Annotated in this window: 89 protein-coding genes, 1 tRNA gene and 3 pseudogenes; 28 read left to right on the top strand and 65 right to left on the bottom strand. The window is 63.8% G+C overall.

What is annotated here, in order from left to right; all coding sequences use genetic code 11:
• A pseudogene (locus tag AC1DJW_RS22310) lies at positions 1-153 on the top strand (lipoyl synthase); the annotation flags it as partial.
• 89 nt (positions 154-242) lie between these two features.
• Complete coding sequence (locus tag AC1DJW_RS22305; RefSeq protein WP_284751790.1) at positions 243-1,007, top strand: DUF4191 domain-containing protein; 765 nt, start codon at positions 243-245, stop codon at positions 1,005-1,007.
• Positions 1,008-1,071: 64 nt separating this feature from the next.
• Here the strand turns inward: AC1DJW_RS22305 and AC1DJW_RS22300 are convergent, their stop codons facing one another.
• Positions 1,072-1,509, bottom strand: a complete 438-nt coding sequence (locus tag AC1DJW_RS22300) for an RDD family protein (RefSeq protein WP_284751789.1) — start codon at positions 1,507-1,509, stop codon at positions 1,072-1,074.
• Positions 1,510-1,828: 319 nt separating this feature from the next.
• Between AC1DJW_RS22300 and glnA the strand changes: the two genes are divergently transcribed.
• Positions 1,829-3,253 (top strand): type I glutamate--ammonia ligase, encoded by a 1,425-nt coding sequence (gene glnA, locus AC1DJW_RS22295; RefSeq protein ID WP_284751788.1) that lies wholly within the window; start codon positions 1,829-1,831, stop codon positions 3,251-3,253.
• 183 nt (positions 3,254-3,436) lie between these two features.
• On the opposite strand, the gene AC1DJW_RS22290 is transcribed toward glnA, so the two are convergent.
• Positions 3,437-3,601: a DUF2207 domain-containing protein gene (locus AC1DJW_RS22290; protein WP_148667595.1), complete on the bottom strand. Its 165-nt coding sequence runs from the start codon at positions 3,599-3,601 to the stop codon at positions 3,437-3,439.
• Between the two features lie 551 nt (positions 3,602-4,152).
• Between AC1DJW_RS22290 and AC1DJW_RS22285 the strand changes: the two genes are divergently transcribed.
• Positions 4,153-4,413 (top strand): hypothetical protein, encoded by a 261-nt coding sequence (locus AC1DJW_RS22285; RefSeq protein WP_284751787.1) that lies wholly within the window; start codon positions 4,153-4,155, stop codon positions 4,411-4,413.
• 7 nt (positions 4,414-4,420) lie between these two features.
• Here AC1DJW_RS22285 and AC1DJW_RS22280 read toward each other — a convergent pair whose 3' ends face one another.
• The 3 genes from AC1DJW_RS22280 to AC1DJW_RS22270 are packed head-to-tail and all read right to left on the bottom strand — an operon-like array spanning position 4,421 to position 9,354.
• The gene (locus tag AC1DJW_RS22280) at positions 4,421-4,942 is read right to left on the bottom strand and encodes a GNAT family N-acetyltransferase (protein WP_476902532.1); all 522 of its coding nucleotides are present in this window, start codon (positions 4,940-4,942) and stop codon (positions 4,421-4,423) included.
• A gap of 50 nt (positions 4,943-4,992) precedes the next feature.
• A complete protein-coding gene (locus AC1DJW_RS22275; RefSeq protein ID WP_390282133.1) occupies positions 4,993-8,004 on the bottom strand; it encodes a bifunctional [glutamine synthetase] adenylyltransferase/[glutamine synthetase]-adenylyl-L-tyrosine phosphorylase in 3,012 nt (1,003 codons plus the stop codon).
• Positions 8,005-8,013: 9 nt separating this feature from the next.
• Positions 8,014-9,354, bottom strand: a complete 1,341-nt coding sequence (locus tag AC1DJW_RS22270; RefSeq protein WP_284751784.1) for a glutamine synthetase family protein — start codon at positions 9,352-9,354, stop codon at positions 8,014-8,016.
• A gap of 190 nt (positions 9,355-9,544) precedes the next feature.
• Here AC1DJW_RS22270 and panB point away from each other — a divergent pair, with 190 nt between their 5' ends.
• A complete protein-coding gene (gene panB / locus AC1DJW_RS22265) occupies positions 9,545-10,456 on the top strand; it encodes a 3-methyl-2-oxobutanoate hydroxymethyltransferase (protein ID WP_476902531.1) in 912 nt (303 codons plus the stop codon).
• 12 nt (positions 10,457-10,468) lie between these two features.
• Here panB and AC1DJW_RS22260 read toward each other — a convergent pair whose 3' ends face one another.
• Entirely contained in the window at positions 10,469-10,633 is a 165-nt protein-coding gene (locus AC1DJW_RS22260; RefSeq protein WP_234753867.1) for an SPOR domain-containing protein, read from the bottom strand.
• A gap of 115 nt (positions 10,634-10,748) precedes the next feature.
• Here AC1DJW_RS22260 and map point away from each other — a divergent pair, with 115 nt between their 5' ends.
• The 3 genes from map to AC1DJW_RS22245 all read left to right on the top strand — a co-directional run bounded on the left by map (position 10,749) and on the right by AC1DJW_RS22245 (position 13,278).
• Positions 10,749-11,627, top strand: a complete 879-nt coding sequence (map, locus tag AC1DJW_RS22255) for a type I methionyl aminopeptidase (RefSeq protein ID WP_476902530.1) — start codon at positions 10,749-10,751, stop codon at positions 11,625-11,627.
• 72 nt (positions 11,628-11,699) lie between these two features.
• Complete coding sequence (gene ppgK / locus AC1DJW_RS22250) at positions 11,700-12,503, top strand: polyphosphate--glucose phosphotransferase (protein ID WP_284991624.1); 804 nt, start codon at positions 11,700-11,702, stop codon at positions 12,501-12,503.
• 16 nt (positions 12,504-12,519) lie between these two features.
• Positions 12,520-13,278: an SDR family oxidoreductase gene (locus tag AC1DJW_RS22245; protein ID WP_476902529.1), complete on the top strand. Its 759-nt coding sequence runs from the start codon at positions 12,520-12,522 to the stop codon at positions 13,276-13,278.
• Positions 13,279-13,328: 50 nt separating this feature from the next.
• Here the strand turns inward: AC1DJW_RS22245 and nrdR are convergent, their stop codons facing one another.
• The 3 genes from nrdR to AC1DJW_RS22230 all read right to left on the bottom strand — a co-directional run bounded on the left by nrdR (position 13,329) and on the right by AC1DJW_RS22230 (position 15,934).
• Positions 13,329-13,841: a transcriptional regulator NrdR gene (gene nrdR, locus AC1DJW_RS22240; RefSeq protein WP_284751780.1), complete on the bottom strand. Its 513-nt coding sequence runs from the start codon at positions 13,839-13,841 to the stop codon at positions 13,329-13,331.
• Positions 13,842-14,005: 164 nt separating this feature from the next.
• Entirely contained in the window at positions 14,006-15,379 is a 1,374-nt protein-coding gene (gene hisD, locus AC1DJW_RS22235; protein WP_284751779.1) for a histidinol dehydrogenase, read from the bottom strand.
• Between the two features lie 9 nt (positions 15,380-15,388).
• Entirely contained in the window at positions 15,389-15,934 is a 546-nt protein-coding gene (locus AC1DJW_RS22230; protein ID WP_284751778.1) for a hypothetical protein, read from the bottom strand.
• Between the two features lie 159 nt (positions 15,935-16,093).
• On the opposite strand from AC1DJW_RS22230, the gene AC1DJW_RS22225 reads away from it, so the two are divergent.
• Positions 16,094-16,552, top strand: a complete 459-nt coding sequence (locus AC1DJW_RS22225; protein WP_390282185.1) for a flavin reductase family protein — start codon at positions 16,094-16,096, stop codon at positions 16,550-16,552.
• Positions 16,553-16,608: 56 nt separating this feature from the next.
• Here the strand turns inward: AC1DJW_RS22225 and dnaE are convergent, their stop codons facing one another.
• The 24 genes and pseudogenes from dnaE to AC1DJW_RS22105 form a co-directional block, all read right to left on the bottom strand.
• The gene (gene dnaE / locus AC1DJW_RS22220) at positions 16,609-20,166 is read right to left on the bottom strand and encodes a DNA polymerase III subunit alpha (RefSeq protein ID WP_476902528.1); all 3,558 of its coding nucleotides are present in this window, start codon (positions 20,164-20,166) and stop codon (positions 16,609-16,611) included.
• 61 nt (positions 20,167-20,227) lie between these two features.
• Complete coding sequence (locus tag AC1DJW_RS22215; RefSeq protein WP_284751775.1) at positions 20,228-21,154, bottom strand: RluA family pseudouridine synthase; 927 nt, start codon at positions 21,152-21,154, stop codon at positions 20,228-20,230.
• On the bottom strand, positions 21,147-21,767 hold the full coding sequence (gene lspA, locus AC1DJW_RS22210; protein WP_284751774.1) for a signal peptidase II: 621 nt from the start codon (positions 21,765-21,767) through the stop codon (positions 21,147-21,149). Before lspA ends, AC1DJW_RS22215 begins: the two co-directional genes overlap by 8 nt.
• 98 nt (positions 21,768-21,865) lie before the next feature.
• On the bottom strand, positions 21,866-22,546 hold the full coding sequence (locus AC1DJW_RS22205; RefSeq protein WP_284751773.1) for a DivIVA domain-containing protein: 681 nt from the start codon (positions 22,544-22,546) through the stop codon (positions 21,866-21,868).
• A 165-nt stretch (positions 22,547-22,711) separates the two neighbouring features.
• A complete protein-coding gene (locus tag AC1DJW_RS22200) occupies positions 22,712-22,999 on the bottom strand; it encodes a YggT family protein (protein ID WP_390282139.1) in 288 nt (95 codons plus the stop codon).
• 102 nt (positions 23,000-23,101) lie between these two features.
• Positions 23,102-23,632, bottom strand: coding sequence for a cell division protein SepF (locus AC1DJW_RS22195; RefSeq protein WP_390282140.1), 531 nt, complete (start codon positions 23,630-23,632; stop codon positions 23,102-23,104).
• Between the two features lie 88 nt (positions 23,633-23,720).
• Positions 23,721-24,470 (bottom strand): YggS family pyridoxal phosphate-dependent enzyme, encoded by a 750-nt coding sequence (locus AC1DJW_RS22190; protein ID WP_476902527.1) that lies wholly within the window; start codon positions 24,468-24,470, stop codon positions 23,721-23,723.
• Positions 24,463-25,158, bottom strand: a complete 696-nt coding sequence (locus tag AC1DJW_RS22185; RefSeq protein WP_476902526.1) for a purine nucleoside phosphorylase YfiH/LACC1 family protein — start codon at positions 25,156-25,158, stop codon at positions 24,463-24,465. Before AC1DJW_RS22185 ends, AC1DJW_RS22190 begins: the two co-directional genes overlap by 8 nt.
• A 38-nt stretch (positions 25,159-25,196) precedes the next feature.
• Positions 25,197-26,429, bottom strand: coding sequence for a cell division protein FtsZ (gene ftsZ, locus AC1DJW_RS22180; protein WP_284751769.1), 1,233 nt, complete (start codon positions 26,427-26,429; stop codon positions 25,197-25,199).
• 215 nt (positions 26,430-26,644) lie between these two features.
• Entirely contained in the window at positions 26,645-27,484 is an 840-nt protein-coding gene (locus tag AC1DJW_RS22175; RefSeq protein ID WP_390282145.1) for a cell division protein FtsQ/DivIB, read from the bottom strand.
• A pseudogene (gene murC / locus AC1DJW_RS22170) lies at positions 27,477-28,751 on the bottom strand (UDP-N-acetylmuramate--L-alanine ligase); the annotation flags it as partial. The gene AC1DJW_RS22175 and the pseudogene murC, both read right to left, overlap by 8 nt.
• A gap of 95 nt (positions 28,752-28,846) precedes the next feature.
• The gene (gene murG, locus AC1DJW_RS22165) at positions 28,847-29,953 is read right to left on the bottom strand and encodes an undecaprenyldiphospho-muramoylpentapeptide beta-N-acetylglucosaminyltransferase (RefSeq protein WP_284751766.1); all 1,107 of its coding nucleotides are present in this window, start codon (positions 29,951-29,953) and stop codon (positions 28,847-28,849) included.
• 6 nt (positions 29,954-29,959) lie between these two features.
• Positions 29,960-31,264, bottom strand: a complete 1,305-nt coding sequence (gene ftsW, locus AC1DJW_RS22160) for a putative lipid II flippase FtsW (RefSeq protein ID WP_390282147.1) — start codon at positions 31,262-31,264, stop codon at positions 29,960-29,962.
• Between the two features lie 2 nt (positions 31,265-31,266).
• Positions 31,267-32,868, bottom strand: coding sequence for a UDP-N-acetylmuramoyl-L-alanine--D-glutamate ligase (gene murD, locus AC1DJW_RS22155; protein ID WP_476902525.1), 1,602 nt, complete (start codon positions 32,866-32,868; stop codon positions 31,267-31,269).
• The gene (gene mraY / locus AC1DJW_RS22150) at positions 32,850-33,959 is read right to left on the bottom strand and encodes a phospho-N-acetylmuramoyl-pentapeptide-transferase (protein ID WP_269996805.1); all 1,110 of its coding nucleotides are present in this window, start codon (positions 33,957-33,959) and stop codon (positions 32,850-32,852) included. The genes murD and mraY overlap by 19 nt, the downstream gene beginning before the upstream one ends.
• Positions 33,956-35,446, bottom strand: coding sequence for a UDP-N-acetylmuramoyl-tripeptide--D-alanyl-D-alanine ligase (locus tag AC1DJW_RS22145; protein ID WP_476902524.1), 1,491 nt, complete (start codon positions 35,444-35,446; stop codon positions 33,956-33,958). Before AC1DJW_RS22145 ends, mraY begins: the two co-directional genes overlap by 4 nt.
• Before the next feature lie 6 nt (positions 35,447-35,452).
• Complete coding sequence (locus AC1DJW_RS22140) at positions 35,453-37,090, bottom strand: UDP-N-acetylmuramoyl-L-alanyl-D-glutamate--2,6-diaminopimelate ligase (protein WP_476902523.1); 1,638 nt, start codon at positions 37,088-37,090, stop codon at positions 35,453-35,455.
• Positions 37,091-37,230: 140 nt separating this feature from the next.
• Positions 37,231-39,027, bottom strand: a complete 1,797-nt coding sequence (locus AC1DJW_RS22135; protein ID WP_284751762.1) for a peptidoglycan D,D-transpeptidase FtsI family protein — start codon at positions 39,025-39,027, stop codon at positions 37,231-37,233.
• A gap of 55 nt (positions 39,028-39,082) precedes the next feature.
• A complete protein-coding gene (ftsL, locus tag AC1DJW_RS22130) occupies positions 39,083-39,748 on the bottom strand; it encodes a cell division protein FtsL (RefSeq protein WP_284751761.1) in 666 nt (221 codons plus the stop codon).
• On the bottom strand, positions 39,745-40,743 hold the full coding sequence (gene rsmH / locus AC1DJW_RS22125) for a 16S rRNA (cytosine(1402)-N(4))-methyltransferase RsmH (RefSeq protein WP_476902522.1): 999 nt from the start codon (positions 40,741-40,743) through the stop codon (positions 39,745-39,747). The genes ftsL and rsmH overlap by 4 nt, the downstream gene beginning before the upstream one ends.
• A gap of 178 nt (positions 40,744-40,921) precedes the next feature.
• On the bottom strand, positions 40,922-41,353 hold the full coding sequence (gene mraZ / locus AC1DJW_RS22120; RefSeq protein ID WP_059389147.1) for a division/cell wall cluster transcriptional repressor MraZ: 432 nt from the start codon (positions 41,351-41,353) through the stop codon (positions 40,922-40,924).
• 381 nt (positions 41,354-41,734) lie between these two features.
• Entirely contained in the window at positions 41,735-42,097 is a 363-nt protein-coding gene (locus tag AC1DJW_RS22115; RefSeq protein WP_284751759.1) for a DUF3040 domain-containing protein, read from the bottom strand.
• A gap of 234 nt (positions 42,098-42,331) precedes the next feature.
• Complete coding sequence (gene dinB, locus AC1DJW_RS22110) at positions 42,332-43,534, bottom strand: DNA polymerase IV (protein ID WP_284751793.1); 1,203 nt, start codon at positions 43,532-43,534, stop codon at positions 42,332-42,334.
• Between the two features lie 182 nt (positions 43,535-43,716).
• Positions 43,717-43,983: a hypothetical protein gene (locus AC1DJW_RS22105; protein WP_350225127.1), complete on the bottom strand. Its 267-nt coding sequence runs from the start codon at positions 43,981-43,983 to the stop codon at positions 43,717-43,719.
• On the opposite strand from AC1DJW_RS22105, the gene AC1DJW_RS22100 reads away from it, so the two are divergent.
• Positions 43,961-44,233: a hypothetical protein gene (locus AC1DJW_RS22100; protein WP_350225126.1), complete on the top strand. Its 273-nt coding sequence runs from the start codon at positions 43,961-43,963 to the stop codon at positions 44,231-44,233. The genes AC1DJW_RS22105 and AC1DJW_RS22100 overlap by 23 nt on opposite strands.
• An 89-nt stretch (positions 44,234-44,322) precedes the next feature.
• Positions 44,323-45,321 carry a polyprenyl synthetase family protein gene (locus AC1DJW_RS22095; protein ID WP_459342861.1) on the top strand — a complete coding sequence of 333 codons (999 nt, stop codon included), beginning with the start codon at positions 44,323-44,325 and terminating at the stop codon, positions 45,319-45,321.
• A gap of 48 nt (positions 45,322-45,369) precedes the next feature.
• Here AC1DJW_RS22095 and AC1DJW_RS22090 read toward each other — a convergent pair whose 3' ends face one another.
• Positions 45,370-45,723, bottom strand: coding sequence for an Rv2175c family DNA-binding protein (locus AC1DJW_RS22090; RefSeq protein WP_028266705.1), 354 nt, complete (start codon positions 45,721-45,723; stop codon positions 45,370-45,372).
• A 224-nt stretch (positions 45,724-45,947) separates the two neighbouring features.
• On the opposite strand from AC1DJW_RS22090, the gene AC1DJW_RS22085 reads away from it, so the two are divergent.
• Complete coding sequence (locus AC1DJW_RS22085; protein ID WP_390282152.1) at positions 45,948-47,318, top strand: LysM peptidoglycan-binding domain-containing protein; 1,371 nt, start codon at positions 45,948-45,950, stop codon at positions 47,316-47,318.
• Positions 47,319-47,391: 73 nt separating this feature from the next.
• Entirely contained in the window at positions 47,392-49,482 is a 2,091-nt protein-coding gene (gene pknB, locus AC1DJW_RS22080) for a Stk1 family PASTA domain-containing Ser/Thr kinase (protein WP_476902521.1), read from the top strand.
• 88 nt (positions 49,483-49,570) lie between these two features.
• Here pknB and AC1DJW_RS22075 read toward each other — a convergent pair whose 3' ends face one another.
• Entirely contained in the window at positions 49,571-50,998 is a 1,428-nt protein-coding gene (locus AC1DJW_RS22075; protein ID WP_390282154.1) for a class II 3-deoxy-7-phosphoheptulonate synthase, read from the bottom strand.
• 66 nt (positions 50,999-51,064) lie between these two features.
• Complete coding sequence (locus AC1DJW_RS22070) at positions 51,065-51,865, bottom strand: lysophospholipid acyltransferase family protein (RefSeq protein WP_476902520.1); 801 nt, start codon at positions 51,863-51,865, stop codon at positions 51,065-51,067.
• 155 nt (positions 51,866-52,020) lie between these two features.
• Between AC1DJW_RS22070 and AC1DJW_RS22065 the strand changes: the two genes are divergently transcribed.
• Both AC1DJW_RS22065 and AC1DJW_RS22060 read left to right on the top strand, forming a co-directional pair.
• The gene (locus AC1DJW_RS22065; protein WP_476902519.1) at positions 52,021-52,836 is read left to right on the top strand and encodes an alpha/beta hydrolase; all 816 of its coding nucleotides are present in this window, start codon (positions 52,021-52,023) and stop codon (positions 52,834-52,836) included.
• Positions 52,829-53,371: a hypothetical protein gene (locus AC1DJW_RS22060; RefSeq protein WP_476902518.1), complete on the top strand. Its 543-nt coding sequence runs from the start codon at positions 52,829-52,831 to the stop codon at positions 53,369-53,371. Before AC1DJW_RS22065 ends, AC1DJW_RS22060 begins: the two co-directional genes overlap by 8 nt.
• 42 nt (positions 53,372-53,413) lie before the next feature.
• On the opposite strand, the gene AC1DJW_RS22055 is transcribed toward AC1DJW_RS22060, so the two are convergent.
• Positions 53,414-54,529: an ROK family glucokinase gene (locus AC1DJW_RS22055; RefSeq protein ID WP_459342774.1), complete on the bottom strand. Its 1,116-nt coding sequence runs from the start codon at positions 54,527-54,529 to the stop codon at positions 53,414-53,416.
• Between the two features lie 207 nt (positions 54,530-54,736).
• Here AC1DJW_RS22055 and AC1DJW_RS22050 point away from each other — a divergent pair, with 207 nt between their 5' ends.
• Positions 54,737-56,548, top strand: coding sequence for an AMP-dependent synthetase/ligase (locus tag AC1DJW_RS22050; RefSeq protein WP_476902517.1), 1,812 nt, complete (start codon positions 54,737-54,739; stop codon positions 56,546-56,548).
• 96 nt (positions 56,549-56,644) lie between these two features.
• On the opposite strand, the gene AC1DJW_RS22045 is transcribed toward AC1DJW_RS22050, so the two are convergent.
• Positions 56,645-60,040 (bottom strand): pyruvate carboxylase, encoded by a 3,396-nt coding sequence (locus AC1DJW_RS22045; protein ID WP_390282159.1) that lies wholly within the window; start codon positions 60,038-60,040, stop codon positions 56,645-56,647.
• A 314-nt stretch (positions 60,041-60,354) separates the two neighbouring features.
• Between AC1DJW_RS22045 and AC1DJW_RS22040 the strand changes: the two genes are divergently transcribed.
• A complete protein-coding gene (locus AC1DJW_RS22040) occupies positions 60,355-61,173 on the top strand; it encodes a ParA family protein (RefSeq protein ID WP_284751748.1) in 819 nt (272 codons plus the stop codon).
• Between the two features lie 115 nt (positions 61,174-61,288).
• Here the strand turns inward: AC1DJW_RS22040 and AC1DJW_RS22035 are convergent, their stop codons facing one another.
• From AC1DJW_RS22035 to gcvH, 5 genes are all read right to left on the bottom strand, one after another.
• Entirely contained in the window at positions 61,289-61,882 is a 594-nt protein-coding gene (locus tag AC1DJW_RS22035; RefSeq protein ID WP_284751747.1) for a MerR family transcriptional regulator, read from the bottom strand.
• Between the two features lie 242 nt (positions 61,883-62,124).
• Positions 62,125-62,628, bottom strand: a complete 504-nt coding sequence (locus AC1DJW_RS22030; protein WP_059389161.1) for a bifunctional nuclease family protein — start codon at positions 62,626-62,628, stop codon at positions 62,125-62,127.
• Complete coding sequence (gene ftsR, locus AC1DJW_RS22025) at positions 62,628-63,344, bottom strand: transcriptional regulator FtsR (RefSeq protein ID WP_476902534.1); 717 nt, start codon at positions 63,342-63,344, stop codon at positions 62,628-62,630. Before ftsR ends, AC1DJW_RS22030 begins: the two co-directional genes overlap by 1 nt.
• Before the next feature lie 20 nt (positions 63,345-63,364).
• Entirely contained in the window at positions 63,365-63,844 is a 480-nt protein-coding gene (locus AC1DJW_RS22020) for an FHA domain-containing protein (RefSeq protein WP_234753790.1), read from the bottom strand.
• Between the two features lie 140 nt (positions 63,845-63,984).
• Positions 63,985-64,371 (bottom strand): glycine cleavage system protein GcvH, encoded by a 387-nt coding sequence (gene gcvH, locus AC1DJW_RS22015; RefSeq protein ID WP_078105597.1) that lies wholly within the window; start codon positions 64,369-64,371, stop codon positions 63,985-63,987.
• A gap of 163 nt (positions 64,372-64,534) precedes the next feature.
• Here gcvH and AC1DJW_RS22010 point away from each other — a divergent pair, with 163 nt between their 5' ends.
• Positions 64,535-65,425, top strand: a complete 891-nt coding sequence (locus tag AC1DJW_RS22010) for a DNA-formamidopyrimidine glycosylase family protein (RefSeq protein ID WP_476902516.1) — start codon at positions 64,535-64,537, stop codon at positions 65,423-65,425.
• A gap of 60 nt (positions 65,426-65,485) precedes the next feature.
• On the opposite strand, the gene AC1DJW_RS22005 is transcribed toward AC1DJW_RS22010, so the two are convergent.
• Positions 65,486-66,709, bottom strand: coding sequence for an MFS transporter (locus AC1DJW_RS22005; RefSeq protein WP_476902515.1), 1,224 nt, complete (start codon positions 66,707-66,709; stop codon positions 65,486-65,488).
• 173 nt (positions 66,710-66,882) lie between these two features.
• Between AC1DJW_RS22005 and AC1DJW_RS22000 the strand changes: the two genes are divergently transcribed.
• Positions 66,883-67,329 (top strand): MarR family winged helix-turn-helix transcriptional regulator, encoded by a 447-nt coding sequence (locus AC1DJW_RS22000; RefSeq protein WP_284751744.1) that lies wholly within the window; start codon positions 66,883-66,885, stop codon positions 67,327-67,329.
• A 108-nt stretch (positions 67,330-67,437) separates the two neighbouring features.
• Here the strand turns inward: AC1DJW_RS22000 and AC1DJW_RS21995 are convergent, their stop codons facing one another.
• Complete coding sequence (locus tag AC1DJW_RS21995) at positions 67,438-67,788, bottom strand: zinc ribbon domain-containing protein YjdM (protein WP_284751743.1); 351 nt, start codon at positions 67,786-67,788, stop codon at positions 67,438-67,440.
• A gap of 204 nt (positions 67,789-67,992) precedes the next feature.
• On the opposite strand from AC1DJW_RS21995, the gene AC1DJW_RS21990 reads away from it, so the two are divergent.
• Positions 67,993-68,247, top strand: coding sequence for a hypothetical protein (locus AC1DJW_RS21990; RefSeq protein WP_390282165.1), 255 nt, complete (start codon positions 67,993-67,995; stop codon positions 68,245-68,247).
• Between the two features lie 381 nt (positions 68,248-68,628).
• Here the strand turns inward: AC1DJW_RS21990 and AC1DJW_RS21985 are convergent.
• From AC1DJW_RS21985 to AC1DJW_RS21940, 10 genes and pseudogenes are all read right to left on the bottom strand, one after another.
• Positions 68,629-68,705, bottom strand: a tRNA-Pro gene (locus AC1DJW_RS21985).
• Between the two features lie 127 nt (positions 68,706-68,832).
• On the bottom strand, positions 68,833-70,383 hold the full coding sequence (gene der / locus AC1DJW_RS21980) for a ribosome biogenesis GTPase Der (RefSeq protein ID WP_284751741.1): 1,551 nt from the start codon (positions 70,381-70,383) through the stop codon (positions 68,833-68,835).
• 10 nt (positions 70,384-70,393) lie between these two features.
• Positions 70,394-71,093: pseudogene (locus tag AC1DJW_RS21975) on the bottom strand (lysophospholipid acyltransferase family protein).
• A 25-nt stretch (positions 71,094-71,118) separates the two neighbouring features.
• A complete protein-coding gene (cmk, locus tag AC1DJW_RS21970) occupies positions 71,119-71,832 on the bottom strand; it encodes a (d)CMP kinase (RefSeq protein WP_284751740.1) in 714 nt (237 codons plus the stop codon).
• On the bottom strand, positions 71,832-72,938 hold the full coding sequence (locus AC1DJW_RS21965) for a prephenate dehydrogenase (protein ID WP_284751739.1): 1,107 nt from the start codon (positions 72,936-72,938) through the stop codon (positions 71,832-71,834). Before AC1DJW_RS21965 ends, cmk begins: the two co-directional genes overlap by 1 nt.
• Before the next feature lie 3 nt (positions 72,939-72,941).
• The gene (locus tag AC1DJW_RS21960) at positions 72,942-74,192 is read right to left on the bottom strand and encodes a pseudouridine synthase (RefSeq protein WP_390282167.1); all 1,251 of its coding nucleotides are present in this window, start codon (positions 74,190-74,192) and stop codon (positions 72,942-72,944) included.
• Positions 74,193-74,356: 164 nt separating this feature from the next.
• On the bottom strand, positions 74,357-75,022 hold the full coding sequence (scpB, locus tag AC1DJW_RS21955) for an SMC-Scp complex subunit ScpB (protein WP_284751737.1): 666 nt from the start codon (positions 75,020-75,022) through the stop codon (positions 74,357-74,359).
• Complete coding sequence (locus tag AC1DJW_RS21950; RefSeq protein WP_350225128.1) at positions 75,019-75,816, bottom strand: segregation and condensation protein A; 798 nt, start codon at positions 75,814-75,816, stop codon at positions 75,019-75,021. Before AC1DJW_RS21950 ends, scpB begins: the two co-directional genes overlap by 4 nt.
• A gap of 137 nt (positions 75,817-75,953) precedes the next feature.
• A complete protein-coding gene (locus AC1DJW_RS21945; RefSeq protein ID WP_284751736.1) occupies positions 75,954-76,853 on the bottom strand; it encodes a ParA family protein in 900 nt (299 codons plus the stop codon).
• 256 nt (positions 76,854-77,109) lie between these two features.
• The gene (locus tag AC1DJW_RS21940; protein WP_476902514.1) at positions 77,110-78,435 is read right to left on the bottom strand and encodes a cation:dicarboxylate symporter family transporter; all 1,326 of its coding nucleotides are present in this window, start codon (positions 78,433-78,435) and stop codon (positions 77,110-77,112) included.
• 152 nt (positions 78,436-78,587) lie between these two features.
• On the opposite strand from AC1DJW_RS21940, the gene AC1DJW_RS21935 reads away from it, so the two are divergent.
• The 6 genes from AC1DJW_RS21935 (at position 78,588) to AC1DJW_RS21910 (ending at position 85,388) form a co-directional block, all read left to right on the top strand.
• A complete protein-coding gene (locus AC1DJW_RS21935; protein WP_476902533.1) occupies positions 78,588-80,255 on the top strand; it encodes a sensor histidine kinase in 1,668 nt (555 codons plus the stop codon).
• Positions 80,252-80,965 carry a response regulator gene (locus AC1DJW_RS21930; RefSeq protein ID WP_284751733.1) on the top strand — a complete coding sequence of 238 codons (714 nt, stop codon included), beginning with the start codon at positions 80,252-80,254 and terminating at the stop codon, positions 80,963-80,965. Before AC1DJW_RS21935 ends, AC1DJW_RS21930 begins: the two co-directional genes overlap by 4 nt.
• Positions 80,966-81,084: 119 nt before the next feature.
• The gene (locus AC1DJW_RS21925; protein ID WP_476902513.1) at positions 81,085-81,726 is read left to right on the top strand and encodes a GntR family transcriptional regulator; all 642 of its coding nucleotides are present in this window, start codon (positions 81,085-81,087) and stop codon (positions 81,724-81,726) included.
• 10 nt (positions 81,727-81,736) lie between these two features.
• Positions 81,737-83,257 carry an MmgE/PrpD family protein gene (locus AC1DJW_RS21920; protein WP_476902512.1) on the top strand — a complete coding sequence of 507 codons (1,521 nt, stop codon included), beginning with the start codon at positions 81,737-81,739 and terminating at the stop codon, positions 83,255-83,257.
• On the top strand, positions 83,258-84,166 hold the full coding sequence (gene prpB, locus AC1DJW_RS21915) for a methylisocitrate lyase (protein WP_476902511.1): 909 nt from the start codon (positions 83,258-83,260) through the stop codon (positions 84,164-84,166).
• A gap of 70 nt (positions 84,167-84,236) precedes the next feature.
• Positions 84,237-85,388, top strand: a complete 1,152-nt coding sequence (locus AC1DJW_RS21910) for a bifunctional 2-methylcitrate synthase/citrate synthase (RefSeq protein ID WP_390282175.1) — start codon at positions 84,237-84,239, stop codon at positions 85,386-85,388.
• An 88-nt stretch (positions 85,389-85,476) separates the two neighbouring features.
• Here the strand turns inward: AC1DJW_RS21910 and AC1DJW_RS21905 are convergent, their stop codons facing one another.
• Complete coding sequence (locus AC1DJW_RS21905; RefSeq protein WP_459342766.1) at positions 85,477-85,980, bottom strand: 8-oxo-dGTP diphosphatase; 504 nt, start codon at positions 85,978-85,980, stop codon at positions 85,477-85,479.
• 55 nt (positions 85,981-86,035) lie between these two features.
• On the opposite strand from AC1DJW_RS21905, the gene AC1DJW_RS21900 reads away from it, so the two are divergent.
• Positions 86,036-86,776 (top strand): hypothetical protein, encoded by a 741-nt coding sequence (locus tag AC1DJW_RS21900; RefSeq protein ID WP_284751727.1) that lies wholly within the window; start codon positions 86,036-86,038, stop codon positions 86,774-86,776.
• A gap of 50 nt (positions 86,777-86,826) precedes the next feature.
• Here the strand turns inward: AC1DJW_RS21900 and xerD are convergent, their stop codons facing one another.
• The 9 genes from xerD to AC1DJW_RS21855 form a co-directional block, all read right to left on the bottom strand.
• Positions 86,827-87,819, bottom strand: a complete 993-nt coding sequence (gene xerD / locus AC1DJW_RS21895) for a site-specific tyrosine recombinase XerD (RefSeq protein ID WP_390282190.1) — start codon at positions 87,817-87,819, stop codon at positions 86,827-86,829.
• A complete protein-coding gene (locus tag AC1DJW_RS21890) occupies positions 87,792-88,454 on the bottom strand; it encodes an NUDIX domain-containing protein (RefSeq protein ID WP_284751725.1) in 663 nt (220 codons plus the stop codon). Before AC1DJW_RS21890 ends, xerD begins: the two co-directional genes overlap by 28 nt.
• A 27-nt stretch (positions 88,455-88,481) precedes the next feature.
• Positions 88,482-90,224 (bottom strand): CTP synthase, encoded by a 1,743-nt coding sequence (locus AC1DJW_RS21885; RefSeq protein WP_390282177.1) that lies wholly within the window; start codon positions 90,222-90,224, stop codon positions 88,482-88,484.
• Between the two features lie 210 nt (positions 90,225-90,434).
• A complete protein-coding gene (gene recN / locus AC1DJW_RS21880) occupies positions 90,435-92,174 on the bottom strand; it encodes a DNA repair protein RecN (RefSeq protein ID WP_390282178.1) in 1,740 nt (579 codons plus the stop codon).
• A 3-nt stretch (positions 92,175-92,177) separates the two neighbouring features.
• Positions 92,178-93,200 (bottom strand): NAD kinase, encoded by a 1,023-nt coding sequence (locus AC1DJW_RS21875; protein WP_284751722.1) that lies wholly within the window; start codon positions 93,198-93,200, stop codon positions 92,178-92,180.
• Positions 93,201-93,213: 13 nt separating this feature from the next.
• Positions 93,214-94,026 (bottom strand): TlyA family RNA methyltransferase, encoded by an 813-nt coding sequence (locus AC1DJW_RS21870; RefSeq protein ID WP_390282179.1) that lies wholly within the window; start codon positions 94,024-94,026, stop codon positions 93,214-93,216.
• 2 nt (positions 94,027-94,028) lie between these two features.
• Entirely contained in the window at positions 94,029-94,313 is a 285-nt protein-coding gene (locus AC1DJW_RS21865; RefSeq protein WP_476902510.1) for a hypothetical protein, read from the bottom strand.
• Positions 94,314-94,322: 9 nt separating this feature from the next.
• Positions 94,323-95,312: an HAD-IIA family hydrolase gene (locus tag AC1DJW_RS21860; RefSeq protein ID WP_284751719.1), complete on the bottom strand. Its 990-nt coding sequence runs from the start codon at positions 95,310-95,312 to the stop codon at positions 94,323-94,325.
• A complete protein-coding gene (locus tag AC1DJW_RS21855; RefSeq protein WP_476902509.1) occupies positions 95,305-96,177 on the bottom strand; it encodes a hypothetical protein in 873 nt (290 codons plus the stop codon). Before AC1DJW_RS21855 ends, AC1DJW_RS21860 begins: the two co-directional genes overlap by 8 nt.
• On the opposite strand from AC1DJW_RS21855, the gene AC1DJW_RS21850 reads away from it, so the two are divergent.
• Positions 96,130-97,227: a hypothetical protein gene (locus AC1DJW_RS21850; RefSeq protein ID WP_476902508.1), complete on the top strand. Its 1,098-nt coding sequence runs from the start codon at positions 96,130-96,132 to the stop codon at positions 97,225-97,227. The two genes, AC1DJW_RS21855 and AC1DJW_RS21850, sit on opposite strands and share 48 nt — an antisense overlap.
• Positions 97,228-97,959: the final 732 nt, after the last annotated feature.

Genomic DNA, 97,959 nt, shown 5'->3' with positions numbered 1-97,959 from the left:
CGCTCCTCCTACCGCGCCGGACGACTCTGGGCCACCGCGATGCGCAAAAAAGGCCGCGAAATCCCCACGCACCTGGCCCACATCGCCGAAGGCATCCAGGACTCCGGCACCACCCGCCAGGAAGCCCGCACCCTCCTCGCACACCACGCATAGCACGTCGGCTAAAGCACGGCCAAAGGACCGGACCCCGGACAAATCCGGCGTCCGGTCCTTTGGCATAAATCACGTAGAATTAAGGCACTATGGCGAAATCCCCTGATTCCAGCAACTCGACAACATCGGCTGCCGACGCTCCCAAGCGCGGCTTGTTTTCCCGCAAGCCCAAGGAAGCCAAGGCCAAGAAGCCGAGCCAGCTGAAGCAGATCGGCGAGGTCTTCAAGATGACCCGCCGTAACGACCCCATCGTCGTGTGGCTCATGCTGCTGGCGTTCCTCGGCGTCGTTGCTGTCAGCCTCATCGTCGGGCTCCTCCTGAACAACTGGGTCACGGGCCTGATCATCGGCATCCCCTTGGGCCTGCTGGCAGCTGTCTTCATCCTCTCGCGCCGCGCGGAACGGGCGGCCTTCGCCCAGATCGAGAACCAGCCCGGAGCCTCCGGTGCGGCCTTGGGAACCCTGCGCCGCGGCTGGATCACGGAGGACCAGCCGGTCGCAGTCAACCCGCGCACCCAGGACGCTGTCTTCCGCGCCATCGGCCGTCCCGGCGTCGTACTGGTCAGCGAAGGACCTTCGCACCGCGTCAAGCCCTTGGTCGACGCCGAGCGCAAGAAGCTCGCCCGTATCCTGCCGAACGTCACTATTCACGTGATCGAAAGCGGTCGTGGCGAAGGCCAAGTGCCTATCAGCCAAATAGCAAAGACCATGAACAAATACAAGAACGAGCTCACCAAGGTTGAGGTCGGCGCCGTCAGCAAGCGAATCTCTTCGCTCGGCAACCGCCTGCCGATCCCCAAGGGCATCGACCCGTACAAGGCACGCCCTGACCGCAAGGCAGCACGCGGACGCTAGCTAAAACGACAAGCCGCCCGTTCCTGGATATCCGGGAACGGGCGGCTTTTTTGTCTGCGGAAAGTTACATCCGGATGAGGATCGTGTTCATTGCCCTGTCGTGGAGGCCACGCTGGTCGGGATCGAAAACAACCGCGGGGATCACCAGGCACAGGAGGATCGTCCTGACCACAGCGGCCAATGGGCCCGCCCGTGTTCCGCCGAGCCGTACCACGTGGATGCCGGCAACCCGGTGTCCGATGCTGTAGCCCAGCGTCCCGATGAGAAGGATCTGTTCAACCGCGAAGACGGCAAGTGTTGCCCACTGGTTGCCGCCGAAGGCAAAGTTGCTGATCACCAGGGCAATGACCCAGTCGATGCAGATTGCCAGGATGCGACGGCCGGCCCGCGCCATGGAACCGGGGCCGGACTCGGGAAGGCCGAGCCGTGCTCCCGGGTACTTGGAAATTCCGGACGTGTCCGGCCCTGTGAGCCATGAACCAATATCTTTACGATCAACCACACTTCAAGCTTACGGCTTCACCATCGCACGCCCGACGGCGGGAGGCGGCGCCGGTGGGATGTTCGCTGTGTTCACAGGGAAACAGACACACCGAAGAAAGACATAGACTGGCACTGCAGTAGACCAGTAGCGTTTACACGGCAGGCAGTTCTGTAACCTGCTCGAAACAATACTGACACCCCGGGGAAATCCCCTTTCCCTATGGTTGGAGAAGTTGCTAGCCGCCGATGCAGGGATACTTTTTTGTTTCCCTGCCTTCGGTTTGCGCTGGATCAGACGGCCCTGTTGGCCTGTTACCTGTTATGCGATAGGAGCATAGATGTTCAAGACTGCGGACGAAGTCCTCAAGTTCATCAAAGACGAAGACGTAAAATTCGTCGATATCCGCTTCACCGATCTTCCGGGCGTCCAGCAGCACTTCAACGTGCCGGCCAAGAGCGTCGACGCTGACTTCTTTGTCAACGGTCAGCTCTTTGACGGATCTTCCATCCGCGGTTTCCAGGGCATCGCCGAGTCCGACATGCAGCTCATCCCGGATGTCACCACGGCTTTCATCGACGCCTTCCGCGTCGAGAAGACCCTCGCGCTGAACTTCTCCATCGTGAACCCGCGCACTGGCGACCCCTACCACCGCGACCCGCGCGGCGTGGCCGAAAAGGCAGAAGCCTACTTGGCTTCCACCGGCATCGCGGACACGGCATTCTTTGCTCCCGAAGCTGAGTTCTATGTCTTTGACAATGTTCAGTTCGAATCCTCCCCCCAGGGTTCCTTCTACAAGGTCGACTCGATTGAAGCCCCTTGGAACACGAGCCGCGAAGAAGAAGGCGGAAACCTCGGTTACAAGACCCCCTTCAAGGGCGGATACTTCCCGGTTGCCCCGGTTGACCACCAGGCTGACCTTCGTGACGCCATGTGCCTCGCGCTGGACGAAGCAGGCCTCGAAGTCGAGCGCTCGCACCACGAAGTCGGTGCCGCCGGCCAGGCTGAGATCAACTACAAGTTCACGACGCTCGTGCACGCTGCCGACGACCTGCAGAAGTTCAAGTACGTCATCAAGAACACCGCGTGGGAGTACGGCAAGTCCGTCACGTTCATGCCGAAGCCGATCTTCGGTGACAACGGCTCGGGCATGCACTGCCACCAGTCCCTGTGGAACGGCAGCGAGCCGCTCTTCTACGACGAAAAGGGCTACGCCGGCTTGTCCGACACCGCCCGCTGGTACATCGGCGGCCTGCTGAAGCACTCCTCGGCCGTTCTCGCGTTCACCAACCCGACGGTGAACTCCTACCGCCGCCTCGTCAAGGGCTTCGAAGCTCCGGTCAACATGGTTTACTCGCAGGGCAACCGCTCGGCCGGTATCCGTATCCCGATCACGGGCTCCAACCCGAAGGCCAAGCGCATCGAGTTCCGCGCTCCGGACCCCGCCTCCAACCCGTACCTGGCCTTCGCTGCCCAGCTCATGGCCGGCATCGACGGTATCCGCAACCGCATCGAGCCCCCGGCTCCGATCGACAAGGACCTGTACGAACTGCCCGCCGAGGAAGCCAAGGACATCCCCAAGGCTCCGGGTTCCCTTGAGGAAGCCCTTGAGGCCCTCCGCGAGGACAACGAGTTCCTGCAGGCCGGTGGCGTCTTCACCCAGGACCTGATCGACACCTGGATCGAATACAAGTACGAGTACGAGATCCGTCCGCTGTCGCTGCGCCCGAACCCGTACGAGTTCGAGCTCTACTACGGCGTCTAAGTAACACCGCAAGAAGCATGGGAAGGGGTCACGGGCAATCGCCCGTGACCCCTTCTCCGTTTTAAATCCGTGGTGGAAATCCCCGCCATGAGTCCCCCACAAAAAAGAACGGCCGTGCCTGTCAAGACACAGCCGTCCTTTTGTAAAGGCCCCGGATCGCCGGGGCCGGACCCCCAATTTTTCCTACACCCGCCGGCGCCCGCTAATCAACCTGAAGAGGAAGACGATAATCGCCAGGACGATCAGTATCGGGGCGATCCAGAGAAGGAATCCGAGGGCCTTTACGGTGCCGCCAATGATAAAGAAAAGGATCGCGATGACCGCGACGATTCCGAGGATGACATTCATGATGTAGCTCCAGTTTCAGTCGTAAACATTCTGATGATTGCCTTTATCGCTGTGCAAACCTCAGCAACCTTACTGTAAGCATGCTTATTATTCTAATCCAGCCACGACGCGCCAGCCTCGCACTGGCCCGCGGCACCGCTTCGTTGACCCCATCGGCAAGCGCCTGACCCACTTATGACGGCCCGTCACGGGACGCTCGCTCACAAATAACGGCTCTTCCCGGGACGCTCGCTCACATAAATCAAGGGACGCGTCCACCTTGAGGTCATATCTGCAGTAGCGTTGACCAGATGGACGGCATAGGTGAGCGAGCGTCCGGCCAAACACCCACACAAGCGAGCGAGCGTCCGGCCAAACACCCACATAGGTGAGCGAGCGTCCCAATTCCGCATTGCCGACCGGACCGCGCATCTAGGCTCAGTTCCAACCATCAGTCACGACGACCCTGTCGCCGCGGTGGACGCCGTGGTACGTTCAGCGTGATCAGGATGCTTGAGAGAGTCCTCATCCCTTCCGGCTCCTGGCGCAACTTCTGAAAGCGGAGGCATACGATGACAACCTTGATGATCTTCCATGAGGTCGACGACGTTGAGCACTGGCTTAGCTCACCGAAACGGGAAGAACTCTTCGGACCCCAGGGCTTCACAGTTCGAACGTTCGTCGATCCGGGAAAAACCAACCGGGTCGGACTGATTGTCGAGGTCCCGGACATGGAAACGTTCCAGCGCATGTTGGAGTCCGAAGCTGCCGCCGAAGCGATGAAATTCGATGGCGTGCGCCCGGAAACAATCGTGACTCTCGTCGAGTCCTAGGTACCGCCTAGTCGCCGAAACCCCGGTACATCGTCCATTGCGGACCGGCGGAACCACCCAAGTACCTGCCTGTCTCGACAAAACCCGCGTTTGCGTACGCAGCCTTGGCGGCGGGATTGTGTTCGTTAACTGAGAGCACGACGCCGGCCTGGCCGCCACCCAGCCTCGCTGTCAGCTTCTGCGCTTCCCGGGCAGCCGCCGCAGCAGACAGGGCGCCCAGGCCTCTCCCCTGGTGCTTATGGTCGATCAAAAACCCACGCAGGAGCCAGGCGGAATCGTCGTCGGGCCATCCTGCCAAGGTTGCGGCACCAGACTGCAAGGTAAATACTCCGACGGCGGCACCTGCCGCCTCGATCACGTACGGCAAGCGGCTTTCGTCTTCCAGGCCCATGAGCATCATCTTGAACGGGTCCCCGACGAAGTCTTCCTGCCCCGCGGCCAATTCCATGACGGCGACGTCGCCGAGCGTTACGGCGCGGGCATCGTCGTCGACATCCTTCAAGGGAATGAGCCACACGGTTTCCAGCATCCTTCGAGCTTAGCCGTCCCCGCACTCCGCGGGTCGGCTCGAGCGGCGGCTCACTGCCCGTAGAAGTCCTTCTCAAACACGGCCCGGGTCCGCCGGCTCAGGCGCAAATAGTCTTCTTCGAATACCGCGGCTTGCCCCGGAGCGTAACCACACCATCTGGCAACGGCTTCCAAATCCCTCCGAGACGCCGGGAGGAGATCGGAGGCACGCCCCGTGCAGATCACATTCGCCGAGCGGATACGGCTCGCGAGCCGCCAGGCTTCGCGAAGCAACACGATGTCACCCTTGTCGATCAGTCCCAACGACTCGATCGCGTCGAGGGCCTTGAGCGTGGAAGTGGTCCGCAGTTGTGGATGCTTCCCTGCGTGTTGGAGCTGCAGCAGCTGCACAAGCCATTCGACGTCGCTGAGTCCACCCCGTCCGAGCTTAAGGTGCCTGGCTGGATCGGCGCCTCTCGGGAGCCGTTCCGACTCAACCCGCGCCTTGACGCGCCGGATCTCCCGCACATCGGTCTCGGCGAGCGATTCCGGGTAGCGGATCGGGTTGATGAGCCAGAGGAATTCCGCGGCCAATTCGTCGTTGCCGGCCATCGGTTGTGCGCGCAACAGCGCCTGGGCTTCCCAGATGAGGGACCACCGTCGGTAATACTCCGCGTACGACTCGAGGGAACGGACCATGGCCCCGTTCTTTCCCTCGGGGCGAAGATCGGCATCAACGGTGAGGACCCGCTCCGCCAGGATGGCCGGTTTGAGGGGTTGGGTAAGCAGGGTGGAAATGTGCCCCACAATGGCAAGGGCTTGTTGCTGGGCGTCGGATTCACTCGCGCCAGGGAGCGCGCGGTGGACGTACATGACGTCGGCGTCCGAGCCGTAGCCGATCTCGCGTCCGCCTTGCCTACCCATGGCGACAACCAGCACCTGGGTCTTGGGGGGTCCCTCGGAAGCCACGATGGACTCGGCGACGTGCAAGGCGCCCAGGACTGCGGCCCGGTCGGCATCGGCCAATGCCGTGCCCACTGCGTCCTGTTCCAAGAGGCCGGAACTGTCCGCGATGGCGATCCGGAGGATTTCCCGGCGCCTGATGAGCCGGATGAGCCGCATTGCATTCTCGGGATCGGCGTGGCGCGACATCTTGGATTGGATTTCCTGCCACTGGGCTTCGAAGCTAAGCGGCATGAGCTCCTTGTCGGCACCTAGCCACGCAACGGATTCCGGGGAAACCTCCAGGAGATCGGCGATGAGCCGTGAGTTGGAAAGCACGTGGCAAAGCCGCTCGGCTGCCGCTTGGGAGTCCCGGAGCATTCCGAGATACCAATGGGTGGTTCCGAGGGCTTCGCTGACACGACGGAAGGCGAGCAGTCCGGCGTCGGGGTCCACACCTTCGGCGAGCCAGCCGAGAAGGATGGGGAGCAGTTGCCGCTGCAGTGCGGCGCGCCGGCTGACCCCGGCCGTGAGGGCCTCGATGTGGCGCATGGCGCCCTGCGGGTCGCGGTAGCCGAGCGCCGCAAGCCGGCCCTGGGCGGCTTCCGGAGTGAGCCGGGCGTCTTCGGTGCTCAACTTCGCGGCCGTGTTGAGCAGCGGCCGGTAGAAGATCCGATCGTGCAGTTCTCGAACGGACCGCTTGGTCTTCTGCCAGGTTTCGATCAGGGCGTCCGGATGCGGCCTCCCCGTGGAAAAGGGCCCCAGGACGGCCTTCGCGAGGAACCGCAAAGACTCCTGGCTCGTGGGCATGAGGTGGGTACGGCGCATCTGGAACAACTGGATGCGGTGCTCAAGAACCCGCAGGTAGCGGTAAGCGGCGTCGAAGGCAGCGGCATCCACCCGGCCGATGTAGCCCCCCGCGGACAGCGCCGATATCGCCGACGTCGTATCCCGGCAACGGAGCGTTTCATCGGACTTTCCGTGGACGAGTTGCAGGAGCTGCACCGTGAACTCGACATCGCGCAGGCCGCCGGGACCCAGTTTGATCTGGCGCTGTTCTTCCGCCGGAGCAATGTTATTCGTCACCCTGCGGCGCATCGCCTGCACGGATTCCACGAAACCTTCCCGGCCGGCCGAAGCCCACACGAGCGGCTGGACGGCCTGCTCGTAACGCGAGCCCAGATCCCTGTCCCCTGCGATGGTCCGCGCCTTGAGGAGTGCCTGGAACTCCCAGCTTTCAGCCCACTTCGCGTAGTAGCTCAAGTGCGAGGGCAACGTCCTGACGAGGGGACCGGATTTCCCTTCGGGCCGCAGGTTCGCGTCGACCTCCCACAACCCGGGTTCGGATCCCGTGGACGAAATAGCGCGGGAGATCCCGGCGGCCAAGGCCGTGCCGATGGTCGCGGCCTCGGCGTCCTCCAGGTCCGGCGCCTCGATCACGTAGATGACGTCGACGTCGGAAATGTAGTTGAGCTCACGGGCACCGCACTTGCCCATGCCGATGACGGCGAGCCCGACGCCGGCAATATCGGCGGGATCGAAAGTCGCCGCGGCTTCTGCCCTGGCAACGGCCAGGGCCGCCTCTATCGCCGCGCCGGCGAGGTCGGCCAGTTCGGCACCGACGGCCGGCATGAAGTCCTGGGGACTGGCGGCGCAGAGGTCCTTGATGGCCAATTCGGTGAGCCCGCGCCGGTAAGCCGTCCGGAGTGCAGTGTAGGCGCTGGCTCCCGTCATCGCGGCAACGGGCCTGGGCGAGTTGGGGTCCGCCTTCACTGATCGGAGCAGCTTCGTCCGCAGCTCACCGGCATCGGCGGACAAGGGTTCCGGGCTGACGCGGACATCGAAGACGTCCAGATGTTCCGGATGCCTGATCAGGAACTCTCCCAAGGCCTCGGATGCGCCCAGCAAGCGGTAAAGCGGCTCACTGCGATCCGGGTGCTCCCCCGCGAGCTGCCTGAGTGAGGGATGCTTCTCGATCAAGCGCACGAGCGACTGGAGCGCGGTGTCCGGGTTCGCGCTCAGGTGCAGACCAGCAAAGATCGTGTCCTGGTCGATGCCGTCGAGTTCACGCGCGGCAAGGAACCGTTCACCTTTTTCAAGATCGCTGAAACCGGCAGAGATGAGCCGGCGGGCCAGGCTCACACTCACAGCCTAGAGAATGCCGAGATTGCGCTTGAGCTCGTAAGGCGTGACCTGGAGCCGGTAGTCCTGCCATTCCGCACGCTTGTTGCGCAGGAAGTGGTCAAAGACCTGTTCGCCGAGGATGTCCGCTACGAGTTCCGAATCCTCCATGGCGCGGATGGCATCGTGGAGGCTGGCCGGCAGCGGAGTATGGCCCATCGCCTTGCGCTCGGCCGAAGTCAGCGACCAAACGTCGTCTTCCGCGGCGGCCGGAAGGTCGTAGCCTTCCTCGATGCCCTTGAGCCCGGCACCGAGCAACACTGCGTAGGCGAGGTACGGGTTGGTGGCGGAGTCAATGCCGCGGTATTCGATCCGTGCGGACTGGCCCTTGCCCGGTTTGTAGAGCGGCACGCGAACCAGGGCCGAACGGTTGTTGTGCCCCCAGCTCAGGTAGCTCGGCGCTTCGCCGCCGCCCCAGAGACGCTTGTACGAATTGACGAACTGGTTGGTGACCGCAGTGAATTCCGGCGCGTGGCGGAGGATACCGGCAATGAATTGGCGTGCGGTCTTGGACAACTGGAATTCGGCGCCGGCTTCGTAGAAGGCATTCGTGTCACCCTCGAACAGCGAGAAGTGGGTGTGCATGCCTGAACCCGGGTGGTCGGTGAACGGCTTGGGCATGAAGGTGGCGTAAGTGCCCTGCTGGAGGGCCACTTCCTTGATGACCGTGCGGAAGGTCATGATGTTGTCCGCCGTCTGGAGGGCGTCCGCGTAGCGGAGATCGATCTCGTTCTGGCCGGGTCCGCCCTCGTGGTGGCTGAACTCCACGGAGATGCCCACGGATTCCAGCATGGTGACTGCCGTGCGACGGAAGTCCTGTGCCACGCCGCCGGGCACGTGGTCGAAGTAGCCGCCCTCGTCAACGGGAACAGGAACGCCGTTGGCGTCAAGGTCCTGGGACTTGAGGAGGTAGAACTCGATCTCAGGATGCGTGTAGCACGTGAAGCCCATGTCCGCGGCCTTGGCGAGGGTGCGCTTGAGCACGTTCCGGGGGTCGGCAGCCGACGGCTCGCCGTCGGGGGTCAGGATGTCGCAGAACATCCTGGAGGTCTGCTCCGTTTCACCGCGCCACGGAAGGATCTGGAACGTGGACGGGTCGGGCTGGGCCAGCATGTCGGACTCGAACACCCGGGCGAGGCCCTCGATGGCCGAACCGTCGAAACCCAGGCCTTCCTCGAAGGCGCCTTCCACTTCCGCCGGTGCAAGTGCCACCGATTTCAGCGAACCGACGACGTCGGTAAACCACAAGCGTACGAAGCGCACATCACGCTCTTCGATAGTTCGCAGAACGAACTCTTGCTGGCGGTCCATGGGGCCTCATTTCCGGGTCAACGTCCATGCCGCGGATTCGGGGTTCGAAGCCAACGACAACTCAGCATTCACTCTACTAAGCATTGGCCCGGAATGGCTGCACCCCCGGTTCGCGTAACACAGCGTTTACAAATGTGAGGCTCCTCATGCGCCGGTGGCTAGGACGCCCGGTACCGCATACGCTCTATTCATGGCCCCAAGCAACAGTTCCGATTCCAGCATGCCCGCCGAAGTTCCTGCGCCTTACGGAACCGGACCTGCCACCGCAGGTTCCGGGGCTTCAGCGGACGCTTCAACGCCGAAGCCCGCCGCGAGGATCCGCACCCATCACCTTCAACAAGCCAAGGCAAAGGGTGAGCGCTTTGCAATGCTGACTGCCTACGAGCAATACACGGCTGAGATTTTCGACCAGGCCGGCATCGAGGTCCTGCTGATCGGCGATTCGGCCTCCAACAACGTCTTCGCGAACGAAACCAGCCTCCCTGTGACCGTCGACGAGCTCCTCCCCTTGTGCCGCGCGGTGGCCCGATCCGCCAAACGTGCCTTGGTAGTGGCAGATCTCCCCTTCGGCAGCTACGAAGTGTCGCCGCAGCAGGCCGTGGCAACAGGTGTCCGCTTCCTGAAGGAAGGCCTGGCACACGCCGTCAAGATCGAAGGCGGCGCGTTCTATGCGGGAACTGTGCGCGCCATGGTCCAGGCAGGCATTCCCGTCATGGCGCACATCGGATTCACCCCCCAGAGCGAACACTCGCTGGGCGGCTACCGCGTCCAGGGCCGGGGCGATGACGCTGCGCGCTTGGTCGAAGACGCCGTTGCCCTCGCAAATGCCGGGGCGTTCTGTGTGCTCATGGAGATGGTTCCAGCGGAAACCGCAGCCGCCGTCGACGCCGCTATCGACGTGCCCACGATCGGAATCGGTGCAGGCAACGCAACCACGGGACAGGTCCTCGTGTGGCAGGACATGGCCGGACTGCGCGGCGGCAAGATGGCCAAGTTCGTCAAGCAATATGCGGATCTGCGCACCACCCTGAGTGACGCAGCGAAGGCGTACGCCGACGACGTCAGGTCCGGCCAGTTCCCGGGCCCGGAGCACTCATTCTAGGAGGACACAGCTTCAGTCCTCGTCGTCCTTGTCCCACGCTTCGTTGCGGGCTTTGACCTTTTCGAGGGCGTGCTCGGCTTCTTCACGCGTCTTGTAAGGACCGATCAGCTGGGACCAGTCGGACAACGCGTCCTCTTCGATTTGGTGTGTCTGAACGTTGTACCAGAACTCCGCCACGGTTTCTCCTTTTCGAATCCCGCCGTAAGCTCGGCGGGGACGGTCGCCCTTCGCGCGGGCCGATATTTAGCTACTTAGTTACTTGCGTCTCGTGCGTCCCTTATATGATCAATCTATGCCTTCTCCCGCTCTGACCGCACCCATCGGCACGCTCACCCGTGGAACCGTCAGCCCGCAGCTGCCCGTACCGGCGTCCATCCCACGCCCGGAGTATGTCGGCAAGCCAGGACCCGCGAAGTTCACCGGTTCAGAGGTCAAGTCGGCGGAAACCATCGAGAAGATCCGCATCGCCAGCAAAATTGGTGCCCAGGCGATCGTCGAGGTCGGCAAGCACATCGAGCCGGGCGTCACCACCGACCAGTTGGACCGGATCGGCCACGAGTTCCTTCTGGACCACCACGCCTACCCGTCGACGCTTGGCTACCGAGGCTTCCCCAAGTCCCTGTGTTCCTCGCTCAACGAGGTCATCTGCCACGGCATTCCGGACAGCACCGTCGTCCAGGACGGCGACATCCTGAATATCGACATCACGGCCTACATCAACGGCGTCCACGGCGACACGAACTGCACCTTCCTGGTGGGAGACGTCGACGAAGAGTCCCGGCTGCTGGTTGAACGTACCCAGGAGTCGCTGAACCGGGCCATCAAGGCCGTCGCGCCGGGCCGCGAAATCAATGTGATCGGCCGGGCCATCCAGTCCTACGCGAAACGTTTCGGCTACGGCGTTGTCCGCGACTTCACCGGCCACGGAGTCGGCGAGGCCTTCCACACGGGCCTGATCATCCCCCACTACGACGCCGCGCCGGCCTACAACACCACGATCGAAGCCGGCATGGTCTTCACGATTGAACCCATGCTCACCCTCGGAACCATCGAGTGGGACATGTGGCCCGATGATTGGACAGTAGTCACCCGCGACCACAAACGGACCGCGCAATTCGAACACACCCTGCTGGTCACCGAGACCGGCGCCGAAGTCCTGACTCTTCCTTAAGCTCTCCGGAAGGTCACCTGCAGCCGTTCGTGCTGCGACATGCCCACCCCTCCTGCCATGAACGGAAACGCATTGACCAAGAAGGATGAGAAGATCCACAAGAACGGCCCGCTGATCGGCATCGACGTCGGTGGCACCGGCATCAAGGGCGGCATCGTCGATCTCAAGAAGGGCAAGCTGCTCGGGGACCGTCTCCGCATTCCCACGCCGCAGCCCGCCACTCCCGAAGCCGTCGCCGAAGTGATCGCACAGATCGTCGAAGAGTTGTCGGCCCGCGAGGACGCCCCGGCCAAGGGTTCGCCCGTGGGAGTCACCTTCCCCGGAATCATCCAGCACGGCGTGGTCCGCTCTGCCGCCAACGTGGACAAGTCCTGGCTCGACACCGACATTGATTCGCTGCTCACCAAGCGCCTGGACCGCCCCGTCGAGGTCATCAACGACGCCGACGCGGCCGGCCTCGCTGAAGCCCGCTACGGCGCAGGCGAAGGCGTCGACGGCACAGTCCTGGTCATTACGCTCGGCACGGGCATTGGCTCGGCCTTCATCTTCAACGGACACCTCGTGCCCAACGCCGAACTCGGCCACCTCGAAGTGGACGGCCACGACGCCGAAACGAAGGCATCCGCCGTCGCGCGTGAACGCGACGGCTTGAGCTGGGAAGAGTACAGCGTGCTGCTGCAGCGCTATCTCTCCCATGTCGAGTTCCTGTTCTCCCCCGAGCTCTTCATCATCGGTGGCGGCATTTCGAAGCGCTCGGACGAGTACTTCCCGCACTTGGATCTGCGGACCCGCATCGTCACGGCGGAACTGAAGAACGACGCCGGAATCGTGGGGGCCGCACTGGACGTGGCCCTCCACCACAAGCTCGCCAAGTAGCAGGGCAGCCTTCCGGATGGACGACGGCGTGCCCGACGTCGCGATTGTCACCGGCGCGAGCCGGGGCATCGGCGCGGCCATAGCCCTCAGGGCTGCCGCCGCGGGGTACGCCGTCGTCGTCAACTACTCAGCGGACGCCGACGGCGCACGGAGCGTTGTCGCGGAAATCCAGGCCAAAGGCGGAACGGCCTGCAGCGTACAGGCCGATGTCAGCGACCCCTCGCAGGTTATGTCGCTCTTTGATTCCGCGTCCGCCGTAGGCAGGGTCACCACGGTGGTCAACAACGCCGGAATCACGGGCAACCTCATCGGCAATCTCATTGACGTGCCGAGTGAAACGATCCGTCGCGTCATGGACGTCAACGTCAACGGATTGATCTTTGTCTGCCAGGAAGCCGTTCGACGCCTTTCCACCGCCAATGGCGGGCCTGGCGGCTCCATTGTCAACGTTTCCTCGACTGCGACCAAAGCCGGTTCGCCGGGCACGTGGGCGCACTACGCCGCGAGCAAAGGCGCTGTTGATGTCCTGACAGTGGGCCTCGCGTCCGAGGTGGCACGGCACGGGATCAGGGTGAATTGCGTGGCTCCCGGGAGCACCAACACCGGATTGCACGCTGCTGCGGGGATGCCCGACCGCGTGGAACGGCTCAACCCGGGGATCCCCATGGGCAGGGGCGCGGAACCCGATGAGGTGGCCGCTGCCGTGTTGTGGTTGATATCCGACGACGCCGGTTACATCACGGGAGCCGTGCTCCCGGTCTCCGGCGGACGGTAGAAGTGGTGCCGGTGGTGGCCTCGGCTTCCCCTCCGCTGCCACCACCGGAGCTAGATAGGGCTCTTCTCGGAGCTCTTGCCCTTGGCGCCCTTTGCTGCGTTCTCGGCCGCTGCCGTTTCGGCTTCGTGGCGGAGCAGGGAGATGGCCGATTCGAAGTCCTCAAGCGATTCGAAGGCCTGGTAAACGCTGGCAAAACGCAAGTAGGCGACCTCGTCCAGTTTCTGGAGTGGTCCAAGGATGGCCAGGCCGACCTCGTGGGCGTCGATTTCCGCCGCACCTGACGAGCGGATGTTCTCCTCGACTTCCTGGGCCAGCATCGCAAGGTCGTCCTCGGTCACGGGACGGCCTTGGCAGGCCTTGCGAACGCCGTTGATGATCTTGATCCGGCTGAAGGGTTCTCCCACGCCTGAACGTTTGATGACGGAAAGGCTGGTGGTCTCCACCGTGGTGAAACGGCGTCCGCACTCGGGGCACTGGCGCCGACGGCGGATGGCTGAGCCGTCGTCGGCCATTCGACTGTCCACAACGCGTGAGTCGGGGTTTCGGCAGAACGGACAATACACGCTGGGCCTCCCCGGTTCGGTTCCGGCCCCCCGCCCGCGGCGTCAGCCGGGAACGCAAAAGGTGCCGGAAGTTTGACTTCCGGCACCAGTTTACGGCTACATAAGGCCTAATGACAAGACTGTAATTACTATATGTAGTAGTTGTTACCCATACATGTAGTGGTTTAGGCCCCCGCGAAACGAATCTTGACAGCGTCGCCGTGGCCGGGAAGGTCCTCGGCATCGGCGAGGCTCACGATGTGCCTGCTGACCTGTTCGAGGGCAGCCTTGTTGTAGTTGATCACCTGAACGGCACGCAGGAATGTTGTCACGTTCAGGCCGGACGAGAAGGCTGCAGTGCCGCTCGTGGGCAAGACATGGTTGGATCCTGCACAATAGTCTCCGAGGCTGACCGGGCTGTAGTCCCCCACGAATACCGCGCCGGCGTTGCGGATCCTCGCGGCGACCGCGGCCGCGTCCGCCGTCATGATTTCCAAATGCTCGGCCGCGTACGCATCGCAGACCGCAATGCCCTGCTCGAGATCGTCCACCAGCACCACGCCCGACTGGGGGCCCGACAGTGCCGTGGTGACCCGTTCGCCATGCTTCGTGGTTCCCGCCTGCACCGCGAGTTCCCGCTGCACAGCGGAGGCGAGTTCCTCGGAATCGGTGATCAGGACAGACGCCGCCTTGGGGTCGTGCTCGGCCTGGCTGATGAGGTCCGCGGCCACAAGCTCCGGACGGGCCGAAGCATCCGCCAAGATGGCGATCTCGGTAGTGCCGGCCTCCGAGTCGATCCCCACGACGCCTTTCACAAGCCGCTTGGCGGTTGCCACGAAGATGTTTCCGGGACCGGTCACAACATCCACGGGCTCGATGGGCTGATCATCGACATCTCCTGGGATGCCGTAGGCAAACGAAACAATCGCCTGGGCGCCTCCGATGGCGTACACCTCGTCAATGCCGAGCAAAGCGGCCGCGGCCAGGATGGTGGGGTGGGGCAAGCCCCCGAAGTCTTTCTGGGGCGGAGAAGCCAGCGCGATCGATGCCACCCCCGCGGCCAGTGCCGGAACAACGTTCATGATCACCGAGGACGGGTAGACTGCCAGGCCGCCGGGAACATACAGTCCGACGCGGCCCACCGGTACCCAGTTCTGGCTGACGACGGCGCCGTCCCCCAGTTCCACATCGACGTTCGCGGGCCGCTGGCCGTCAGCAAAGCGCCGGGCACGGCGGATGGATTCCTCGAGGGCCTCCCGGACGGACGGGTCCAGGTTTTCAAGGGCTTCGGCAAGGGCGGCGGCGGGCACGCGCGGGTGGGACTGTTCCACGCCGTCGAACGCCAACGCGAACTCACCAAGCGCTTCGAAGCCGCGGGAGCGGACAGCGGCAATGATGTCCAGGACTTTTTGCTCGGCGTCCGCCATGGTCTGATGCTTGGCCCGGGGCACCACGGCCCGCAGTTCCGCCAAGGTCAGGGACCGTCCGCGCAAGTCGATGCGGCGGAAGTCCAGGGACTGGGCGGCGGTGTCGGCAGGATTCTCCGGAGAAATGGTCACCAGATCATTTTACGGGGCGAGCGGCTGTGCCTCCGGCTGCTTTCCCATCAAACCGAAAAGAATCAGGAGGAATGTCACGAGGGAAGTCGCCCCCGGCCACAGCAAGAGTGCTGTGGCGGACCGCAAAGAGAAGCCATCACTTCCGCTTGTGGCAGGACCCCACCATTGTGCGGCCAGCAGACCCACTTGCCAGGCCACCAAGGCCCCCGCCGCACCACCCAGGACTGCCAGGAAGGTGCGGATGCCGTGCCCCGGCTTCCGGACCTTGCTGTCGAGCAGGACCGCCGTGAAGCAGCCGGAAAGCAGCAGCAGCCCGGCCAGGACCAAGTCCCTCGGGAGCCGCCCCGCAGAGGCAGTGGGATCGGCAAGGGCAGGATTTCCGGAGATCACGTTGAGGCCACCCGGGGCCAACAGCCACCAGGCGAGGCCCAGGCCAACGCCCGAGGCGACGGGCACGGCGAGCCAGAGCCACCATTTGCCGTCCCGCTTGCCCGTGTCCGCGTCCGTGTCCGTCGTTGGAGCGGAGTCGAGAAGGTTCGATGTTGGCTTGGTCATGACACAAACATTAACAAACGTTTCTGGACGCTCAACAAGCAAGCGTCCCGGCGAACGGCGGAATACGCTGAATCCACCAGCGTTATTACAAATAGCTCACTCAGGAGATCGGGCAAAGTGGCTTCGGACAATTCGGCTTTTGAAGCAACATTCAAGCAAATGTTCCGCCGGCATGCCGCCGGGGTGGCCATCATCACTGCCGACCTCAACGGCAAGCCTTTCGGTTTCACAGCGACGTCCGTCGCTTCGCTGTCGGCCGAACCACCACGGTTCACGTTCAACATGTCCCGCAGTTCCAGTTCCTGGCCCGCGGTGGCGAATTCGACATATATCGGCCTGCACATGCTCGGCCTCGAGAACCAGGCTCTCGCAGACCGCTTCGCCCGCACCCAGGAACGGTTTGAAGGCGATCACTGGGAGCCGGGGCCCTTCGATGTCCCCATCCTCAAGAACGTTGCCGGCTGGCTGATCGGCAAGATCCAGATGCGCCTGTCCTTCGAAAACAACGCGATCGTGGTGGTGGAGGTTGTCGACGGACTAGTCGGCGACGACGACACCCCACTGCTCTACCACTCGGGCTCCTACGGCCAGCCGGTTCCGCTCGACTATGAAATCTAGTTAAAGCAGGAGATCTTTCGTCACCGGCCGGCTGGTTCAGCGAGCCGCGGGACCAATCAGCTGTCCAGGCAGGTCGGGCCAAGAAGTACCTTGAGGTCACCGAAAAGCGACGGGGTGGGATTCACGCGCAAGTGCACCGGCAGGCCCATGACCTCGACCTTGGAATCACCCTGCAAGTGGAGCCTGACCTCGGAGTTCCCCCGGTGGGTGGTCAAAACATCGCGAAGGTCAGTGACCACGGCCTCGGTTGCCTTGTACGTGGGCATCGTGATGACGAGGGGACCGTTGGTGCTTTCGCTCAAGTCCGGAACCGAGAGTTCCATGCAGTTCAAGGTGACTGCACCGTCGTCGCGCCGCTGCAAACGGCCCTTGACCACCACGATCAGGTCCTCCGCGAGCACCGAAGCGATGGGGCCGTACACCTGGCCGAAGAACATGACCTCGATGGAAGCTCCCAGGTCTTCGATCTCCGCCCGCGCGTAGGCGTTGCCGCTTGCCTTGGCGATCCTTCGGCTGAGCGAGGTGATCATGCCCGCGATGGTGACGATGGCGCCGTCGTGCGGTCCGTCTTCTCCCAGGATCGAGGTGATCGACTGCTCGGCATGCTGGCTCAGCACGCCCTCAAGCCCTTGCAGGGGGTGGTCCGAGACATAGAGTCCCAGCATGTCCCGTTCGAAGGCGAGCTTGTCTTTCTTTTCCCATTCCGGCAGGTCCGGGATCTCGGTGCTCAGGGAGGCTTGCGGCTCCTGGTCCTCGAATCCGGCGAAGAGATCGAACTGGCCGATCGCCTCATTGCGCTTGAGCGTGATGACGGAGTCAATCGCTTCTTCGTGGACCATGGCCAGCGCACGGCGGTGATGGCCAAGGGAGTCGAACGCGCCGGCCTTGATAAGGGACTCAATGGTGCGCTTGTTGCAGACCACCGCCGGAACCTTCATGAGGAAGTCCTTGAAGGACGTGTAGGCACCCTCGCTCGCGCGGGCTGCCACCATGGCTTCCACCACGTTGACGCCGACATTGCGGATGGCCCCCATTCCGAAGCGGATGTCCGTTCCCACAGGGGTGAAGTTAAGGCTTGACTCATTGACGTCCGGCGGAAGGACCGTAATGCCCATTCGCCGGCATTCATTGAGGTAGATGGCCGATTTGTCCTTGTCGTCGCCCACGGACGTGAGCAGGGCGGCCATGTATTCGGGGGCGTAGTGGGCCTTCAGGTACGCAGTCCAGTAGGAGATGACCCCGTACGCGGCGGAGTGCGCCTTGTTGAAGGCGTAGTCGGAGAACGGAAGCAGGATGTCCCACAGGGTCTTGACGGCCTCCATGGAGTAGCCGTTATCCTGCATGCCCTGGGAGAAGCCTGCGAACTGCTTGTCCAGTTCGGATTTCTTCTTCTTGCCCATGGCGCGGCGCAGGATGTCGGCTTGACCCAGTGAGTAGCCGGCCAGTTTCTGGGCCACGGCCATGACCTGCTCCTGGTACACGATGAGCCCGTACGTTCCGCCGAGGATTTCGGCGAGCGGTTCCTCGAGTTCCGGATGGATCGGGATGACTTCCTGGATTTTGTTCTTGCGCAGGGCGTAGTCGGTGTGCGAGTTGGCACCCATGGGACCCGGCCGGTACAGCGCCAACACGGCGGAGATGTCTTCGAAGTTGTCAGGCTTCATGAGCTTGAGCAGCGACCGCATGGGGCCGCCGTCGAGCTGGAAGACGCCCAAAGTGTCGCCGCGAGCCAGCAACTCGTACGACGCCGGATCGTCCAACGCCAAGTGCTCGAGATCGAGGTCGACGCCCCGGTTCATCTTGATGTTTTCCAGGGCGTCGGAAATGATCGTCAGGTTCCTCAAGCCGAGGAAGTCCATCTTGATCAGGCCGAGGCCTTCGGACGTCGGGTAGTCGAACTGCGTGATGACCTGGCCGTCCTGGATCCGGCGCATGACAGGAATGACGTCGATGATGGGGTCCGAAGACATGATGACGCCAGCGGCATGGACGCCCCATTGCCGCTTCAGCCCCTCAATGCCCAGCGCGGTCTCGAAGACCTTTGCGGCCTCAGGGTCCGTGCTGATCAGCTGGCGGAAGTCGCCGGCCTCACCATAGCGCTTGGCCTCCGGGTTCTGGATGTCCGCGAGCGGGATATCCTTGGCCATCACCGCCGGCGGCAGGGCCTTGGTGAGCTGTTCACCCATGCTGAACGGGTAGCCGAGCACGCGGGACGAGTCCTTCAGCGCCTGCTTGGTCTTGATGGTGCCGTAGGTGACGATCATGGCCACGCGCTCGTCGCCGTACTTCCGCGTGACGTAGTCGATCACCTCGGAACGGCGACGATCATCGAAGTCGACGTCGAAGTCGGGCATGGACACGCGGTCCGGGTTGAGGAAGCGCTCGAAGATCAGGCCATGTTCCAGCGGGTCGAGGTCGGTGATGCGCATGGCGTACGCCACCATGGAGCCCGCGCCGGAACCGCGGCCCGGGCCCACCCTGATCCCGTTGTTTTTGGCCCAGTTGATGAAGTCTGCCACCACGAGGAAGTAGCCAGGGAAGCCCATGGAGGTGATGACGTCAAGCTCATAGTCGGCTTGCTTGCGTACCTTGTCCGGGACGCCGTTCGGGTAGCGGTAATCGAGTCCAGTGGCTACTTCCTTGACCAGCCAGGACGTCTCGTCCTCGCCGGGTGGGCATGGGAACCGCGGCATGTAGTTCGCGCCCGTGTTGAAGGACACTTCGCAACGCTCGGCGATCAGCAGGGTGTTGTCGCAGGCCTCGGGATGGTCGCGGAACAGCTCCCGCATCTCCTGCGGTGACTTCAGGTAGTAGCCGCTGCCGGAGAAGGCGAATCGGGAGCCGCCGTTGTCATAGGTGGGCTCGAGCAGCGTGGAGCCCGACTGGATCGCCAAGAGGGCCTCATGGGCCTTCGCGTCATGCTCATGCGTGTAGTGGAGGTCATTGGTGGCCACGAGCGGAAGCTTCAGTTCCTTGGCCAAACGCAGCAGATCGCCGGTGACCCGCCGCTCGATGTCCAGGCCATGGTCCATCAGTTCGCAGAAGTAGTTTTCCGCACCGAAGATGTCGCGGAACTCGGAGGCCGCAGCCAGGGCCTCCCGGTATTGCCCCAGCCGAAGACGGGTCTGGACTTCACCCGAAGGGCAGCCGGTGGTGGCGATCAGGCCTTCGGAATACGTGTTCAGCAACTCCCGGTCCAGGCGGGGCCATTTGCCGAACACCGAGTCGAGGGAAGCAATCGAGGATGCCCGGAACAGATTGCGCATGCCTGCGTTGTTGTAGCTCAACAACGTCATGTGGGTGTAGGAACCACCACCGGAGACGTCGTCCTTGCGCTGGCTTTCGTCGCCCCAGCGGACGCGCTCTTTGTCGCCGCGCGCCGTCCCCGGTGTGACATAGGCTTCGACGCCGATGATCGGCTTGATGCCTTTGTCCGTGGCCTTCTTCCAGAAATCGAAGGCACCGAACAGGTATCCGTGGTCCGTGGTGGCCAGCGCAGGCATGCCCAGCCGCTCGGTCTCGTCGAACAACTCGGTAAGACGGGCCGCGCCATCCAGCATGGAGTATTCGGTGTGGGTGTGCAGATGGACGAACGAGTCATTGCTGGAAGTCACCACGACAGTCTACCGGCAGGGGTCCCGCGGTTGGAGTGGCGCGCTGGAAGCGTGGATCCCGCTACGCGTTGCCGCTTTCAAGAAGTTCCAGCGCGTACTGCAGGTCCGCCGGGTACTGGCTGGTGACTTCGACCCATTCGCCGGTGCGGGGGTGGTTGAAGCCAAGCCTCCGCGCGTGCAGCCACTGCCGGGTCAGACCCAGGTTGGCGGCCAAACGCGGGTCCGCCCCATAGGTCAGGTCGCCCGCACAGGGGTGCCTGAGGGCCGAGAAATGAACCCGGATCTGGTGTGTCCTGCCTGTCTCAAGGTGGATTTCCACGAGGGTTGCCTTGCCATAGGCCTCAAGGACTTCGTAGTGCGTCACGGAGGGACGGCCATCCTCGATCACCGCGAAACGCCAATCATGCCCGGGGTGGCGCCCGATGGGCGCGTCTATGGTGCCCTCCAGTGGATCCGGCAGGCCTTGGACCACTGCGTGGTACACCTTGTCTACGGTGCGTTCCTTGAAGGCCCGCTTGAGCACCGTGTAAGCGTGTTCGCTCTTGGCCACGATCATGACGCCCGACGTTCCGACGTCGAGACGGTGGACGATGCCGGCACGTTCAGGCGCGCCGGATGTTGAAATCCGGTATCCCGCACCTGCGAGGCCACCAACCACTGTCGGGCCTACCCAACCCGGTGACGGGTGCGCCGCCACGCCTACGGGCTTGTCGATGACAACAAAGTCGTCATCGTCCAACAGGATATTCAGGCCTTCCACGACTTCCTCCACGACTTCCAAGGGATCCCGGCGTTCGGGAACGGTGACTTCCAGCACGGACCCGGCAACGAGCTTCGCCGATTTGCCCACCGTGCCTGCGGAGACGGTGACGTTGCCCTCGGCGATCAGCAAGGCGGCCGCGGAACGGGAAATATCCATCAGCTTCGCCAGGCCCGCGTCGGCCCTGGTCCCGCCCAGCTCTTCGGGCACCACGAATTGCTCAGACATCGCGCGGTTCCTGATCCTCAGGTGTTCCGGCCTTGGCCGTCGCGGAACCGGCGGAATGATGGCGGGACCCGTCGAGTCCGATCCCGCGTATGGTCAGCAGGCAGATGATCACGACGCCGGAAACCACCGCCGAGTCGGCGATATTGAAAATCGCGAAGTTGGGCAATTGGATGAAGTCCACCACGTGGCCCATGGCAAAGGAAGGCTCGCGGAAAAGGCGGTCCGTGAGGTTTCCGAGCGCGCCTCCCAGCAGCAGGCCGAGGGCCAGCGACCACCAGACCGATCCCAGTCGACGCACCTGGAACAAAATCACCACCGAAACGGCCGCCATGACGATGGTGAAGACCCATGTGACGTTTTCACCGATGGAGAACGCGGCGCCGGAGTTTCGGATGTAGTACCAATGCAGGAGCGGAGGAAGGACGGGGATCCGCTCGCCTTCGACCATGGTGCTGGTGACCCAGAGTTTGGTCAGTTGGTCGAAGGCGTACGCGAACACGGCGAAGCCTGCAAAGACCCAAAGCAGTGCGGGGCGCCACGCGTGGACCTTGGTGCGGACGGGCTCCGGGATGCCGTTCGTTTGTTCTGTGCCGTCAGTTTGTTCGTCGCTCATAGTACTTTCATTCGGTTCGGTAACCATGGCTTCTGGCGCCTTAACAGCCAAAAGCCGGTGGCCGAGGAATCCCCAGCCACCGGCTTTCAGAATACTTGCTAGACCTCTGCGGCGGCTTCGCCGACCTCAGGAGCCGCAACCGAGCCGCGGGCATCCAGGTCGCGCAGCTGGCCCTCGATGTAGGCCTTCAGGCGGGAGCGGTAGTCGCGCTCGAAGCCGCGGAGCTGCTCCACCTTGCGTTCGAGAACGCTGCGCTGCTGCTCGAGGGCACCGAGGATCTTGCGGGACTTGTCCTGCGCGTCGTTGACGAGGCTGGAGGCTTCGATCTGCGCCTCGGCAATGATCTTTTCCTTCTGCTGCTCGCCATCGGCCACGTGCTTGTCGTGCATCTGCTGAGCCATGGCCAGCAGGCCCGCTGCGGACTCGGCGGAAGGAGAGCCGGCCGAAGGTGCGGCCGGGGCAGGAGCGGCGGCAACAGCCGGCTCCTTCTTCTTCTCGGCCTCGGCCTTCGCCTCGGCTTCTGCCTTGGCCTGTGCGTCCTTGTCGGCCTTCACCGGTGCGGGCACCTTCTCGACCACGGGTGCCGATGCTGCGCTGGCAGGAACCGGGTTTCCGCCTTCGCCGAGCTTCTTGCGCAGCTCGTCGTTCTCTTGATTCAAACGCCTCAGCTCGACAACGATTTCGTCGAGAAAGTCGTCGACCTCGTCCTGGTCGTAGCCTTCGCGGAACTTGGTCGGCTGAAAGCGCTTGTTGACAACGTCTTCTGGCGTCAAAGCCATCTGGTCACCTCGTTGGTCTAGTTAGTCAGTAGGCCTTCCGGCCGTTCAAAACTACGGTACCTAAATATCATCTGATTCCCCCAATTCAACACCATCGTGTTGGGTCGGAAGATTGCAGCCACGGGCCGAAGAAAAAAGATCGGCGGCACATGGACTGCGGAAAAGCTACGCCAGCGTGTAGACGAATCCCATTGCGATGCTGACGACAATAAACACGATCAGAAATGCCAGGTCAAGGGACACCCCGCCAAGTTGCAGCGGTGGAATCAGCCGGCGGATCCGTTTCAACGGCGGATCAGTCACGGAATAGACCACGTGCGCGGCCACCAGGGCAGCGCCGCGGGGGCGCCACTGGCGCGCAAACATCTGCACCAGATCGTAGACGAGCCTGATGATGAGGGTGACCAGGAACAGCAGCAATGCAATGTACAAAAGGCCGAAAACTATGCCCACGGGTTAGCTCAGATCTCCTAGTTCGCCATTTTTCCGGTCAGTCCCTCTATTGCAACACAGATGCCAGGCAGATCGCTCTGCCTGGCATCCCTGTTGACTGTGCTAGCTCTGGTTGAAGAACGTTGCTTGGGCTTCGCTGACCTTCTTGTCGTCGCCAAGAACTTCGACGTACGACGGCGACAACAGGAAAACTTTGCTAGTGACGCGCTCAATGCTGCCGTGGAGTCCGAAGACCAAGCCGGCGGAAAAATCGACGAGGCGCTTTGCATCTGCCTCACCCATGTCCGTGACGTTCATGATCACGGGGATGCCGTCCCGGAAACTTTCGCCGATGATCTTGGCGTCATTGTAGGAGCGGGGATGGACGGTGGTGATCTGCCTCAGTCCGGAGGCGTCTTCGCGGCTGGATGCCGCACGCTTGATAGGTGTCACGGGTGCGCGGTATTCCTCTTCGGCGACAGGGGGGACTTCACGAACTACTTCACGTACAGGTGCAGGGGCGCGGCGCTCTTCACGATTGTGGTCGACAGACCGGGCCTCGTCCGTGTGCTGCTCGTTCTGCTCAGACTCGTAGTGTTCATCGCCATCGGCGAGCCCAAGATAAACCATTGTCTTGCGCAGTGCGCCAGCCATGCTGGACTCCTATCGTGTCTGCAGTGGGCGGGCCGCCCATGACTTGACATCGCTGAAATCCCGGCCCGTCGCTTCCAATACTTTGACGCTACCCCACCCGCGGACGCGAACCGAGAATATCCGAGCCAATTCGCAGGTGTGTCGCACCAAATTGAACGGCAGCTTCTAGGTCCTGGCTCATCCCGGCCGATATCCCCACGGCGTCCGGATGCAGTCCTCGCAGATCCCTTGAAATGGCGGCGAGTTTCTCGAACGCTTCCTCCGGGGGCGCTCCGAGCGGCGCGACGGCCATCACGCCGGCCAATCGCAGCCCGGCGGCCGTCGCGATGGATTCGGCGAGGCGCTCGACGTCGGACGGAGCGGCACCGCCGCGGTGGGCGCCGGCGTCGTGCTCAAGACTGACCTGGATGTAGCAGTCAAGGTCCGGCCTGCCGGACTCGGACTGTTGCCGCGCAATGGCCTTGGCCAGGGCCTCGGCCAGTTGCGGACGATCGATCGATTGGACCGAAAACGCGTACTTCGCCACGGACTTGGCCTTGTTGCTTTGCAGTTGACCAATGAAGTGCCAACGCACCGGGAGCCCTGCGAGTTCGGCAGACTTCGCGGCCGCTTCCTGGTCGCGGTTTTCGCCGACGTCCGTCACGCCAAGTGCCGCCAGGCGGGTGACATCCGCTGCGGGATGGAACTTGCTGACGACTATCAGTTGCGGCTCTTCGGTTCGCCCGGCTGCGACGGTTGCCGCCGAAATCCGCTGGCGGACCGCGGCCAGCCGTTCGCGCAGCTCGGCAGTCCGTGGATCGCCGCCAGCGCTTTCCGCTGTCGGGAAAGTCTCACTCATGCGTCCACACCAAACCTGCAAAGCGGCCTGTTTGCTGATCGCGCCGGTACGAGTAGAGCCGGGAGGTCTCCCGCGTGCACTCCCCCGAATACTCCACCCTGACGTCGAGTGCTTTCAACTGGGAACGCACACCGGCGGGCAGATCCAGTGCGGGCGTGCCCCACGAGGTCGTTGACCAGGTTTCCGGAACAGCGGCAGCCACGTCGGCCCGCAGCTGTTCGGGAACTTCGTAGCATTCACCACAGATGGAGGGGCCCAGCCAGGCGCTGATGGTCGCCGCACCGCGGTTTCGCATTTCGGCGACGGTGGCCGAAACGATGTCCGCGGCAACTCCTGGCCGGCCTGCGTGGACCACCGCAAGGACCGCGTCGGTTTCGTCGGGCACTTCGCCCAGCAACACGATGGGGACACAGTCGGCCACCATGACCGCGAGGGGCTGCCCCGTGGACACCATGGCGTCGGCCGTTGGTCCGTCGCCATGGGCGGCGATGAATTCGACGGCTTTTCCGTGTACCTGGTTCATGTATTGGAAATGCCGTTCGCCGAGCCCCGCCGCTGCTTCCAGCCGGGCCCGGCGCACCATGACATCGTCAGGATTGTCCGCCACGTGCAGTGCAAGGTTGCCCGCATCATCATCGGAGAAGGCGACCGAAATCCCCGGCCGCACTTCTTTTCGCCACCAAAACACTACTGGCTAACTCTCCTGGGTGGGTTTGAACGGACAGGCTACTTCAGGAAGTCCGGAACATCGAGGTCGTCGGTGCGGCTTCCCGAAAGGTCCGGTTCGACGACGGCGGGGAGGTCGACGTCGAAGCCCGAGTCAGCCGGCAAAGCCGACGGGCGCTGCTGGCCCCAGTTGCTCAAGCCTGAAGCGCCGACGCCTGCGGAAACGTGCTGCGGCGCGGAATAGGCCGGAGCAGCTGAAGGCGCTGCGGGACGGTCCGGGGCCGCAGGGGCCTGGTGCTGACCCGGCTGCTGGGCGGCCGACTGGTTCATCGAGGGTGAGGTGGCCTTGAGGTCGTCAAAACCAGCGGCGATAACCGTGACGCGTGCTTCGTCGCCCAAGGCGTCGTCGATGACGGCACCGAAGATGATGTTGGCTTCGGGGTGGGCCACTTCCTGCACGAGCCTCGCGGCCTCGTTGATCTCGAACAGGCCGAGGTCCGAGCCGCCCTGGATGGAGAGCAGGACGCCGTGGGCGCCGTCGATCGAGGCTTCCAGAAGCGGAGAAGCGATGGCGAGTTCCGCGGCCTTGACAGCGCGGTCCTCGCCGCGCGCCGAGCCGATACCCATCAGCGCGGAGCCCGCACCCTGCATGACCGACTTGACGTCAGCGAAGTCCAGGTTGATCAGGCCAGGGGTCGTAATGAGGTCCGTGATGCCCTGGACACCGGACAGGAGTACTTGGTCAGCGGAGCGGAAAGCGTCCAGGACGGAGACGTTACGGTCGCTGATGGAGAGGAGACGGTCGTTGGGGATGACGATGAGGGTATCGACTTCGTCGCGCAGGGCGTCGATTCCGGCTTCGGCCGAACCGGCACGTCGGCGTCCTTCGAAGGTGAAGGGCCGCGTGACGACACCGATCGTCAGGGCGCCGAGCGAGCGTGCGATCCGGGCCACGACGGGGGCGCCGCCGGTTCCCGTGCCGCCGCCTTCGCCTGCGGTGACGAAGACCATGTCGGCTCCGCGGATGACCTCTTCGATCTCATCGGCGTGGTCCTCGGCAGCCTGGCGTCCGACGTCGGGGTTGGCGCCGGCTCCCAGACCGCGCGTGAGCTCGCGTCCAACGTCAAGCTTGACGTCCGCGTCGCTCATGAGGAGAGCCTGGGCATCGGTGTTGATGGCGATGAACTCGACGCCGCGAAGGCCGACTTCGATCATTCGGTTAACTGCATTCACGCCACCGCCGCCGATGCCGACGACCTTGATGACGGCCAAGTAATTCTGCGGTGCTGCCACGTTTCGTGCCCCTTGCTTGTGTCCTATAGCGAAACAGATCGAGTCCAACTTGAATCCTTGGACCTTAACCCTCTAGTTGAAGGTTATAGTTATGTCAAGTAACTCTTAAGTGACGGTATGGGCTATGAATCCGACATTCAATGACCGCCTCCGCGTGTCGTGTGAAAGTCCGAAAAATAGCCCTCTACGTCACTGAAGTTACTAGCTGAAATGGCCTATTTGGTAAACGGGTGCCTCGGTGCGCTGACATCGTAGACATTCACCGGAACTTTTGGATTGGCGGGAGCCTTGAGCAACGCCTCGAGGACGCGCGCCTTCAGCTCCTTCTCGTCCGCATTCCCCCATACGACGATCTTGCCGTCCGTGAGCTTGAGCTCGACGGCGTCCGGCGACGAGGCCGAAGCGCTGGCCATCTTCGCCAGCACATCCGCCGGCAGCGTCGCAAGAACAGCCGTGATCGCCTTGAAGAGACTCTGGTTCGCTCCTTGCCCGTCGATGACCGGCAAGGGAACCGATGCGGGATCGGTGGTTGATCCAAGCTGGACGCCATCGACGTCAACCAGTGAATAGTTGTCGCCGCTCTTGACCAGCGCCACGGGCACCCGCTCCACAATGTGGACCAAAAGTTCCGACGGCGGACGGGCCTCGGTACTGACGGAACGCACCTGGACAAGCGGCTTGAGCAGCGCGGCAATGTCGGCGTCGTTGATTTGCGGAAGGGGTTTTCCCTTCACCGGTTCGAGGGCCTTCTGGACGCTCCCCGCCTGAAGCAGCTTGGTGCCGTCAACCGTCACAGTGCGCACTGCGAACACCGGCGAGTAGATCGACGCAACGATGATTCCGGCGACCAGGGCGACGACGATGGCCACCACCGTGAGCACCGTCCGACGCCGCTTGCGTCCCTTGGGCTCGGGAAATGCCAGCACATTGCTGTCCATGCCCGCGGCTGATTCCGAAGGACCACCGACGGGATCGTCGAGGCCGCGTTCTGCACTGACGACTCCGGGCCGGCTGCCCGCCTGCGGCTTGAACGTGGGCTTCCGGGTGTCAGCCACCCAACAGCTCCACGATCCGGGGTCCGTAGGCAGTCACGTCGCCGGCTCCGACGGTCAGGACGATGTCGCCGTCGCCGGCCGCGGAGAGTACCGCGTCCAGTGCTTCCTGGCCGCCGGCCACGAGCCTGCCATTCTTCAGACGTCCCGTGATCAGGGTGCTCGTGACCCCGGGGATGGGATCCTCGCGGGCTGGGTAGATGTCCAACACGAGGGCTGTGTCCGCCTCGCCAAGCGCCTCCGCAAACTGCTCCGCGAATTCGCGGGTACGCGAAAACAGGTGCGGCTGGAAGAGCACATGCACCTTGTTGCCGCCTGCCACGGAGCGGGCGGCGGACAAGGCGGCCCGGACTTCCGTGGGGTGGTGGGCGTAGTCGTCGTAGACACGCACGCCCCTCCCCTGCCCCTTGAACTCGAATCGCCGCGATGCTCCGGCGAAATGGCCGAGGGCGGCCGCGGCAACCTCGGGTGCCACGCCGAGCTCGACTGCGACGCCGAACGCGGCCGTCGCGTTCAAGGCGTTGTGCCGCCCGGGCACTTGGAGGCCAAGCCGGTATTCCTGTCCGCCGACAGAGACCCGGACATCGCCCGGCCCCCCATCGTACAGGCGGATATCGGCGTCCTCCGCGGTCCCGTAGCCCAGAACCCGGGTGTTGCCCGCTGCGCGGGTCCGTTCCGCGAGGGCCCGGGCACCGTCGTCGTCCGCGCAGGCAAAAAGCACGCCGTCGGCGGGCAGGAGTGCAGCGAAACTGTCGAAGGAGGCGTAGACAGCCTCGGACGTGCCGTAATAGTCCAGGTGGTCGGCTTCGACGTTGGTGACGACGGCGATGAGGGGCCGATAGTTCAGGAAGGAACCGTCCGATTCATCGGCTTCGGCAACGAAGATGTCCGAGGTGCCGTGCGCTGCGTTGACGCCGAGGGCGGGTACGTTGGCGCCGATGGCGAACGAGGGATCCAGGCCCGCTTCCTTGAGCAACACGGCCACCATCGAGGTGGTGGTGGACTTGCCGTGCGTGCCGGCCACGGTCACCACGCGGTCTGCGCCCATGGTTGCCGCGAGGGCCTCTGAACGGTGGAGCACCGGAAGGCCGGCCGCCCGGGCCGCTTCCAGTTCCGGATTGTCGGCCCTGATGGCCGAACCGGCAACGACGGTCTGCGCGTCACGAAGATTTTCCGCGGCGTAGCCAACTGCGATCCGTGCCCCTGCGGACTGGAGGTCCTGCATGACGGGCAGGTCCTTGGCGTCGGAACCGCTCACGGGAACGCCCCTGGCCACCATGATGCGTGCGACGGCAGACATGCCCACGCCGCCGATGCCGATGAAGTGGACCCTGCCGAGGGAATCGATGTCTGCGAGGGGCTGGGTCATTCGGTTACCGCTTCCAAGACGAGATCAGCCATCCGCTGATCAGCATTTCTGATGCCAAGTTCCTTTGCCTTGCTGGCCATGTCCTCAAGGCGGGCTTGATCCGTGAGCAAAGGAATCAGCTCGGCCTTGAGCCATTCCGCGGTCAGGGCCCGGTCGTCGACAAGAAGCGCTGCACCGGCCTTGACCAGGGCGGACGCGTTCATTGCCTGCTCGCCGTTTCCGATGGGCAGCGGAACGAAGACCGCCGGGAGCCCGACGGCGGCCACCTCACTGACGGTTGCCGCGCCGGATCGGGCAAGGAGGACATCGGCTGCCGCGTAGACATTCTCCATGCCGTCCACGTATTCCACCTGGTGGTAGCCGTCGGCAGCCAGGGGGTCGCCGTCGTCGTTCGTCACCGCCTTGCCGCGGCCGGTGATGTGCAGTGTCTGGATACCGGCTTCCGCCAAAGCGGCGACGGCACCGGCGATCGTGCGGTTGATGCTCTGGGCTCCGGAGGAACCGCCGGTCACGATGAGTGCAGGCTGTCCGGCGTCGAGGCCCAGGGACTGCCTGGCATCCGCGCGCCAAGCCGCACGGTCCAGACCGGCGATGGCCTTGCGCATGGGCATCCCCACGTGGCGGGCGTGCCGAAGCCGGGTCTCAGGGAAAGCCACCCCGACATGCTTGGTGAACATGGCCCCTACCCGGTTGGCAAGCCCGGCGCGCGTGTTGGCCTCGTGGATGACGATGGGGATCCTGCGACGCCACGCCGCGAGGTACATCGGAGTGCAGACATAGCCGCCGACGCCGAGTAGGACGTCGGCCTGTGCGTCGTCCAGGATGCGCCCGGCTTGCTTGACCGCCGCTGCGAGCCTGCCGGGCAGTTTGAGCAGATCCGCGGAGGGCTTCCGGGGAAAGGGAACCCGGTCGATGGTGGCCAATTCGTAGCCGGCTGCCGGAACCAGACGCGTTTCCATGCCATTGGGCGTGCCGACGGCCAGGATCCTGGCCTCCGGCCGCAGCGACTTGATGGCGTCGGCAATGGCGAGCAACGGGCTGATGTGTCCGGCGGTCCCGCCGCCGGCGAGGACCACGGAGAGGGGTTTGGGCTGGGAATTCATGGAGTGCTATGTACGCTTTCGTGCAGTTTTCGCAAGTCGCCAGCGCGGCTTTGAACGGCCGGCAGGAGCCATTTGGGCGCGGGCCAAAGACAACACTACGCCCACGCCGCATAGCGACATCACCAACGCTGAACCGCCATAGGAAATGAAAGGTAGCGGAACGCCGATCACGGGCAGCAAGCCGGCCACCATCGCCATGTTGATCGCGGCCTGACCGAGCATCCACGCCATGATCGAGCCACCGAGCACGCGGGCGAACAAGTCTTCCTGGTGGCTGACCACCCGGTAGATCGCAACGGCGAGCAACGCAAAGAGCACCAAGACCACGATGGTCCCCACGAGGCCGAGTTCCTCCCCGATGACAGCGAAGATGAAGTCGTTGTGGGCTTCGGGAATCCATTGGTATTTTTGCCGGCTCTGGCCAAGGCCAACACCAAACCAACTTCCCGAGGCAAGGGCGCTGAGTCCCTGTTCGCTCTGGAACCCGATGTCGCTGGCCCCTGCGCAGCTCTGCCCCATCCACGAGGTGATCCGGCACATCCTGTTTCCGCTGGTAACTGCCAGTATCAGCGCCGCGGCCGCCGCAACGCCTCCTGCAGCAGCGAAGAGCTTCAGGTTGACGCCGCCGAAAAACAAGCCGGCCGCCATGATCAACATGACCACCAACGAGGTTCCAAGGTCATGTCCCAGGACAATCAAGGCAATGATGGCGCCCGAGACCGGAACGATGGGGATGAGCGCATGGGTCCACTTGTCGAGAAGCTTTGCCTTCACGGAAAGGACCGTTGCCATCCAGAGCACCAAGGCGAACTTGGCGTACTCCGATGGCTGGAAGGTGAAGCCACCGATCTCGATCCAGTTCTGGTTGCCCAGCACACGCTTGCCGATCACCAGGACCAGCACCAACAAGGCACCGGCGAGAATGATCGAGGGCCACGCGAATCTCTTAAGCCAAAGGACGTTGACCCGTGAAAGCACCAGCATCGCAACGATGCCGATGCCGGCGAACATTCCTTGCTTGGTGGCGATCGAGTACGGGGATTCTCCAGCCGCAATCGCCTCAACACTGGATGCCGAGAGGACCATGATGATCCCGATGGCCGTGAGCGCAAGCGATGCGCCGAGAATCAGGTAGTACGTAGACCCGTTTCTTGATTTGCCGCTTCCCTCAAGCGTTGACCAGAAACCAGCCATCCCGGAACGTATCCGCGACGGCAGCGAGGCTCGAGCAACGCCTGCCGCGCGTCCGGCGGGGGCTGCCTTGCCGGCCCGGGTCCGCCCGGGCCCGCTGCGCGTGGGCGTGCTGACCATTGTTACTCCTCGGTGGTCTGTGCCTGGCCTTCCACAAGCTCGCGCACTGCCCGGATGAAAGCATCGCCACGGTGAGCGTAGGAAGAGAACTGGTCCATGGAGGCAGCCGCCGGGGCCATCAGCACGGTATCGCCGGGCTCGGCGATACTTGCTGCCGATGCGACAGCGTGGGCCATGACGGTGTCACCGAAGATCGGAGACGGTTCCGCGGCGGCACCAGTTGAATCGGCGGACTGCACCTTTTCAGTGTCGCCCTTGGGCTGCCCGATTACGGGCACATCCGCTGCGTGTCGCTTGAGGGAGGCTTCCAGGTCCGTGGTGTCGGCGCCGATCAGGACTACCGCCTTGAGCCTGTGCGCGTTGCTTTTGACCAAGTCGTCATAGTTGACGCCCTTGGACAAACCGCCCGCAATCCAGACGACCTTGTCGAACGCCGACAGGGCTGCGGAAGCAGCGTGCGGATTGGTCGCCTTGGAGTCGTTGACCCAGAGCACGCCGTTCTGCTTGGCGACAGGCTGGATGCGGTGATCTCCCGGAAGATAGTTCCGCAGCCCTTCACGCACGGCAGACGATTCGACGCCGTAAGCGCGCACCAGGGCGGCCGCAGCCAGCGCGTTGGCAACCATGTGTCGCGGAGCGGCAGTGCCCAGATCGGCCAGGGAGGCAAGTTCCTCTGCCGAACTCTGGCGTCCTTCGATGAACGCACGGTCCACGAGCAACCCTTCGACGACGCCGAGCATGCTGACAGCCGGCGTCAAGGTGGTGAAACCGATTGCCCTGCACCCCTCGACCACGTCGGCGTTTTCCACCATGCGTTCGGTCTCGATCTGCTCAGCGTTGTAAATACACGCCTTCTGGGTGTTCTCGAAGATCTTTGCCTTGTCCGCGAGGTAGGACTCGTAAGAACCGTGCCAGTCGACGTGGTCCTCGGCGACGTTGAGGCAGACGCTGGCCACCGGGGAGAGGGATTCGATCCAGTGCAACTGGAAGCTGGACAGCTCAACCGCGAAGGCGTCGTACTCCACAGGGTCACGGAGTGCGTCCAGGATGGGAGTGCCGACATTCCCCACGGCGATTGCTTTGAGCCCTGCCGCCTGCAGCATGGCTTCGGTCATGCCCACCGTGGTGGTTTTGCCGTTGGTACCCGTGATCGTGAGCCAGTCCGCCGTCTTGCGGCCCTCGCGTTCGCGCACCCGCCAAGCGAGTTCGACGTCGCCCCACACCGGTACGTGGGCCCTTTTGGCGGCCGCCAGGAGGGATTGGTCCGGCCGCCAGCCCGGCGACGTCACGACGAGTTCGGGCTTTTCGCCGTCCACACGGGGCAGGGTCTTGACGGCGTCCTGGCCAAGGAGGACGTCGGCGGCACCCACGATCTTCAAGGTGTCCGCTTGGGCGAGGGCTTTGGCGCTCGTGGCAGCATCAACCACCACCACCCGTGCGCCGAGTTCGATCAAGGTGTCGGCGGCCGCGAAACCCGAGACGCCGATGCCCGTCACGACGACGCGAAGGCCCTTCCAGTCGGAATCCCAACTGACGAGGTCCTTGAGCCGGTCATTGGACGAAGGCTTGGTTTGAGGACTTGCGCTCACAGCAGCACCACCCATTCAGCATAGAAAATCCCAAGGCCTGCTGCCACGAACAGGCCACAAAGAATCCAGAATCGGACAACCACCGTGATCTCGGCCCAGCCCTTGAGTTCGAAATGATGCTGAAGGGGGGCCATCTTGAAGACACGTTTGCCCTTGGTGACCTTGAAGTAGCCCACCTGGATGATGACCGACAGCGTAATGAGGACGAAAAGACCGCCGATGATGCCCAAAAGAAGCTCGGTGCGGGAGAGGATCGCAAAGCCGGCCACCGCGCCGCCGATAGCGAGGGAACCGGTATCTCCCATGAAGATCTTCGCCGGAGACGTGTTCCACCAGAGGAAGCCCACCAGCGCGGCACTGCAAATAGCCGCCAGGAGCGCCAGATCGAGCGGGTCACGGACCGAATAGCAGCCGCTGCCCGCCTCGCGGGGCGAACCGCAGGCCTGGTTGTTCTGCCAGATTCCCATGAGTGTGTAGGCGCCGAAGACCATGATGGAGGCACCCGCGGCAAGGCCGTCCAGTCCGTCCGTGAGGTTGACGCCGTTGGTTGCCGCAGTGACGATCAGGTTCGACCAGATGACAAACAGGATGGCACCAAGGACGGTGCCCCCGAAGGCCAGGTTCAGCCAGGGGATGTCCCGCACAAGGGAAATATGCGTGGAGGCCGGGGTGATCCCCTCCGCGTCAGGGAAGTTCAAGACCAGCACTGCGAAGACAATGCCGACGAATGCTTGAAGGATCAGCTTGGCCTTGGCATTGAGTCCGAGGCTGCGCTGCTTGGAAATCTTGATGAAATCGTCGAGGAAACCAACGAATCCCATGCCGACCATCAGGAACAACAAGAGCAGGCCCGAAGCTGACGGGCCCGGTGATCGTGGGTTCATCATCCACATGATCAGGTGGGTCAACCCATAGCTGATGAGCACGGCAGCCACCACGACTGTCCCGCCCATGGTGGGGGTACCACGCTTGGTGTGGTGGGACGTGGGTCCGTCGTCGCGGATGAACTGGCCGTATCCCTTGGTGACGAGGAACCGGATGAACAGTGGCGTTCCGATCAGAGCCACCAGGAGGGCAACGCCCGCGCCGATCAACAGTGCAATCACAGCAGCTCGTTCCCTTCATTGGCGGCAGTTGCAGCCGCAGTGTTCGCACTTGTCCCGGCCTGTGGGGGTAATGCTATCCGATCCCCCAAATGCCTTAGGCCGACCCCGTTTGAGGACTTGAAAAGCACCAGGTCGCCTGGTTCGAGCTCGGCCTGCAGCAGTTCGTAAGCCTCGTCAGCCGTTTCGGTGAAACTGCATTCGTCGCCCCAGGACCCTTCCTGGATCGCGGAAATGTACAGCGCCCGGGCTTCGCGGCCAACCACAACGAGCCGGGAAATGTTCAAGCGGACCACTTGCGTCCCCACCGCCGTGTGTTCGCGGATGGAATCTTCGCCAAGTTCCAGCATCGCTCCCAGCACCGCCCAGGTGCGGCGTCCCTGGCCGAGGTCGGCGAGGGTTCGCAAGGCTGCACGCATGGATTCCGGATTCGCGTTGTACGCGTCGTTGATGATGGTGACGCCGTCTGCCCGCTCCGTGCGTTCCATTCGCCACCGGCTGGCCGGCGACTGCTCGCTCAGCGAGGCGGCGATCTCGGCCGCAGGGAGTCCTGCCGCGAACGCTGCGGCCGCAGCAGCAAGCAGGTTGGTGATGTGGTGGGCACCGATGAGCTTGCTGTGGACGGGAAGGGGGACCCCGCCGTCGGGCAGGACGAGCTCGAATTCCGGGTTGCCGTCTTCGTCGATATCGGCGTTCCTGGCTTCGACCGCGGAGCCGGAAATGCCGGTAGCGGTGGTTCCGAGCACTTTGGCCCGGGTGCGGGAGACCATCGCCGCGACCCGCGCGTCGTCGAGGTTGATGACGGCCGTTCCGTCCTCCCCCAGCGCCTCGACCAGTTCGCCTTTTGCCTTGGCTATGTTCTCCACGCCACCGAACTCGCCGGCGTGGGCGGTGCCTACGCAAAGAACGACGCCGATGTCCGGCTGGACCATGTCGGCGAGGTATTTGATGTGGCCGACGCCGGTGGCGCCCATTTCGATCACGAGGTAACGGGTGCCAGCATCGGCCCCGAACACTGTGAGCGGCACGCCGACTTCACCGTTGTACGAACCCTGCGGCGCCACTGTGGCCCCGGCCCGGGAAAGGATCCCCGCGAGCAGGTCCTTGGTAGTGGTCTTGCCCGCCGAGCCGGTGATGCCGATGACGGTGAAGGGCTCCCCCTTTGCCGCACGTTCGGCGCGGATTCGGCGGACGGACTCTGCAGCCAAGGCACCCATGGCGATCACGGCGTCATCGACCACGACGGCGGGGTACGGCCGGCCGTCGTCGTCGGAAACGTCGCGCTCGGTCAGAGCCAGAACGGCCCCGCGCTCAAAAGCGGCGCCCACGTACGCATGGCCGTCGGCGTTCTCTCCTGGCTTGGCCACGTACAACGATCCGGCAGCCGCCTCACGGGAATCGGTAACGACGGACGCCGGAACGATGCCCGGGTCCGCTGCCAATCGGCCATTGGTAATATCGGCGATCTCCGCCGCAGTAAGTGCAATCATCTCGGTCTAGGACTCTATCCGCTCGTCCGTGGAAACCTTGAATCCCCTGGCTGTCAAGGCTGCCCGCAGTTCCACCCGGTCATCGAGGGCAAGGTTCACGCCCTTCACTTCCTGCCAGACCTCGTGTCCTCGGCCGGCGATCAGGATGGTGTCCTTCTCAGTGGCGAGTTCCACGGCTTGGCGAATGGCGACGTCCCGGGGGTACGCTTCCACGATCTCGCAGTCAAGGCCCTCTGACTCCTGGGCGGCGCGGGCCCCGGCGATGACTTCCGAACGGATCGCCGCAGCGTCTTCGTCATGCGGATCGTCGTCGCTGACAATCACGACGTCGGCGAGCCGGGCGGCTATGGCGCCCATTGTCGGCCTCTTGCCCTGGTCGCGCTGTCCAGTGGCGCCGAAAACGACAATCACGCGGGATCCGGGGGCTTGCGAGCGTACGGCCTTCAGGGCCCTCGCCAGTGCGTCCGGGTTGTGCGCGAAATCGACAACGGAAGCCGGGGCATCCGAGATCAGCTGCATCCGGCCCGGTACGGAAACGGTGAAGGGATCGTGCCTCTCCAGCGCCGCCTGCAGTGCCGGCGGTTCGATGCCGGAGTCGAGCACCATAATGGTGGCCAAGGCCGCGTTGGCGACGTTGAAATCCCCCGGTAATCCCGTATGGACGCGTAAGACTGTTCCATCGCGGTGGCGCAATTCGAAGTCCGTTCCAAGCCCGCGTTGCTCGGCTGACTCCACTGTCCAGTCAGCGTCGCTGCCCGGCGTGGTCGCCAGCGTGGTCACGGGAATACCCGCCTCATCGGCCAGTAAGCGCCCCCAGCGGTCGTCGACGGTCACTACAGCGCGCTGTGCGCGCGCGCTGGTGAAGAGTTCCGCCTTGGTCCGGAAGTACTCGTCCATGCTTCCGTGGAGATCGAGGTGATCCTGCGTCAGGTTGGTGAAGCCGGCAACATCGAACGTCACCGAGTCGACCCTGTGGAAGGACAGGGCGTGGGAGGAGACCTCCATGGAAGCCGCGTCAAGCCCACGTTCACGCATGAGGGCGAGCAAGGCATGGACATCCGTTGACTCCGGCGTGGTCAACAGGCTCGGGATGGCCTCGCCCCCCGCAAGGATTTCGATCGTCCCGATCAGGCCAGGATTCCTGCCCAGCGCACGGAGGAGGGAGTTGATGAAATACGTCGTGGTCGTTTTACCGTTCGTACCGGTTACCCCGAAAAGTGTGGGCGAAACCCCATCGAGGGGTTGGCTTCGATAAATGAGGGCGGCGAGGGTCCCGACCGCGGCACGGGGATTGCTGACGATCAGCACGGGAACAGCAAGGTCCTCAAGTGCCAATTGGCGGGCGCCATCTTCATCGCTCAAGACAGCCACGGCACCGGCCGCCACCGCCTGGGCGACAAAGTCGGCCCCGTGCCGTGTGGCTCCGGGCAGGGCCAGGTACAAGTCTCCCGGCTCGACAGTGCGCGAGTTGAGGGATACACCGGTCACCGACGTACCGCTGGAGTCCAGGGGCAGCGCAATTCCGAGGGAGGACGCGATGGCCTCAAGGGGAACAGGCGCCACGACGGCTGGACGGAAGCCGGGTTTGTCCGTAGCCGGCGGGTTCCCTGTAGGGATCGATACGGCATCATTCTGCTCTGACAAGGTGGTCTCCGTTGGTGCTCGTAAAACTGGCCGTGCGGGATCCCGGGGGCTCCCGCAAACGGCATGGGTGGATCGTAATGTGGCCGGACAGATGCCCAACAAGCTTACTTGGCGAAACTGGACTACTTGCCGTACTGGCCCTATTTGGCGTACTGGGGGAACCGCGCCGGAGTGCCGGTGGACGGCGGGACGTTGTAGGTGCGCAGGACCTGGCCCATGACCGAGCGGAATATCGGCCCCTGGGTGATGCCGTAAATGCTGCCCTTGGGCCGCTGGAGGACTACCTCTACGATGAAGCGCGGATTCTCCATGGGCGCCATACCCACAATGGACGCGGTGTAGCCATCGAAGCCAGGTAGCCCGTCTTCACGGGGTGCCTGGGAGGTGCCCGTCTTGGCGCCCACGCGGTATCCATCGATGGCGGCATCTTTCACTTCGCCCATGGTGACGTTGCTCTCCAGGATGTCCCGGACCTGTTGGGCCGTTTCCTTGGAAACGACTTGGCGGGAATCCTTGGCAGGCACTTTGTTCTCGACCCCGTCGGCTCCGACGTAACCGTCAATCAGCCGCGGTTGCAGCATCACGCCGTCGTTGGCCACGCTTTGGTAGGCCCGGACGGTCTGCAGCGTGGACTGGGAAACACCTTGGCCGAACAGTACGGTGTACTGCTGGCGGTCATCCCATTGATCGGGCTTGGCCAGGATGCCTGAGGTTTCAGCAGGGAGGCCGATGTCCGGAGCTTCGCCGATACCGAAGCGGGTGAGGTAGTCATAACGCTGTTGCTTGCTCAGGCGGCTGCCGATCATCACGGTACCCGTGTTCATCGAATAGCCAAGGATGCCGGCAAGGGTCCTCTGCTCGGTTCCATGGTCGAACGCATCGGTGAACGTCTGACCGTCGATGGTCAAAGCAGGTGGAATGGTGACCGTGTCCAGCGGGCTGGACTTTCCTTCATTGATCGCAGCGGACGCGGTGATCATCTTCTCGACCGAACCAGGCTCATAGGCGGCCGTCACGGACCGCACGCCGCGGTCCGCGGCCGCTACCTTGCCGGGGTCGTTGGGATCCGGGGCGTTCGTGTCCGCCATCGCAATGAGGTTCCCGGTCTTGATGTCCTCGACGACGATTGATCCCCACTCGGCATTGAGCTGGTTGACCTGGGTCTGGATGGCCTGCTGCGCAAAGTACTGGATGTCCGTGTTCAGGGTCAGCTTGACGTCCTGGCCGTTCACGGCAGGTGTCAGCAGGTCGGTCGCCACGGGAATGCGAAGGCCATCGGCGCCGATCTCAAAGACGCGCTTGCCATCTTTGCCGCGCAGGAGATCGTCCTGGGTCTGCTCAAGGCCGGCCTGGCCTGTGGTGCCGTCCTTGAGGAAGCCAATGACTCCCCCGGCGACGCTTCCATTGGGATAGACCCGCTTGCTGACGCCTTCCGACACCACACCAGGGATGTGCAGTTGGGATATCCGGTCTTCGACGTCCGGCTTCACTTCCTTGGCCACTATGTTGTACTTCTTCACGCCGGTCACGGCCTGCGTGACCTGCCCGACGTCCATCCCCAGCGCACTGGCAAGCTCTGATATCCCCTGGGACCTGGAGATCGTGTCTATGGCCTGGGTCTGGGAGTTGAAACGGGGAAACTGATCAGTGTTTGTGTTGACCGTCTGGTCCACCACAATGTTGTAACGGATCACGCTGCTGGCGAGCACCGTGCCGTTCGAGTCAAGGATCTTGCCGCGTTCGGCAGGCAGGATGGTGGTTGTCAGCCGGTTGTTGTAGGCAGCCTCGGCCAGGCCTCCGACGTCAAGCCCTTGCACCAGGAACAACTTGCCCCCTACCACCAACAGCAGCGCCAACATGATCGCGAGGCCGATGCGCAGGCGCTTCTTCGCCGCCGGCGTTCTCTTGTTCTTCGATTTGCCGGTTTTCTGCACCACGTCGATTCCTTGCTGCTTGCCTTGCTGTTTACCCTGAAATCAGGTCGGCTGAACGCTACTGCCCCGGTACCTTCTGCTGTGGAGCGGGGACCGAACCACCATGGAGATCCACAACCGGCGCCTTGGGTGCCGCCGGAACCGCGGGCGCTTGCGGTTTAGCCGGTGTGGAGTCGGCGGTCCCGTTGGGTTTGCGGCTGTCCAGCGAATCATTCTTGGCAGGGGCAGGAGGTACGACGCTCGACTGGCCTGCAACCGCAGGAGCAGCAATGACGGCACCGGGATTCTGTCCCTTGGTTGCCGGCGTGGCTTTTCCTGTGACCGTCAGGTTGTCCAGGTCGATCTGGCCCGTGGCAGTGGAAGCTACCATTCCCAATTCTGCGGCCTTGGCGGCCAGATTCTGGGGAGCTTGGTAGTTCTGGACCTGCTGTGTCAGATCCTGGTTCTGCTTGTTCAGGGATGCAGCGTCGTTCCTGAGCTTGACGAGGTCGTACTGGGCCGTGGAAACGGAGATGTTGAGGACCAGGACAGTCAACAAGGCGGCTGCCAGCACGCCGAAGCAGAAGACGACGAACGGAGTCCGTCGTCTTCCTGGAACACTCTGCACGAGCGAGAGCGGCGTCCGCGCCTTGCGGGGCGCGTCGCGCTCCGGTCCCCGGGCGGGCAGGGCACGCGCGGTGTTGCCCACTGTGGTCGGCAGGATCTTCGCGGCAGCGGTGCTCATGCTGTTCTCCTCGCTTTGATGCGTTCCACGGCCCGCAGGCGGACAGATGCCGCACGCGGGTTTTCGGCGATTTCTTCGGGTGTCGGCACTTCCGTGCCTTTGGTCAAGGTCTTGAATTCCGGCTTGTGTTCCTCCAGCTCCACCGGGAAGCCGAGCGGCGCCGATGACTTGGAGCGGGACTGGAAGACGGACTTGACGATTTTGTCTTCGAGGGAGTGGTACGACATCACCACTACCCGTCCCCCCATTGCCGAGGCCGAGAGAGCGGCAGGCACTGCCCTCTCAAGGACGTCGAGTTCCTCGTTGACTTCAATCCGCAAGGCCTGGAAAGTCCGCTTTGCCGGATGCCCGCCGGACTTTGCAGCCGCCGCAGGAACAACGCCGCGGATCTGCTCGACGAGTTCACCGGTGGTGGCAAACGGCTTGGCGGCCCTCGCCGTGACGATGCGGTTTGCGATCCTGCCGGCAAACTTCTCTTCGCCCCACTTGCGGATAATCCGCACCAGGTCTTCTTCGGAATAGTTGTTGACTACGTCAGCGGCAGTCTGGCCGCGGCTGGTGTCCATCCGCATGTCCAGTGGAGCGTCGTAGGAGTAGGCAAAACCGCGCTCCCGCTCGTCCAGTTGAAGGGAAGACACGCCCAGGTCCATGAGGATCCCGTGCACCTCGGGGATACCAAGGTCCGCGAGGACATCTTCTATCTCGTCATAGACGGCATGTACGAGGTCCGTGCGGGCAGAGAACGGTTGCAGGCGCGCTCCGGCGAGGGCGAGTGCCTCTTCATCCCGGTCTATCCCGACAAGGTGCAGATCGGGGAACCGTTGCAGCATCGCTTCGGAGTGGCCGCCCATTCCCAACGTGGCGTCGATGACGACGGGGGTTTCGCCACGGCTGCGGGCCGCCTCAAAACCTGGTGCCAACAAATTGATGCACCGGTCCTTCAGGACCGGTACATGTCGCTCCGAGGTTGGTTTTGGCGCGTCTTGCTCCTCCATGCGGCCTCCTCAGAGCTGATTGTTCGTCGGTCAGTCGGGCGGGTCGCTTCTTGAGCCGGATCCCCATCCGCGCCTATCGCAGCGTCTGCCTGGCTCCGGGGAAGGTGAGCCAGGAAAACAATGTGATGGGCGGCTGGAGATCCCGTCCAAGAAGCATTGATGCTTCCTGTCCCGGTTTCTAAATGAACCCGGGAAGGTTGTCGTCGTCGGTCTCCGAGAAGGCGGCTTCCTTCTCGGCCAGGTACTCATCCCAAGCCTGGGCATCCCAGATCTCAGCACGGGTTCCGGCGCCGATGACCGCCAATTCCCGCTCAAGACCTGCGTAGCTCCGGAGCGCCGGCGGAATCGTCACGCGCCCCTGCTTGTCAGGTACCTCGTCAGAGGCTCCGGACAGGAAAACCCGGATGTAGTCACGTGACTGCTTGGAGGAAATGGGGGCCTCCCGCATGGACTCGTGAATACGTTCGAATTCCCGCTGGCTGAAGACGTAGATGCAACGCTCCTGGCCCCTTGTGAGCACCAAGCCGTCAGCAAGTTCCTCGCGGAACTTGGCGGGAAGGATGATCCGGCCCTTTTCGTCCAGACGGGGAGAATGCGTGCCAAGAAACACTGGCCCACCGCCCCCATCCGTAAAGGTGCCCGTACCTGCCCCACGCCGCCACTACCCTCTTACTCGCTCCACTTTACTCCACAAGCCCCCACAGTCAACGCAATCCGGCGTGTTTCCGCCCCACTTTCGAATGCGGCAGCCTGAAAACACGTGGATCTCAAGGGTGGTTGGCGGTGGAGGAGACTTTGCGGCGGCGCTGCGGGGATGCGCACGACGGCGGCCCTGAGTCGTGCCCGCAGGCTCGCGAGGTGCGGCGAACGTGGCGTTAAATGCGAAAAGACCCGATATTCGGGTCTTTTCGCAATCAGGCCAGAGCCGGGTGGTGCAATGTGGAGGACTCGGCATCCACGTGGAGGACGAGCCCCTCAATGGAGCGCTCAGCTACTCCTCGCCGCGGCGACGCTCGTCCCAGCGTTCCTCGAGGTTGCTCATGAATGAGTTCCTTGCCTTGCCCGGCTTGGCGCTCTTCGACTTGCCGCCGACTGCCCTTCTCAGGGTGGCGAAGTAAACGCCGGCGCCCATGACGATGAAGCCCAGCACGCCAAGGAAGATGTTCTGCAAGGACACACCTACCAACAACAAGAGAATCCCGGCGATAGTGCCTAGAACGCCAATAACGATGTGCCTGGTCGACCATGAGCGAATGGGGTCAGAGCCCATTGAATTGGCAAACTTTGGATCGTCCTCATGCAGTTGCTTCTCGAGTTGCTCGAGGAGCTTCTGTTCGTGCTCCGAGAGGGGCATCGCGACCTCCTTTAGTCGGCCAGCGTCTGGATACGCCGCGGCCGTTGCCTCTTGTTCCTTGAACGGACGAACCCAAAAAAGGGTTCCCGAAGACCGTGTCTTGTGAACACGGTCTCACGGAACAGACGCAACATGGCAATTTATCCAGACGGTCTAAATCTGTGTATCTCTAGGATAGTTTGTTGGCCGCTGTTCTGAAAGACACTCCGGAGGCGCGCGAGCGCACTTCGACGCCTAGGGAGAGCCCTGCCCATCGGGCTCCGCATGCGGCTCCAGAAGCGTTGCCGGAAGGACAGTCTTGCTGCCGAATCGCTCGGTGACTCGGTCAAGCGCCTGCTCGGCGGCCCGCCAGTTGTCGTCCCTGCGATCCAGGCTTAACTGCAGCGAGGCATGCTCGGCCGGCTCAAGCTGCTCGGCGCGGACTCCCACAAGCCGCACGCTCATCGGCCGCTCCCCCAAGGACGCCAGCAACTGGCTCGCCACCTGATAGATCAGCTGGGCGCTGTCCACCGGCGTATGCATTGTCTTGCTGCGGCTGATTGTCGAAAAATCCGCATAGCGCAGCTTCAGCGCGATGGTCCGGGCTACCATTCCGGCTGTCCGCAGCCGTGAAGCGGTTCGGTGGGAGAGCCTCAGCAACTCGCGGTGCAGGAGCGCGTCATCCGGAGTGTCAACTGCGAACGTTTCCTCGGAGCCAATGCTCTTTTCGAGGCGGGTAGGCGTGACCGGCCGCGGATCCAGGCCCAGCGACAATCGGTGGACGTGCTCGCCCGAAGCTCCAAGGACCTTTTTCAAGGAAGAAAGCGGAGTGGCCGCAACATCAGCGACGGTACGGATCCCCAGCCTGGCGAGGACATCGGCGGTCTTGGCCCCGACTCCCCACAAGGCGTTCACGGGCAGGCTGTGCAAGTAGGCTACGGTCTGCCCCGCCTCAATCAGGAGCAGTCCGTCGGGTTTGCAGCGTGTAGAAGCTATTTTGGCAACGAACTTGTTGGCGGCTATCCCCACGGACGCAGTGATTCCCAGCTCGGACGCAACGCGGCTCCGGATCAAATGGCCGATCTGGAGAGGCGGACCAAGCCTCCTGATCGCGCCGCCGACGTCCAGGAAAGCCTCGTCGACGCTCAACGGCTCCACGAGGTCCGTTATCGATTCGAATATTCCCATCAGCTGCCGGGACACCTCGTAATAAAGGGTGTGGCGGGGCTCGATGATGATCGCGTTGGGGCACATCCGCATGGCGTTGGCCATGGGCATGGCAGACTTCACGCCCAACGCGCGCGCTTCGTAGGATGCGGACAGCACAACTGAGCGATCCACCGGAAACCCCACAATGACGGGCTTCCCCTTGAGTTCAGGCCGCGTGCGCAGTTCCACGGAGACAAAGAAGGCATCCATGTCTACGTGGAGGATGCTGGTTCGCCTCAGTTCCCGCAGGGCAGCGGGATCCGGGGCGAATTCTTGTCCGGGGCCCCGCCCGTTGTCCTCTGCTTGTGGTCTCACAAGGAAATCCTATGCCGCGGCACTGGTTACGGGAGGCCGCATCCGGCGTCCTAAACTGGAGGCAGCATCCGGCGTCGTCCCCAGGAGGAAATCCCTGTGAAGCTCTTTGGAAAGCCTCAACCCGTCAGCCTGGCCCTGTTGGCCACGGGCGTCGCGTTGACCATCTCGGCTTGCGGGTCGTCCCCTGCAAGCACGGCATCCCAAGGCGCGGGGCCAACATCGTCGTCCGGGGCGGTCACTGCCTCGGCGAGTCCGGCGCCGGCTGCCACTTCCACGGGGGCCGCAGGAGCTTCGGCGGCGGTCGGCGCCCTGGTTCCGGGATTCCCGCAGCAATTGATTCCGTTGATGCCCAAGGCAGCGGTGGAATCCAGCAGTTTCGACAAGAACTCCTCCCCGGCGTCGGTGGCCCTGGTCGGCACCATTGCGTCTCCGGTCGACGCAGTCGTGGCCTTTTATACTTCCGCGCTCACGGCGCAGGGCTTTAAGGAAGTTCCCGGAAACACCGTGGGAAGTATCAAATCAAAGGATTTCCTCCGTGGCGACAATGAAACGGTGAATATCTCAGTGGTGGAAACGGCAGGCAAATCCACGTTCACCATCGGTGCCAACGTGGCCGCCGGGTCAATCAAGTGACCGCGGATAGCCTCGGTTCGGAACAGAGCCGTTTTGTGGCCGATGTCGCCGCCAAACTTAGCGGCTTCCTTGGGGCGCAACAAGAAACCATGGCCACCATCTCTCCCGATGTCGCTCCCCTCATGGGCTCAATCACGAGCCTTGTGACAGGCGGAAAACGGCTCCGGGCCTTGATGTGCTACTGGGGATGGAGAGGTGCCGGAGGTGAGTCCGCACATCCCGACATCATCACTGCGGGCTGCGCTTTGGAACTTTTTCAGGCTGCAGCCCTGATTCACGATGACATCATCGACCGCTCTGATACGCGGCGCGGCGGTCCCAGCGTCCACAAGAGGTTCAGCCAGCTCCATGAGGGCGAAGGATGGGCCCTCGACAGCGAGCGCTTCGGGCACGCGGCCGCCATCCTGACCGGAGACCTGTGCCTGTCCTTCAGTGAAGAGGCGTTCACGGAGATTGGTGGCAGGGCCGCCTCCGGCACCCGTGCGCGGCGGATCTTCAACCTGATGCGCGCCGAAGTCATGGCCGGTCAATACCTGGACATCCTGGAGGAAGTCGCAGGTCCGGTGCGGGACCGCGCAGGTGCCGTCCACCGCGCCCAGTCCATCATCCGTTTCAAATCGGCGAAGTACTCGACTGAACACCCCTTGGCTCTTGGGGGCGCATTGGCTGGGGGCAGCGAAGAGCTTCTGCGAGGCTATTCCGCCTTCGCGTTGCCGCTTGGTGAAGCATTCCAGCTACGCGACGACGTCCTGGGAGTGTTCGGAGACCCCGGGACTACAGGAAAGCCCGCGGGGGATGACCTCCGCGAGGGCAAGCGCACCGTGCTGGTGGGCTTCGCGATCAACCAGGCCGGAGCTGCTGATTCGAGCTACATCGATACCATGCTCGGAAGGCAGGACCTTGGTGAGGCCGAGGTTGCCGAGATCAGGCGGATCATCGTGGATTGCGGCGCCCTCGAAGCCACGGAATCAATGATCGAGGAGCTCAGTAACGAGGCTTTCGAGGCCCTGGATCGCCTCCCCCTGGCCGAACTTCCGCTTACCGCACTCAGGCAGTTGGCCGAAGCCGCAGTCAGCCGGGCAGCGTGAACCCCCCCCCCCCCCCCCCCCCACCACTGTATTTAAGGCAGGAGTCCCTCACCAGGCAAGCGATTGAGCCCTGCGTCGGATTTCAGTCTTGCGCCCTTCACGCAGCGCGTCGACTGGGCGGCCACGCAGTGACTCATCCGGAGTGAAAAGCCACGCAATGAGCTCCTCATCCGTGTACCCGGCATCGCCGAGCACTGCAATGGTGCCCTTCAGGCTATCCACCACATGACCGTCCTGGATAAAGAGGGCAGGAATCGAACGGATGTTGCGTTCGCCCACTCTCACAGCCACCACTGCACGCTCATCCAGAAGACCGTGGACCTTGGTGATTGAAACGTTCAGCAGCTCTGCCACATCGGGCAGCGGCAGCCAATCGGAAACGAGGCTTTCTACATTACTCACGGATCAAGATTGCCACGCCCGCGCGCTTTGCGCCTAGCCAGACGGACGGTAGGGGCGGAATTTGTGTCCCCGAATTGCCCGGGAATCGAATGCGCCGGGATTTCTTGTGCGGAATCGAAAAATGTGAGAGATTCACATTGATCACATTTGCATCACTACTCACTTTAGTAACACTGGCAACAGCGGCATTCCCGACGTCCGCTGCTGAGATGAGGATTGCTCCCATGACGACGCCCCGCTCGCCCAAGAAGACAACGAGCATGCCCGTAATTGCGGCCACCACAGCGGCTCTGCCCGCCGTCATGCTCTCTTCATTGGCGCTCGCCCAACCGGCAACCGCGCTTCCAGCAGTACAGACCCAGAAGATCCCTGCATCACTTGCCGCTGCCATGCGGGCCCAGGCCTCGGCCGTGTCTGCAAACGTCATTCCCGCGTCCGCGGTTGCCGCGACCATTCCGGCTGCCCTGCAGCCTATGGCACCTGCGGTCCCGGCCACCTACACCATCGTCCGGGGCGATACCATCAGCGGCATCGCGGCCCGCTACGGGCTGAACACCAACACCGTACTGAAGCTCAACGGGCTCTCGGGCAACACCATCATCTACCCGGGACAGCAGATCAAGTTGACCGGTTCTGCAAGCGCCCCAAGTGCGCCTGCACCCGCGCCGGCACCCGCAGCAAGCCCGGCAACCACCCCGGCGCCGTCGTCGGCTTCCAGCTACACAGTCGTCCCCGGGGATACTCTGAGCGGCATTGCCGCCCGCCACGGTGTGGCGCTGTCCGACGTCTTCAGCTGGAACGGCCTTAACGGCCGGTCCATCATCTATCCGGGACAGAAAATCAAGGTCGGCCCGGGAACGAACGCACCGGCCCCTTCAGCACCGGCACCAGCGGCCCCTGCGCCGGCGGCACCAGCACTTGCCGGCACCGGCTCGTACACCATCAAGTCGGGTGACACTTTGGGCGGCATCGCGTCGCGCGTTGGCGTCTCCCTCTCATCGCTGTTGTCGGCCAACAAGCTGTCCATGAGCACCATCATCTACCCGGGGCAGAAGCTCGCCATCCCGGGCGCTCCTGCAGCCCCGGCTCCGGCTCCCGTCAGCACTCCCCTGGTTCCGAGCACATTCCTCGGCTACACCTACCCGGATGCGGTAGTCAGTTCCGCCAACGCGAACAAGGCCCTGCTCAATGCTTCCCCCGTTCCCAGCGTCGCCCAGATGAAGGGGATCGTGGCCGATACCGCTCGTCGGATGGGCGTGGACCCGTCATTGGCCCTGGCATTCGCCTACCAGGAATCCGGTTTCAACCAGCGTGCAGTCTCTCCGGCCAACGCCATCGGCACGATGCAGGTGATTCCGTCCTCGGGAGAATGGGCTTCCCAACTGGTGGGACGCAAGCTCAACATCCTGGACCCGTATGACAATGTGACCGCCGGCGTCGCCATCATCCGGGCCCTCGTCAACACCAGCAAAGACTTGAACACGGCCATCGCAGGCTACTACCAGGGCCAGTACTCGGTGAGCAAGCACGGCATGTACGACGACACGAAGGCCTACGTCGCCTCGATCTTGGCCCTGAAGAAGAGCTTCAGCTAAATCAAGCCGCTCAACACGGGCCCGGATCGCATGGCGATTCGGGCCCGAGTTTTTGCTCAACTAGGATCGTAGGGTGCAGGAACAAGTTTCGGACCATCTCCTTGGATCCCTCGTGGACGGGCGCTACCTGGTGCGATCGCGCCTTGCAGGCGGCGGAATGTCAACCGTCTATCTCGCCACCGACGAGCGGCTCGACCGCGACGTGGCGCTCAAAGTGCTGCATCCGCACTTGGCCAATGACCAAAATTTCCTCGACCGCTTGCAGCGTGAGGCCCGGGCCGCGGCCAGCCTTTCCCACCCGCATGTCGTTGGAGTCCTCGACCAGGGACAAGACGGCCACATTGCGTACATCGTCATGGAGTACATCAAGGGCCACACTCTGCGCGACGTCCTCAACGAGAAGGCCGCGCTTCCGCCCCGGCTGGCCTTTGCACTGATCGACCCCGTCATCGAAGGGCTCGCAGCCGCCCATGCGGCAGGGCTGATTCACCGCGACGTAAAACCGGAGAACGTCCTGATCGCCGACGACGGCCGCATCAAGGTGGGCGATTTCGGCCTGGCCCGGGCGGTCACTGCGACAACCAGCACCGGTGCCCTGATCGGCACGGTCGCATATTTGGCTCCCGAACTGGTCCTCGGGAAGCCCGCCGACGCCCGGAGCGACATCTATTCGACCGGCATCATGCTTTACGAGATGCTGACCGGCGGGCAACCCTATGCGGGCGAGGTTCCCATCCAGGTCGCCTACCAGCACGTCAACGCGGCCGTAGCTCCGCCGTCGCTCGCTGTGCCCGGACTTGCCGCGGACGTGGACGAACTCGTCCAGTGGTGCACCGCGAAGGAACCCGAAGAGCGTCCTGTGGACGGTTCTGCACTTTTGTCGGAACTTCGGCATATCCGCACAACCTTGAGCGACGCTCAACTGGACATCGACCCGCCCGCCGCCAAGGCTGCGGGGCCGGAAGGGCAACAAGAAGCGGCCGGGGCCACCGCGGTAGTCGTCCCTTTCCCTGCTGGACGCACGGAGCCCCTGGAGCGCATCGGACGCCCGACGGAGATCATCTCGAACCAGCGCAATCCAACCACAGTGCTTCCACCGGCGGGATTCTCCGCCGGCGCCGCGGCTTTCGACATCCAGGTGCCACCGGACCGGGAACCCCTGGATCCGGCGGAAGCCCCGCCCAGCAAACGCGACATCAAGCGCATGGAGCGCCAGGAAGAAAAGGACCGCGCCCGGGCGGCGGCTACGCCGTCGCGCTCTTTGCGGGAAGGCAATCCACGCCGTCGGGCAGTGATCTGGACCATTGTGGTCATTGTGCTGGCGATCCTGGCCACAGCGGCGGGCTGGTTCTTCGGCATGGGACCCGGCTCGCCCGGAACCATACCGGACACCAAGAACAAGACGGTTGCGGAGGCACAGCAACTGTTGAGAACCGCAGGATTCCAATCCGAGCCGAAAGACGTGTACGACGACGAAGTCACGGCGGGGTTGGCAGTTGGAACAGAGCCCGCATCCGGCCAGGTAGTCCGGAAGTTCCAAGCGGTGTCGCTCTTCGTCTCGAAGGGTCCGCAGTTGTTTCCGCTTGCCGCGATGACCGGCCTGACACTCGACCAGGCAAAAAATGCCCTTGGCGTGGCCGGGATGGCCCTCGGCAAAGTCACCGAACAGTATGACGACAAAGTGCCTTCGGGCACGGTCATCTCCCAGTCCCCGGCCCAGGACACCGCAGTCCGTCACGGCACTCCGGTGGCATTGGTGGTTTCCAAGGGACCGCAGCCCCTCCCCGTACCGGATGTCCGGGGCATGACCCAGCAAGCCGCCGTCAAAGCGATCAGCGATGCCGGATTGACCGCCAAAATTGCGCCGGAACCCGTCAACGACAAGAAGGTCCCCGCGGGAGCCGTTGTCAGCCAGACTCCTGCCAACGGCACCCTGGTCCGCGGCGACTCCGTCACCTTGACCCTGTCCAAGGGGCCGAAGATGGTGCACGTCCCGAACTTCATCGGCAAGCAGGCCGATGCCGCACGCAAAGCCTTGGAGTCGCTCGGATTCGAGGTCAAGATCAACAACATCCTGGGTGGCTTCTTCGGCACTGTCCGGGACCAGAACCCCGTGGACAGCGATGCGCCGGAGGGCTCCGTCGTCACACTGACCGTCGTGTAGGACGTGCCCATACAGGAAAGGCGATCCGGAACATCCCGGATCGCCTTTCCTGTATGCCAGCTTGCTGCTGGACTGCCCTTGGTGGGCGTTACCGCTTGGTGAGGGCTCCAGCCACCAGGAATGCCATCTCGAGGGATTGCATGTGGTTCAGGCGGGGATCGCACACGGACTCGTAGCGGTCCAGGAAGGCGTCCTGGTCAATGGGATCGGCGCCGCCGAGGCATTCCGCTACGTCGTCGCCGGTCATCTCCATGTGCAGTCCACCGGGTACCGTGCCCAGGGCGTGGTGGACTTCGAAGAACCCGCGGACTTCGTCCACGACGTCGTCGAAGTTGCGGGTCTTGTACCCGTTGGGTGAGGTGACAGTGTTCCCGTGCATGGGGTCCGTGACCCAGAGGACCTGTGCGCCGGAGGCCGTGACCTTCTCGACGACGGCGGGCAGCTTCTCGCGGATGTTCTTCGAACCCATCCGGGTGATGAAGGTGAGGCGGCCGGGCTCGCGGTTCGGGTCCAGCTTGTCAATGAGCCGCAGCGCGTCGTCTCCGGAGGTGCCGGGACCAAGCTTGACGCCGATCGGATTGCGGACGCGGGACAGGAAGTCCACATGCGCATGGTCGAGCTCACGGGTGCGTTCACCGATCCAGAGGAAGTGCCCGGAAGTGTCGTAGGGAAGTCCCGTGCGGGAGTCGATGCGCGTCAGGGCACGCTCGTAGTCCAGCAGCAATGCCTCGTGGCTCGCGAAGAACTCCACGCGCTTGAGGGCTTCGAAATCGGCGCCGCAGGACGCCATGAACTTGATGGCGCGGTCGATGTCCCTCGCCAAGGACTCGTAGCGGGCATGGGCGGGGTTTTCGGTAAAGCCCTTGTTCCAGAGGTGCACCAGGCGAAGATCGGCGAAGCCGCCCTGCGTGAAGGCGCGGATGAGGTTCAGCGTGGAAGCCGAGGTGTGGTAGGCCTTCAGCATGCGGCTGGCGTCGTGGGCGCGGGACTCCGGGGTGAAATCGTAGCCGTTGACGATGTCGCCGCGGTACGCAGGCAAGGTCACGCCGTCGCGGGTTTCCTCGTTCGAGGACCGGGGCTTGGCGAACTGGCCGGCCATGCGGCCCATCTTGATGACGGGCATGGCCGCACCATAGGTGAGGACAACGGCCATCTGCAGGATGGTGCGGACCCGGGCACTGATCTTGTCGGCCGTGGCGTCTTCGAACGTCTCGGCGCAGTCGCCGCCCTGAAGCAGGAATGCCTTGCCCTGGGCTGCGGCGGCCAAACGCTCGCGCAAGATGTCGACTTCGCCCGCGAAGACCAGCGGGGGAAGTACGGAGAGTTCCTTGACGGAGGCGTCGAAGACGCCCCTGTCGGTCCAAGTAGGTTGCTGCGAGATAGGCAGCTGGCGCCAATCGTCCAAGCCGGGATAGTTTGCCGCGCCACTTTGCGCGGTGCTGGTCAGCGGGCTGCCCAGGGAACTGGTCAGGGGGCCGGTCACGGACGGTGCGGGGTTCGCGGATAGCTCAGTCACTCTCCAAGACTAGTTGCCTCGAGCGCTGTTCGGGGCACGGCTTCCGTAACCCTTATCCGCCGTCCGTCACACTTTCCCGGCTACTGTGCCGTCGCCGTCCTGCCCTGAACCGTTGCCGGGGAGGCGTCTGCCTTCTTCATCGGCGCCTGCTGGATTCGCTTCGCTTCCGCTAGCCGGCTCCGGAAGCTGCCCGGCCAGCCGTTGCTTGACGACGGCGGCGTATTCGTCAACGTATTCCTGCCCGGAGAGCCGCATGAGTTCGTACATGATTTCGTCGGTCACGGCGCGTTGAACGGAATGGTCTTCCTCTTGGCCGTAGTACCGGCTGAAGTCCAACGGCTGCCCGAAAATGATCCCGATCCGGCGGATGTTGGGCAAACGCTTGCCGATCGGCTGGACTTTTTCGGTGCCGATCATCGCGACGGGAACAACGGGCACGCGGGTTTGGAGCGCAAGTTTGGCGACCCCCACTTTGCCCCGGTAGAGCCTGGCATCGGGACTGCGGGTGCCCTCCGGGTAGATGCCCAGGAGGCCGCCGCCGGCCAGGACGTCCCTGCCGGCCTGCAAGGACAACTCGGACGCGGCCCCGCCCGAACGGTCCATCGGCAACTGGTTGGTGAGCCTGAAGAACGTGGCCGTAAGCCTGCCTTTGAGCCCGGTCCCCGTGAAGTACTCGGACTTGGCAAGGAAACTGACGCGCCGGGGCACCATCACCGGCATGAAGATCGAGTCTGAAAAGGACAAATGATTGGAAGCGAGAATCGCGGCGCCATCGTCGGGGACATTGTCGAGGCCCTTGACCCAGGGGCGGAACAGCAATTTGAGAAGCGGACCCAAAAAGATCCGCTTCATGACCCAATAGAACACGTTGGTTCCTCTCCGGGGCGGCGTCTGCAAGGCGTCCGGACGGTCCCGGCCCGCATTCAGAAGCCACCCTACTCCAGTGAGAAATGTCCCGAACAGTGACACGATGGACTCATCACGGAAAGCAGTGCCGCCAACAGAGTAGCCTCGGAGTCATCATGAACACTCTCCCCGATCCCTCGCCATACGCCAGCGACTTCACCGGTAGTGGACCCAGCATCGGTGTCGTGATGAGCCACGGCTTCACGGGCAGTCCGCACAGCATGCGCCCCTGGGCCGAGTACCTGGCGGCCGAAGGCTACGCCGTCCGACTCCCCCTCCTTCCGGGCCATGGGACCACGTGGCAGGACATGGCCACGCGGCACTGGCAGGAGTGGCACCATGCGGTGGATGCCGCGTATCTCGAGCTCCAGGCCGAGTGCGACTTCGTCTTCGCCGCCGGCCTGTCGATGGGAGGGACACTGGCCCTCCGGATCGCGGCTACGCGGCCCGTCGCCGGTACCGTCGTCGTCAATCCGGGACTGGTGATCGATGATCCCCGCGCCGCCATGGTCGGCATCCTGAAGCACGTCATGAAATCCACCCCGGCCATTGCCAACGACATCCTCAAACCGGGCATGGACGAGGGGGCATACCCCAGGACTCCGGTCGCCGCCGCCCATGAGTTGAAGAAGATGTACAAGGACACCATCACCCTGCTCCCCCGGATTTCCGCTCCGGTACGCATCTTCCGTTCCTCCGTGGACCACGTCGTTTCGGATCGCAGCATCAAGCAGTTGAAGGAGCGCGTCACAGCTTCGATGGAGTTCAGCACCTTGGAGAACAGCTACCACGTGGCCACGCTGGACAACGATGCCCTGGAGATATTCCGGGGCTCGGCCGAATTCATCAGGAAAACGATGGCAGGACTGACAAGCAGTTCCGCCCCTGCCGGCCAGTCCGGCATCGAGCTCCGGGATTCACCCCATGAATAGGCCAGGGCCTGACTCCCCCGACCAGAGCGCCAACAAAGACGACGACGCCGTCTGGCTCGATTTGGTGGCCCGGCTCGAGTCGATGCCTTCCTCGGCCCTGGACGAAGCGCCGACGGCGGAGGAGCCCGCCAGCGATTCCGGAACAGATGCGGGTACGGGTCCGGACGACGTTCCCGGCCGATCGTCGTCCCGTTCCTTCCAAGACTTCGATCCTCTTGGCTTGTCCAAAAGGGGCGCTGCCGAAGAATCCGCGAGCAGCGCGGAGCCCGGTCCACGCGACTACGACGTCGAGGATGAGAACGGCTTCGTCCCTGAGGACCCGCCGAGCCTGGCCGGCACCGAACCCCTGACCATGCTCGCCTGGCTCGGAGCCGTGGGCGGCCCGCTTGCCCTGCTCTTCACCGCGATGTTCTGGCGCTCGGCACCGCTCCTCGCCGTGATGGGCATCCTCGCGACCTTCCTGGCATCGGTCGTGTACCTCATCATGAAGCTGCCGCAGGAGAAAGACGAGAACGACGACGGCGCCCGCGTCTAAGCGGGCTGCCGCACTGCGCATCCCCTCGCGGCCGAGCCCGTACTAGCCGCGCGCCCTGCCGCTGACCCGGGACAGGTCGGCAGCGCCGATCATCCCCGCCCGCGGTCCCAGCGCGGCAAGCTTGATGGCGGCCGCGGGGCGGAAACCGCGGCCGGTGAGGTTCCGGGTGAATGCTGTCCGCGCAGGGCCGACAAGAAGCTCACCGGCGTCGCACAGCCCGCCGCCGATGACAAACGTTCCCGGGTCGAGCGCGGCCGCCAGGTTCGCCAGGCCAAGCCCGAGCCAGTGCCCCACTTCTTCCAAGAGCTCCCTCGAAGCGGAGTCCCCGGCTTTTGCCCGCTCGGTCACGGTAACGCCCGTGATGTTCTCGGCCGAGCCACCGGCAGCCTTGAGCAATTCGTAGGCGACCGGTGAATTCCGGAGGGCAAGCTCCCGGGCTTCCCTGCCGAGCGCGTTACCTGAGGCATATTGCTCCCAGCAGCCGCGGTTGCCGCATTCGCAGCGATGCCCGCCGGGAACCACGATCTGGTGGCCGAACTCCCCTGCCACGCCGAACCGCCCACGTTCCACCCGTCCGTCCATGACCATGGCACCACCGATGCCGGTGCCGAGCGTGATGCAGACGAGGCGGCTCTCCCCAAGACCGGCGCCGAAGCGCCATTCAGCCCAGGCAGCAGCATCGGCGTCGTTGGTGACAAGGACCGGGCGCCTCAGCAGGCTCTGCAGGTTTTCGCGCAGCGGCTCGTTGCGCCAGGCGAGATGCGGGCTGAACAGCACCGTGCCGCCGTCGAGATCCATCCAACCGGCGGCGCCGATCCCCACGGAGCCAATCCGGTGGCTTTTGCCCAGCTCCTGGACAAGCTCGACGATCACCTGCTCTACCGCGCGGGCGTCGTTGCCGGGCGTGGAGCGCCGCGCTTCCTCGACTACGTGGCCCGAGGGATCCACGACTCCCGCTGCCACCTTCGTGCCGCCGATGTCGATCCCGATCGCCAGCCCCCTGCGGCCAAGATGGGAACGGCGCGCGGCCCATGGCACCGATTCCCAACGCGGGCCTCCGTGCGTGGAGCCGGGGCGCCGGCCGGTTGCAGTTGAACCGGACCAGGAAATCTTCCGAACTCTTGCCGGGGACTGGTCGTTGGATGAATTCAGGGGCATGTCGCCATCCTATTCCGAGTGCCGCATATGTACTGACATGGACACTGTGTGGACGGAGTGTCCGCACGCCCGCATTGGAGGAATCCCCCGCTTCACGTAAAGTTACTCATCAGTAACTTGAGTAAGGTGAATTGCGACACACCCATTACTTGGCCGTATAGAGTTAGAGCAGCCCCGCAATGGTCTGTTGATATCGAAGGAGCTATCGTGCGTGAATTCAGTGTTCCGCCCCTGGTGAATGTTGCCCCCGAAACCAACATTACGGACCTCGTGGTTCGTCAGGCCGCCAAGCCATTCAATCCGGCACTGTTTGCCAAGCTCAACAGCGCCGGCCAATGGCAGGACATCCGGGCAACGGACTTCCTCAAGGACGTGTCGGCCCTGGCCAAAGGCCTGATCGCCAACGGCGTCAGTGTGGGCGACCGCGTAGGCATCATGTCAAGGACCCGTTACGAATGGTCCCTCGTGGACTTCGCCGTTTGGTTCGCTGGCGGTATTTCCGTGCCGATCTATGAAACATCGTCGCCGTCGCAAGTGGCCTGGAACCTCGGCGACTCCGGCGCTGTTGCCGCATTCGCCGAGTCCGCACACCACGAGGACGTCATCCGCCAGGCCGTCACGGCTGAAGGCCTCGGCTCAGTCGCCCATGTCTGGCAGCTTGAAGGCGGCGGCCTTGATGCCCTGCGCAACTCCGGCAGCGGTGTCAGCGACGAGGAACTCGAGGCCCGGCGCAGCAGCGCCGTGCTTGCCGACGTCGCAACGATCATCTACACCTCCGGCACCACGGGCCGCCCCAAGGGTTGCGAACTCACGCACGGCAACTTCGTGGAACTCTCGGAGAACGCCCTGGCTTCCCTTGGCGACGTCGTCAACGAGAACGCCAAGACCATCATGTTCCTCCCACTGGCCCACGTCTTTGCCCGTTTCATCTCGGTCCTGGCAGTCGCCGCCGGTGCCCAGGTGGCACACACACCGGATATCAAGAACCTGTTGGCGGACCTGCAGAGCTTCCAGCCGTCCTTCATACTTGCTGTTCCCCGTGTCTTCGAGAAGGTCTTCAACTCGGCCCTCACCAAGGCCGAGGACGGCGGCAAGGGGGCCATTTTCCACAAGGCAGTGGACACAGCGATCGCCTACTCCAGGGCGCAGCAATCCGGATCCGTCGGCTTGGTGCTGAGGCTCAAGCACGCAGTCTTCGACCGTTTGGTGTACGGGAAGCTTCGCGCTGCGATGGGTGGCCACGTCAGCCACGCCGTCTCCGGCGGCGGCCCGCTCGGCGAACGGCTGGGCCATTTCTTCCACGGTATCGGCTTGCAGATCCTGGAAGGTTACGGCCTGACAGAGACCACGGCACCCATTTCAGTCAACACCCCGTCCCTGATCAAGATCGGCACGGTGGGAGCCCCGCTCCCCGGCAATGCGGTCAAGATCGCCGACGACGGCGAAATCCTCGCCAAGGGCGTGTGCGTCATGAAGGGCTACTTCATGCGGGATGACCTCGCCGCGGAAACCTTCGTGGACGGGTGGTTCCGCACGGGCGACATCGGCGAACTCGATGAGCAGGGTTTCCTGAAGATCACGGGGCGCAAGAAGGAAATCATCGTCACGGCCAGCGGCAAGAACGTCGTACCGGCCCTTTTGGAAGACCAGATCCGCGCAGACGCCTTGGTGTCCCAGGTCCTTGTCATCGGCGACAACCGGCCCTTTATCGGCGCGCTGGTCACCCTCGACGAGGAAGCGCTGCCGGGCTGGCTGGAGCGCCACGGCCTTCCCGCGTCCACTACGACGACGGCTGCCGCGGACAACGCCCTCGTCCGGGCAGCCGTCCAGGAACTGATCAGCCACGCCAACCAGTCCGTCTCGCATGCGGAAGCGATCAAGTCGTTCCGGATCGTGCCGTCCGACTTCACCGAGGCCTCAGGCCACCTCACGCCGTCGTTGAAGGTCAAGCGCGCCCAGGTTATGAAGGACTTCGACGCCGTGATCGAGGAAATGTACTCGGCACCCAAGGCGTCCTGACGCACCGCGCCCCGACGCATCAGTCAAAAGAAGGAAGGTCCCGGGCTTTTGAGCCCGGGACCTTCCTTCTTGGGTGCTCCGCGGAGGAGCGGGCCGCTACTCGACCACGATCAACAGATCGCCGCCCTGGACCTGCTCCACGTTGTTGATGGCGAGGCGCGAGACCGTGCCTGCCACCGGCGTCGTGATGGATGCCTCCATCTTCATCGCCTCAATGGTCGCGACAGTGTCACCCGCCTTGACGGCGTCGCCTGCTTTGACGGTCAAGGTCACAGCGCCGGCGAACGGCGCCGCGACCTGGCCGGGCTGGGACGCATCTGCTTTCTCCGCAGCCTTCACGTTGCTGACGACCGACTTGTCGCGAACCACCACGGGACGGGACTGGCCGTTGAGCTTGCACATGACGGTGCGCATGCCCTTTTCGTCGGGCTCCGAGACTGCTTCCAAGGAGGCGATGAGGCGCACGCCCTTTTCGAGCTCCATGACGTGTTCGGCACCGAGCTGGAGACCGTAGAGGTAGTCGCGGGTATCAAGCACGGACAGATTGCCGTAAGTGTCCACGCTCTTGAGGTAGTCCTTGGTGGGACCTGCGAACAGCAGCCGGTTCAGCGTCCTCTGGCGCGACTTGGAATCGCCCTTGAGCGCCGCGCTGTCCTCGGCACTGAGTTCGACGTCGCGGACCTTGATGCTGCGGCCCTGGAGCGCCTTGGTGCGGAACGGCTCCGGCCATCCTCCAGGAGGATCTCCCAGTTCACCCGACAGGAAGCCGATGACGGAGTCCGGGATGTCGTAGTTCTGCGGGTTCTCGTTGAAGTCCGCGGGATCTGCGTGGATTCCCACGAGGTGCAGCGCGAGATCGCCCACCACCTTGGAGGACGGCGTCACCTTGACCAAGCGTCCCAAGATACGGTCCGCGGCGGTGTACATGTCCTCAATGGCTTCGAAACGCTCGCCCAGGCCCAGCGCGATGGCTTGCTGGCGCAGGTTGGACAACTGGCCACCCGGGATTTCGTGCTGGTAGACCCGGCCTGTGGGACCGGGAAGCCCGGACTCGAACGGCGCGTAGACCCGGCGGACAGCTTCCCAGTAGGGCTCCAGGGAGCTGACGCTGGCCAGGCTGAGCCCGGTGTCGCGCGGGGTGTGTGCCAAGGCCGCCACAAGGGCCGACGCCGACGGTTGGCTCGTCGTGCCAGCCAGGGATGCTGACGCGACGTCGACCGCGTCCACGCCGGCTTCCACGGCTGCCAGCAGGGTGGCCAGCTGGCCACCTGCGGTGTCGTGGGTGTGCAGGTGGACCGGTAGGTCGAAACGTTCACGCAAGGCGCTGACAAGCTTGGCTGCGGCGGCGGGGCGAAGCAGGCCGGCCATGTCCTTGATGGCGAGGATGTGCGCACCGGCGTCGACGATCTTCTGGGCGAGGTCCAGGTAGTAGTCGAGGGTGTACAGGTTCTCGTTCGGGTCGAGGAGATCGCCGGTGTAACAGAGTGCCACCTCGGCTACCGCAGTGCCGGTGGCCCGAACCGCGCGGATGGCCGGGGCCATCTGGTTGACGTCGTTGAGGGCGTCGAAGATGCGGAAGATGTCGATGCCCGTTGCCGCGGCCTCGTTGACGAATGCCTCGGTGACTTCCTCCGGGTAGGGCGTGTACCCAACCGTGTTACGGCCACGGAGCAGCATCTGCAGGCAGACATTGGGCAGCGCCTTGCGCAGGGCGGCCAGACGGTCCCAAGGATCCTCGCCGAGGAAGCGCAGGGCGACGTCGTAGGTTGCACCGCCCCAGGCTTCGACCGACAGCAGCTCGGGCAGCAGCGCCGAGACCGCAGGGCCGGCCGCGACGAGGTCGCGGGTACGGACGCGGGTGGCAAGCAGCGACTGGTGGGCATCACGGAAGGTGGTGTCCGTGACGGCCACGGCCTGCTGCTCGCGCAGCGCCTTCGCAAAGCCCTCAGGTCCCAACTCCTGCAGCTTCTGGCGCGAGCCGGCCGGAGCTACGGTCCCTGCAACCGCCGGGAGCTTGGCTGCGGGGTCCGAGTGGACTTTGAGTTCGCCGTTGGGCTTGTTGACCGTCACATCGGCCAACCAGGTCAGGAGTTTGGTGCCGCGGTCCGCGGAGACGTGGGACTTCAGCAGTTCCGGGCGCTTGTCGATGAAGTCGGTCGCCACGTTGCCGGCAATGAAGTCGGGATCGGCAAGGACTGCCTGGAGGAAGGGGATGTTGGTGGACACACCACGGATCCGGAACTCAGCCAGACCGCGCCGGGCGCGGGCCACTGCAGCCGGGTAGTCGCGTCCGCGACAGGTCAGCTTGACCAGCATGGAGTCGAAGTGGGGGCTGATCTCGGCACCCGAGTAGACCGTGCCGCCGTCGAGACGGACACCGGCGCCACCCGCGGAACGGTAGCCGGTGATCCTTCCGACGTCGGGGCGGAAGCCGTTAGCGGGATCTTCCGTGGTGATGCGGCACTGCAGCGCGGCACCTTTGATAAATACCGACTCCTGGCTCAAGCCGAGGTCTGCGAGGGTCTCGCCCGAAGCGATGCGCATCTGCGCCTGGACGAGGTCCACGTCCGTGATTTCCTCGGTAACCGTGTGCTCAACCTGGATGCGTGGGTTCATCTCGATGAAGACGTGCTGGCCGGCGCGTTCGCCCTCGGTGTCCACCAGGAACTCGACCGTTCCGGCGTTGACGTAGTTCAGGGCCTTCGCGAAAGCCACGGCATCCCGGTAAAGGGCCTGGCGGATGGATTCGTCAAGGTTGGGGGCCGGAGCGATTTCCACCACTTTCTGGTGGCGGCGCTGCAGGGAGCAGTCGCGCTCGAAGAGGTGCATGACGTTACCCTCTGCATCGGCCAGGATCTGGACCTCGATGTGACGGGGACGCAGCACTGCCTGCTCCAGGAACATGGTGGGATCGCCGAAGGCAGCGTCCGCCTCGCGCATGGCCGACTGGAGTGCTTCCGGGAGGTCCTCGCGGGTCTCCACCCGGCGCATGCCACGGCCACCGCCACCGGCGACGGCCTTGGCGAAGATCGGGAATCCGATCTCGTCGGCCGCGGCGATGAGCTCGTCGACGTCGCGGGACGGGGCGCTGGACTTCAGGACCGGCACGCCGGCCTTGCGGGCGGCCTCAAGTGCGGCAACCTTGTTGCCGGCGAGTTCCAGCACCTCCGCCGGCGGGCCCACAAAAGTGATGCCTGCGTCTTGCGCTGCCCGGGCGAGGTCCGGGTTTTCGGACAGGAATCCGTAGCCCGGGTAGATTGCGTCTGCACCCGCTTCCTTGGCGACACGGACGATCTCGTCCACGTCAAGGTACGCGCGGACCGGATGACCCTCCTGGCCGATCAGATAAGCCTCATCAGCCTTCTGCCGGTGGATCGAATTGCGATCCTCATACGGGAAGACCGCTACGGTCTTGGCGCCGAGTTCGTAGCCAGCGCGGAAGGCCCTGATCGCGATTTCGCCGCGATTAGCCACCAGAATCTTGGAAAACATGCTTCTCCTGCATCATTGCGGGTGTAACGGTCGGTGGTCACAGTGTGTAAGACCTCCATACCCAAACACAAATCTTTGTGGTGACAGTCACACGGGAATTCGTCACGAGCAGTGTACCTTCGCGCACGATGCAGCTTCACGTGCTAATAAGCCAGCGAAGTAATAGTCCGTCAAAGCCGCTCCGGGCCGATAAGGCAGGAATCGGCGGCCACTCAACATATGATGTTGAAGGGCAGCGGCAGAGCCCCGGTTCCGGCAAGGCCGGAATATAAGCACCGCGACACGGCAACCGGCGTTAGGTTTTGGGTTTTCAAGTGCAAGTAGTCAGCATCAGCAGCCTCAAAGGCGGCGTGGGCAAGACATCCGTAACCACTGGGCTGGCCTCGGCCGCACTGGCCGCAGGCATCCCTACCCTTGTTGTGGACCTGGATCCCCACGCCGACGCCACCACGGCCCTCGGCGTCCAGGCCGGCGACCAGCTCGACATTGGCCGCATGCTGAAGAACCCCCGCAAGGCGAGGCTCTTGGACAACGTGGTCAGCAGCGGCTGGGTTGACCACCCCCGCGGCAATGGTGGAGGGACGGCCCTTGATGTCGCCGTCGGATCCGCCTACACCGGAATCTATGATCGGCCGGATCTTGGGCGCCGCGATCTCCGCCGCCTGACCGCGGTCCTTGCCACGGCCGAAAAGTACGAGCTGGTACTCGTAGACTGTCCACCTTCCCTCAACGGCCTCACCCGTATGGCCTGGAGCGCGAGTGACCGCGTGGTCCTCGTCGCCGAACCAGGGCTCTTCTCGGTAGCCGGCACGGAACGCACCATGCGCGCCATCCAACTTTTCCGCCAGGAGTTCGCTCCCCAACTGGCTCCTGCGGGCATTGTTGCCAACCGGGTCCGGCCCGCCTCGTCCGAGCACACGTTCCGGCTCGCTGAGATGGAGTCGATGTTCGGCGAGCTCTTGCTGGCACCGCATATTCCGGAGCAGGCTAATTGGCAGCAAATCCAGGGGGCCGCCCACGCTGTACACCACTGGCCTGGCGACTCTGCCAAGAACACTGCCAAGCTGTTTGACACGCTCCTGGAGAATATGTTCTCCTCCCACAACGGCACGCGGGAGCGCCGCAAGCGCTGACGGGGAATCTGCGGGGCACAAGGTACCCCTTCGAGAATCGCAATGAAGCCGCCTTCCGGTTGGAAGGCGGCTTCATCGGTCTTCAGCGGCAGCTCGCGGCGATCCCGACGGCGGTTCAGCCGGTGCGGCGCGCGGAGCGGCGCTTACTGAGTTCGTCGTCCGGAAAGGACTGTTCTACAGCGTGCTCGCTCGGGAGCGCGGCAAGGCTGCCCTCGACTTCGCGCCAAACGCGTCCGACTGCGATGCCGAATACGCCCTGGCCACCCTGTACCAGATCAATGACTTCGTCCGCGGAAGTACATTCATAGACACTCGCGCCATCGCTCATGAGCGTGATTTGCGCTAGGTCTTCCACTCCGCGTTCACGCAAATGCTCAACGGCCGTGCGGATCTGCTGGAGGGACACACCTGTGTCCAGGAGGCGCTTGACGACTTTGAGAACCAGGATGTCGCGGAAGCCATAAAGCCGCTGCGATCCGGAACCGGCTGCGCCCCGCACGGCGGGTTCAACAAGTCCTGTACGTGCCCAGTAGTCCAACTGGCGGTAGGTAATCCCTGCCGCCTTGCACGCGGTTGGACCACGGTAGCCGGCATCTTCGTCCAGGACCGGAAGGTCCTCGGTGAAAAGCAGACCCTGGGCACCGCTTGCGGGTACAGCAATGCCTGTCGAGGCCTGCTTTAGCTCGCCTGCTTCGCCTTTGGGACTCACGTGACCCTCCTTGTCAGAAGTTCCCTTGGGGATGGTGCATACGGGGGCAACACGAAAGGGGGAAATGCACTCGTGTAATTTCAACGCGTCCGCACCTTTCAGTGTGACCTGCGCGGGTCCTGTACGCAACGGGAACTTGATATCTTCGACGTTAGGCGTGCCGGGGCCTCAGGTCAAAGACGTCCGGACCATTTTCAGATCGTGTCGAATCTTTCACCCTCAACTTTAACCTTAGGCTGCCTTCAGCCTTCGAAATCCTCTGGCTCTACATCGTCCAGGAATTCCCGGAAGCGGCGAAGTTCCCGTTCCTCGTCAACTTCGGGACCCGGCTCGGTGTCTTCGCCTTCGTCGTGTTCAGTGATCCGGACGCCGGCTTCTTCCATCACGGCGTCTGCACACCAGATGCGGCATTTTGCCCGCAACGCAAGCGCCAGCGCATCGGAAGCGCGGGAACTCACCACAGTGCCGTCGTCGAACTGGAGCTGACCGTAGAAGATGTTGTCCTCGACCGCGACGATGTTCACGCTGATGATCGTGTGGCCGAGTGCTTCAACGACGTCGATCATCAAATCGTGGGTCATCGGCCGGGGCGGCACCACGCCTTGCTGGGCCAGGGCGATGGCGCTGGCTTCGGGTGTGCCGATCCAGATCGGAACGTGGCGTTCCCCGTGCATCTCACGCAGGAGGACCAAAGGCTGGTTTGAAGGCAGTTCAATCCGCACTCCAACGATCTCGACCTCAATCATCATGCGTCCATACGGGAGATACGGTCCTGCACCAAGGCTCGATGCAGGCTGAGGCAGAGTTCACTGATTTCCCGGGCGGCTTCCGCGGCCCTGGATTGCGATGCCGCGTCCTTGCGGGACGTCAAAGGCGCGACGACCCGCTCCACCAAGCCGAATTCGCGCTCGGCTGCCGCTTGGAACGGACGGAGGTGCCGCGGCTCAAGTCCGTGGCTTTCGAGCTGCACGCACGCGCGCGCCACTTGCAGGGCATGTTCGTCGAATTTGCCGTTGACATGGCTGATGAGCCCAAAACTAAGGAGGGACTGCAAGAGCGGGACGCTCGCCCCGGATTCCGTCCGCAGCTGTTCCTCGCTCAAGGCGCGTGCGCGGCCCTGCAGCTCGGCCGCAAGCTCGTCCGAGACAATCCGGGGGGAAACCGACACCCCCGGCGGGAGGTTTTCGGCACGCTCGCCACGATCGATCGCGTCCAGGTAATCCTTGATGACCTTGAGGGGCAGGTACTGGTCACGCTGGAGCGCCAGGACGAAACGCAGACGCTCCACGTCGCTTTCGGCGTATTGCCGATAGCCGGCGGGCGTGCGCTTCGGATTGATCAATCCCTTTTCCTCGAGAAAACGGATCTTAGACGCCGTCATGGTGGGAAAGTCGTCGCTGAGTTGAGCGAGGACCTCTCCGATGTTGAGGACCTGCGGTCCTCGCCGTTCCGGCTGGGGCAGTGCCACAGGCGTACCCGGAATCAGTCTTGGCCTGCTGCGCGGGCAGGGCTCAGGTAGTAGGTGAGGCGGAACTTACCGATCTGGACCTCGCTGCCGTTCTTGAGCAGGACGTTGTCCACCCGGTCTTGGTTGACGTAAGTGCCATTGAGGCTTCCGGTGTCCACCACTTCGAAGCCCTCGGGGGTGCGCACGAATTCCACGTGCTTGCGCGAAACCGTCACGTCATCCAGGAAGATGTCCGCATCCGGGTGGCGACCAGCCGTTGTGGTGTCAGAATCCAGGAGGAACCGCGCTCCCGCATTCGGGCCGGTGTGGGCAATCAGCAAGGCCGAGCCAGGAGGCAATGCCTGCACCGCGGCGCGCTCCTCGGCCGCCAGCGGCGGCCGGGCATCCGGCTCGTGGTGGCGCACAGGCGTGAGCTGGATTGAGGTGGTCTCCGAGGTTGGCTGTTCTACAGCACCGTGCTCGTCCCGGGCGTGGTTCCGCTTGCCGCCAACCATGGAAATCCTCCTCATCCGCCGGCAGTTGACAAAACTACCGGTTACGCAACTGCCCGGTTCCCCCGGGCCAAACAGGTCGCTGGCCCGCCGCCGTCGCTCCCCTGTTCCGGGGAGAACCGACTTGGCGGGCCAGATACCATTTAGCCTACCTGTTGTTCGTACTCTGATGCACTGAGAAGGGTCTCGATGGCGTCAGCTTCCGAAAGCTTTACTTCGAACAGCCAGCCGTCACCGTAGGGATCCGAGTTGATCAGGGCAGAGTCGGTGTCGAGAGCCTCGTTGCGGGAAACAATTTCGCCGCTGACCGGGGCGTATATGTCGCTCACGCTCTTCGTGGATTCGACTTCACCCACGACGTCGTTGCCCTTCACGGTGGTGCCGGGCTCGGGCAGCTGGGCGTACACGACATCGCCGAGTGCATCCTGGGCGAAGTCCGTGATGCCGACGCGCACGACGCCGTCTGCATTCGGGGCACTGACCCATTCATGTTCGGCGGTGTAGGAAAGATCGGCAGGAATGTTGCTCATGAGTCGCCTTTCATCGGGACATTTCGGACCACGACGGCGGCCCGGTCATCCGGCCACCGCTGAAAGTATAAGCACATCCATGCCCCCTCCCCACAGGTGTCTGGAATGATTGGAAGCAGACTCGAGCCGCATAGTCCTGCAACGCCGTCGGAGGAACGCGATCATGCCGGAACTGCCCGAAATCACCGCCTTGACCGACTTTCTGGACGAGCACCTGTCCGGGGCACGCCTCACGCAGTTGCATCTGCCATCGGCGTTCGCCCTGAAACTGGCGGATGTTCCCCATGAATCACTGATCGGGCGGACCGTCGAATCCGTCGGCCGACGGGGGAAATTCCTCGTTTTCGAGATGGTTGCCGTATCCCAGAGCGCCGATGCGGAGCCCATCTACTTGGTGGTCAGTTTTGCGAAGTCCGGCTGGCTGTGGTTCGCCGACAACCAACCGGAAACTGAAGCGACCGCGACAGCCGGCTACTTCGCCGCGCAATTGGGCTTTTCGAACAATGGCCACGATTACGACGTCACCCTTGCCGACACCGGCACCTGGAAGGGCTTGGCCCTCTTCATCGTTCGTCAGCCCGAGGAAGTCCATGGCATCGCCGAGCTCGGCCCGGATCCCCTCGACCCAGCCTTCGGATTGGAGCAGTTCAGCAGGCTTCTCACGAAGAGGCAGCAGGTCAAGGGGGTCCTGAAGAACCAGAAACTCATCGCAGGTATCGGGAACGCCTACAGTGACGAAATCCTCCACGCAGCGAAGTTGTCTCCGGTTGCCCACGCTTCGTCGCTGGAGCCGGAGGAGGTGGACCGCCTCTTCACCACGATGAAGGACATACTCGCGGGAGCGGCCCGGGAATTCGCAGGCAAGCTGCCCGACGATCTGAAGCCCGCCAAGAAAGCCTCGATGCGCGTGCACGGCAGGACCGGAGAACCGTGTCCGGTTTGCGGGGACACCGTACGGGAGGTTGCCTTCGTGGGGACTTCCCTGCAGTACTGTCCCACGTGCCAGACCAACGGCGAGATCCTGGCCAAACGCGGCAGCAGCGAAGCCTCCTGAACCCCGGGGAAGCCCGCCACAGCCCTTGAAAAACAGGTGGCGGGCTTCCTTGCGGTTCGCCTAGGCGACCGGTGACGCTTCCGGTTCGCGTACGACGTCGGGGGCTGCTTGCGGCGCGGAAGCGGACTGCGCCGCTCCCCCACGCCGGGCCGCTGTGGCGGCGGCGATCATGACGACAAGGGCCGCTACGGTGATGGCGGCACCGGCCCAGATCGGCGAGGTGTAGCCCAGGCCCATGGTGATGGTGACGCCGCCCAGCCAGGCGCCGAGGGCGTTGCCCAGGTTGAAGGCGCCGATATTCGCGCCGGAGGCGAGGGTGGGCGCGGTGGTGGCAAAGTGCATGACGCGCATCTGCAGGCCCGGCACGGTAGCGAAGCCGAAGCCGCCCATGAGTGCCAGCGAGAACAGGGTGGCCACCGGGCTCGCGGCGGTGAGCGCGAAGAACACGAGCACCAGCGTCAGGCCCGCGAGGATGACCATGAGTGTTTTGTCGATGGATTTGTCGGCCGCTTTGCCCCCGGCGATATTGCCTACGAACAACCCGGCACCAAACAGGACGAGGAGCCAGGGAACGGCGTGGGGATCGAATCCGGAGACCTCGGTCAGGGTGAAGGCAATGTAGGTGAAGGCACCGAACATGCCGCCGAAGCCGAGAATCGTGACGATGATGGACAGCCACACCTGGCTGGATTTGAAAGCACCAAGCTCGCTGCGGAGGCTACTGGTCGCGGCCCCTTCCTTGGTGCGCGGGACCATGAGGGCGATGCCGATGAGCGCGACAACGCCGATGATGGTGATAGCCCAGAACGTGGACCGCCAGCCGAAGTTCTGGCCGAGGAACGTTCCGAAGGGAACACCCAGCACGTTGGCGGCGGTGAGCCCCGTGAACATGATGGCAATGGCTCCCGCCTTCTTGTGGGCCGGGACCAGGCCGGCTGCGACCACTGAGCCGATACCGAAGAAAGCTCCGTGGCAGAGTGCGGCGACAATGCGCCCTATCAGCATGGCCGGGTAGCTGTCCGCGATGGCGGAGAGGAAGTTGCCGGCGATGAAGAGGACGAGGAGCCCGATGAGCACAGGCTTGCGGGGCAGGCGGGTCACGGCCGCCGTTACAAGGAGGGCGCCGACAACGACGCCCAGCGCATAGCCGGTGATGAACCAGCCGGCGGCCGCTTCGCTGACTCCGAAGTCGGTGGCAATCTCGGGCAAGAGGCCCATGATGACGAACTCGGTCAGGCCAATGCCGAATCCGCCGAGGGCAAGGGCGATCAACCCTGCAGGCATGTTGTTGCTCCTTTGTGGGGATGGATTCCCGTGAGACTGGAAGTGCGCCGCCGAGAACCGTAGAATATTAGTTGCAGACGCTGCATACATAGTTGCACACGCCATGTAATTGCGCAAGCAACTACTTTGCGTGCGTCTGGATTCTTCATCAATCGGCAGGAGTTTCGGGAGACATGGGCATCAAGGACGACGCCGTTGAGGTGCGCGCGCAGGGGTGGCGGACTCTCGCCGCTCTGCACGGCAATATCGAGGCAGCACTGGAGAAAGCGCTGCAGTCCGCCGCGGATCTTTCAGTGGTTGAGTACACGGTGCTTGACGCATTGAGCCGCCAGGACGGTTGGCACATGCGGATGCAGCAGCTCGCGAGGGCAACAGCACTGTCCAGCAGCGCGACGACGCGCTTGGTGAACCGGCTTGAAGACCGCGCACTGCTGACCAGGATCCTGTGCGCTGACGACCGACGCGGCATCTACACGGAGCTTACCGAGGCCGGCCAGAAGCTGTTGCTGGCGGCTCGTCCGGTCCACGACGAAACCCTCGCGGAATCGCTGGCGGCCGCTGAATCGGTGCCGGAGCTCGAGCCGCTGGTGAAGGCGTTGGGGGCGCTGCAGGGGGCCTGAGGTTTGTTTCGCGTGCGGTGAGTCGCAAAACGACGAACCCCGCCGCTCCTCCAGTGGAACGGCGGGGTTTTGTTGTCTTTGGGACTGGGGGTTGCCTCTGGGGGCGCGTTAGACCTTCTTGACCACGCTGGACTTGAGCTGCATGGGGCCGAAGCCGTCCACTTTGCAGTCGATGTCGTGGTCCCCCACGCCGTTCACGAGGCGGATGTTGCGGACCTTGGTTCCGACCTTGATGGCCGTGGCGCTCCCCTTGACCTTGAGGTCCTTGATTACAGTGACCGTGTCCCCGTCCGCGAGCACATTGCCCACGGCGTCCTTAATCTCCGTGGACTCGTCTTCTGCCTCAACAGACGCGGCCGGCGACCATTCATGGGCGCACTCGGGGCAGACCAGCAAGGCACCCATCTCGTAGGTGTATTCGCTGGCGCATTCAGGGCAAGGGGGCAAGGTTTCACTCACCGTCCAATGATAGTCGGGGGTGGTCCAACACGTAGACGGAGACATGGGCACACTTAGACTCCTGACAAGAACCCCGAGATCTCGCGGAATTGAACACGTAGATCGGTACTGTCGACCACTTAATTCTTAGGTTTGACCACTGAGACGCCACATGTCGGCCATAGATTGCTGCTGTCCAAGAATCCGAAAGGTGGTGCATGAGCCGTGCAATTGCCGCTATGGGGCCTCGCCCTGGGATGGTTGCTCGTGGGCATCTATCTTCGCTCGCCGAGGCTCTTCGCCCTGATGACAGTCTGCGCCCTACCTGGGCTGGCGGCGCGTGCAATGTCGACAATTCTCGCCGAACCCTTGCATTTGACGGCAAGCCAACAGACCGGGCTGAGCGTTTTCTCTTCTATCTGGATCTACCTGACGCTGATCCTTTTCGTAGGTATCCGGCGCATGGCAGGGCGCGGCTAAGGCTGCCGGCTTTTTGGAACCGACGCTTTCGAAAAGAAGGCGTGCATGCGCCATCCTGACCTTCTTTGGTTTGGGAAAGCGCTTGCGACACCGCGAGTCACGTCGTTTCAACGCCTTGGCCCGTCAAAGAAGGTCAGGACGGCGTGTTCAGGTCGGGCGAGAATCTCGGGAACTTCGTCGGATTCTGCCGGATCGCTCTCTTCGCCGAAGTTGCCCACCTTGTGATTTCGCGGGTCCGAAGTTTATCCATTCGAGTGATTGAGCAGAATCCGACATCCCGGCGCTGACGAGCCCTTCGGATGAGCAGAGTCCACCGCACTCACTGCAACATGAACGCTTAAACGCAAAAGCCGTGGGAACCCTAGAGTTCCCACGGCCTTCTGGTCGGGCTGACAGGATTTGAACCTGCGACCCCTTGACCCCCAGTCAAGTGCGCTACCAAGCTGCGCTACAGCCCGTCAGTCCTGCCGTTCTCCGCCTAGATTTTCACCTAAGCAGTCCGGCCGAACCACCTCAAAAAGCTTACACGATGTTCGAGGTTCTCAATGCCACCTTGGCGGGTGTCGTGTGTGATGCGCGTCTCAATTAGCGCTTCTTGCCGCGCTTTTCACGGACGCGCATGTTGACCTCGATCGGCGTGCCGTCGAAGCCAAAGGTTTCGCGCAGCCGGCGAGTGATGAACCGGCGGTATCCGGGGTCGAGGAAGCCCGTGGTGAAGAGCACGAACTTCGGCGGACGGCTGGATGCCTGGGTGCCGAAGAGGATGCGGGGCTGCTTGCCGCCGCGGACCGGGTGCGGGTGGGCGGCCACGAGCTCGCCCAGGAACGCGTTGAGGCGTCCCGTGGGGATGCGCTTGTCCCAGCTCTCCAAGGCGAGGTCCAGCGCGGGCACCAGACGGTCCTTGTGCCAGCCGGTCTTGGCGGAGATGTTGACGCGCGGGGCCCATTCAACGTGTGCCAGGTCCTGCTCGATTTCACGCTCAAGGTAGCGGCGACGTTCGTCGTCGAGCAGGTCCCACTTGTTGAACGCGAGGACCAGCGCGCGACCCGACTCGATGGCGAGCTGCAGGATGCGGACGTCCTGTTCGCTGAGCACCTCGTCAACGGCGAGGAGCACGACGGCGACCTCCGCCTTTTCGAGCGCGGCCTGCGTACGGAGGGAAGCGTAGAAGTCCGCGCCCTGCGCCATGTGCTGGCGGCGGCGGATGCCTGCGGTGTCCACGAAGCGCCACGTGCGGCCGCCGAGTTCGATGAATTCGTCCACGGGGTCGCGGGTGGTTCCGGCGAGGGTATCGACAACGACGCGCTCGGAGCCGGCCAGCTTGTTCAGCAAGGAGGACTTGCCGACGTTCGGACGGCCGATAAGGGCAATACGGCGGGGACCGCCTGAGCGCTCGACGCCTTCTACCGTGGAGAACTCGGGCAGGGTGTCCATGACGTGGTCCAGGAGGTCGGCAACGCCGCGGCCATGGAGGGCGGACACCGGGTACGGCTCGCCGAAGCCAAGGCCCCAAAGCGTTGCCGAGTCGGCCTCCTGCGCAAAGTCGTCAACCTTATTGGCCACCATGATGACCGGCTTCTTGGACTTGCGCAGCATCTTCATGACGCCTTCGTCCGTGGCAGTGGCGCCAACGGCGGAGTCCACCACGAAAAGTACTGCGTCGGCCAGTTCCACGGCCATCTCGGCCTGCTCGGCGACGCGGGCGTGGATGCCCCTCGCGTCGTGTTCCCAGCCACCGGTGTCCACCAGCGTGAAGTTGCGGCCGTTCCAGTGAGCCGAGTACATGACGCGGTCACGGGTAACGCCCGGGGTGTCCTCGACGACGGCCTCGCGGCGGCCGAGGATGCGGTTCACCAGCGTGGACTTGCCGACGTTGGGGCGGCCAATGATGGCCAGGACCGGGTCAAGCTTGAGGGGGCCGTCTTCGCCTTCGTCGTCGTAGAGTCCGCTCAGCAGGGCGGCGTCGTCCTCGTCGAGGTCGTAGTCTGCCAGGCCCGCCCGGAGGGAGGCTGCGCGGAGTTCGGCTTCATCGTCGTCCAGGGCGGCGAGTTTTTCAGCCACCTGGTCGGTGCCGGTGGGCGTGTATTCGTCGTCGCCGGCTCCGATGTTGCCGGATTTGTGAGTCGTATCGCTCATTGCACTTTCCTTAGTGGTGATCTGCCGGCGTCCCGGCTACTTCTTCTTGGCGGTGCTGCATTGGCTGTGGGCCGGTTCATTTAGTCCCCCGGAAGGGACTGGCCGGTGGTCTTGACGGCATCCTGGACGTGTCCAGCCAGCGCAGCGCGGATCTCCGCAGCCGCCCTGTCCATTGAAACACGCCCCGACTCGCCATTTCTGCGGGTCACATTCAAGGGGGCTCCGAAACTGACCTGCAGCTGGCGGCGCACTCTCGGAATGTAATCACGGTGTTCGTCTCCGATCCGCGTTCCGAGGATGGCCACGGGAATCACTGTGGCTCCGGTCATCAGCGCGAGCCATGCGACGCCGTTGCTGATGCTGCCGGCGGTGCCGCTCCCCCGCGTTCCTTCGGGGAGAATCCCCACGCAACGGCCGGCGTCGAGCACTTGCTTTCCGAGCTGGAGGGCCGAGCGGTCACCGGAGCGGTCGATGGAAATCTGCCCCGAGGCACGAAGCACCTTTCCCAGGAAACCCTTGAACATCTCCTTCTTGACCAGGATGTGCATGGGTCGTGGAGCCGCGCCGAACATCACCGGCCCGTCCAGGAAGCTGATGTGGTTGCCCGCGAAAATGACCGGTCCAGCTTTGGGAACATTGGAACGTCCCGTTATCGCGGTCCGGTACAGGACGTGGTCCAACAGCCAGCCAACAGGCCTGCTCCAGATCATGGTCCAGCGTGCCGGGAGCCGGGCTTCAGTCACCGTAGATGACCTTGCCCACAATGTTCAGTGCCGTTTCGACGGTTTCTTCGAAGTCCAGCTCCGAGGAATCCAGCGTCACGACGCCGTCGGCCGCTTGGGTGAAGTTCACCACAGTGGAGTCCTTGGCGTCGCGGTGGATCACTTGGGCGGCGAGCTGCTCTTGGCTCTGCGTCCCGCCCAGCTGGAGGCCGCGGCGCCGCAGCCGGGCTTCCTCGCTGGCGGTCAGCAGCATGCGGACCTCCGCGTTGGGCGCGACGACGGTGGTGATGTCCCGTCCCTCCACCACCATGCGGCGGTGGTGCTGTTCGATCAGCTGGCGCTGGCGACGAATCAATTCGTTGCGGGCACCCAGGGTGGTTGCAACGGCGCTGACGGACGAGGAGATCCTCGGCTCGCGGATTTCCTCCGTGATGTCCACGCCGGCAACACCGACGTATTCGACGTTGGCGCTGGTGCTAAGTTCCAGCGGCAGATCCTTTGACGCCTGCTCGACGGCGGCACCGTCTGCGAGGTCGATGCCGGTCTTGAGGCAGTACCAGGTCAACGCACGGTACATCGCGCCCGTGTCCAGATAGGCGAGCTTCAAGCGCCGGGCAACTTCCTTGCTGACGCTGGACTTGCCGGAGCCGGACGGGCCGTCGATGGCGACAACGAGCGGCTTTCCCGGACGTACTACGGTCTCCGGGCCGAAAAGTTCACGTTTCATTACTGGAGTACCCGCCATCCACGGTCGGTCAAGGCTTCAACAAGGAGGTCATGTTTGTTGGGCATGACGGAAAGTTCCACCATGCCAACGTTCTGCCCGGACGAGTGGTCCAGGCGGAGGTCTTCGACGTTGACGCCGATCTCGCCGATCTCCGTCAACAGCCTGGCGATCTGCCCGGGCCGGTCGTCTACCAGAACTGTAAGCCATGAATATGCCTGCGGGGGTCCGCCGTGCTTTCCCGGGATCCGGGCCTGCCCGGCGTTGCCCTCGCTGATGAGCTGGGCAAGGTCCAGCCGGGCGCCGGGAGCGGTGGGATCCTCCAAGGTACCGATCAGGCGGTTGAGGTCCTCACGGACACCGTGAAGGATATCCACCATCTTGGCCGCGTTGTTGCCAAGGATCTGCACCCAAAGGGTGGGATCGCTGGCAGCAATCCTCGTGGTGTCCCGAAGCCCGTTGCCGGCCAGGGACAGCGCGTGGAGCGGTGTCCCTTGCAAGCGGCTGGCGAGCAGCGACGACATCACCTGGGGCAAATGCGACACCAACGCAACCGCTTCATCGTGTTCCTCCGCCGTGAACTGGGAGACTATCGCCCCCAGGTCCCCGGCCAGGGAACGTGCCGTCTGAAGCGCGTCGGCGTTGGTCTCGTCGGACGGGCAAAGCACCCAAGGCATTGACGTGAAGAGCTCGCCGCGGGCAGCGACGGGCCCCGACTTCTCGCGCCCCGCCATCGGGTGCGTCCCGACGTAGCGGGACATGTCCACTCCCCGGGCCCGGAGATCGGCCTGGATTGCCAGCTTGACGCTGGCAATGTCCACCACAACGGCCTCCGGGTATTCGCCCAGGGCACGCTCGACGACGTCGGCCGTCACGTCCGGCGGCGCCGCGACGACAACCAGCTGGGGCGGATTCTCAAGCTCGGACAGGGGCCTGCCCGCACCGATATCCACGGCGACGGCTTGGTTGGTCGGCGAGGGGTCCGAAAGGAACACGGAGACACCCCGGCCACGCAGGCCGAGACCGATGCTGGCTCCGAGCAGTCCGGTGCCGAAGACGACCACCGGGCCGTCAAGATGGCCCCGGCCGTGCGAGTGGAATGCCGACATGCCTTACAGTCCTACGGAGGCCAGGAGGTGTCCGACTTCCTGCTTGCCGAGGTTCCGGATGCTGCCCTGGCGCTGGTCGCCCAGGCCGATGGGACCGATCTTGACGCGCACGAGCCGCAGCACGGGGAACCCGACGGCTTCGAACAAACGGCGGACAATACGGTTCTTGCCGGAGTGCAGCACAACCTCGATCAGCACGTGGCCCGGAGTGGAGTCGACGAGCTTGAAGGAGTCGACGGAAGCGATGCCGTCTTCGAGCTCGATGCCTTCCTTCAACTTCGCGCCGACGCCCTGCGGGAACGGGCCGCGTACCTGTACCAGGTACGTCTTGGGCACCTCATAGGAAGGGTGCGTCAAGCGGTTGGCGAGTTCGCCGTCGTTGGTCAGCAGCAGCAGGCCCTCGGTGGCGACGTCAAGACGGCCCACGTGGAAGAGTCGCTCGCCCTTGTTCTTGGCGGACTTGAGGAAGTCGCTGATGCAGGGCCGGCCCTCGGGATCTTCCATGGTGGAGACGACGCCCTTGGGCTTGTTGAACACCATGTAGAGCATGGTGTCATCGAGCTGGATGCGGATGCCGTCGACGTGAATCACGGCGGTCGCGGGGTCGACGCGCATGCCAAGCTCGGTGGTGAGCTGGCCGTTGACCTCGACGCGGCCTTCTTCGATCATTTCCTCGCACACGCGGCGCGAAGCCACGCCGGCCTGGGCCATGACCTTCTGCAGGCGCACGCCATCGGCGTCGTGCTGCTCGGACTGGGCCACCTCGCCGCGGCGGCCGCGGGGCTTACGGATCGGGCCAAGGTTCTGGCCGAAGCGCTCACTGCCGAAGGCGCGGGAAGCGTACTGTTTCTTGTTGCCGGCCTTGGGCTTCAATGCGCCCGGGGTGCCCGGAGCCTTGCCGAAGCCGGGCTTGTTGGAGCCTGGCTTGCGGGGGGCCTTGGCCGGCCTCGCGTCTTGGCGGCCAGCGTCGTCACGACGCCCGTAGCCTCCGGCCGAAGTGGGGTTGTCCGGATCGAAGGGGCGCTCTTCACGCGGACGAGTTGGCTTGAAGGGGCGTTCTCCGCCCGGGGAGAAGCTGCGCTTGCTGCCTCCGGAGGCGCCACCGGCACGGCTTGCGCCACCCCGGCCGGCACCGAAGCCGCTGCCTCCTGTACGGCCGGCGCCGCTGCGGCCTGAGTCCTGCGACTCGTTGCGTCCGGAACCGTTTCGTCCCGAACTATTACGTGGTGAACCCTGGCGTCCCGCCTGTGTCATGACCCGTCCTTTTGTTATGGTGGCCGGCTTGTTCTTTCTCAACATTAGCCAGCCGGACAGAGGATATCTGCCCTGTGTGAACTCTGCCCGCTACTAGCCGGGCGTTTGTAGATCCTTGCAATATTGAGTTGTTTTGCCTTGCCTGGCGCCGCGGGTTCCCGCGACTACATGCGTTCGGCGTCGAAGAACTCCTCGATGCCCTCCAGCCCCGGAAGGTGGGGGGACAATTGAGGCAGTTCCGCCACCGAGCCAATGCCCATGCGCTCGAGGAAGTACGAGGTGGTCCGGTAAAGGATGGCCCCCGATTCAGGATCGGTACCCGAGTCCTCGATCAGCCCGCGTTGGACAAGGGTCCTGACGACTGAATCGACATTGACGCCGCGGATGGCCGACACCCTGGCCCTGGAAACCGGCTGCCGGTACGCGATGACCGCCATGGTTTCAAGGGCTGCCTGCGTCAGCCGCGCGGTCTGGCCTTCGAGAACGAACCTGCCCACGACGTCGGCAAATTCCGCGCGTGAATAGATCCGCCACCCGCCGGCAACGTTCCGCAACTCAAAACCCCGGGGTGCAGCGCTGGCACTTGCATCAGTGTGCAAGTCATCAGCGTCCCTGCCCGGGGCTTTAACAGTATAGCCGCTATACTCCTGCCGCAGTCCCGCCAGCAAATCCTCGACGACGGCGACCGTCACGTTGAGCCCGGCGGCGAGCTCTTCCGCGGTGGCCGGTTCGTCGATCACCATCAGCACGGCCTCCAGCGCCGCGCGGACGCCGCCGGGCAGGGCCTCAAGCTCGGCGAGGCCGTCCCGGCCGGTTTCCTGCTCGCTCACAGCGCCTCGTCTCCTTTGTCGATCTGTTCGTACTCGTCGCTCAAACTGTCGCTGCTCCAGCCTTCGGGGCGCCCTGTCCAGCGGACGGTTAGTTCGGCGAGCGGACCCGGCTGATCGAACGCCACTACACGGTCACGGAACAGTTCGAGGAGCGCGAGGAACCGGACCACGACAACTAGCGTGGACTCGGCGTCCGCAATCAGCGCCCTGAAGGATTGGGGCTGGCCGCTCTGCAGGCGGTACCCGATGATCTCGGCCTGTTCCTTGACGCTGACGGGTGTTCCGTGAAGGTGGTCGAGCCCTACCTCCTCGGGCGTCTTGTCCTTGGGGGCCAGGGTCTTGGCCGCCAACGCTGCAAACTGTTCGGGCGTATGGCGCCAAATCAGTTCGGGCAGCATTGCCGCGAAATGCCCTTCCAACGCAACTTGGCGCGGGAAGCGCCGGGCTTCGGACTCCAAGGTGCCGGACAGGATCGCGGCCACTTGTTTGAAAGCCTTGTACTGCAGGAGCCGGGCGAAGAGAAGATCCCGGGCTTCCAGCAAGGCAATGTCCTCGGCATCTTCGACTTCGCCGGCGGGCAGAAGCCTCGCGGCTTTGAGGTCCAGGAGCGTCGCGGCGATGACCAGGAATTCGCTGGCTTCGTCCAGGGCCCAGTCCTCGCCCAATTCCTGCAGGCGCCGGATGTACTTGATGAACTCATCCGTGACGGTGGCCAGCGCAACTTCGGTGATGTCCAACTTGTGCTTGGAGATCAGGCCGAGCAGGAGATCGAAGGGGCCTGTGAAGTTCGCCAGCCGGACCTCAAAGCCGGTCTTTCGGCCAGAAGGCGAGGCTCCGGCGTCGTCCGCGTTGCTTGCAGAAGAGTACGACGGCGGCGCGTCGCCCGCCAGGACGGTCGCGGTTTCAGGGATGAGTGGCTCTGCCACGCGGGCTAGGGTGCGCCGCCGCGCGAAATCAGTTCCTTGGCCAGGCGGCGGTAGGCGTCGGCACCGATGTGGTTTCCGGCATAGCTGGTGATCGGCTCCGCGGCGACCGTGGCGTCGGCGAACTTGATGGAACGCTTGATGACGGTCTCGAAGACCTTGTCCCCGAATGCCTCCACGAGCCTCGAAATGACTTCGCGGCTGTGCAGGGTGCGGGCGTCGTACATCGTGGCGAGCACGCCGTCCACCTGCAGGCGCGGGTTCAAGCGGTCCTGGACCTTCTCGATCGTTTCGACGAGCAGCGCCACCGCGCGGAGGGCGAAGAATTCGCAGATCAGCGGGATGATGACGCCGTGCGCTGCCGTCAAGGCGTTGACCGTCAGGAGGCCCAGGGACGGCTGGCAATCGATGAGCACGACGTCGTAGTCATCCTCGACGCTCTTGAGCGCGCGGTCCAGCACTTGCTCGCGGGCTACCTCGTTGACGAGCTGGACCTCGGCGGCGGAGAGGTCGATGTTGGCCGGCAGGAGGTCGATGCCTTCGACGCCGGTCTTCTGGATGGCGTCGCGGATGTCCACTTTGCGGTCCATCAGGACGTTGTAAACGGTGAGGTCGAGCTCGTGCGGGTTCGCGCCCAGGCCTGCGGAAAGAGCTCCCTGCGGATCGAAATCAACGAGCAGGACGCGCCGGCCGAATTCTGCGAGCGCGGCGGCGAGGTTGATGGTTGACGTGGTCTTGCCCACGCCACCCTTCTGGTTGACCATGGCGATGACGCGGGCCGGGCCATGGGAGGCCAATGGCGCGGGCTCGGGGAAGTCGCGGTACGGGCGGCCCGTAGGCCCCATGACTGCGTCTTCCAGATCGAAATCCGTGCCCTCCAGCGTAGTTGTTCCCCGTTCGCTGCTCACGTATTTATCCACTCTCTCCACGACGGTCATTTCGTGCGGCTGTCTCCAGCACCAGCACTGCTCCCCACCTAGGCTACAGCGCCCGACACGGCATTTTGCGGAACTTGACATTGCCCGCAATTTGAGCCTTTACCTTCTAGCTGAGGTAGAAGGTTGGGCCCGCATGCAACAAAACGTGCAACAAAAAGCAGGCAAGGCAGGTCCCCTGTCGGGTTCCTGCCTTGCCTGCGTGGATGCTTCCAAACCGTGTGCCGGACTAAGCGGCCACGGCCTCTTTCACCTCGGGTTCAGCGTGGTGGCTGATCATGGTCAGCTCGTCGAACGGAGTCGCGCCGGACAGGACGTTGGTGACCTGCTTGCGGTCGATTTCCTTGACCCAGGTACCGATCAGCACGGTGGCGACGGCGTTGCCCGTGAAGTTGGTCAGGGCGCGGGCTTCCGACATGAAGCGGTCGATCCCGACGATCATGCCGACGCCGCCCAGCAGTTCGGGCCGGTGTGCCTGAAGGCCTGCTGCGAGGGTTGCCAGGCCGGCGCCGGAAACGCCGGCCGCTCCCTTGGACGCGATGATCATGAAGACCAGCAGGGATACCTGGGCGCCAAGGTCCAGCGGAATACCCATGGCGTTGGCGACGAACAGCGAGGCCATGGTCAGGTAGATGGCAGTTCCGTCCAGGTTGAAGGAGTAACCGGTAGGCACCGTGACACCGACAACCGGCTTGGAAACACCGAGGTGCTCCATCTTGGCAATGAGCCTGGGCAGCGCCGCTTCGGACGATGAGGTGGAGAAGATGAGCAGGTACTCGCGGGCCAGGTACTTCATCAGCTGGAAGATGCTGACGCCGGCAACAACCCGAAGCAAGGTGCCGAGCACCACGACGATGAACAGCGCGCAGGTGATGTAGAACGCGACCATCAGGGTGAGCATTCCGAAGATGGCCTTCACTCCGGTGGCGCCGACCACAGCGGCGATCGCACCGAAGGCGCCGACGGGAGCCAGCCACATGATCATGATGAGGATGCGGAAGACGAGCGCCTGCCCGTGGTGGATGGCCTTGAGTACCGGCTGGCCCTGGGAGCCCATGCGCTGCAGCGCGAAGCCCACCAGGATGGCGGCCAGGAGCGTCGGCAGGACCGGAATGTCTCCGGGGATGATGCCCAGCAGGAAATCGGCGGTGCTGTTCGTGGCAGCCTTCGCGTTGGGGTCGTACGGGATCAGCTTCAGGCCTTCGCCGGGGTGGATGATGTTGCCCACCACCAAACCGATGGCGAGCGCGAAGGTGGACATCACCAGGAAGTAGATGAGTGCGAGGCCGCCGACCTTGCCAACAGTGGCTGCCTTGGCGATCGATCCGATGCCCAGGACGATGGTGCAGAAGATGACCGGGGCGATCATCATCTTGATGAGCTTGATGAAGCCGTCACCCAAAGGCTTGAGGGATTTACCCACTTCGGGGAAAAGCAGGCCGACGACGGCGCCCAGCACAACTGCGGCGATCACGGCGATGTAGAGGTAATGCGACTTGTCCAGCCCCTTGCGCCCGGCCTTCGCTGGTGCAATCTCTCCTCTTTGAGAGGTCATGGCTTTGCTCCTTATAGATACTCTGGAAAGCGCCGTGGTCCCTGCAAAATGTCCCTGCGTCGCTCTGCTGTGATACCCATCATTAGGCGCGGCGTGACATGTATCACTGTTGCGTTCATATTGGTCACAGGATGGCCCGCAGAAAGGAGCACGTGATCCGACGCTGGAGCATTGCCCGCAGACTCTTTGTGGCGAATCTGCTGTTCGTGCTGGCGCTCACCGCCATCGTGGGCACGGCAGCCTTCCTGGACGCGAGGGACCGGGCCTACAACGACGCCGGCCAGCGCATGCAGGCGGTGGCCGCCGCGATCGCAGCCAATCCCCTCGTGCTTCAAGCAGCCGGCACACCGAACCCATCCGCCACCCTCCAGCCATATGCCCAGGCGGTAACAGCCAATGCCCATGCTGATTTCATCACCATCATGGCTCCGGACCGGACCCGCTGGACCCATCCGAACCCCGACGAAATCGGCAAACCCTACATCGGCACCATCGATCCCGCCCTCCACGGCCAGACCTTCACCGAAGTCACCGCCGGTACCCTTGGCCCGTCCGTGCGAACCATCGTTCCCGTGGAGGATTCCTCCGGAAAAGTCCGGGCCCTCGTGGCCGCGGGTGTCACGGTGCGGACGGTGGACGTCGCCGTGTCGGCGCGACTCACGGCGATCATCGGAATCTCCCTGGCCATGCTCGCAGGCGGCTCCCTGGCCTCGTGGTTATTGGGCCGGTACCTGCGCTCGGTCACCAGGGGCTGGGGACCTGAACAATTGGCACAATTGTTCGCGTACTACGAGTCCGTCCTCCATTCGGTCCGCGAAGGAGTAGTGCTTATCGACACCGGCGGCAGGGTGGTCATGTACAACGACCAGGCCGCGGAGCTTCTGGGACTCGAACGGTCCGACGTCGATCCCGTTGCGGAAGCCGCCCCGCGCCTTTCTGATCTGCCCCTGTATCCCAGCCTCCACCGCCTTTTCGAATCCGGCCGGACGGCGCACGACGAAATCCACCTCACCGGCTCGCGCATCCTGGTGGTGAACCAAGCGCCGGCAGTGGGGCCGCCTGGAATGAGGGGCCGGCAGCGGCCTGCCGTGTTCGGGACCGTAGCCACGCTCCGGGACAGGACGGAAATCGAGTCCCTGGGCAGCGAACTCGAAACCATGAAGACCCTCTCCGACGCCTTGCGGGCCCAGACGCATGAACACGCCAACCGGCTGCACACCATCGTGTCCCTCATGGAGCTCGGGCGTACCGGCGACGCCTTGGACTTCGCCACCAAGGACCTTGAACTGAGCCAACAGCTGACCGACCACCTCGTGGCATCGGTGGACGAGCCTGTCCTGAGTGCGCTCATCATGGGAAAGTCGGCCGAGGCGCACGAACGCGGAGCGGAGCTGACGGTCACGGTGTCCGGCGGGGACGGCCTCCAGGGCCTGGCCGTCCAGGACCTGGTGACGATTTTGGGAAACCTGTTGGACAACGCCCTCGACGCCGCGGCTGCCGCTCCCCCGCCGCGCAAAGTGGAACTGGGCATCGAATCGGGACCTGAAGGAACCACGTTCACTGTGGTCGATTCCGGCCACGGCATCGATCCCGGCATCGTGGACGACGTCTGGCAATACGGATACAGCACCAAGGCGGCGGGGATCGGACAGGCCGGGCTGCCCGGAGCGCCTTCCCGCGGCGTGGGCCTGGCCCTGGTACGGCAAGCGGTGCAGCGGCTTGGCGGTACGCTGTCCATCAGCGACTCCACGAGCGCCCTGGGCGGTGCGTTCTTCCGCGTAGCGCTCCCCGCGCCGGACTCCAGGAAAGAAGCCGAATGACCGAAATCCGCGTCCTCGTCGTCGAGGACGAACCCATCGCCGCCGATGCCCACGGCGTCTACGTCAGCCGAATCGACGGCTTCACCGTTGCGGGAACAGCGCGGGACGGACAATCGGCCCTGCGGCTGCTCAACGATTTCGCCGTTGCCGGCCAGCCGGTGGACCTCGTCCTGTTGGACATGAACCTGCCGGATCTTCACGGACTGGACGTTGCCCGCCGAATGCGCGCTTCGGGACTGCTTGCGGACATCATCGCCATCACCGCCGTCAGGGAAGTGAACATTGTCCGCAGCGCGGTGTCGATCGGAGTCGTGCAGTATCTCATCAAGCCGTTCACGTTCGCGACGTTCGCGGACAAGCTCGCCAGCTATCGTGCCTTCCGTGAGCAACTCGCCGCACCGGCGTCGGGCACGCGGGCGAGTGGAGCGTCCCAAAGCGATGTGGACCAGGCGTTCGCGAGTCTCCGCGCACCCACCGAACTCCCGCTGCCCAAGGGCCTTTCCGCCCAAAGCCTGGAGTCCGTCAAAGACCTTCTGGCCAGCCTTGGCCGGCCGGTTTCCGCAAGCGAGGCAACCGAGGCCCTTGGGATGTCCAGGGTCACCGTGCGCCGATATCTCGAGTACCTGGCCGACGCCGGGATGGCCACGAGGAATCCGCGATACGGCACTCCGGGACGGCCGGAGAACGAGTATCGCTGGAATCGGAGTTAGCCCACGACTCCAGCGGATGTATACACAGATTGAGTGCCGGCCTGGTTTTATTGGCAAAAGCTAGGCCTTTTCGCGGTTTGTGTATACACTGGGGAAATCCGCTCAATGAAGGAGGGTCCATGCGTGCCAGCGACAAAGCCTATGCGGCCCTGCGCGAAGACATTATTGAGTGGCGTCTGGCGCCCGGAACTGTCCTCGCGGAAGTGGAACAATCCGAGCGCCTGGGGGTGTCCCGCACCCCCGTCCGGGAGGCGCTGAGCCGGCTCAGCGCGGAAGGGCTGACGAGGGCGGCAGGCGGCCGCGGCGTCGTCGTCACCGATATCTCGCTGGAGGACATCGACGAACTCTTCGAGCTGCGCGAAACCCTCGAAGGCAAAGCCGCCGCCCTCGCCGCGGAACGCGGTGTGCGCCCGGTGTTCGAGCAACTCCACGCCGAGCTCCTCCGGGCCCCGGAGATGCTCAACGACAGCGACCCCGCCCGGCACGACTACTACGCCCTGGTAGGAAGGCTGGATGAGGCGATCGACGAAGCCATCTCCAATTCCTACCTCGCCCAGGCCATGCGCAGCCTGCGCGTCCACCTCGTGCGGGTCCGCCGCCTCGCGGCCGACGACGCCGAACGCCTCCAAGCCGCCGCGGCCGAGCACGCCGCGATCGCCGAAGCCATCGCGGCAGGCAACCCCCGGCTCGCCGAAGCAGCCACCACCGTCCATCTGCACCGCAGTCTTTCCCACGTCAAAGCCACCCACACCCCTCACTAAAAGGAACCCCATGGTGAAGAACAACCACGTCCGCGTCTACAAGAGCGAAGAGAACCTTCCCCGCGAGGAGCAGCTGGCGCACAAGATCGCCACCGTCGCCGCCGACCCCGTCGAGGTGGCCCCCCTGGTCACCGAAATGATCATCAACCGGGTCATCGACAATGCCTCCGTCGCCATTGCCTCCCTGAACCGTGCCCCGATCATCGCCGCCCGGGCGCAGGCACTGACCCACGCGCCGACCACCAACGGCAAAGGCTCGTCCGTCTTCGGCATCAGCGACAAGGTCTCCCCCGAATGGGCCGCCTGGGCCAACGGCGTCGCCGTGCGCGAACTCGACTACCACGACACGTTCCTGGCCGCGGACTACTCCCACCCGGGCGACAACATCCCGCCGATCCTCGCCGTGGCCCAGCACGTCGGATCGAGCGGCAAGGACCTGATCCGCGGCATTGCCACCGGCTACGAAATCCAGGTCAACCTGGTCAAGGCCATCTGCCTGCACAAGCACAAGATCGACCACGTCGCCCACCTCGGCCCCTCCGCCGCCGCCGGCATCGGCACCCTGCTGGGCCTGGACGTCGAGACGATCTTCCAGTCCGTCGGCCAGGCCCTGCACACCACCACGGCCACACGGCAGTCCCGCAAGGGTGAAATCTCCACGTGGAAGGCCCACGCCCCCGCATTTGCCGGGAAGATGGCCGTGGAAGCCGTGGACCGCTCCATGCGCGGCCAGACTTCCCCTGTGCCGATTTACGAAGGCGAAGACGGCGTCATCGCCTGGATGCTGGACGGCCCGGACGCCTCCTACGAGGTCCCGCTGCCCGAGGCCGGGGAGCCCAAGCGCGCCATCCTGGACACCTACACCAAGGAACACTCCGCCGAGTACCAGGCCCAGGCCTGGATCGACCTCGCCCGCAAGCTCCACAAAGAGCACCCCGCGGCCACGGACCCGGCCAACGTGGCCTCCGTCCTGATCAAGACCAGCCACCACACGCACTACGTGATCGGCTCCGGCGCCAACGACCCCCAGAAGTACAGTCCCACCGCGTCCCGGGAAACCCTGGACCACTCCATCCCGTACATCTTCACCGTCGCCCTGCAGGACGGCTCCTGGCACCACGTCGACTCCTACAGCCCCGAACGCGCCGGCCGCCCCGACACCGTGGAACTCTGGCACAAGGTCACCACCGTGGAAGACCCCGAATGGACCCGCCGCTACCACTCCCTGGACATCGCGGAGAAGGCCTTCGGCGGCACCGTGGTCATCACCCTCACGGATGGCACAGTGATCACCGAGTCGATCGCCGTCGCCGACGCCCACCCGCTCGGCGCCCGGCCGTTCGCCCGCCAGCAATACATCGACAAGTTCCGCACCCTCGCCGCCGGGCTCGTCGAAGAGAGCGAGATCGAACGCTTCCTCGCGGCAGCCGAAGCCCTCCCGGACCTGGGCCCGGGCGAACTGGACCAGCTGAACATCACCGCAGCCCCCGGCGTCATCGACCTCGCCGCCGCACCGAAGGGACTGTTCTAGATGCTCTACTCCACCACCACCCCGGAACAGAAACGGCTCAAGCTTCGGGAACTCCTGAACTCCGGGACCATCGCCCAGTTCCCCGGCGCGTTCAACCCGCTCTCGGCACGCCTGATCGAGGAAAAGGGCTTCCCCGGCGTCTACATCTCCGGCGCCGTCCTCGCCAACGACCTCGGCCTGCCGGACATCGGGCTGACCACCCTCACCGAGGTCGCCACCCGGGCAGGGCAAATCGCCCGCATGACCGAACTCCCCTGTCTCGTGGACGCGGACACCGGATTCGGCGAACCGATGAACGTGGCCCGCACCATCCAGGAACTCGAAAACGCCGGACTGGCCGGCTGCCACATCGAGGACCAGTTCAACCCCAAACGCTGCGGGCACCTCGACGGCAAGAACGTCGTCGACACCGACACCGCCGCCAAACGCATCCGCGCCGCCGCCGACGCCCGGCGGGACCCGAACTTCCTCATCATGGCCCGCACCGACATCCGCGCCGTCGACGGCATCCAGGCCGCACAGGAACGCGCCAAAGCGCTCGTCGACGCCGGCGCCGACGCGATCTTCCCCGAAGCCATGAAAGACCTGTCCGAGTTCCAAGCCATCCGTGATGCAGTGGATGTGCCGATCCTGGCCAACATGACCGAGTTCGGCAAAAGCGAGCTATTCACCGTCGAGCAGCTCCAAGGCGTCGGCGTGAACATGGTGATCTACCCGGTCACCCTGCTCCGCATTGCCATGGGGGCTGCAGAGCGTACGCTGGAAACGATCAAGGCCACAGGAACGCAGGAGGCGCAGGTGGAGAACATGCTCACCCGTGCGCGGCTCTATGACCTCGTGGACTACGAGGCCTACAACCACTTCGACACGAGCGTTTTCAACTTCCAGATTCCTGGGCTCAGCCGGTAACTGGATCAACCAAGGGATGCAGGCGCTCCGGCTATTCCGGAGTGCTTGCCGATGAACGAAGGAGTTCAGCATGGCTGCTGAAGAGATCAAGAAAGGCCTGGCCGGCGTCGTGGTTGACTACACCGCGATCTCCAAGGTCAACCCGGACACCAACTCGCTGTTGTACCGCGGCTACCCCGTGCAGGAACTCGCCGCCAAATGCAGCTTCGAAGAAGTAGCCTTCCTGCTGTGGAACGGTGAACTGCCCACGCCGGAGGAACTTGCAGAGTTCACAGCCCGCGAGCGCGCGGGCCGCGCCCTGGACCCCGTAGTGAAGCAGGTCATCGATACGCTGCCGACGACAGCGCACCCCATGGATGTCTGCCGGACGGCCGCGTCGGTACTGGGAGCCCGGCACCCGCTGGCCGAGGTTTCCACGCCCGAGGCCAACATGGCCAAGGCCATTGACCTGTTCGCCGCCATGCCGGCAGTGGTCGCCTACGATCAGCGCCGCCGGCGCGCGGACGGGCAAACAATCGAACCCGTGGCACCGCGGGACGACCTGGGTTACTCTGCGAATTTCCTGTGGATGACCTTCGGCGAGGACCCGGTGGACGAGGTCGTCAAGGCGTTCAACGTCTCGATGATCCTTTACGCCGAGCACTCCTTCAACGCGTCCACCTTCACGGCCCGCGTTGTCACCTCCACCCTCTCGGACCTGCACTCCGCGGTCACCGCGGCGATCGGCGCCCTCAAGGGCCCGCTGCACGGCGGCGCCAACGAGGCCGTGATGCACACGTTCGAGGAAATCGGCATCCGCACCGAGGAATCGCTGGATGACGCCGCCTCCCGGGCGAAGACCTGGATGGAACACGCCTTGGCGCAGAAGAAGAAGGTCATGGGATTCGGGCACCGCGTCTACAAGCACGGCGACTCCAGGGTGCCCACCATGAAGGCAGCACTGGACAAGATGATCGCCCACTACGGCCGGCCGGAGATCCTGGGCCTGTACAACGGGCTGGAGCAGGCCATGGACGAAGCCAAGGCCATCAAGCCCAACCTCGACTACCCCGCCGGACCCACTTACCACCTCATGGGCTTCGACACCCCGACCTTCACCCCGCTGTTCGTCGCCAGCCGCATCACCGGCTGGACCGCGCACATCATGGAGCAGCTCGGATCGAACTCCCTGATCCGTCCGCTCAGCGAATACAACGGGGTGGACGAACGGCACCTGCCGTAATTTTCCGGGACGTACGACGGCGGCCCGGCTACCTGAGGGAAGGTGCCGGCCCGCCGTCGTTCTCGTTGCTGCCGTTGCCGCCCGGTAGTTAGCGCGCTGCTCCCGAATCCACCCACTCGGCTGTGTGAACCTCGGCGACGCTTTCGTTGTCATCAGCGAGAACAACTTCAACTGCGATGCGTTGGCCGGAGATCATGGCGGGCAGCCAGTGTTCGGCGTCGGCCCACATCTGTTCGACGGGGAGTCCCTCCACCCGATACCACTGCGGTGCTATTTCATCGCTTTCGGCGGGCTCGCCGGTCCATCGTCCGGTCAGATACACCGTGGTGAACATGTTCCACTCGGCCTTCGCGGGAAAGACGAAATCCACTGTCCCGGCGGGGATGAGGTGCTCTTCTTCCACGTGGACGAAGATTTCCTCTTGCACTTCCCGGCATACGGCCTCGGCCGCCGTCTCTCCTGGCTCCACATGTCCGCCGACGCCCACGATCTTCCCTGTACCGAACCCGGTCTTCTTCCGGCCCAGGAGCACCTCCTGGCCGGCATCGCCGTCGCGGAGCAGGAAGCACAGGGTGACGTGGGCTGCAGTCATTGACCAAGCCTAACTCTGCAGCTCTTCGGAAGTATGTCCTTGCTACAGTTGGCGCATGAGCGTGGATGGGGTTGAAGGTCCCGCGACGGCGGAGGCCCCGCCAGGAGAGGCGGCTGCCCGGGCAAGCGAGCCGGGTGCCCGGGTAGCGGACACCTCCGAGGCTTGGCTGCCTGACTGGCTGGTCAGGCATCCGCTCTACGCCGGGTGGGCGTGGACTGGATTCTGGGCGTTGTTGATCGTCCTCGATGAATTCCTCGACCTGGCCGGCTGGAGCTGGTACCTGTTGGTCGGCATGGCCGCGCTGCCGACCCTTCTCTCCACACTCGCTGTGCTGAATGCCACTCCCCGCCGGCATCTGAAACCACACAACGAATCAGTGCTGGGCCACTTCTTCGTGCGATTCCTTGCCTTGGTGACAGCATTCCTCGTGTGGGGCGTTTCAGTGGTCATGAGCGCCTCGATCTCCACCACAGTCCAGGCCGCCGTCGGAAATTCCGAGCGTGAAGTCACCTCTTTGGGCTTCAACTTGCTCGTGGCGGCCGTCCCGCTAGTCATTTCCGTGCTGTGGATGGCTTTCATCGTCCGTTGTGCCTGGTTCCTGCGCCGATTGCGTGGCTGGAGGCAAAGTCCCGCCAGCTCACGGGTGCCCAAGAAATTCCTGCGTTCCCGGCCGAGGCTAAAGCGGGTGGTTGTGGGCCTGGCGCACCCGGGCCTCCTGCTCGTGACCGGCCTCGGCATGTCAATTCTGGCGCTGTTCCTGAACGCTGTGGAACTGACCTTCAAGGTCTTGGCGTAAGCGCCACCAGCACCGGACCGCGCGCAGTGTCCAGCGTGCGGTGCAAGGTGTCAGCCGAGCGCCCGCGGATGCGCGGCCGCGTACACCTCGCGCAAGGTGTCCGCAGTGACCAAGGTGTACACCTGGGTGGTGGTCACCGAGGCGTGGCCCAGGAGCTCCTGTACCACCCGGACATCGGCGCCGCCTTCAAGGAGATGCGTGGCGAAAGAATGCCGAAGGGTGTGCGGGGAGACGTCCTTGGTGATGTTGGCCTTCTCCGCCGCAGTCTTGAGGATGGTCCAGGCACTCTGCCGGCTGATCCGGCCTCCGCGGGCGTTCAGGAACAGCGCCGGGGTGCCTTTTCCCTTGGCGGCCAATGCGGGCCTTCCACGAACCACATAGGACCCGACGGCACGGGCGCCGTAGGATCCCAGCGGGACTAAGCGCTCCTTGGAACCTTTTCCGAAGAGCCGCACGATCGCGGGGCCATCGGCTTCCGCTTCGAGCGAGACATCGTCGACGTCAAGGCCAACCGCTTCGCTGATGCGGGCACCTGTGGAGTAGAGGAACTCCAAAAGGGCCCGGTCCCTCAACCCGGTTGCGGTATCGGCACCGGCAGCTTCAAGGATCCGGGTGACTTCGCCGACGCTAATGGCCTTCGGCAGACGCTTGCCAGGCATTGGCGGGTGGACATCGCTCGCAGGGTCCGCCGTCGTCGTCCCCTCCAGGGCCCAAAACTTGTGGAGACCCCGGACGGCAACCACGGTGCGTGCCGCGGAGCGGACGCCGAGGGCGGCGCCGCCATCGGAGCCGTCGGCCAGCGCCTGGACGAAAGCAGTGACGTCGTGGCGGGAGATATTGCCCGGGTTGTCGACGCCGGACGCGGCCAGGAAGTTCGAATAGCGGGACAGGTCCCGGCGGTAAGCGGACAAGGTGTTGCTTGCAAGCCCTCGTTCCACGCCGAGGTGTTGCAGGTAGTCCGTGACGGCCCGGTCAATGGCAGTTTGGGCCTTGGTCTCCGCGAGCTGGGGCACGGTCAGCGCTGGCTCGGGTGTGCCGGCCAGGGGGCATTGGCGGGGCGCAGGTTCCTGAAGCCGTCGGCACGCGCGGCAGCTGCCGCGAGGATCCCGACGACGGCGGACGGGTTGTGCAGGCGGCCTTCGAGCACCGCTGAAACAGCTTCGTCGAGCGTGACCCACACCAGCTCGATTTCGGCTTCTTCGTCTGTACGGACGTGCCGTTCCGCCTCGGGAACGTCTCCCAATCCGCGCGCCAGATAGATCCGAATCGCCTCGCTCGAGGAGCCAGGTGAATTGAAGAAATCCGCGAGGACATTCCACGTGGCCGCCGTAAGATCGGCTTCCTCCGCGAGTTCCCGGGCAGCGCCCGCCACGAAATCTTCCCCGGCCACATCAAGAAGCCCGGCGGGGATCTCCCACAGATCCATGCCCACGGGGTGGCGGTATTGCTTGAGCAACAGGATTTCGCCGTCGACATTCATCGGCAGCACCGCAACTGCGCCGGGATGGTCGATATAGTCGCGGACCAAAGTACCGGTGTCTTCGCCCAGCTCGAAGGCGTCGCTGACGACGTCCCAAATGCGGCCTTCATAGACCTTGCTGGACGACAAAAGACGGCGCGGGCTCGGCACGTCCGAAACCTTCCGAAAAGTGCTGGGGGTTTCAGAAATACCGGGCATCGCGCCGTCCTTCGTTTGTGTGAGCGATTACTTCGCAGCGACCTTGCGGGCTGACTTTGCTAGCGAATCCACGCCTGCCTGACGCTCCAGCGCAGCCTTCACGAGGCCGGCAAACAGCGGGTGGGGGCGCGTGGGGCGGGAGCTGAGCTCTGGGTGGGCCTGTGTTGCCACGTAGTACGGGTGTACTTCGCGCGGCAGTTCCACGAACTCAACCAGCTTGCCGTCGGGAGACGTTCCGGAGAACACAAGTCCCTCGGCCGCGATCTGCTCGCGGTACTTGTTGTTGACCTCGTAGCGGTGGCGGTGACGCTCGCTAACCGTTGTTGCACCGTAGGTCTCTGCAACCACGGAGCCTTCATCCAGCTTCGCTTCGTAAAGGCCCAGGCGCATCGTGCCGCCGAGGTCTCCCTTGCCGTCCACGATGTCCAGCTGCTCTTCCATGGTGGCGATGACCGGGTACTTGGAATCGGGCTCGAACTCGCTCGAGGACGCACCCTCGAGACCGACCACATTGCGGGCGTATTCGATGACCATGCACTGAAGGCCGAGGCACAGACCCAGCACCGGTAGCTTCGTCTCGCGGGCGAACTTGAGCGCGCCGAGCTTGCCCTCCAGGCCACGGATACCGAAGCCGCCGGGAACACAAATCGCGTCGACGCCGGCCAAGGACTTGGTGGCGCCTTCGAGGGTTTCGCATTCGTCGGACGGGACCCAGCGGATCTTGACCTTGGTTTCGTTCGCGAAACCGCCGGCACGCAACGCCTCGGTCACGGACAGGTAAGCGTCCGGGAGGTCGATGTACTTGCCCACGAGGGCAACTTCAACCTGGTGCTTGGGGTTGTGGACTGCTTCGAGGAGCTTGTCCCAGCTGGTCCAGTCGACGTCCTTGAACGGGAGGTCCAAGGCACGGACGATGTAGGAGTCAAGTCCCTGGGAGTGCAGTGTCTTGGGGATGTCGTAGATGCTTGGGGCATCGGCGGCGTTGACCACTGCGTCAATATCGACGTCGCACATGCGGCCGATCTTTTCGCGCATGGCGTCGGGCACTTCGCGGTCTGAGCGGATCACGATCGCTTCCGGCTGGATGCCGATGGAGCGCAGGGCAGCAACGGAGTGCTGAGTTGGTTTGGTCTTCAGTTCCTGGGAGGGGCCGATGTAGGGCACCAACGAGACGTGGAGGAAAAAGACGTTGTTGCGGCCGATGTCCTGACGCACCTGGCGTGCGGACTCGAGGAAAGGCTGGGACTCGATGTCGCCAACGGTGCCGCCGATTTCGGTGATGATGACATCGGGAGCGCTCTTGCCTTCGGCAGGGAGGCGCATGCGGCGCTTGATCTCATCCGTGATGTGCGGGATGACCTGGACGGTGTCGCCGAGGTACTCACCACGCCGTTCCTTGGCGATGACTGTCGAGTAGATCTGGCCGGTCGTGACGTTGGCCGAACCCTCAAGGTTTTCATCGAGGAAGCGCTCGTAGTGTCCGATGTCGAGGTCGGTTTCGGCGCCGTCGTCAGTGACGAAGACTTCGCCGTGCTGGAAGGGGTTCATCGTGCCCGGATCCACGTTGAGATAGGGATCGAGCTTCTGCATAGTTACAGACAAACCGCGTGCCCGCAGCAGGTGGCCGAGGCTCGAAGCCGTCAGTCCCTTACCGAGCGAGGACGCCACACCGCCAGTGACAAAGATGTGTTTGGTCGTCTTGGACGAGCCCGGGAACCGGGAATTTACACGGGAATTTGATCGCTGCACCACGGAATTCGAGCCTATCATCAATTGCGCCTCCAAAGGATCCGCTAGCCGTTTTCCCAAATGCTCAATAGTCCCCTGCCGTGGGGCGAGGATCAAGAGTAAAGTCCACCCGAACCGGTAAAAACAGGTCACGGGCTCGGAAATCCGCAGCTCGGCACCGGACACACGGGGGCTTGCTCCGTGCCCGCGAGGGCCCGGGTGTGACTGACGTCCCAGGCTGCAGCCGGGTGGCTACGCCTGCTGGGGCAGCAGTTTGGCGTCGTCCAGCAATTCCTGGGCATGCGCCCGCGCGGATTCAGAGTCTTCCTGGCCTGCCAGCATCCTGGCGAGTTCCTTCACGCGTTCCTCGTCGTCGAGGAGTTGGACGTCGCTGGACGTGAAGCCCGTGGCGGTCTTGCCGTCACTTCCCCTCACTGAGGTTTTGGTGACGCGGATATGTTGGTCGGCGAAGGCAGCCACCTGCGGCAGGTGGGTCACCACCAGCACCTGGACGTGGCGGGCCAGCATGGCAAGCCGGCGTCCGATCTCGACGGCCGCACGCCCGCCTACTCCAGCATCCACTTCGTCAAAGACGAAGGTCGGCACCGGATCCACGGCGGCGAGGACCACTTCGATGGCAAGCATGACACGGGACAACTCACCACCGGACGCCCCTTTGCCGAGGGGGCGGGCAGGGGCACCCGAGTGCGGTTGCAGGAGGAAGGAGATGTCGTCGACGCCGTGCGGCCCCAGCGGCCCTTGGCTGTCCACCTCGATCACCAGCGTTGCATCGGCCATCGCAAGGGCAGTGAGCTCCGCGCTCACTCGTCCGGAGAGCTCTTTGGCCGCCTTTGATCGGGACTTCGAGATGCGCGCGGCCTGCTTTCGCAGCGAGGACTCCGCAGCGGTCACTTCGGCGTCAAGGGCTTCGATCCGGCTCGAGTCATCCTGCAGTTCGTCCAGCCGGGTCCTCGAAGCGGCTGCCCATTCCAGGACCTCGTCGATGCTCGGAGCGTACTTCCGGATGAGTTTGGCCAGGGCTGCGCGCCGCTCCTCGATCTCGGAAAGCCGTTCGGGTCCCTCGGAGTCCAAGGACGCTTGGTAGCTGGACAGCTCCCCCGCGATGTCGTTGATGAGGAAGCCGATCTCGGCGAGCCGTGCGGCGGCTCCCGCCAAGGCTTCGTCATGTTCGGAAACCTGGTCCAGCGCCCGTTTGGCCGAGTCAATCAGGGTCGTGGCATCGGCGGTCTCGCCGAATTCCTCCGAGATCAGGGCTTCATGCGCTGCAGCGGCGGCGATGCGGAGCTCCTCCACGTTCGCCAGCTTCACTGCCTCGGCTTTGAGGGACTCATCCTCGGCCGGCTGGGGATCGACGTCGTCGATTTCGTTGAGTGCGACCGCGAGCGATTCCGCCTCACGCAGCCTTTCCCGGGCCTCGCCGCGGAGGGTGTCGAGCTCCGCCTGACTGGACTTCCAGTGGCTGTAGAGCTCCTGGTATTCGGCGAGCGTTGCTGCGAGCCCGGCCCCGGCGAAGCGGTCCAGTGCGTGCCGCTGCGCCACGGCACCCTTGAGCCGTATCTGGTCCGACTGGCCGTGCACCACCACCAGGCTCTCGCCAAGTTCCGCCAGCACACCCACGGGCGCCGACCGGCCGCCCACGAAAGCACGGCTGCGGCCGTCCGCGCCCACGGTGCGGGCCAGCAGGAGCTGGGTGCCGCCGTCGTACTCTTCCGCGTCGCCGCCAGCCTCCACGGCCCGTTCCACGGCGGCATGTGCCGGATCAAGCAGGAGGCGGGCTTCCGCGGAGGCGGACTTGGCGCCGGAGCGTACCGCACCGGCGTCGGACCGCGCTCCCAGAAGGAGGCCGACGGCGGTGACCACCATGGTCTTGCCGGCGCCGGTTTCGCCCGTGACGACGCTCAGGCCGGGCCCCAGCGGCAACGTGGCGTCGGTGATGACGCCGAGATCACGGATCCGGAGTTCCTCGATCATGGTTTACATCTCCTTTGTGGGGTCGGCCGCTCTGCCGGTCCGCACGTCCTGGGGCGTCGGCAAAGGGCTGGGCTTGAAGGTCCTGATCACAGGGGTAGGACCGGTGTGGATGTCAGCGGAACGGGGTGCCGGACCCCGCCAGCCGTGGATGGGGAGCTCAAACTTCCGTACGAGCCGTGCTGAGAACGGGGTCTGGTGGGTGCGGGCAAGCCGCACGGGACGGGTGGACCGGGTTACTTCGATCCGGGCGCCGGGCGGCAGGTCCACGGAACGGCGGCCATCGCACCAAAGCACGCCTTGGGCGTCGGTCCGGGTGAGGATCTCCACGGCCAGCCTGGACCGCGGCGAGACCACGAGGGGTTTGGCGAAGAGGGCATGGGCGCTGATAGGGACTATCACCAGCGCTTCCACCTCGGGCCACACCACGGGCCCACCGGATGAGAAGGCATAGGCTGTGGAGCCCGTAGGGGTAGCAAGCACCACTCCATCACAGCCGAAAGACGTCAACGGACGTTCATCAACTTCGGTCACCACTTCGATCATGCGCTCCCGGTCCGCCTTTTCAATGGCGGCTTCGTTGAGAGCCCATGTATGCCAGATCTTCTGGCCGCGGACCCACACCTGGACATCGATGGTCATGCGTTCTTCCACCGTGTATTCGCGGCTGGCAATCCACTCGACGGTCTGGGCAAGATCGGCCCGCTCGCTTTCGGCAAGGAAACCGACATGCCCGAGATTGACGCCCAACAGGGGAACATCGACGTTGCGGACCAACTCGGCCGCGCGAAGGATGGTGCCGTCGCCGCCAAGAACCATGACGAGTTCGACGTCCTCCAACCGGACGTCCTCGTGGAGTATCTCGATCGGTTTGTCCACCACGCCGTAGAACCGTTCGATATCGTCCAGTTCAGACTTCTGCATCACGGGGATCAGGCCGGAGTAGTGGAGCTGCCCGCAGGCATCCCAGGCCGCGCGAAGGGAGTCCTCACGCCCGGTGTGGGCAAGGACCAAAACGCGCCTGCTCATGGTGTTCTGCTTTCTAGTGGGTGGTCCAGATTCGTTCCATCAGTGCAGCAACTTCCTCGTCCCGCTCTTCGATCTTAGGCAAGTCCGGCTGCATCCTGCGTTTTATCCACAGGAAGTACTCCACATTTCCGTCCTGGCCGGGCAAGGGACTCGGTGCCAGGCCGCAGAGTTCGAGCCCTGCGTCCACGGCCGCTCTGGCGACTTGGGCGACGGCGCGCCGCCGTTCATGGTCTGAGGTGACCACGCCGGTGCGGCTCAGCCGCTCCTTGCCGACCTCGAATTGCGGCTTCACCATGAGCACCAGGTCTCCCCCGGGTTCGGTGCATGCCGCGAGCGGGTGGAGAACCAGGGTGAGGGAAATGAAGGACAAGTCTGCCACCGTGAGCGCTGCGGTGCCGCCGATCTGCTCGGGAGTCATGTAGCGGACGTTGAGGCCCTCATGGACTGCGACGCGGGGATCGTTCCGCAGGGACGGCACCAACTGGTCGTGCCCGACGTCGACCGCCACCACGTGCGCGGCACCTTGCCGGAGCAGCACGTCGGTAAAGCCACCGGTCGAGGCTCCGGCGTCGAGGCACCGCTTCCCTTCCACAACAACGGAAGGGAAGGCCGCCAGCGCGCCGGCCAGTTTGTGTCCGGCGCGGCTGACGTAAACGTCCTCGGCGTGGGCTTGGACGTCAATTTCCGTCTCTTCGGAGACCTGTTGCGCTGCCTTGGCGAGAACGGTGCCTCCGGAACTGACCTTTCCGTCCGCAATGAGTTTCGCGGCATGGGTCCGCGATCTCGCCAATCCACGGCTGACGAGTTCCTGGTCGAGTCTGGCCATGCTCAGCGTTCGTCGGCGTCGAGGGCCGCCATCAAGGAGTCGTGGATCCCGGCGTAGAGGCCGCTGTGCTCGGCCACCGGCACGGAGGAGACGCCCGCCAGCCGCTCCAAGGCGGAATCCACGGCGGCGTCACCCGTGGGTGTCGTGTCGTCGGGCCACGGGGCATCGTGCGGTCCGGCGCTTTGCGGCTCGGCTGTTTGCAGCTCGGCTGTTTGCAGCTCGACGCTATGCGGCTCGGCTGTTTGCAGCCCGGCTGGGCCCTCCGGGTGATCGTTCAACTCGCTCATGGGACCAGTCTAGTTTTCCAGCCATTCGAGCCGCGGCGATGTAGCTTCTGCCGCGTCGGGATTTGCGGCCCACCAGGCTGCGCACGCAGCACGCCAGGCATCCAGGTCCTTCTCGGAGCCGGAGACGGTGATCAGGCCGTCTTGGACTTGGGCAGTTGCCTTTCCGCAGCGGAACCTGCTGTCCTCTTCGAGGATCGCGGGGTACGGCTCGTACAGTTCCGTCAGATCGGCCAGCAAGTAGCCGGGGCGTTCCGAGCTGCGTGCAGCAAGGATGGACTCGGGCGTGTCGACACCGGTGAGCACCGCCGCCGTCGCGAAGCCCGCACGGTTGCCGCCCAGGATGTCGGTGTCCAGCCGGTCTCCGACAACGATCGGGCGCTCTGACTTCAGCCTCCGGGCAGCCGAGTGGAAGAGCGGGGCCTCCGGCTTGCCGGCGACCCGCGGCTGTTTGCCGGTGGCAGACGCGACGGCGGCCACGAGCGTGCCGTTTCCGGGAGCAATTCCGCGGGCCTGGGGAATGGACATGTCCGTATTGGTGGCCACCCAGAGGGCGCCTGCGGCAACAACGTAGGACGCCTCGGCCAGATCCTTCCACGCGATTTCCGGGTTGAAGCCTTGGACCACCGCCACAGGGTTCTCCTTCGCGCTGTGGACGGGCGTGAGGCCCACGAGTTCGATCTCGTGGGCCAGCGCCGCGCTTCCAGTGATCATTACACGCGAACCCGGGGCAAGGAGCCCGGCCAAAAGATCTCCGGCGGCCTGCGAAGAACTGACCACTTGGTTGTCCTCGGCAGGGGCGCCAAGTTCACGAAGATGCGCGGCAACCTGTGCCGGGGTACGCGAGGCGTTGTTGGTGACATAGCCCAGGCGCACCCCGACCGACTCAAGCCGCTGCAGCGACTCCACCGCGCCGGGAATGGCATGTGGACCTGCGTAGACAACTCCGTCCAGATCGGACAGAACGGCGTCGAAACGCGAAACCAGTGAGGCCTCAGTCATTCTTGGTCTCTTCGCCGCCCTCGGAAGCCTCTTCCCCGTCTTCCTCGTCTTCTTCGTCCTCTTCGTCCTCTTCTTCGTCCTCTTCTGCGTCCTCTTCTGCGTCCTCGACGGAATCGCGGTCCGACTCGGCGTCGTCGGACTCAAAGTAGTCAGACTCGACGTCGTCGAGTTCCACGTCGTCGAGTTCGGTGGCTTCAGAGCCGAGGACAGTTTCCGCAAGCGCAGGGGCAGCCTCGGACTTGCTCTCTTCGGTTCGTTCCTTGTTCTCTTCGATGTTCCGGAAACGAGGCTTGCGGGCTTCGTTTTCATCGTCCTCGCCGAGGTCGATGATGTCCGGGTCCTCGAAGTCTCCTACGCCGAGGGCATTTTCAGCCACGACTGCCTGGCGCTGCCACTTACCGGCTTCTTCCGTGCGACCCACGGCGGCCAGGGCGTCTGCGTAGGCACGGAACAGGCGGGGGCTGTAGGAGAAAGCGCGGTTGATGTCGAGCTGGATGATCTCCAGCTCAGCCACGGCGGCGTCCAACTGGCCAAGATCGCTCCGGGCGCCGGAAGCCACAATGGCCAGCTCGACCTTGCCGGGGGCGTCGAGATCCTGGGCCTCGGGTGAACGGACTACATCCAGCGCCCGGTCCGGACGCCCCAGGCCGCGTTCGCAGTCGGCCATGAGGGGCAAATGGACGTTGGAGCCACTGATCCGGCGGTAGGTGCGGAATTCGCGAAGTGCCTCCCCATAGTGGCCGGCAGCGTAGGCCGTCAGGCCCACAGCTTCGCGGACAGCCGCCAAACGTCCACCACGGCGGCTCGCAGCCAAGGCATGCTGAAAGGAAAGCTCAGGATCGATATCGATGAGACGGCCGGCCATCACCAGGTGCTTGGCGACCCAATCGACATTGGTGCTTTCAAGGGTCTTGATCTGGTGCTTCGTGACCCGATCGAGCTCCTGGCCCGTAACGTCGTCGTCGATCTCCGGGGAACGCTCGCGGTCCGGGCGGTTGGCGCTGCGCAGGTCCGCGGCATTCGGAACCCGTGCGGGACGCTCTTCCCAGGATCCACCGCCGAAGCTGCGTCCCTCAGTACGTGGGCCATCGAACTTGCGGGGACCGCGCTCGGGGCGGTCGCCGAAACTACGGCGCTCTCCGTCGCCTTCGCGACGCGGACGGTCACCAAACGGCTTACGATCACCCTCACGGCTCGGGCGCTCACCAAAGGGTTTGCGGTCGCGGTCACCGAAGCTACGGCGTTCTCCGTCGCCTTCGCGACGCGGACGGTCACCAAAGGGTTTACGGTCCCGGTCACCCTCACGGCTCGGGCGCTCACCAAAGGGTTTGCGGTCGCGGTCACCGAAGCTACGGCGCTCTCCGTCGCCTTCGCGACGCGGACGATCACCAAACGGCTTACGGTCGCGATCGCCCTCACGGCTCGGGCGCTCACCAAAGGGTTTGCGGTCGCGGTCACCGAAAGGTTTGCGGTCGCGGTCACCGAAGCTACGGCGCTCTCCGTCGCCTTCGCGGCGCGGACGGTCACCAAACGGCTTACGGTCGCGATCGCCCTCACGGCTCGGGCGCTCACCAAAGGGTTTGCGGTCGCGGTCACCGAAACTCGGACGCGCATCCCCATCACGACGCGGACGATCACCAAACGGCTTACGATCACGATCACCGAAACCACGGCGCTCACCATCGCCGTCACGACGCGGACGATCACCAAAGGGTTTGCGATCACGATCACCGAACGGCTTACGATCACGGTCACCGCCAGGAATGCCTTCACGGTTTTCCCTGGAACGGAATCCTCGCGGGTCGCCCCCGGAATTGTTATTGGCGCGGAACGGGCCGCGATCGCCGCGGCCACCGCCGAAGTTGCCGCGGTTGCCGCCGTTGTGCTCAGCCATGATGGATTCCTCCTGTTGTGAGCTGACCACTGGCGCATGTGCAGCCGCTCTTATCCGTATTTTGTTCTCACGCCGCCGGGATCCGGCTCGTATCTCTTATGTAATTCTAGGTGACCAGGCATCCGCGAACGCATTCGAAGGCCGCCTATTCAGCTTCCCGTGGGAATCATCACAGCCCCAGGCCTGCCTGTGCCCCCCGAGCCTCGCTGGCTTACAAATCCACGCTCGCTCACGTATGCCGGGTCCGGGCCGGACCCTCGCTCACGTATGGCGGGTCCCGGCCGGACCCTCGCTCACATATGCCGGGTCCGGGCCGGACCCTCGCTCACATCATGCGAGCGAGCGTCGGTCGTGGAAGCCACATATCTGAGCGGGGGTTTCGGACACCGGGCCATATGTGAGCGGGGGTTTATCGAAACCGGGCCATACGTGAGCGGGGGTTTGGTCACGACCGTTGATATGTGAGCGGGGGGTTGTGGAAACCGGGCCATACGTGAGCGGGGGTTTCGGACACCGGGCCATATGTGAGCGGGGGTTTACCGGAAACCGGGCCATACGTGAGCGGGGGTTGTCGAAACCGGGCCATACGTGAGCGGGGGGTTGTGGAAACCGGGCCATACGTGAGCGGGGGTTTCGGGACGCCGGCTCGCGTGCGGGTGGGTGGGTTTAAATGGTTCAGGCCCCGACGTGTGTCGGGGCCTGAACGTGAATGGTTGTCCGGCGGTGTCCTACTCTCCCACACCCTCCCGGGTG

The sequence above is a fragment of the Arthrobacter sp. 05L417 genome (genome assembly GCF_056397865.1).
The sequence above is the reverse complement of the archived record's forward strand: the minus strand, read 5'-3'. Positions and strand labels throughout refer to the sequence as shown.

Bases quoted from the DNA above. Each gene is read 5' to 3' on its own strand.
- AC1DJW_RS22230 (WP_284751778.1), bottom strand. From the start codon at position 15,934: ATGACCAAGCCAACATCGAACCTTCTCGACTCCGCTCCAACGACGGAC.
- AC1DJW_RS22000 (WP_284751744.1), top strand. From the start codon at position 66,883: ATGGGCATCAAGGACGACGCCGTTGAGGTGCGCGCGCAGGGGTGGCGG.
- AC1DJW_RS22205 (WP_284751773.1), bottom strand. From the start codon at position 22,546: ATGGCTTTGACGCCAGAAGACGTTGTCAACAAGCGCTTTCAGCCGACC.
- murG (WP_284751766.1), bottom strand. From the start codon at position 29,953: ATGAATTCCCAGCCCAAACCCCTCTCCGTGGTCCTCGCCGGCGGCGGG.
- AC1DJW_RS21910 (WP_390282175.1), top strand. From the start codon at position 84,237: ATGGCTGCTGAAGAGATCAAGAAAGGCCTGGCCGGCGTCGTGGTTGAC.
- AC1DJW_RS21930 (WP_284751733.1), top strand. From the start codon at position 80,252: ATGACCGAAATCCGCGTCCTCGTCGTCGAGGACGAACCCATCGCCGCC.
- AC1DJW_RS22030 (WP_059389161.1), bottom strand. From the start codon at position 62,628: ATGATTGAGGTCGAGATCGTTGGAGTGCGGATTGAACTGCCTTCAAAC.
- der (WP_284751741.1), bottom strand. From the start codon at position 70,383: ATGAGCGATACGACTCACAAATCCGGCAACATCGGAGCCGGCGACGAC.
- lspA (WP_284751774.1), bottom strand. From the start codon at position 21,767: ATGAGCGACGAACAAACTGACGGCACAGAACAAACGAACGGCATCCCG.
- AC1DJW_RS21885 (WP_390282177.1), bottom strand. From the start codon at position 90,224: ATGATAGGCTCGAATTCCGTGGTGCAGCGATCAAATTCCCGTGTAAAT.
- AC1DJW_RS22055 (WP_459342774.1), bottom strand. From the start codon at position 54,529: ATGCCCCTGAATTCATCCAACGACCAGTCCCCGGCAAGAGTTCGGAAG.
- recN (WP_390282178.1), bottom strand. From the start codon at position 92,174: ATGATCGAGGAACTCCGGATCCGTGATCTCGGCGTCATCACCGACGCC.
- AC1DJW_RS21855 (WP_476902509.1), bottom strand. From the start codon at position 96,177: ATGGCCGGCCGTCTCATCGATATCGATCCTGAGCTTTCCTTTCAGCAT.
- AC1DJW_RS21860 (WP_284751719.1), bottom strand. From the start codon at position 95,312: ATGACTGAGGCCTCACTGGTTTCGCGTTTCGACGCCGTTCTGTCCGAT.
- panB (WP_476902531.1), top strand. From the start codon at position 9,545: ATGGCCCCAAGCAACAGTTCCGATTCCAGCATGCCCGCCGAAGTTCCT.
- AC1DJW_RS21865 (WP_476902510.1), bottom strand. From the start codon at position 94,313: ATGAGCGAGTTGAACGATCACCCGGAGGGCCCAGCCGGGCTGCAAACA.
- AC1DJW_RS22190 (WP_476902527.1), bottom strand. From the start codon at position 24,470: ATGAGTGAGACTTTCCCGACAGCGGAAAGCGCTGGCGGCGATCCACGG.
- AC1DJW_RS22305 (WP_284751790.1), top strand. From the start codon at position 243: ATGGCGAAATCCCCTGATTCCAGCAACTCGACAACATCGGCTGCCGAC.
- ftsW (WP_390282147.1), bottom strand. From the start codon at position 31,264: ATGGTCAGCACGCCCACGCGCAGCGGGCCCGGGCGGACCCGGGCCGGC.
- AC1DJW_RS22215 (WP_284751775.1), bottom strand. From the start codon at position 21,154: ATGTCTGAGCAATTCGTGGTGCCCGAAGAGCTGGGCGGGACCAGGGCC.
- AC1DJW_RS22065 (WP_476902519.1), top strand. From the start codon at position 52,021: ATGAACACTCTCCCCGATCCCTCGCCATACGCCAGCGACTTCACCGGT.
- AC1DJW_RS22085 (WP_390282152.1), top strand. From the start codon at position 45,948: ATGACGACGCCCCGCTCGCCCAAGAAGACAACGAGCATGCCCGTAATT.
- AC1DJW_RS22245 (WP_476902529.1), top strand. From the start codon at position 12,520: ATGGACGACGGCGTGCCCGACGTCGCGATTGTCACCGGCGCGAGCCGG.
- AC1DJW_RS21875 (WP_284751722.1), bottom strand. From the start codon at position 93,200: ATGAGCAGGCGCGTTTTGGTCCTTGCCCACACCGGGCGTGAGGACTCC.
- AC1DJW_RS22145 (WP_476902524.1), bottom strand. From the start codon at position 35,446: ATGATTGCACTTACTGCGGCGGAGATCGCCGATATTACCAATGGCCGA.
- AC1DJW_RS22010 (WP_476902516.1), top strand. From the start codon at position 64,535: ATGCCGGAACTGCCCGAAATCACCGCCTTGACCGACTTTCTGGACGAG.
- gcvH (WP_078105597.1), bottom strand. From the start codon at position 64,371: ATGAGCAACATTCCTGCCGATCTTTCCTACACCGCCGAACATGAATGG.
- AC1DJW_RS22285 (WP_284751787.1), top strand. From the start codon at position 4,153: ATGACAACCTTGATGATCTTCCATGAGGTCGACGACGTTGAGCACTGG.
- AC1DJW_RS22290 (WP_148667595.1), bottom strand. From the start codon at position 3,601: ATGAATGTCATCCTCGGAATCGTCGCGGTCATCGCGATCCTTTTCTTT.
- cmk (WP_284751740.1), bottom strand. From the start codon at position 71,832: ATGAAACGTGAACTTTTCGGCCCGGAGACCGTAGTACGTCCGGGAAAG.
- AC1DJW_RS21960 (WP_390282167.1), bottom strand. From the start codon at position 74,192: ATGACACAGGCGGGACGCCAGGGTTCACCACGTAATAGTTCGGGACGA.
- AC1DJW_RS21905 (WP_459342766.1), bottom strand. From the start codon at position 85,980: ATGACTGCAGCCCACGTCACCCTGTGCTTCCTGCTCCGCGACGGCGAT.
- AC1DJW_RS21890 (WP_284751725.1), bottom strand. From the start codon at position 88,454: ATGCCCGGTATTTCTGAAACCCCCAGCACTTTTCGGAAGGTTTCGGAC.
- AC1DJW_RS21965 (WP_284751739.1), bottom strand. From the start codon at position 72,938: ATGTCGGCATTCCACTCGCACGGCCGGGGCCATCTTGACGGCCCGGTG.
- AC1DJW_RS21925 (WP_476902513.1), top strand. From the start codon at position 81,085: ATGCGTGCCAGCGACAAAGCCTATGCGGCCCTGCGCGAAGACATTATT.
- AC1DJW_RS22020 (WP_234753790.1), bottom strand. From the start codon at position 63,844: ATGGTTGGCGGCAAGCGGAACCACGCCCGGGACGAGCACGGTGCTGTA.
- AC1DJW_RS21870 (WP_390282179.1), bottom strand. From the start codon at position 94,026: ATGGCCAGACTCGACCAGGAACTCGTCAGCCGTGGATTGGCGAGATCG.
- AC1DJW_RS22060 (WP_476902518.1), top strand. From the start codon at position 52,829: ATGAATAGGCCAGGGCCTGACTCCCCCGACCAGAGCGCCAACAAAGAC.
- AC1DJW_RS22115 (WP_284751759.1), bottom strand. From the start codon at position 42,097: ATGCCCCTCTCGGAGCACGAACAGAAGCTCCTCGAGCAACTCGAGAAG.
- rsmH (WP_476902522.1), bottom strand. From the start codon at position 40,743: ATGGAGGAGCAAGACGCGCCAAAACCAACCTCGGAGCGACATGTACCG.
- AC1DJW_RS21940 (WP_476902514.1), bottom strand. From the start codon at position 78,435: ATGACCTCTCAAAGAGGAGAGATTGCACCAGCGAAGGCCGGGCGCAAG.
- AC1DJW_RS21920 (WP_476902512.1), top strand. From the start codon at position 81,737: ATGGTGAAGAACAACCACGTCCGCGTCTACAAGAGCGAAGAGAACCTT.
- map (WP_476902530.1), top strand. From the start codon at position 10,749: ATGCCTTCTCCCGCTCTGACCGCACCCATCGGCACGCTCACCCGTGGA.
- AC1DJW_RS22195 (WP_390282140.1), bottom strand. From the start codon at position 23,632: ATGGCTGGCGCACTGCGCAAGACAATGGTTTATCTTGGGCTCGCCGAT.
- murD (WP_476902525.1), bottom strand. From the start codon at position 32,868: ATGGGTGGTGCTGCTGTGAGCGCAAGTCCTCAAACCAAGCCTTCGTCC.
- AC1DJW_RS21900 (WP_284751727.1), top strand. From the start codon at position 86,036: ATGAGCGTGGATGGGGTTGAAGGTCCCGCGACGGCGGAGGCCCCGCCA.
- AC1DJW_RS22225 (WP_390282185.1), top strand. From the start codon at position 16,094: ATGTTCCGCCGGCATGCCGCCGGGGTGGCCATCATCACTGCCGACCTC.
- prpB (WP_476902511.1), top strand. From the start codon at position 83,258: ATGCTCTACTCCACCACCACCCCGGAACAGAAACGGCTCAAGCTTCGG.
- AC1DJW_RS22270 (WP_284751784.1), bottom strand. From the start codon at position 9,354: ATGGACCGCCAGCAAGAGTTCGTTCTGCGAACTATCGAAGAGCGTGAT.
- AC1DJW_RS22280 (WP_476902532.1), bottom strand. From the start codon at position 4,942: ATGCTGGAAACCGTGTGGCTCATTCCCTTGAAGGATGTCGACGACGAT.
- AC1DJW_RS22095 (WP_459342861.1), top strand. From the start codon at position 44,323: ATGGCCACCATCTCTCCCGATGTCGCTCCCCTCATGGGCTCAATCACG.
- glnA (WP_284751788.1), top strand. From the start codon at position 1,829: ATGTTCAAGACTGCGGACGAAGTCCTCAAGTTCATCAAAGACGAAGAC.
- AC1DJW_RS21850 (WP_476902508.1), top strand. From the start codon at position 96,130: ATGCTGAAAGGAAAGCTCAGGATCGATATCGATGAGACGGCCGGCCAT.
- ftsL (WP_284751761.1), bottom strand. From the start codon at position 39,748: ATGAGCACCGCTGCCGCGAAGATCCTGCCGACCACAGTGGGCAACACC.
- AC1DJW_RS22005 (WP_476902515.1), bottom strand. From the start codon at position 66,709: ATGCCTGCAGGGTTGATCGCCCTTGCCCTCGGCGGATTCGGCATTGGC.
- AC1DJW_RS22045 (WP_390282159.1), bottom strand. From the start codon at position 60,040: ATGTTTTCCAAGATTCTGGTGGCTAATCGCGGCGAAATCGCGATCAGG.